Origin of the sequence: Limnohabitans sp. Rim8 (assembly GCF_943326455.1) — a bacterium.
GTDB lineage: Bacteria > Pseudomonadota > Gammaproteobacteria > Burkholderiales > Burkholderiaceae_C > Limnohabitans_A.
This window is the reverse complement of record NZ_CALPTI020000006.1, coordinates 1-115,343: the sequence shown is the minus strand read 5'-3', so window position 1 is coordinate 115,343 and position 115,343 is coordinate 1. Positions and strand designations below refer to the sequence as shown.

General features: G+C 56.4%; 97 protein-coding genes and 2 tRNA genes (1 of these 99 running past the window's edge). 35 read left to right on the top strand and 64 right to left on the bottom strand.

From position 1 onward, the window contains the following. The 3 genes from guaA to Q1M54_RS06240 form a co-directional block, all read left to right on the top strand. Window positions 1-501: the final stretch of a glutamine-hydrolyzing GMP synthase gene (guaA, locus tag Q1M54_RS06250; protein WP_300555327.1), read on the top strand. The gene continues 1,113 nt to the left of window position 1, outside the view; the window shows 501 of its 1,614 coding nt (coding positions 1,114-1,614); the start codon falls outside the window, past its left edge; it ends in the stop codon at window positions 499-501. 276 nt (window positions 502-777) lie between these two features. Beyond that, window positions 778-1,902 (top strand): serine hydrolase domain-containing protein, encoded by a 1,125-nt coding sequence (locus Q1M54_RS06245; protein WP_300555325.1) that lies wholly within the window; start codon window positions 778-780, stop codon window positions 1,900-1,902. A 17-nt stretch (window positions 1,903-1,919) separates the two neighbouring features. Continuing rightward, window positions 1,920-2,669, top strand: a complete 750-nt coding sequence (locus Q1M54_RS06240; protein ID WP_300555323.1) for a hypothetical protein — start codon at window positions 1,920-1,922, stop codon at window positions 2,667-2,669. Between the two features lie 195 nt (window positions 2,670-2,864). Here Q1M54_RS06240 and Q1M54_RS06235 read toward each other — a convergent pair whose 3' ends face one another. Then, a complete protein-coding gene (locus tag Q1M54_RS06235) occupies window positions 2,865-4,598 on the bottom strand; it encodes a tannase/feruloyl esterase family alpha/beta hydrolase (RefSeq protein ID WP_300555321.1) in 1,734 nt (577 codons plus the stop codon). Between the two features lie 218 nt (window positions 4,599-4,816). Here Q1M54_RS06235 and Q1M54_RS06230 point away from each other — a divergent pair, with 218 nt between their 5' ends. From Q1M54_RS06230 to Q1M54_RS06215, 4 genes are all read left to right on the top strand, one after another. After that, window positions 4,817-5,962 carry a PQQ-dependent sugar dehydrogenase gene (locus Q1M54_RS06230; RefSeq protein ID WP_300555319.1) on the top strand — a complete coding sequence of 382 codons (1,146 nt, stop codon included), beginning with the start codon at window positions 4,817-4,819 and terminating at the stop codon, window positions 5,960-5,962. A gap of 91 nt (window positions 5,963-6,053) precedes the next feature. Then, window positions 6,054-7,415: a tRNA adenosine(34) deaminase TadA gene (gene tadA, locus Q1M54_RS06225; RefSeq protein ID WP_300555436.1), complete on the top strand. Its 1,362-nt coding sequence runs from the start codon at window positions 6,054-6,056 to the stop codon at window positions 7,413-7,415. A 14-nt stretch (window positions 7,416-7,429) separates the two neighbouring features. Continuing rightward, window positions 7,430-8,341, top strand: a complete 912-nt coding sequence (locus Q1M54_RS06220) for an LD-carboxypeptidase (protein ID WP_300555317.1) — start codon at window positions 7,430-7,432, stop codon at window positions 8,339-8,341. Between the two features lie 38 nt (window positions 8,342-8,379). Beyond that, a complete protein-coding gene (locus tag Q1M54_RS06215; protein ID WP_300555314.1) occupies window positions 8,380-10,866 on the top strand; it encodes a penicillin acylase family protein in 2,487 nt (828 codons plus the stop codon). Between the two features lie 144 nt (window positions 10,867-11,010). Here the strand turns inward: Q1M54_RS06215 and Q1M54_RS06210 are convergent, their stop codons facing one another. From Q1M54_RS06210 to mltG, 5 genes are read right to left on the bottom strand one after another with little or no spacing between them, the layout of a single operon-like run. Continuing rightward, on the bottom strand, window positions 11,011-11,724 hold the full coding sequence (locus Q1M54_RS06210) for an ankyrin repeat domain-containing protein (RefSeq protein WP_300555311.1): 714 nt from the start codon (window positions 11,722-11,724) through the stop codon (window positions 11,011-11,013). Window positions 11,725-11,733: 9 nt separating this feature from the next. Further along, window positions 11,734-12,537, bottom strand: a complete 804-nt coding sequence (locus tag Q1M54_RS06205) for a TatD family hydrolase (RefSeq protein WP_300555308.1) — start codon at window positions 12,535-12,537, stop codon at window positions 11,734-11,736. A gap of 3 nt (window positions 12,538-12,540) precedes the next feature. Then, complete coding sequence (locus Q1M54_RS06200; RefSeq protein WP_300555306.1) at window positions 12,541-13,557, bottom strand: DNA polymerase III subunit delta'; 1,017 nt, start codon at window positions 13,555-13,557, stop codon at window positions 12,541-12,543. Then, window positions 13,554-14,195 (bottom strand): dTMP kinase, encoded by a 642-nt coding sequence (tmk, locus tag Q1M54_RS06195; RefSeq protein ID WP_300555303.1) that lies wholly within the window; start codon window positions 14,193-14,195, stop codon window positions 13,554-13,556. Before tmk ends, Q1M54_RS06200 begins: the two co-directional genes overlap by 4 nt. Window positions 14,196-14,253: 58 nt before the next feature. Then, a complete protein-coding gene (gene mltG / locus Q1M54_RS06190) occupies window positions 14,254-15,234 on the bottom strand; it encodes an endolytic transglycosylase MltG (RefSeq protein ID WP_300555434.1) in 981 nt (326 codons plus the stop codon). A 93-nt stretch (window positions 15,235-15,327) separates the two neighbouring features. Between mltG and Q1M54_RS06185 the strand changes: the two genes are divergently transcribed. Continuing rightward, window positions 15,328-16,281 carry a folate-binding protein gene (locus Q1M54_RS06185; RefSeq protein ID WP_300555301.1) on the top strand — a complete coding sequence of 318 codons (954 nt, stop codon included), beginning with the start codon at window positions 15,328-15,330 and terminating at the stop codon, window positions 16,279-16,281. Window positions 16,282-16,389: 108 nt separating this feature from the next. Here the strand turns inward: Q1M54_RS06185 and Q1M54_RS06180 are convergent, their stop codons facing one another. Together Q1M54_RS06180 and Q1M54_RS06175 are read right to left on the bottom strand one after the other, a co-directional pair. Beyond that, a complete protein-coding gene (locus tag Q1M54_RS06180) occupies window positions 16,390-17,247 on the bottom strand; it encodes a YbgC/FadM family acyl-CoA thioesterase (RefSeq protein WP_300555298.1) in 858 nt (285 codons plus the stop codon). Window positions 17,248-17,251: 4 nt separating this feature from the next. Then, complete coding sequence (locus tag Q1M54_RS06175; protein ID WP_300555295.1) at window positions 17,252-18,214, bottom strand: alpha/beta hydrolase; 963 nt, start codon at window positions 18,212-18,214, stop codon at window positions 17,252-17,254. A gap of 182 nt (window positions 18,215-18,396) precedes the next feature. Between Q1M54_RS06175 and Q1M54_RS06170 the strand changes: the two genes are divergently transcribed. Continuing rightward, window positions 18,397-19,533: an iron-containing alcohol dehydrogenase gene (locus Q1M54_RS06170; RefSeq protein ID WP_300555292.1), complete on the top strand. Its 1,137-nt coding sequence runs from the start codon at window positions 18,397-18,399 to the stop codon at window positions 19,531-19,533. 71 nt (window positions 19,534-19,604) lie between these two features. On the opposite strand, the gene Q1M54_RS06165 is transcribed toward Q1M54_RS06170, so the two are convergent. From Q1M54_RS06165 to Q1M54_RS06075, 19 genes are all read right to left on the bottom strand, one after another. After that, complete coding sequence (locus tag Q1M54_RS06165) at window positions 19,605-20,558, bottom strand: rhodanese-related sulfurtransferase (protein ID WP_300555289.1); 954 nt, start codon at window positions 20,556-20,558, stop codon at window positions 19,605-19,607. A 28-nt stretch (window positions 20,559-20,586) separates the two neighbouring features. Further along, entirely contained in the window at window positions 20,587-20,874 is a 288-nt protein-coding gene (locus Q1M54_RS06160; RefSeq protein WP_300555287.1) for a DUF1330 domain-containing protein, read from the bottom strand. Window positions 20,875-20,883: 9 nt separating this feature from the next. Beyond that, a complete protein-coding gene (locus tag Q1M54_RS06155; protein ID WP_300555284.1) occupies window positions 20,884-21,975 on the bottom strand; it encodes a phospholipase in 1,092 nt (363 codons plus the stop codon). 5 nt (window positions 21,976-21,980) lie between these two features. Further along, entirely contained in the window at window positions 21,981-24,356 is a 2,376-nt protein-coding gene (locus Q1M54_RS06150) for a Tex family protein (RefSeq protein WP_300555281.1), read from the bottom strand. 210 nt (window positions 24,357-24,566) lie between these two features. Further along, window positions 24,567-25,472 carry an SDR family oxidoreductase gene (locus tag Q1M54_RS06145; protein WP_300555278.1) on the bottom strand — a complete coding sequence of 302 codons (906 nt, stop codon included), beginning with the start codon at window positions 25,470-25,472 and terminating at the stop codon, window positions 24,567-24,569. Beyond that, entirely contained in the window at window positions 25,469-26,404 is a 936-nt protein-coding gene (locus tag Q1M54_RS06140) for a glutathione S-transferase family protein (protein ID WP_300555275.1), read from the bottom strand. The genes Q1M54_RS06145 and Q1M54_RS06140 overlap by 4 nt, the downstream gene beginning before the upstream one ends. 10 nt (window positions 26,405-26,414) lie before the next feature. Then, window positions 26,415-27,431 (bottom strand): NADP-dependent oxidoreductase, encoded by a 1,017-nt coding sequence (locus Q1M54_RS06135; RefSeq protein WP_300555272.1) that lies wholly within the window; start codon window positions 27,429-27,431, stop codon window positions 26,415-26,417. A 27-nt stretch (window positions 27,432-27,458) separates the two neighbouring features. Beyond that, window positions 27,459-27,890 carry a PaaI family thioesterase gene (locus Q1M54_RS06130; RefSeq protein WP_300555269.1) on the bottom strand — a complete coding sequence of 144 codons (432 nt, stop codon included), beginning with the start codon at window positions 27,888-27,890 and terminating at the stop codon, window positions 27,459-27,461. Window positions 27,891-27,908: 18 nt separating this feature from the next. Beyond that, window positions 27,909-28,700, bottom strand: coding sequence for an SDR family oxidoreductase (locus Q1M54_RS06125; RefSeq protein WP_300555267.1), 792 nt, complete (start codon window positions 28,698-28,700; stop codon window positions 27,909-27,911). Window positions 28,701-28,744: 44 nt separating this feature from the next. After that, window positions 28,745-29,047, bottom strand: coding sequence for a Dabb family protein (locus Q1M54_RS06120; protein WP_300555264.1), 303 nt, complete (start codon window positions 29,045-29,047; stop codon window positions 28,745-28,747). Further along, window positions 29,047-30,861, bottom strand: coding sequence for an acyl-CoA dehydrogenase (locus Q1M54_RS06115; protein WP_300555261.1), 1,815 nt, complete (start codon window positions 30,859-30,861; stop codon window positions 29,047-29,049). Before Q1M54_RS06115 ends, Q1M54_RS06120 begins: the two co-directional genes overlap by 1 nt. Window positions 30,862-30,959: 98 nt before the next feature. Further along, the gene (locus tag Q1M54_RS06110) at window positions 30,960-32,135 is read right to left on the bottom strand and encodes an acetyl-CoA C-acyltransferase (RefSeq protein WP_300555259.1); all 1,176 of its coding nucleotides are present in this window, start codon (window positions 32,133-32,135) and stop codon (window positions 30,960-30,962) included. A gap of 59 nt (window positions 32,136-32,194) precedes the next feature. After that, window positions 32,195-34,306 carry a 3-hydroxyacyl-CoA dehydrogenase NAD-binding domain-containing protein gene (locus tag Q1M54_RS06105; RefSeq protein ID WP_300555256.1) on the bottom strand — a complete coding sequence of 704 codons (2,112 nt, stop codon included), beginning with the start codon at window positions 34,304-34,306 and terminating at the stop codon, window positions 32,195-32,197. Window positions 34,307-34,431: 125 nt separating this feature from the next. After that, on the bottom strand, window positions 34,432-35,127 hold the full coding sequence (locus tag Q1M54_RS06100; RefSeq protein WP_300555253.1) for an ABC transporter ATP-binding protein: 696 nt from the start codon (window positions 35,125-35,127) through the stop codon (window positions 34,432-34,434). Then, window positions 35,127-35,897, bottom strand: coding sequence for an ABC transporter ATP-binding protein (locus tag Q1M54_RS06095; protein ID WP_300555250.1), 771 nt, complete (start codon window positions 35,895-35,897; stop codon window positions 35,127-35,129). The genes Q1M54_RS06100 and Q1M54_RS06095 overlap by 1 nt, the downstream gene beginning before the upstream one ends. After that, complete coding sequence (locus Q1M54_RS06090; RefSeq protein WP_300555248.1) at window positions 35,894-37,186, bottom strand: branched-chain amino acid ABC transporter permease; 1,293 nt, start codon at window positions 37,184-37,186, stop codon at window positions 35,894-35,896. The genes Q1M54_RS06095 and Q1M54_RS06090 overlap by 4 nt, the downstream gene beginning before the upstream one ends. A 3-nt stretch (window positions 37,187-37,189) precedes the next feature. Next, window positions 37,190-38,224 carry a branched-chain amino acid ABC transporter permease gene (locus Q1M54_RS06085; protein WP_300555245.1) on the bottom strand — a complete coding sequence of 345 codons (1,035 nt, stop codon included), beginning with the start codon at window positions 38,222-38,224 and terminating at the stop codon, window positions 37,190-37,192. 187 nt (window positions 38,225-38,411) lie between these two features. Beyond that, window positions 38,412-39,644, bottom strand: a complete 1,233-nt coding sequence (locus Q1M54_RS06080) for a branched-chain amino acid ABC transporter substrate-binding protein (protein ID WP_300555242.1) — start codon at window positions 39,642-39,644, stop codon at window positions 38,412-38,414. 127 nt (window positions 39,645-39,771) lie between these two features. Beyond that, window positions 39,772-41,400, bottom strand: coding sequence for a 3-(methylthio)propionyl-CoA ligase (locus Q1M54_RS06075; RefSeq protein WP_300555239.1), 1,629 nt, complete (start codon window positions 41,398-41,400; stop codon window positions 39,772-39,774). Between the two features lie 120 nt (window positions 41,401-41,520). On the opposite strand from Q1M54_RS06075, the gene Q1M54_RS06070 reads away from it, so the two are divergent. From Q1M54_RS06070 to Q1M54_RS06045, 6 genes are all read left to right on the top strand, one after another. Next, on the top strand, window positions 41,521-43,068 hold the full coding sequence (locus Q1M54_RS06070; protein ID WP_300555236.1) for a protein adenylyltransferase SelO: 1,548 nt from the start codon (window positions 41,521-41,523) through the stop codon (window positions 43,066-43,068). Next, a complete protein-coding gene (msrB, locus tag Q1M54_RS06065; RefSeq protein ID WP_300555233.1) occupies window positions 43,065-43,472 on the top strand; it encodes a peptide-methionine (R)-S-oxide reductase MsrB in 408 nt (135 codons plus the stop codon). Before Q1M54_RS06070 ends, msrB begins: the two co-directional genes overlap by 4 nt. A 43-nt stretch (window positions 43,473-43,515) precedes the next feature. Next, the gene (locus tag Q1M54_RS06060; protein WP_300555231.1) at window positions 43,516-44,073 is read left to right on the top strand and encodes a septation protein A; all 558 of its coding nucleotides are present in this window, start codon (window positions 43,516-43,518) and stop codon (window positions 44,071-44,073) included. After that, window positions 44,070-44,342, top strand: coding sequence for a BolA family protein (locus Q1M54_RS06055; RefSeq protein ID WP_300555229.1), 273 nt, complete (start codon window positions 44,070-44,072; stop codon window positions 44,340-44,342). The genes Q1M54_RS06060 and Q1M54_RS06055 overlap by 4 nt, the downstream gene beginning before the upstream one ends. A gap of 84 nt (window positions 44,343-44,426) precedes the next feature. After that, window positions 44,427-45,200, top strand: coding sequence for a peptidylprolyl isomerase (locus Q1M54_RS06050; protein WP_300555227.1), 774 nt, complete (start codon window positions 44,427-44,429; stop codon window positions 45,198-45,200). Between the two features lie 443 nt (window positions 45,201-45,643). Further along, window positions 45,644-47,614, top strand: coding sequence for a U32 family peptidase (locus Q1M54_RS06045; protein ID WP_300555223.1), 1,971 nt, complete (start codon window positions 45,644-45,646; stop codon window positions 47,612-47,614). Window positions 47,615-47,624: 10 nt separating this feature from the next. Here Q1M54_RS06045 and Q1M54_RS06040 read toward each other — a convergent pair whose 3' ends face one another. The 6 genes from Q1M54_RS06040 to Q1M54_RS06015 form a co-directional block, all read right to left on the bottom strand. Next, window positions 47,625-48,035: a cystatin domain-containing protein gene (locus Q1M54_RS06040; protein WP_300555220.1), complete on the bottom strand. Its 411-nt coding sequence runs from the start codon at window positions 48,033-48,035 to the stop codon at window positions 47,625-47,627. Then, the gene (locus Q1M54_RS06035; RefSeq protein WP_300555217.1) at window positions 48,010-51,408 is read right to left on the bottom strand and encodes a DEAD/DEAH box helicase; all 3,399 of its coding nucleotides are present in this window, start codon (window positions 51,406-51,408) and stop codon (window positions 48,010-48,012) included. The genes Q1M54_RS06040 and Q1M54_RS06035 overlap by 26 nt, the downstream gene beginning before the upstream one ends. Before the next feature lie 10 nt (window positions 51,409-51,418). Continuing rightward, complete coding sequence (purL, locus tag Q1M54_RS06030; RefSeq protein ID WP_300555214.1) at window positions 51,419-55,405, bottom strand: phosphoribosylformylglycinamidine synthase; 3,987 nt, start codon at window positions 55,403-55,405, stop codon at window positions 51,419-51,421. 194 nt (window positions 55,406-55,599) lie between these two features. Beyond that, window positions 55,600-56,943 (bottom strand): Gfo/Idh/MocA family oxidoreductase, encoded by a 1,344-nt coding sequence (locus Q1M54_RS06025; protein ID WP_300555210.1) that lies wholly within the window; start codon window positions 56,941-56,943, stop codon window positions 55,600-55,602. Then, the gene (locus Q1M54_RS06020) at window positions 56,940-57,812 is read right to left on the bottom strand and encodes a phytanoyl-CoA dioxygenase family protein (protein WP_300555208.1); all 873 of its coding nucleotides are present in this window, start codon (window positions 57,810-57,812) and stop codon (window positions 56,940-56,942) included. Before Q1M54_RS06020 ends, Q1M54_RS06025 begins: the two co-directional genes overlap by 4 nt. After that, entirely contained in the window at window positions 57,809-58,495 is a 687-nt protein-coding gene (locus Q1M54_RS06015; RefSeq protein ID WP_300555206.1) for a GntR family transcriptional regulator, read from the bottom strand. Before Q1M54_RS06015 ends, Q1M54_RS06020 begins: the two co-directional genes overlap by 4 nt. Before the next feature lie 170 nt (window positions 58,496-58,665). On the opposite strand from Q1M54_RS06015, the gene map reads away from it, so the two are divergent. The 3 genes from map to Q1M54_RS06000 are packed head-to-tail and all read left to right on the top strand — an operon-like array spanning window position 58,666 to window position 62,698. Next, window positions 58,666-59,481 carry a type I methionyl aminopeptidase gene (gene map / locus Q1M54_RS06010; RefSeq protein WP_300555204.1) on the top strand — a complete coding sequence of 272 codons (816 nt, stop codon included), beginning with the start codon at window positions 58,666-58,668 and terminating at the stop codon, window positions 59,479-59,481. Window position 59,482: 1 nt separating this feature from the next. Next, window positions 59,483-62,122: a [protein-PII] uridylyltransferase gene (locus Q1M54_RS06005; protein ID WP_300555202.1), complete on the top strand. Its 2,640-nt coding sequence runs from the start codon at window positions 59,483-59,485 to the stop codon at window positions 62,120-62,122. 9 nt (window positions 62,123-62,131) lie between these two features. Further along, complete coding sequence (locus Q1M54_RS06000; protein ID WP_300555199.1) at window positions 62,132-62,698, top strand: flavin reductase family protein; 567 nt, start codon at window positions 62,132-62,134, stop codon at window positions 62,696-62,698. 50 nt (window positions 62,699-62,748) lie between these two features. Here the strand turns inward: Q1M54_RS06000 and Q1M54_RS05995 are convergent, their stop codons facing one another. Further along, the gene (locus tag Q1M54_RS05995; protein WP_300555196.1) at window positions 62,749-65,154 is read right to left on the bottom strand and encodes a YgiQ family radical SAM protein; all 2,406 of its coding nucleotides are present in this window, start codon (window positions 65,152-65,154) and stop codon (window positions 62,749-62,751) included. A gap of 66 nt (window positions 65,155-65,220) precedes the next feature. After that, window positions 65,221-67,494 carry an arginine/lysine/ornithine decarboxylase gene (locus Q1M54_RS05990; RefSeq protein WP_300555193.1) on the bottom strand — a complete coding sequence of 758 codons (2,274 nt, stop codon included), beginning with the start codon at window positions 67,492-67,494 and terminating at the stop codon, window positions 65,221-65,223. A gap of 195 nt (window positions 67,495-67,689) precedes the next feature. On the opposite strand from Q1M54_RS05990, the gene Q1M54_RS05985 reads away from it, so the two are divergent. Further along, window positions 67,690-67,780, top strand: a tRNA-Ser gene (locus Q1M54_RS05985). Window positions 67,781-67,887: 107 nt separating this feature from the next. Here Q1M54_RS05985 and Q1M54_RS05980 read toward each other — a convergent pair. The 4 genes from Q1M54_RS05980 to Q1M54_RS05965 form a co-directional block, all read right to left on the bottom strand. Further along, the gene (locus Q1M54_RS05980; RefSeq protein WP_300555191.1) at window positions 67,888-69,054 is read right to left on the bottom strand and encodes a branched-chain amino acid ABC transporter substrate-binding protein; all 1,167 of its coding nucleotides are present in this window, start codon (window positions 69,052-69,054) and stop codon (window positions 67,888-67,890) included. Between the two features lie 111 nt (window positions 69,055-69,165). Continuing rightward, on the bottom strand, window positions 69,166-69,429 hold the full coding sequence (locus Q1M54_RS05975) for a hypothetical protein (protein WP_300555188.1): 264 nt from the start codon (window positions 69,427-69,429) through the stop codon (window positions 69,166-69,168). After that, window positions 69,426-69,860, bottom strand: coding sequence for a DNA polymerase III subunit chi (locus tag Q1M54_RS05970; RefSeq protein ID WP_300555186.1), 435 nt, complete (start codon window positions 69,858-69,860; stop codon window positions 69,426-69,428). Before Q1M54_RS05970 ends, Q1M54_RS05975 begins: the two co-directional genes overlap by 4 nt. 23 nt (window positions 69,861-69,883) lie before the next feature. After that, window positions 69,884-71,440, bottom strand: a complete 1,557-nt coding sequence (locus Q1M54_RS05965) for a leucyl aminopeptidase (RefSeq protein WP_300555183.1) — start codon at window positions 71,438-71,440, stop codon at window positions 69,884-69,886. Between the two features lie 24 nt (window positions 71,441-71,464). On the opposite strand from Q1M54_RS05965, the gene lptF reads away from it, so the two are divergent. The 8 genes from lptF to def are packed head-to-tail and all read left to right on the top strand — an operon-like array spanning window position 71,465 to window position 78,279. Next, complete coding sequence (gene lptF / locus Q1M54_RS05960) at window positions 71,465-72,574, top strand: LPS export ABC transporter permease LptF (protein WP_300555180.1); 1,110 nt, start codon at window positions 71,465-71,467, stop codon at window positions 72,572-72,574. After that, complete coding sequence (lptG, locus tag Q1M54_RS05955) at window positions 72,571-73,677, top strand: LPS export ABC transporter permease LptG (protein ID WP_300555177.1); 1,107 nt, start codon at window positions 72,571-72,573, stop codon at window positions 73,675-73,677. The genes lptF and lptG overlap by 4 nt, the downstream gene beginning before the upstream one ends. Further along, complete coding sequence (locus Q1M54_RS05950) at window positions 73,674-74,075, top strand: CbiX/SirB N-terminal domain-containing protein (protein WP_300555174.1); 402 nt, start codon at window positions 73,674-73,676, stop codon at window positions 74,073-74,075. The genes lptG and Q1M54_RS05950 overlap by 4 nt, the downstream gene beginning before the upstream one ends. Before the next feature lie 35 nt (window positions 74,076-74,110). Beyond that, window positions 74,111-75,052, top strand: a complete 942-nt coding sequence (locus Q1M54_RS05945; RefSeq protein WP_300555171.1) for a CysB family HTH-type transcriptional regulator — start codon at window positions 74,111-74,113, stop codon at window positions 75,050-75,052. Window positions 75,053-75,059: 7 nt separating this feature from the next. Further along, window positions 75,060-76,229, top strand: a complete 1,170-nt coding sequence (locus Q1M54_RS05940) for a pyridoxal phosphate-dependent aminotransferase (RefSeq protein WP_300555168.1) — start codon at window positions 75,060-75,062, stop codon at window positions 76,227-76,229. A gap of 17 nt (window positions 76,230-76,246) precedes the next feature. Next, window positions 76,247-77,302 carry an alpha/beta fold hydrolase gene (locus tag Q1M54_RS05935; protein WP_300555165.1) on the top strand — a complete coding sequence of 352 codons (1,056 nt, stop codon included), beginning with the start codon at window positions 76,247-76,249 and terminating at the stop codon, window positions 77,300-77,302. A 31-nt stretch (window positions 77,303-77,333) separates the two neighbouring features. Then, window positions 77,334-77,729, top strand: coding sequence for a 5-fold beta-flower protein (locus Q1M54_RS05930; RefSeq protein WP_300555163.1), 396 nt, complete (start codon window positions 77,334-77,336; stop codon window positions 77,727-77,729). Window positions 77,730-77,739: 10 nt separating this feature from the next. Continuing rightward, window positions 77,740-78,279, top strand: a complete 540-nt coding sequence (def, locus tag Q1M54_RS05925; RefSeq protein WP_300555160.1) for a peptide deformylase — start codon at window positions 77,740-77,742, stop codon at window positions 78,277-78,279. Window positions 78,280-78,283: 4 nt separating this feature from the next. Here the strand turns inward: def and ligA are convergent, their stop codons facing one another. The 3 genes from ligA to smc form a co-directional block, all read right to left on the bottom strand. After that, window positions 78,284-80,359, bottom strand: a complete 2,076-nt coding sequence (ligA, locus tag Q1M54_RS05920) for an NAD-dependent DNA ligase LigA (RefSeq protein ID WP_300555432.1) — start codon at window positions 80,357-80,359, stop codon at window positions 78,284-78,286. A gap of 79 nt (window positions 80,360-80,438) precedes the next feature. Next, on the bottom strand, window positions 80,439-81,494 hold the full coding sequence (locus Q1M54_RS05915) for a cell division protein FtsZ (RefSeq protein ID WP_300555158.1): 1,056 nt from the start codon (window positions 81,492-81,494) through the stop codon (window positions 80,439-80,441). Between the two features lie 19 nt (window positions 81,495-81,513). Continuing rightward, window positions 81,514-85,041, bottom strand: a complete 3,528-nt coding sequence (gene smc / locus Q1M54_RS05910) for a chromosome segregation protein SMC (protein ID WP_300555156.1) — start codon at window positions 85,039-85,041, stop codon at window positions 81,514-81,516. A 178-nt stretch (window positions 85,042-85,219) separates the two neighbouring features. Here smc and dapC point away from each other — a divergent pair, with 178 nt between their 5' ends. From dapC to Q1M54_RS05890, 4 genes are all read left to right on the top strand, one after another. Next, window positions 85,220-86,440: a succinyldiaminopimelate transaminase gene (dapC, locus tag Q1M54_RS05905; RefSeq protein ID WP_300555154.1), complete on the top strand. Its 1,221-nt coding sequence runs from the start codon at window positions 85,220-85,222 to the stop codon at window positions 86,438-86,440. After that, window positions 86,437-87,612, top strand: coding sequence for a succinyl-diaminopimelate desuccinylase (dapE, locus tag Q1M54_RS05900; protein ID WP_300555151.1), 1,176 nt, complete (start codon window positions 86,437-86,439; stop codon window positions 87,610-87,612). The genes dapC and dapE overlap by 4 nt, the downstream gene beginning before the upstream one ends. Next, window positions 87,609-88,487: a 50S ribosomal protein L3 N(5)-glutamine methyltransferase gene (gene prmB, locus Q1M54_RS05895; RefSeq protein ID WP_300555148.1), complete on the top strand. Its 879-nt coding sequence runs from the start codon at window positions 87,609-87,611 to the stop codon at window positions 88,485-88,487. The genes dapE and prmB overlap by 4 nt, the downstream gene beginning before the upstream one ends. Window positions 88,488-88,598: 111 nt before the next feature. Then, entirely contained in the window at window positions 88,599-90,689 is a 2,091-nt protein-coding gene (locus tag Q1M54_RS05890) for an ATP-binding cassette domain-containing protein (protein WP_300555146.1), read from the top strand. Window positions 90,690-90,871: 182 nt separating this feature from the next. Here Q1M54_RS05890 and Q1M54_RS05885 read toward each other — a convergent pair. From Q1M54_RS05885 to tolB, 6 genes are all read right to left on the bottom strand, one after another. Beyond that, window positions 90,872-90,947, bottom strand: a tRNA-Lys gene (locus tag Q1M54_RS05885). A gap of 44 nt (window positions 90,948-90,991) precedes the next feature. Further along, a complete protein-coding gene (locus Q1M54_RS05880) occupies window positions 90,992-91,804 on the bottom strand; it encodes a tRNA threonylcarbamoyladenosine dehydratase (RefSeq protein WP_300555430.1) in 813 nt (270 codons plus the stop codon). A 5-nt stretch (window positions 91,805-91,809) separates the two neighbouring features. Beyond that, on the bottom strand, window positions 91,810-92,925 hold the full coding sequence (locus tag Q1M54_RS05875; protein ID WP_300555144.1) for a YeeE/YedE family protein: 1,116 nt from the start codon (window positions 92,923-92,925) through the stop codon (window positions 91,810-91,812). Window positions 92,926-92,931: 6 nt separating this feature from the next. Beyond that, window positions 92,932-93,759, bottom strand: coding sequence for a tol-pal system protein YbgF (gene ybgF / locus Q1M54_RS05870; protein ID WP_300555141.1), 828 nt, complete (start codon window positions 93,757-93,759; stop codon window positions 92,932-92,934). Between the two features lie 8 nt (window positions 93,760-93,767). Then, a complete protein-coding gene (locus tag Q1M54_RS05865) occupies window positions 93,768-94,328 on the bottom strand; it encodes an OmpA family protein (protein ID WP_300555139.1) in 561 nt (186 codons plus the stop codon). A 37-nt stretch (window positions 94,329-94,365) separates the two neighbouring features. Continuing rightward, window positions 94,366-95,652, bottom strand: coding sequence for a Tol-Pal system beta propeller repeat protein TolB (gene tolB / locus Q1M54_RS05860; protein ID WP_300555137.1), 1,287 nt, complete (start codon window positions 95,650-95,652; stop codon window positions 94,366-94,368). A gap of 153 nt (window positions 95,653-95,805) precedes the next feature. Here tolB and msbA point away from each other — a divergent pair, with 153 nt between their 5' ends. Continuing rightward, the gene (gene msbA, locus Q1M54_RS05855) at window positions 95,806-97,599 is read left to right on the top strand and encodes a lipid A export permease/ATP-binding protein MsbA (protein ID WP_300555134.1); all 1,794 of its coding nucleotides are present in this window, start codon (window positions 95,806-95,808) and stop codon (window positions 97,597-97,599) included. A gap of 45 nt (window positions 97,600-97,644) precedes the next feature. Here the strand turns inward: msbA and rng are convergent, their stop codons facing one another. Genes rng through Q1M54_RS05810 form a run of 9 tightly spaced genes read right to left on the bottom strand, consistent with a single transcriptional unit; the run spans window position 97,645 to window position 105,285 of the window. Continuing rightward, window positions 97,645-99,117 carry a ribonuclease G gene (rng, locus tag Q1M54_RS05850; protein WP_300555132.1) on the bottom strand — a complete coding sequence of 491 codons (1,473 nt, stop codon included), beginning with the start codon at window positions 99,115-99,117 and terminating at the stop codon, window positions 97,645-97,647. Window positions 99,118-99,139: 22 nt separating this feature from the next. Further along, window positions 99,140-99,742, bottom strand: coding sequence for a Maf family protein (locus tag Q1M54_RS05845; protein WP_300555129.1), 603 nt, complete (start codon window positions 99,740-99,742; stop codon window positions 99,140-99,142). Continuing rightward, the gene (rlmH, locus tag Q1M54_RS05840) at window positions 99,739-100,206 is read right to left on the bottom strand and encodes a 23S rRNA (pseudouridine(1915)-N(3))-methyltransferase RlmH (RefSeq protein WP_300555126.1); all 468 of its coding nucleotides are present in this window, start codon (window positions 100,204-100,206) and stop codon (window positions 99,739-99,741) included. Before rlmH ends, Q1M54_RS05845 begins: the two co-directional genes overlap by 4 nt. 6 nt (window positions 100,207-100,212) lie before the next feature. Then, window positions 100,213-100,977 carry a ribosome silencing factor gene (rsfS, locus tag Q1M54_RS05835; protein ID WP_300555123.1) on the bottom strand — a complete coding sequence of 255 codons (765 nt, stop codon included), beginning with the start codon at window positions 100,975-100,977 and terminating at the stop codon, window positions 100,213-100,215. Then, window positions 100,977-101,636 (bottom strand): nicotinate (nicotinamide) nucleotide adenylyltransferase, encoded by a 660-nt coding sequence (gene nadD / locus Q1M54_RS05830; RefSeq protein WP_300555121.1) that lies wholly within the window; start codon window positions 101,634-101,636, stop codon window positions 100,977-100,979. The genes rsfS and nadD overlap by 1 nt, the downstream gene beginning before the upstream one ends. After that, window positions 101,633-102,553, bottom strand: coding sequence for an oxygen-dependent coproporphyrinogen oxidase (gene hemF, locus Q1M54_RS05825; RefSeq protein ID WP_300555118.1), 921 nt, complete (start codon window positions 102,551-102,553; stop codon window positions 101,633-101,635). The genes nadD and hemF overlap by 4 nt, the downstream gene beginning before the upstream one ends. A 26-nt stretch (window positions 102,554-102,579) precedes the next feature. Next, window positions 102,580-103,254, bottom strand: a complete 675-nt coding sequence (locus Q1M54_RS05820; protein WP_300555116.1) for a 1-acyl-sn-glycerol-3-phosphate acyltransferase — start codon at window positions 103,252-103,254, stop codon at window positions 102,580-102,582. A 15-nt stretch (window positions 103,255-103,269) separates the two neighbouring features. After that, the gene (purD, locus tag Q1M54_RS05815; RefSeq protein ID WP_300555113.1) at window positions 103,270-104,550 is read right to left on the bottom strand and encodes a phosphoribosylamine--glycine ligase; all 1,281 of its coding nucleotides are present in this window, start codon (window positions 104,548-104,550) and stop codon (window positions 103,270-103,272) included. A 9-nt stretch (window positions 104,551-104,559) separates the two neighbouring features. Beyond that, window positions 104,560-105,285, bottom strand: coding sequence for a YebC/PmpR family DNA-binding transcriptional regulator (locus Q1M54_RS05810; protein WP_300555111.1), 726 nt, complete (start codon window positions 105,283-105,285; stop codon window positions 104,560-104,562). Between the two features lie 70 nt (window positions 105,286-105,355). On the opposite strand from Q1M54_RS05810, the gene Q1M54_RS05805 reads away from it, so the two are divergent. Further along, window positions 105,356-106,858: a helicase HerA-like C-terminal domain-containing protein gene (locus Q1M54_RS05805; RefSeq protein WP_300555109.1), complete on the top strand. Its 1,503-nt coding sequence runs from the start codon at window positions 105,356-105,358 to the stop codon at window positions 106,856-106,858. An 87-nt stretch (window positions 106,859-106,945) separates the two neighbouring features. Here the strand turns inward: Q1M54_RS05805 and clpA are convergent, their stop codons facing one another. Together clpA and clpS are read right to left on the bottom strand one after the other, a co-directional pair. Then, entirely contained in the window at window positions 106,946-109,279 is a 2,334-nt protein-coding gene (clpA, locus tag Q1M54_RS05800) for an ATP-dependent Clp protease ATP-binding subunit ClpA (protein ID WP_300555106.1), read from the bottom strand. A gap of 60 nt (window positions 109,280-109,339) precedes the next feature. Next, window positions 109,340-109,699: an ATP-dependent Clp protease adapter ClpS gene (gene clpS, locus Q1M54_RS05795; protein WP_300555103.1), complete on the bottom strand. Its 360-nt coding sequence runs from the start codon at window positions 109,697-109,699 to the stop codon at window positions 109,340-109,342. 154 nt (window positions 109,700-109,853) lie between these two features. Here clpS and Q1M54_RS05790 point away from each other — a divergent pair, with 154 nt between their 5' ends. After that, window positions 109,854-110,126, top strand: coding sequence for a cold-shock protein (locus tag Q1M54_RS05790; RefSeq protein ID WP_300555101.1), 273 nt, complete (start codon window positions 109,854-109,856; stop codon window positions 110,124-110,126). A gap of 145 nt (window positions 110,127-110,271) precedes the next feature. After that, window positions 110,272-110,718, top strand: coding sequence for a DUF192 domain-containing protein (locus tag Q1M54_RS05785; RefSeq protein ID WP_300555428.1), 447 nt, complete (start codon window positions 110,272-110,274; stop codon window positions 110,716-110,718). 2 nt (window positions 110,719-110,720) lie between these two features. Here the strand turns inward: Q1M54_RS05785 and Q1M54_RS05780 are convergent, their stop codons facing one another. From Q1M54_RS05780 to rplT, 5 genes are all read right to left on the bottom strand, one after another. Beyond that, on the bottom strand, window positions 110,721-111,068 hold the full coding sequence (locus Q1M54_RS05780; RefSeq protein WP_300555098.1) for a DUF1840 domain-containing protein: 348 nt from the start codon (window positions 111,066-111,068) through the stop codon (window positions 110,721-110,723). Between the two features lie 20 nt (window positions 111,069-111,088). Further along, on the bottom strand, window positions 111,089-111,439 hold the full coding sequence (locus Q1M54_RS05775; protein WP_300555096.1) for an integration host factor subunit alpha: 351 nt from the start codon (window positions 111,437-111,439) through the stop codon (window positions 111,089-111,091). Window positions 111,440-111,448: 9 nt separating this feature from the next. Further along, window positions 111,449-113,878, bottom strand: a complete 2,430-nt coding sequence (gene pheT / locus Q1M54_RS05770) for a phenylalanine--tRNA ligase subunit beta (RefSeq protein WP_300555094.1) — start codon at window positions 113,876-113,878, stop codon at window positions 111,449-111,451. Window positions 113,879-113,951: 73 nt separating this feature from the next. Next, on the bottom strand, window positions 113,952-114,995 hold the full coding sequence (pheS, locus tag Q1M54_RS05765; RefSeq protein WP_300555091.1) for a phenylalanine--tRNA ligase subunit alpha: 1,044 nt from the start codon (window positions 114,993-114,995) through the stop codon (window positions 113,952-113,954). 119 nt (window positions 114,996-115,114) lie between these two features. After that, a partial coding sequence (gene rplT / locus Q1M54_RS05760) for a 50S ribosomal protein L20 (RefSeq protein WP_300555088.1) occupies window positions 115,115-115,343 on the bottom strand: 229 nt, incomplete at its 5' end.

Here is a 115,343-nt window from a genome sequence, read left to right as displayed (position 1 = left end):
GAACAACTGGGCCTGAAACTTTTGGAGCCGCTGCGCGAATTGTTCAAAGACGAAGTGCGTGAACTTGGCGTAGCGCTGGGATTGCCACGTGAGATGGTCTACCGCCACCCGTTCCCTGGCCCCGGTTTGGGCGTGCGTATTTTGGGTGAAGTTAAAAAAGAATACGCCGACCTGCTGCGCCGCGCCGATGCGATCTTCATTGAAGAACTGCGCAACTTCACCGACGAATCCGGAAAAACTTGGTACGACTTGACCAGCCAAGCCTTCACTGTGTTCTTGCCCGTCAAAAGCGTGGGCGTGATGGGCGACGGCCGCACCTACGACTACGTGGTGGCTTTGCGTGCAGTGCAAACCAGCGACTTTATGACCGCTGATTGGGCTGAGTTGCCTTATGCGCTGCTCAAGAAAGTTTCAGGCCGCATCATCAACGAGGTGCGCGGCATCAACCGGGTGACTTACGACGTGTCGAGCAAACCGCCAGCGACGATCGAGTGGGAGTGACATTTGTGAGCTAAGTTGTTGATTTATATAGGTTTTCAACTTACACAAATGTTTCATAAACCAATAAAGTCTGTTGATTTTATTGGGTATTGACTTTGCAGTTACACGTTAAGTAACATAACGTTGCAATTGCTCAAAAACGTAGTGACTCTAAAGTCCTATGGCACTCAAAAAAGCAAAATTTAGCTACGACGACTTTCCTCTTCTGAGGAAGCGTTATTTTTTAAGTTTAATTTACTTTTAATCTTAACTTGTCAATTTCTCTGTGGAGTAGAGATGCTTGTCAAATCATTGTTGTTGTCGCTTACGATTTTTTTAAGCTATCCCGTCTGGTCACAAGTTGGGCAAGTATCTCAAGCTGCACAAGCTAGTGGATTTTTATCTGTTGCGAAAAATAGGCATTGGACACCTATTGATCCTAGCGCTATTCGTAGATTTAATACCGAGCAATTGTCACCGTCTGAGAAGCTTATAGCTGATCGTGCTAGTGTATTGGCGAAGAATTCAAGTCTTCTTAGTTTACTTATGATTGAAAAAGGTAAAATTATTTTCGAACATCATAATAAGCCTGCTTCAGAGGATAAGCACTTCTTAAGTTGGTCTATGAGTAAAACTCTTACAGCAATGACAGTAGGTACAGCTTTCTGTTCTGGGAAGATTGATAGTCTTGATAAGTCTGCTGCTGATTACAGTTCAGAGCTTGTTGGCACACAACTTGGAGCCTCAAGTGTTAGGAATCTTTTGACCATGTCAAGTGGTGTTGCTGATTCATTAAGTAATGGTGAATTCATACAAAATGCTTGGCTAAGGATTGCTATAGATCAAACACTTACAGGCTTAGAGTATATGCATCAATTTGGCGGAAATGGAACCGGTTTCTTTAAAGACAGAAAACCAGGTGAATCTTTCAATTATAGTAATCTAGATACGCTAGCATTGGAGAGTGTTATCCAATCTCGTGGTGGATTCCTTAAGGAATTCGATGAGAATATTTGGATGAAAATTGGATCAGAAAAAAAAGGAAGTTGGATTGTTGATAAAAATAATAGAGCTGTTGCTTATGCTGGATTTTCGGCTACAACAAGAGACTGGGGAAGATTGGCTATGTGGTCAATTGACAGACTGAAAGGCTCTGATGTTTGTATGAGAGAATTTATGACTTCCTTAACCAAATCACAAATGGCAAATAACAGTAAAGTTGCGCCAAATTTTAAGAGCTATGGATATCAAACTTGGATTGGAAACATCGGAAGTAGATCCAGCTATTGGTGGGTTGGCTATGGTGGACAGCGAGTAGGTATTGAGCCTGAAACTGAGCGTATCATTGTCGTTTCAAGTTGGCGTGAAGACTATATGGACCAAATCTACGAACTATTTGCAACTTGGCAAACGATGAATTAATTTTCCTGAGTAGATCTATGACAAATAAAATTTTATTTGCTGCCTTAGTCTTGTATTCAAGTATAGCAAATTCTTTTATGGTGCAAGGTTATGATGTTTCTAAAGCTTGGGAAAGTGCTCAAGTTTATGTGCCTTCCAATTTTTTGGTTAAAAATGTTAACAATGTAAAAGTTGATTCACCATTGCCTGTTGTTATATTTATGCATGGTTGCGGTGGAATAAATGACCATGAAATAAGATGGGCATCGTACCTTAAATCAAAAAATTTTATTGTTGTACTTCCCAATTCTTTCGCAATACTCAATAGACAAACTAATTGTACTTCAACACTTCCAAATAGAATGGTTTGGAGAGTTCCAGTTGATCAGTTGCGCCCAGCTGAAGCTGAATATGCTTTGTCAAAAATTAAAGAACTTGATTGGGCGGATAAAAATAATATTTTCTTGATGGGTTTCAGTGAAGGCGGTATGGCTGCCCATAATGCCAAGGAAGATGGTTTTGCTGGAATTATTATATCTGGCTTCCCTTGTGCTCTTAGGAATCCAATTAAATCACATTTTACTACTCCCACACTCATCGTTAACTGGAAAATTGATCCTGACTTTATTCGTAACGATGGTTCTTATCAACAGTGTTCCGATAAACCATATTGGCAGTGGAGAACCAAATCTACTGAAATTTTATTGGAAGGAAAGGGGCATTTCAATGCAAATGAACCAATAGCTAGAGATGCGGTTTTAAAATTTCTACTTGAAAATAAGAATTAACTTTTTAAGAGGTTGCGCTGTGTAACTAAAAATCTTCAAACTTATGGATTTTGAATGGAATTGAGCACACGCAACCCATTGAATTCATCGGCAATTTTTCCCACGTCATTATTGAGTGGGGATATCGAGAATCGACATAACCAAGGCCCATGTCAATGACCCTTTGAGAGGGTCGTTGTGATCGAGCGATAAGGTTCAGCGCACGCAAGCGTAACTTGCGGCCTGCTCCTTGTCACCAGATTGGTATCTGGCAACCGTTGGATAGGGGCACAGCGGGCGTGTGCGCGGATTCGGCCAAGTACTGGGCACATCGGGATTGGCACCACCCGGGTTGCCTGGCCCCCGTGAAGCGGCCACGATTCGCTCAGGCGCTCTGCCAAACTCCACCCAATCGACCAGCGCACTCAGGGCGTCAAACTGGTCTGTAGCGGGTCCACCCCTTGAATGCCCCATGCCCGGTACCGGGAAAAATCGAGCGAAACTGTCGGCTTTGCCACCATGGTGAGCATTCAGATCTCTGTACCACGCTGCTGTGTCGTCAATGGAAAAGATGGGGTCTGAAGTGCCGTGAACCACCAAAATTTTGCCGCCCCGTGCTCGAAGTTCCTCCATGCGAGTGGCGTTGGGAGGAGACATGAAAGAAATGCCACTTTCCGTGTAGATGGCGTCGGTCGCGAAAATTTTGGGCGCCTCTTTTTCAAGATCAAAGTTGAGCGCAAATGCTGCAGTTCGTGATGGCTCTTTGGCTTTGGCCAAGTCGGAAGAAGGTGGGGTCGAAAAAATGAAGCCGACGGATACCGGATTGCGCGCGGTACGCACTGAGTTCCTGAATTTCCACTCTGCCCAACCTGGGTGGGCAATACCAGGATCAAAAGGAAAGCCCGCATAAAACAGTTCACCGTTGGCACGTTTCACCGGTGAATACACAGCAGCAACCACGGCCTTTTGTTCAGACGTCAGGCAGGTGCCATCGCGCGAGCTTGTACACGTGGGCACATCTCTCAACAGGTCAAAAGATTTTTGACAAGCTTGCGTATCCTGGACCAGCCCGTCTACCGAGCCATCTAGCGCGTCGCAATGCATCAAGATGGCGTTGGCTATCAGCCGCCTTTCGTTGATGGGAAGGGCCGACTCATAGTCGGGCAAACCGTTGACAACACGTGTGGTAGCGACCGAGTCCCAACGCTTGACTTGGGACAGATTGGCCACCGATGCCCTGGGCAGGTAAATGCCGGGCGCATTGGCCAAGATGCCGTCGTAGTCGGCCGCATAGCGGGAGGCTGCCACCAATGCATGACGACCACCGTTTGAGGTGCCTCCGATGTAGGAACGATCAGGACCTTTGCCGTAAGCTGAGCGAATCAAAGCCTTGGCCATGGGCGTGAGAGAGCCGACTGCATGGTAGCCGTAATCGCGTCTCGCCTGAGGATCTCGTCCAAACAGTGGATTTTGTGCGGCTGTGTGTCCGGCATCAGAGCTGATCACGGCAAAACCTTGCTGCAATCCGTTACGAAGCATGCCGCCGCTTCCCAACGATGAACCGCCGTCGGCCGTCACAACCATGCCATCAGTGCCGCCGTTGCCTTGGTACAAAAATCGGCCATTCCAGTCATGGGGCAGGCGCATTTCAAAGCCGATGGCATAGGTTTGACCATCAACCGGACTGACACGCCGGTTCATAAATCCTGTCACTTGGCAGTGTTCGCCCACTGGCTGCTCTGCATTTCTGAGGGTCCCAGCAGCCACGACACGTGCCATTGTGACTGTGGTGCTGGTAAAGCTGAAACTACCCAGTGCATCACAATTTAAAAGCGCAGCGCCTTGAGCGGGTGCCAGTTGTGGCGGTGTAGTCTTGATTCCTAGTGAACTGCACCCTGCAAAAGCCACGCATGCGAAAGCAGTCAATGAGAACAGTTTTTTATTCAGCATATTTTGTCTCCATTTTTTGCAGTGACGGCTCGCAAACCCTGTGATTTGGGGACCCAGAACTACACTTCTTATTCGAACTTTTATAGCACATGCCGCCTTTTTCATGACTTTGAAAACGTTCTCTTTGGCATGGCTGTGGGTTGAGGTCCAAAGAAAATTGGACAATTTATCCACAGCATGGATGCATTTCAGCAGTCCAACCACAGGAGCCTGTACAGATGAAAGTCTTGGTTATTCGATCTCTTCAAATTCTGCTTTTGACCCTGTCAGGCTGTGCTTTCACGTGGGCACAAGAAATTTCTGGGGTCATCCATTCCGAAAAGCATGGCTTACGGCTAACAACCTTGCTAAGCGGATTGGAAAATCCCTGGTCATTGGCTTTTTTACCAGACGGACGCATGTTGGTGACCGAACGGGCCGGACGAATGCGTTTGGTGGGAAAAGATTTTCGTTTAGACCCTAAACCGATTGAAGGTCTGCCGGAGTCCATTGAACGAGGGCAGGGCGGCTTGTTCGATGTGGTTTTGCACCCGCAATATGCGCAAAATGGCTGGATTTATTGGGCTTATAACGCGGCGGGACCGGGGGGGTGGGGCACGGCTTTGGCCCGAGGCAAACTCCAAGGCCAGCGCATGACCGAGGTTCAGTTGCTGTTCAGCATGCAGCCCAAGACGCGTTCAGGTCAGCATTTTGGTGGGCGCATCGTGTTTGACAAAGCTGGCATGCTTTACCTCACCTTGGGTGATCGGGGCGACAAAGATCGCGCACAAAAAATCGACGACCATGCAGGTTCAGTGATCCGATTGCATGACGATGGCCGCGTGCCTGCCGACAACCCCTTCAACAAGCGGGCTGGGGCGTTGCCTGAAAAATGGACCCTCGGCAACCGCAACATGCAAGGGGCGGTTTTGCATCCCCAAACGGGTGAATTGTGGACGCACGAGCACGGGCCGCAAGGTGGTGATGAGATCAATGTCATGCGCTCGGGACTCAATTACGGTTGGCCCGTGGTCACTTACGGGGTGAATTACGGCTTGGGCACGCGCATCGGTGAGGGTCAAAGCAAGCCAGGCATGGTTCAGCCCTTGCACGTTTGGGTGCCATCGATTGCGCCTTCGGGCATGGCCTTTGTCAGCGGTTCACAGTTTCCTCAATGGCAGGGGGATTTGCTGGTGGGCGCCTTGCGTGGCCAAATGTTGGTGCGTTTGGTGCTCAATGGCGAGAAAGTGATCCGCGAGGAACGTCTGCTGCAAGGTCGTGCAGGTCGTATTCGCGATATCCGCATGGGACCTGACGGATTGGTTTACTTGCTGAGCGACAGCGCCGACGGGGCCTTGATGCGGCTGGAACCCGCTCGGCCTTGAGATGTCAATGGGTTTCCCCACCATTTGGTAACCTCTGAGCATCATGTACCTGCCCAAACAATCTCTCCATCACGACCCTGCCCGACCACAGATGACCGATGAGCAAGGCATGCGCTTGGCCTTGACACAGGCGCAATTGGCTGCCGTTGCAGGCGAAGTGCCCGTGGGCGCAGTGGTCGTCAAGGATGGACAGGTGATCGCCACAGGCCGCAACGCGCCGATTGCCAACCACGACCCCACGGCGCATGCCGAGGTGGTGGCCCTGCGCGAAGCTGCGCGGGTGCTGGGTAACTACCGACTGGATGGCTGCATCTTGTATGTGACGCTGGAGCCCTGCGCCATGTGCAGCGGAGCCATGTTGCATGCCCGTGTGGACCGAGTGGTTTTCGGCGCGCCCGATCCGCGAACGGGTGTGGCGGGTTCGGTACTGAACCTGTTTGACCACGCGCAGTTGAACCACCAGACGCAAGTCTCAGGTGGCGTGCTGGCAGAGGAATGCGGCCAGTTACTCAAAGACTTTTTCAAAACCCGGCGCTTGAATACCGACCCAGTGCGCGAAGACGCTCTGCGCACGCCCGATGCAGCGTTTGCCGACTTGCCCGATTACCCCTGGCAAGCTCACTATGTCAACCATCTGCCCAGCATCGCCGGACTGCGTATGCATTACCTGGACGAAGGCCCAAAGGACTCCGCGTTGACCTGGTTGTGCCTTCACGGCAATCCGGCCTGGAGTTACCTTTACCGCAAGATGATCCCCGTCTGGTTAGCGGCGGGTCACCGCGTGGTGGCGCCCGATCTGATTGGTTTTGGCAAGAGCGACAAGCCCAAGAAGGATGATTTTCACCATTTTGACACCCACCGTCAGTCGTTACTGGAGATGATCGAGCAACTGGATTTGCAGCGCGTGGTGCTGGTGGTGCAAGACTGGGGTGGCATTTTGGGCCTGACTTTGCCCATGGCCGCACCCGAGCGTTACACAGGACTGCTGGTCATGAACACCACCTTGGCCACAGGTGAAGCTCCCTTAAGCCCAGGCTTTTTGGCATGGCGAGAGTGGTGCTCCAGTCAGCCGCTGTTTGATGTTGGCAAGTTGTTCAAGCGGGGCAACAGCGCCATGACAACGCAAGAGACAGCGGCTTACAACGCACCGTTTCCGGACAAAGGCTTTCGCGCGGCGCTCAGGGCTTTTCCGCCCATGGTGCCGGAGTTTGCGGATTCACCCGGCGCGGCCGTGTCGCGCCAAGCCGAGGCATTTTGGCGCCTCGCTTGGCAAGGCCAAACGTTCATGGCCATTGGCCAGCAAGACCCGGTTTTGGGGGAGCCCGTGATGCGCCAGTTGCAAAGCCAGATCAAGGGCTGCCCTGAGCCCATGTTGCTCCCCGATGCGGGTCACTTTGTACAGGAGCAGGGCAGGGCGATCGCAGAAAACGCTGTGCGACACTTCAAGCCCTGAAGAGAAAACAATCCATGGCCCAAATCTACATTTTTTCCCCTTCCAGCGCCGTGCGGGACAAAGCCGCTTTCCGTCGAGGCCTCAAGCGTTTGAAAGCGCAAGGCCATGAGGTGGAAGTTGACGAATCAGCCTTGGATACCCATCTGCGATTTGCGGGCGACGACGCCACGCGCATCGCCGCCATCACCCGCGCTTGTGCCAGTGGTGCCGACCTGGCCCTCATTTCGCGCGGCGGCTACGGCCTCACGCGGATCCTACCTGCCTTGCCCTACCCAAAAATTGCCAAAGCGATTGACGGCGGCATGCAATTTGTGGGTCTGAGCGATTTCACAGCCTTCAACCTGGCGGTGCTAGCCAAGACAGGTCGAATCAGCTGGCAAGGCCCCGCCCTCGGTGAAGACTTTGGCATGGAGCAAGAGCCTGACGACATCATGCAAGCGTGCTTTGATGACTTACTCTTGGAGCAGGGCGAGGGCACAGGCTGGCAGTTGCCCAAGGCCGAAGCTGAACGTCGCGTGTTGGTGAAAGACGCACCGCTGTGGGGTGGCAATTTAACGGTGCTGACATCTTTGCTGGGCACGACGTATTTCCCGCAGGTCAAAGGTGGGGTTTTGTTCCTCGAAGACGTGGGAGAGCACCCTTACCGCTTAGAGCGCATGTTGACGCAACTGCTTCATGCAGGTGTGTTGGCTCAACAAAGGGCGGTGCTGATGGGCCAGTTCAGCAAGTTCAAGCTGGTTCCCGGACACGATAAAGGTTTCAAGTTGCTCACTGTGTTTGACTGGCTGCGCAGCCAAATCAAAGCGCCTGTCCTGACGGGCTTGCCCTTTGGCCATGTCGAAACCAAGGTCCTGCTGCCCGTTGGTGCCAAGGTAGACCTTGTCACAGAAGGGCGTGACGCGCTCATGGTTTGGGGTCATATTTAAGACCTTTTTCGGTGAGATAGACCCTGGAGAGACAGCGCATGAAATGGCTCGGACGTTTGACAGTGTTGGCCATTGCGGCTTTTTTACTGGCGGGTGGCGTTTTCTCAGTGCAGATGATTCGCAGCTTGCCGCAGCTTGATGGCACTTTGCGACTACCCGGTTTGTCGGGCTCGGTGCACATTGGACGCGATGAGTCCGATGTCACCCACATTCAAGCCAGCAACCCCTTTGATGCATGGAGAGCGATGGGTTTTGTGCATGCTCAAGAACGTGGCTGGCAATTGGAATTCAACCGCCGCGTCATGCGGGGTGAGTTGTCTGAAATATTAGGACCTGCCACCCTGGACACCGACAAATTGATGCGCACCTTGGGCATCATTTCGATGGCGCAGCAGCAATTGAAAGCCATGTCACCTTTGGCGCAAGCGGCTTTGCAGGCTTACAGCGATGGCATTCAGGCGGCTTGGCAAACAGGCGCTGTGCGCCCATCACCCGAATTCATGATCTTGGGTGCAACCCCAGGAGGGGAAAAAGCGCAATATTGGCAACCCGAAGACTGCGTGGGTTGGGCGCTGATGATGGCCTTGGATTTGGGGGGCAACTGGGGCAATGAATTTGCCCGGCTGAGCGCTTCCCAAGTGCTCACGCAACAGCAACTGTGGCAACTGATGCCGCCATACCCCGGCGAAAAGCCTGCTACTGCGGTCGATTTACCGGCCTTGTATGCCCAATTGGGTGTTTATGCATCGGCTGAAGCCAATTCCAAAGCAGCCCTTCATTCGCCCAAAGCGCAGACAGCTTTGGCTCAATGGTCTCAAGACTGGGTACGTGATGTTGGCACTTTGGACGGCAAAGGCAGCAACAACTGGGTGGTAGCCGGAAGCCATACACAAAGCGGTAAGCCTTTGCTGGCCAATGACCCCCATTTGGCGCTGAGTGCCCCTGCCATTTGGTATTTCGCACGCCTTCAATCGCCTGCATTTATTTGGCAAGGTCAATCACTCCCAGCTTTGGATGTGATGGGTGCGACCTTGCCGGGTCTTCCATTTGTGGTGCTGGGCAGAACCCGAGGTGTGGCCTGGGGTTTCACCAACACAGGACCTGATGTTCAAGATCTTTATCTGGAACAATTGGATGCGGCCCGTCCTGGGCAATACCGAACGCCAACGGGATGGGCTGCGTTTGAGACCCGTACCGAAACCATTCGAGTCAAAGGGCAGGGTGATGAAGTCATGACTGTTCGAAACACTCGCCATGGTCCAGTCATCAGCGATGTTCAAGCGCAGTACAAAGGGGTGCTCAACTCGGCCGCTTTTGCGATGAGTCTGAAGTGGTCGGCGCTCACGCCCGATAACCGCACCATCGATGCAGGTATGCGAGCCAATTGGGCTCAAAACGTTATCCAGTTGCAAGAGGCCTTTGAGGGCCATCATTCACCCATGCAAAGTGTCGTGATGGCCGACACACAAGGGGAGGTGGCCTTCAAGGCCATTGGCAAAGTTCCCTTTCGACTGGCCGATAACGACATTCAAGGTGTGGCACCCGCCCCAGGATGGCTGCCTCAGTATGACTGGCAAGGCTGGATTCCCTATTCGGAAACGCCCAGTTTGAACACGGCTCAAATTGGCGCAAAGGGCTGGCACGCGACTGCGAACCAGAATATTTTGCCCAAAGATTACCCTCACTTTTTTGGATCTGATTGGACGACACCTGAGCGGTTTGAGCGCATTGAGCAGCTGCTCTCATCCAGCCCTTTGCACAATCTGCAGAGCATGCAGCAGGTACAAAACGATGTATTTTCTTTGGGTGCGAAGTCGCTTTTACCCGCTGCATTGCAGGCCAAGCCCACACATGCAACCGGTGATGAGGCCATGAAGTTGCTGGCTTCTTTTGATGGCCAGATGCGTACCCAAAGCGCAGGGGCCTTGATTTTGAATGTTTGGGCCGACGAAATCACACGCACTGTTTTGTCATCCCGTTTGGGTGCTGAACGGTTTCAAGCTTTGTATGGCAAGCGTCACTTCAGGCTTTCGCTGGAGGGTATTTTGGCCCGCGATGACAAGTTTTGGTGCGGTAGTGCGGGCTGTGCTCCCTTGGTTTCAGCGGCCATGGACCGCAGTTTGAGCCGAATTTCCGCCAAGTTGGGCTCAAATACAAATCAATGGCATTGGGGTGCATGGCATCCGGCCATCAGCAGCCACAAGCCTCTTGGCAAAGTTCCCGGCTTGAACGCATTGTTCGATGTTCGCGTTGAAAGTCCTGGTGATCTTTTCACGGTCAATGTCGGGCAGTATTGGGCCAATGACAAGAAAGAACCTTTTGCCAATCGCCATGCCGCATCGATGCGCGCGATCTATGATTTGAGCTCAGAGGGTCAAGGTTGGTTCATTTACCAAACGGGCCAAAGTGGGCATGTCGTTTCATCGCGCAGCCGTGACATGGCCCATCAATGGGCTCGGGGGCACTACCGGAGCTTATCGTTGTCTCGGCCCGCACACGTTCACTCTTTGCGCCTGATACCCTGATCATTCTATTTATCCAGTCCACCCATAAGATGGGTCTTGGATAGAACTCAATCCATATCATTGTTACTTTACATAATACACATCGTAAGCAATTTAAAGTTGGGATGTTTGAAACAAACCCGAGCTTTATCTGTCACAGGAACATCAACGCATTGCAGGCTGGACGGCTGGTGTTTGTTGAAGTTGTGAGTCCCGCTTTTGTCGATCGGCCAAACGGGATAAACCCGTTTCAATCAACTCACGGGCGTTGGCGCGCTGCCCACGAACCGCAAAATCCAAGGCGGTCATGCCTTGTTGATTTTTGAGGGTCAAATCAGCACCAGCCTGAATCAATACTTTGACCGCTTCGGGGCTACCGTACATCGCAGCCATCATCAAGGGCGTGGTGCCATTGGGTGATTCGGCATCAATGTAAGCACTTTCTTCCAGCAAAAACTCAATCACGGGCACATGGCCCCCTGTGGCTGCGTAATGCAAGGGCGTCCAACCGGGTTTGTTCACATCTGCATCGTTGTTCACCAGCTTTTTGACCAAAGGAAAATACCCCTTGAGCGCGGCGAGCATTAAGGGACTTTCATCGTGGGCATTGCGTATTTCGGCACGCGTTTGGGGCCAACCGGCCAAAAGTTCGGCGACTTTGAGTGAAGGCTCTCGAACGGCCAGCATCAAGGCCGGAACACCCTCAGGATTGACTGTATTGGGATCAAAACCTCTTTGCAAAAGCATTTGAACCGTCCTGACGTTGTCAACCTGAACGGCCTTGAAGAAATCTTCGTAAGAACCCGCTTGAGCATGCAGTCCAAAAAAAATAAATTCAATTAAAACAAAGAACTTTATGGCTTTATTAATGTAATACATGATAAATGATCAATGGGTTTTATTGAACAAATTCAAGAAATTCCGGGTCGTGAGATGGCCTATTTCTTCGGCAGAACGGCCTCTCAAACTGGCCAAGAGCTTGGCCACAAAGGGCACATAAGAGGGGTTGTTTGTTTTACCTCGATAGGGCACTGGTGCCAAATAGGGGCTGTCAGTCTCAATCAATAAGCGGTCATCGGGCACAAACTGAGCCACGTCTCGCAGATCAGCGGCCGTTTTGAAAGTCAAGATGCCGGAAAACGAGATGTAAAAACCCAGATCCAGTGCAGCGCGAGCCACTTCTTGGCTTTCAGTAAAACAGTGAAATACACCGCCGGCGCACCCAATTCCCCCGGTTTCACCCTCTTCTTTCAAGATGGCAATCGTGTCGTCTGAAGCCTGTCGGGTGTGGATGACCAAGGGCAAGGCGGTATGCCTTGCTGCCCGAATGTGGGTCCTAAACCGCTCACGCTGCCATTCCATATCGGCCACAGTTCGACCGCCTTTGCGTTCATCCATTTGGTAGTAATCAAGGCCGGTCTCTCCAATTGCCACCACTTTGGGTCGGCCAGCGCCATCCAGCAGATCCTGCAAACTGGGCTCACGCACACCTTCGTTGTCTGGGTGCACCCCCACGGTGGCCCACATGTTGTCGTGCGCCAAGGCCAAGTCGTGCACCTCATCGAACTTTTCCATGGTGGTGCAGATCACAAGGGCACGCGTCACCTGTGCGTCGCGCATGGCTTGCTGGATGGTGTCCAGCTCGCCCATCAGTTCAGGAAAATTCAAATGGCAATGTGAATCGGTGTACATGGCTCAGCCCTTGGACATCAGGGTTTGTTGGGCGTCGGCGGTCATGGCTTCCAGCATCAAACCTGCATTGAAAGGGTGTTCCGAGGTACGTGCAGACTGCATCAGTCGCTTGAACCAATCGGTCAAATTCATCACAGAGGCTGCGCTGGGAGGCAATTGCGTTTTCTCAAAAAAACGTGGCTCTGCACCTGAATGGCGCAGCACGAGGTCGTGACAAAGCTTCTGCAGCGCATCGATCGCCTGGGCAGGGCTCAAATCGGTCAAATGCCGAGCATCGCCTTGGATCATGGCTTTGGGCAATTGGGCCCACCAGTCCGGCGACAAACCGGATTCGGTCTGACGCAGCACATCTGCGGGTCGGCCGCCAGCGCTGCGAAGCAACTCTTGCGCAACAGCGCTGGGCACGCCCTGCCCGGTCAACCAAACCAAAGACTCATCGGCTTCGGGCCATTTCATGGTGTGGGCCAAACAGCGGCTTCGGATGGTGGGCAGCAGCATATGGCTGGCCTCGGTGGCCAGCACAAAACGCACATCACCTGGTGGCTCTTCCAGGGTTTTGAGCAAAGCATTGGCCGTGATCGTGTTCATGCGCTCGGCCGGATAAACCAAAACGGCCTTGCCACGACCGCGAGCATTGGTGCGCTGCGAGAACTCCACCGCATCGCGCATCGCGTCCACACGTATCTCTTTACTGGGTTTGCGGGTTTTTTTGTCGATCTCGTCTTGGGCTTTTTCTGACAAAGGCCAGCCCAGTTCGATCATGACCGTTTCGGGCATCAACACTTCTAAATCGGCATGCGTGCGAACAGCCATTGAATGACAACTGGGGCAATCGCCACATGCCCTATTCTGGGTAGGCTTTTCACATAACCAGGCCGAAACCAAAGCCAAAGCCAACTCGTACTGACCCAAGCCAGAGGGACCTTGGAGCAACCAAGCATGGCCACCTTGCGCCAGCAAATCGGTGGTCTGCCGGGCAATCCACGGGGCGTGCAACGAATCGGTGTGGTCGACGCTCATCTTGTGCTCCGACTCAGCCAATCGGTCACGATGCGAGAAACGTCTTCACTCACAGCCTCGATGCTCTGCGCTGCGTCAATGCGTGCAAAACGGCTGGGCATTTCTGCTTGGCGGCGGGCATAACCGCTCCGGACTGCGGCAAAAAAATCAGCGGGTTGTGATTCAAACTTATCGGGTACGCGGGCAGAGGCCAGTCGTTCGGCCGCAATGACCGGGTCCAAATCAAACCAAATTGTCAGTTCAGGTTGGCGCAAGCTGCTGTCGGGCAAGGCCTGCACCATGCCCTCCAATTGGCCCAAAACCTGCCAATCAAATCCCCTTCCACCGCCTTGGTAAGCAAAGGTGGCGTCGGTGAAACGATCTGATAGGACCACCTCACCGCGGGCCAATGCGGGCTCAATCACCTGCACCAAATGCTCGCGACGGGCTGCAAACATCAACAGGGCTTCGGTCAGAGAATCCATGGGTTCGTGCAACACCAATTCACGCAGCTTTTCGGATAAAAATGTGCCACCCGGCTCACGGGTCAGCACCACCACCCTGCCCGCTTGGCGGAATAAATCGGCGACACGGGCAATGTGGGTGGATTTGCCCGCGCCGTCGATGCCTTCAAAACTGATGAATATGCCGCTGCTCATAAAGATATGAATTCAATCCCCGATTGTCGCTGATGCTGTTGGCAAGCTTGCAGGCCTGTCATTGGCCGCGCTGGTATCGGTTGACGGCCCGGTTGTGCTCATCCAGTGTGGCGCTGAAATGGCTTGAGCCATCACCCTTGGCCACAAAATAAATGGCTTGGGTTTTGGCGGGCTGCACTGCGGCCAATAAGGAGGCCTTGCCTGGCATGGCAATCGGGGTTGGGGGCAGTCCCGAACGCGTGTAGGTGTTCCAAGGGTTATCGGTCGTCAGGTGCACCCGACGCAAATTACCGTCAAAGGCATCGCCGAGGCCGTAAATCACCGTTGGATCGGTTTGCAAGCGCATACCGATGCGCAATCGGTTGTTGAAAACCCCCGAAATCTCAGGCCGATCTTGCGCTTTGCCGGTTTCTTTTTCGACGATGCTTGCCAAAATCAAGACTTCTTCAGGCGACTTGAGTGCGGCATTGGCGGAACGGGACTGCCAAGCTTGTTGAAGATGTTTGTCCATGGCGATCATCGCCCTTTTCAACACGGTCAGGTCGCTTGTACCTTTGGCATAAGAATAGGTGTCCGGATAAAAGCGCCCTTCAGGGGACACGCTGGGACGTCCTAATTGCGCCATCAAGGCCTCATCGCTCAGGCTTTGGCTGTCTGGCTTGAGGTTTTCAGACTTCGCGAGGGCTTGGCGCACTTGCCGCCAATTCCAGCCCTCCACCAAGGTCACGTTGCGCAGGCTTTCTTCGCCCCGCACCAGGATGCTGAGCAAACGCTTAGGTGTGGTCCCCGGTGGGATCTCATAGCTGCCGGCGCGCATCAGACGCGACTGGCCTGACAAACGAAACCAAGAGAACAAGAGTGTGGACGATGTCTGCGCGCCAGCATCTTGCACTGCCTGGGCAATGCCTTTGGCCGATGTGCCCGGCTCAATTGACAAGTCCAAAGTGGCTTGCCGCGTATCCATGGGGGCATGAAGCCAGACATTCACGGCAATAAAGCTTGTCACGCCCAAGACCACCAGGCTGATCAACCAACGCATCCAGCCTTTGATCACAGCAGAGTCCTTGTTCAGATGTTGAAAACTTGGTGGCGATGATAATTCAGACTGCTTTATCTCATTACCCGGTGTCCCATGAACATGCCTGTCAAATCCAGCATCAACCTGTCTGCTCTACATGGTGTCAGTTTGCTGCCCACTTTGGGCGTGATTCAAGCCCAAGGTGAGGACGCGGCGAACTTTCTGCACAACCAACTGAGCAATGACGTGCTGCTTTTGCCCGTTGGCCAAGCGCGCTTGGCTGCTTTTTGTTCTGCAAAAGGTCGAATGCAAGCCAGCTTCATTGTCATTAAAACCGCGCCGGACAACGTCTTGCTGATCTTGAGTCAAGACTTGCTGGCCCAGACCCTCAAACGCCTTTCCATGTTTGTGCTTCGCGCCAAAGTCAAAATGAGCGATGCCACCAGCCAGTGGCAGCTGCGCGGCTTGCTGGGCGAGAATGCCTTGAAACTGACGGACGATGCCACGCCCTGGCAGACCATGCTCCATGACGGCGTCCACACGGTCGCGCTTTATCCCGCTGTGCTGGGTGATACCCGAACCCCTCGCGCTTTGTGGGTCGCGTCAGTTGAACAAACTTTGCCCACTGGCCCCGATGTTTCTGCCGAGGTCTGGCAATGGACCGAAGTGCTCAGCGGCGTGACCTTGGTCAGCCAGCCCGTGTTTGAAGCCTTCGTCCCGCAAATGCTCAATTACGAATCGGTGGGCGGCGTCAACTTCAAAAAAGGCTGTTATCCCGGCCAGGAAGTTGTCGCCCGCAGCCAGTTTCGCGGAACACTCAAGCGGCGCATGGCCTTGGTTCACAGCCCTGTGTTGATGGCTGCAGGTCAAGAGGTGTTCACTCCCGAAGACCCAGAGCAAGCCTGCGCCACCGTGGTCTTGAGCGCTGCTCGGCCCGACGGACAAGGCTTTGTCGCGCTGGTGAGTGGCACACTTGAAAGCATGCAGACAGGTTGGCGAGTGGGTAAATCTGACGGCCAAGCGCTCAACTTTTTGCCTCTGCCCTACCCCCTGCTTGCAGACATTTGAGCGCTTTTGAATCTGCCTGAAGATGGAAAATTACCCACCTATGGGCGGGCTGTGCCGCAAAGCAAAGCCTGTGGTCGACAAGAGCCATACCGCACCCATGCGCTGGTTTTAAAGCTTGAGCACCATCTCGATGTGCGCCATTCCTGCCTCTTCAAAAACTGCGCCCTGCGACACAAAGCCAGAGCGACTGTAAAAAGCTTCGGCGCTGCACTGGGCATGCAGGATCACTTGGGTGTCACCGCGGTGCCGAGCGGCGTCAATCAGCGCGTGCAAAACGCGCCGGCCTAATGCGCTGCCGCGCATTTGCTTTTTGACCGCCATGCGCCCGATTTTGGCCACACCGGGCGCGTATTCAATCAGTCGTCCGGTCGCCAGGCAAAAACCCATGCGGTTCAGCGCCACGGCGTGTAAGGCTGTTTCATCGGCCTCATCCCATTCCAACTCCGCGGGCACTTTTTGCTCCTGCACAAACACCTCGGTGCGAAGCGGGCTGGCTAATTTCTGAAAGTCGTGCCACGACCCGATATGCACCTGCACCATGTCTTCGCCCCGCTCGAAGCCCTCCAGCATGTCGCGCAGCGGGGCCGGGATGGTCTGGCTCTTTTTGGCCACCGGGTCAGCATACACATAGACCAGCTCGCTGGTGATCAACAGTTCATCGCCCCTAAAAATCGCCCCAGCAAACATCATGGACGAGTTGCCCACCCGGTCACAACGCATGCACACATCCAGAAAATCGTCCATTTCGGCGCTGGCGTGGTACTCGACACTGGCCTTTTTGACGAACAAATCCCCGCCCAGCTGGTGCATGGTCTCGGCATAGGGCATGGCGAGGTTGCGCCAATAGTCGGTCACGGCAGTGTCAAAGTACATGAGATAGTGACCGTTGAACACGATCTTTTGCATGTCCACTTCGACCCAGCGCACGCGCATGCGGTGTGAAAAACGGAAGTCCTGGCGTTTCATCGGTTCAACTTTCAAAAGCGAGTTTCAAGGCCCGACCCGCATCGGCGTGCGCGCGCAGTGCGTCGGGAATGGCGCGACCCATGGTGATGAAACCATGGATCACGCCTTTGTAGATTTCCAAATCGACCGGTACACCCGCCATGCGCAGGGTGTCGGCGTACTGCACGCCCTCGTCCACCAGAGGGTCGCACTCGGCCAGGCCAATCCAAGCGGGGGGCAAGCCCGAGTGGTCGGGGGCGTTCATGGGTGCAAAGCGCCAATCATCTCGGTCAGCATGATCGATGTAATGGGCAAAAAACCAGTCGACGGTTTGCTTGTCGAGCATGAAGCCGTCGGCAAAAGTGTGGTGCGAGGCGGTGTTTTGCTTGGCCAACGTACCGGGGTAAAACAGCAGTTGCAAGCGCAGTGGTAATCCTGCATCACGGCCCAATAAAGCGCACACGGCAGCCAATGTTCCGCCCGCACTGTCGCCGCCCACAGCCAGGCGCGTGGTGTCCAAGCCGAAAGTCTGGCCGTTCTGGTGCAGCCAATTCAAGGCGTCCCAGCTGTCGTGTACAGCCTGAGGAAAACGGTGCTCAGGCGCAAGCCGGTAAGCCAGCGACACCACAGCACAGTGACCAAGGCGAGACAGTTGACGGCATAAAACGTCGTGGGTTGTGAGGCTGCCGACAGTGAAACCACCGCCGTGTATGTACAGCAGTAAGGGCACAGGTTTGGCACTTTGAGGTGCATACAAGCGGGCGGGCATGGCGAAGCCATCTCGGGCGGGCAATGTGATGTCTTCTACCCGGTCCACTGGCGGGGCGGGCTGCAGGTCGAGCATAGGGCTGCCGATGTCGTAAAACTCACGCGCCTGTTCTGGCGTCATCGCAGCCATGGGCGGACGCCCTGCACGGTGAACCCGGTCAATCAGGCTGCGAGTGGCAGCGTTCAGCAAGGCATGGGGGTTAGCGTGGTGGCTGCTCATGGTTTCAGGGAAAGGGGTGTAGTCGAATCCAGTACTGGAGGGCATCGGGGTAAAAGGCAAACAAGGGTGACAGCCCCGGCAGGCCTCCTACCCATTCCTGCATCAAAATGCAGTCAGATCGTACAACGCCCTGGCCCGGTGTTCTGTCTATTCTGAACCAGGCCCCTGATTGGAGTTTTTGCATGTCTTTCATCAACTACGTCACCCAAATCCAGATCGACTTCGGCGCGGTCAAACTGCTGCAAACCGAATGTGAACGCGTGGGCATCAGCAAACCGCTGATCGTGACCGACGCAGGCGTCAAAGCTGCGGGCGTGCTTCAAAAAGCCCTGGACGCCTTGCCGGGCTTGCCCGTCACCGTTTTTGACCAGACCCCATCCAACCCCAACGAGGCAGCCGTCCGCGCCGCTGCAGCCATGTACCAACAGCATGGCTGCGACGGTCTGATCGCGGTGGGTGGAGGCTCGGCCATAGACTGCGCCAAGGGCGTGGCCATTGCCGTCAGCCACGAAGGCCCGCTCAAAACCTACGCCACCATCGAAGGCGGCTCGCTCAAGATCACTGACCGGGTGGCCCCCATCATTGCGGTGCCCACCACCAGCGGCACCGGCAGCGAGGTGGCCCGTGGCGCGATTTTGATTCTGGACGATGGCCGCAAAGTCGGTTTCCACTCTTGGTTCATCGTACCGAAAGCCGCCATTTGCGACCCCGAACTCACCTTCGGCCTGCCCCCCATCTTGACGGCTGCGACCGGCATGGACGCGGTCGCGCACTGCATGGAAACCTTCATGGCGGCGCCTTTCAACCCGCCAGCCGATGGCATTGCTTTGGATGGTTTGGCGCGTGGCTGGGCGCACATCGAACGCGCCACAGCCAATGGTCAAGACCGGGATGCGCGTTTGAACATGATGAGCGCCAGCATGCAGGGCGCCATGGCCTTCCAAAAAGGCTTGGGCTGTGTGCACTCGCTCAGTCACAGCCTGGGCGGCGTCAACCCGCGTCTGCACCACGGCACCTTGAATGCCATGTTTTTGCCTGCGGTGATCAATTTCAATGCCTCGGCCGAATCGGTGCAAAAGGAAAACCGCCTGAACCGCATGGCCCAGGCCATGGGCCTGCAAAGCGGCTCTGACATCCCGGATGCCATTCGGGACATGTGCGCTCGTTTGGGCCTACCCACCGGGCTGGGCGCGATGGGCGTGACCGAGGGCCTGTTCGACGCGGTGATCACTGGGGCATTGGCCGATCACTGTCACAAAACCAACCCGCGCATCGCTTCTGCAGACGAATACCGGGACATGTTGCTCAAGAGTTTGTGATCAGCCGCGGACATAGATCCCCCTTCGCGGTTGCCGTTGACGAAGAGGGTCATGTCGCTGATGGCCAAGATTCAAGGTGCGTTCTGGTTGGGCATCTTCGCGCCCACATGGATCTCACCTCTGGCCTCGGCCAATTCCACCTGTCTCTGGCGCTCGGCCAGTTTTTCCTTTTGCTCTGGTGTGCGCTGGTCGTGGCAGTGCGCGCAACTCACACCCAGGACGTAATGCGGTGAAAGTTTGTCTTGTGAACTCAATGGCCAGCGACAAGAACGGCACAGCTCGTGGTGTCCCAAGCCAAGACCATGGCCCACGCTCACGCGCTCGTCAAAAACAAAACACTCGCCTTCCCAGATGCTGTGCTCAGGCGGTATCTCTTCCAAGTACTTGAGAATGCCACCTTCGAGGTGGTAGACCTCGTCAAAGCCGCGCATCTTCATGAGCGCGGTGGATTTTTCGCAACGGATACCGCCTGTGCAAAACATGGCCACTTTGGTCTTTTTGGCGGCTTCACCTTGCAAATGAGGCTGTGCATCGAGCCACGCGGGCAACTGAACAAAGTTTTTGAGCTTGGGGTTCACGGCGCCCTTGAAAGTGCCTATCGCCACCTCGTAGTCATTGCGCGTGTCGATCACCACCACGTCCGGATCGGCCAGCAAGGCGTTCCAGTCGGCTGGTTTGACATACTGGCCCACTGTCTTGTTGGGGTCCAGCTCGGGCACGCGCAAAGTCACGATCTCTTTTTTGAGCTTGACCTTCATGCGGGTAAAGGGCGGCAAGGGGCTCCACGATTCTTTGTGCACCAAGCTGGCCAAGCGCGGATCAGCCCGCAAAAACGCCAGCACGACGCGAATGCCTTCTTCCGGCCCGGCAATCGTGCCATTGATGCCTTCTTGCGCCAAAAGTAAGGTACCTTTGACAAGATTGGCTTCACAGCAGTCTTGCAGAGGCCCTTGCAGGGCTTCAAAGTCCGGCAAATCAACAAATTTGTAGAGGGCGGCAGTGAGGAAAAGGGGATCAGTCGGCATGCCGTGATTATCCGCTTTGATAACAGGGTCATGCGGCATAAGTGACCAAAACGACATCGGCTGCCTGTTGGCGCAAGGGGATCAGCCTTTGGTAGGCTGCGGAGCCATGCCAGCCTTCGGCCGCATCCAAAGAGGGGAATCGGATCACCACGATGTCAGGGTGCGGGCAAACACCCGAAAAGGCGTTGACCTGCTCACCCCGAAAGACCAGTTCACCGCCAAAAGGCAGCAATGTTGCCAAAACCTGCGATCGGTATTCCGCCCATTTTTCTTGGTTTTTCACGGTCATTTGACCGACGACAAAGGCTTGGGTCATGACAAATCCTCAAAGAGCTTTCAGAACAGAAAGGTCGGGCTGATGCAACCAGGCATGGAACTCATCGGCCAATTGCTGACTGGCGCTTGCGGCCGCAAACCACACTTTGACCCGTGCGGGCAGATTGCGGTCAAAACGGACGAAGTCGTGACGGTCGGGCAGCTTGCCGTCAGGCAGGGTTTTGACCCATTCAGGGTTGGGGGCCAGAACCACGGTGTTGTCTAAAAATGAGGTCGCGCCGTGCCGCCACTTGAGTGCTTTGTCGAGCCAACCGGGTACCACGTTTCTCTGGAAATGCGGGTACAGAACAATGGTGCGTTCTGGGCCTTGGCCAAGCTTGGGTGCGGTCCAGTTCAGGTGCAGGTGGTAGTCGGTGATGCCGCCGTCCCAATAAGCGCCTGCGGGAGCGCCCGGTATGTTCTGCACGGCTTTGAGGGCAAAGGGGATTGAGCAGCTCGCTTGAAGCGCGGCCATGAAGTTGCCTTCTGTCAAGCCCACAGCACGGGTGCGAAAGTCTTGAGCGTCAAACGGCAAAGCCGCGCCCTGCCCTGAAAACACCACGCGCTCCAGCCACCCGCCCAAAGCTCTGCGGCTGAGGGCGTTACTTAGGTAAGCACCGGCGTAGCCCAGTGGAGTGGCCAGTGGGTGTTCGCGTTGCAAAATGTGGCGCCCGCGTGAGGTCATGATGTGCAAGCGAAAGCGCGGATGGCTCAGTACCTCGCCAATGCGTCCGCCATAAAAGACTTGCAGGCTGTGTCCAAACGCATCGCTCACCTGCTTGGCGTTCACCCGCTTTTGACCTGGTAACGGTTCGTAATGCTGGTGGATGTAATCGTGCTCTAGCCGCTCAAACGCCGCCACCGACTGGTTCAGGCAAGCGGTGGCCATGCGCCACGCCCCTATGGAAGCACCCACCAAATCCACAGCTTGTGTGCTTCGGGCCAGCCAATCGCCAAAAATGAAGCGATCCAATGGTCCAAGGATCAAGCCCTTGGGGCCGCCTGCAGCACCCGGGATCACGCCGATGTGCTCTGGCCGTAGGCCATGTTCACGGATGTGGGCCAGCGCCTTGGGGCCTGCGTGGATATGAAGGGCGTGCATGGGTTCTATTTTTTCAGACCTTGCAGCTTGGCAAAGGCGCTGGCCATGGCCGAGCTGGCGGCGGCTGGCGTGGTGTAACCCCCAACCGAACCACCACCACGCTGGCGGTTGTCACGCCCTGCACCTTCAAACTTGTTGTCGCGGGGGTCCCTTCTGTCTTGCACTTGTCTCGCGGGCGCAGCGTCCAGCTTCATCGTCAAGCTGATGCGTTTGCGGGACACGTCCACTTCGAGCACCTTCACTTTGACGATGTCGCCCGTTTTGACCACCTCGCGTGCATCGGACACAAACTTGTTGGCCAATTGGCTGACATGGACCAGGCCGTCTTGATGTACACCCAAGTCGATAAAAGCGCCAAACTGGGCCACGTTGCTCACAGTGCCTTCCAAGGTCATGCCCTCTTTCAAATCCTTGATGTCTTCTACACCGTCGGCCAAGCGGGCTACTTTGAAGTCGGGGCGTGGGTCACGGCCGGGCTTTTCCAGTTCACCCAAAATATCTTTGATGGTGACAGGACCGAACTTGTCGCTCACAAACAGCTCTGGTTTGAGTCCCTTCAACACTTCTGAACGGCCCATGATTTCTTGGATGGGCTTGGCCGTTTTGACAATGATCTGCTCGACCAGCGGGTAGGTTTCGGGATGCACACCGGTCATGTCGAGCGGGTTGTCGCCGCCCCGGATGCGCAAAAAACCCGCACTTTGTTCAAAGGTCTTGGCGCCCAAACCAGTGACTTTCAGCAAATCTTGGCGCGTCCTGAACACGCCATTGGCATCGCGCCAACGCACAACCGACTTGGCTACGGCGCCAGAAAGGCCAGACACGCGCGTGAGCAAAGGCACGCTGGCGGTGTTCAGGTCAACGCCCACTGAGTTCACGCAATCTTCCACCACCGCGTCCAAGGTCTTGGCCAATTCGCTCTGGTTCACATCGTGCTGGTATTGGCCCACGCCAATCGCTTTGGGATCGATCTTGACCAACTCAGACAACGGGTCTTGCAAGCGGCGGGCAATGCTGGCGGCGCCACGCAGGCTCACGTCCACGTCGGGCATCTCTTGGCTGGCAAATTCGCTGGCGGAGTACACCGAAGCGCCCGCCTCGCTGACCACCACTTTCGTGATGTCCACGCCCTCGCGCAGCTTGGCGAGTTGTTTGATCAGATCGCCCGCCAGCTTGTCGGTCTCGCGGCTGGCGGTGCCGTTACCGATCGCGATCAGGTTGACGTGGTGCTTTTCGCAGAGCTTGGCCAAATTGAACAGAGCGCCTTCCCAGTCCTTGCGAGGCTCGTGCGGGTAAACCGTGGTGGTGTCGACCAGTTTGCCGGTGGCATCCACCACAGCCACTTTCACACCTGTTCGGATGCCCGGGTCTAGGCCCATGACGACTCGGGGGCCAGCTGGCGCGGCCAAAAGCAGATCGCGCAGGTTATCGGCAAACACCTTGATGGCGACTTTTTCGGCATCCTCGCGCAGGCGGGTGAACAAATCGCGTTCGGTGGACAGACTCAGCTTCACGCGCCAAGTCCAGGCCACGCATTTGCGAATCAAATCGTCTGAGGCGCGGGCCTTATGGCTCCATCCTAGGTGCATGGCGATCTTGCCTTCTGCGATGCTGGGCTTGCCAGGCTCGGGCTCAACGGGTAGCACCAACTTGGCATCCAGCAATTCCAAAGCGCGGCCACGAAACACGGCCAACGCACGGTGTGAGGGAACGTGACCAATCGGCTCGTCGTAGTCAAAGTAATCACGGAACTTCGCCACTTCTGGATTGTTCTCATCCTTGCCGTCGGATAGCTTGCTTTTGAAAAGGCCTTCATGCCACAACCACTCGCGCAGAACTTGTACCAATGACGCATCCTCGGCCCAGCGCTCACTCAGCAAATCTCGGACGCCGTCGAGCACGGCGGCTGTGGTGGTGAAGTCGGCCCCTTCAATTGCGCCTGCTGCCAAAACATAGTCGTGAGCCTGTGCGTGCGGGTCCAGCGTTGGGTCGGCAAAAAGTTTGTCGGCCAAAGGCTCCAAACCAGCTTCGCGGGCAATCATGCCTTTGGTTCGGCGCTTGGGTTTGTAGGGAAGGTAAAGGTCTTCAAGCTCTTGCTTGGTGGGCGCAGCATCGATCGCGGCCAACAACTCGGGTGTCATCTTGCCCTGCTCGGAGATGCTTTTGATCACGGCTGTGCGTCGCTCTTCCAACTCTCGCAAATAGCCCAAACGTGATTCAAGTTCACGCAACTGAATGTCGTCCAAGCCATCGGTCACTTCTTTTCGGTATCGGGCAATAAAAGGAACCGTTGCCCCGCTGTCCAACAGTTCTACTGCGGTCTTGACCTGATCCGATCGAATTTTGATTTCAGCGGCCAGTTGGGCCAGGATTTTGTGCATGTCACGGTTCACAGATTGTGCGAAAACTTCGAGTTTGCCACATGCAAATGTTCAAAATCAGCAGGCCGTTGTTGTTTAAAACCGGTCTTCACTTTCAATAAAAAAAGTCAAAACCCGCGTGCGCATGCAGGTCTTGAAAAAAACAGAAATGCAATGACAAATCGGCATATGCCATGAGACCCCGCCGAGATGGCCGCTTGTGTTGCTTTTTCATGCTGAACGCAATGCTTTGCGCAAACCCTCACCCAAGTCAGGACGGGCTTCAAAAGGATCGGGCGGGTTATGGCCCTGGACAATGGCCTCCATCCGACTTTGAACGTTACCCAAGGCTTGAGGGTGGCTGTAAATGTAAAACTGGCCAGACGCCACAGCGTCAAAGACTTTTTGAGCCACATCGGCCGCTGACACCTTACCACTTCCAACCGCTTTGTCACTCTGCGCTTGACCGATCAATTGGCTGGCGGTGGGTTTGTTTGCCGCCAGGTCTGCAGGTCGGTTACGGTGGCTCTGGCTGATGCCCGTAGGCACAAAGTATGGGCACAACACACTGGCACTGACTTGGTCAGACACCAGCTGCAAATCTTGGTACAGGGTTTCAGTCAAAGACACCACGGCGTGTTTGCTCACGTTGTAAATGCCCATGTTGGGAGGCGTGAGCAAACCGGCCATGCTGGCCGTGTTGACGATATGCCCCCGATAGTCCGGATTGGCTTTGGCGGCTTCAAGCATCATGGGGGTGAACAGGCGCACGCCATGCACCACACCCCAGAGGTTGACACCCAGCACCCATGCCCAGTCGGCCACCGAGTTTTCCCAAACCAAGCCTCCTGCTCCTACGCCTGCGTTGTTGAACACGAAGTGCGGTGCGCCAAAACGGCTCTTCACTTCGGCAGCGAGCTGCTCCATGGCCTGGGCATTCGAGACGTCCACTTTTCGGGCCAACACTGGTACGCCCTGCGCGGTCATTTCTGCAGCGGCTTTGTCAAGCGCATCTTGCTGCACATCCAGCAACACCAGGTTCATGCCCAGCTTGGCACCGATGCGGGCGCACTCCAGACCAAAGCCGGATCCAGCACCGGTCAGGACAGCGGTTTTTCCTTTGAAATTTTCGATCATGGGGAAACCTTTTTCAATGTGAAGCCCAGGCGGGGAAAGTGAACATGGACGGTGCCCGCGCGTTCATCGCTACGGCGCAAGATGTATCGGGTACTTGTCGCTGCAACCAGTTCGCCTTGCGTGGTCTCCAACCCGAAGTTGTCGGCCGCGATCACCACTTGGCTGCCCAAGGCGATACCGTGTTCGTCCTGAAAGACTTCAGATCCTAAGGCGACAGGCGTTGCGTTGCGGGCCAGGTGCAAGGCTTCCTCGGCGCTGCATTTACCGGGTGTGCCGTGGCCAATGGCTTTCATGCGGGACATCCAGCTTTGGATTTCGGGTGTCGCATCCAAAATGCCCGATAACGCGGGCGTGCGCTCTTGAGTGAACCACAGCGGGTGATAAACCGCAAAGTCGGCCACGCAAGGCTGATTGCCGAACAAAAAGTCTTGCCCATGCAGCATGCTGGCGATGCGCTGCAGATAAGTTTTGTACGTGCTGGTGGCATCAGCGGACGCCATGCGGGCCGCACCGCCGCGCATGGCGGTGCGGTCGGCCACAAAGGCCTGCACGCCTTCAGCGGGTACACCCGCAAAGACTTGCGCCACGCCAGCAGGTTGAAAGTTGTAGGCCATCGCCGCCGTGAACAAGGCGCTGTCCGCCCACTGCGCCACGATGCGGGCTGCGCCTTGGATGGCTTCGGGGTAAAGCGTGGGCTTGGGTGCCAATTGCTCCAGCACATCGCCAATGAGCGCGGTGTCGCAGTAGATGTCTGCACCGATCTGCAGTACGGGGGTTTTGCGGTAACCACCCGTCAGCGCCGTGAGGTCTGGCTTGGGCATGATCATCGGGATGAAAACGCTCTTCCAGGCCAGTTGCTTGTGGCCCAGGATCAACCGAACCTTTTCTGCAAACGGCGAGGTCGGGTAGTGGTGAAGGATCAGATCGGACATGCGGGCTGTCTCAGACCAGTTTGACCAGCTGCTTGCCGAAGTTCTTGCCTTTGAGCAAACCGAGGAATGCCTCAGGCGCAGCAGCCAAGCCTTGGGCCACGGATTCGCGAGGGCGCAACGTACCTGTGCCCACCAAGGTGCCGAGTTCCTGTAGCGCCTCGGGCCAGACTTCCATGTGTTCGCTGACGATGAAGCCTTCGATCTTCATGCGATTGACCAAAATCAGGGCTGGGTTGGCCATCGGCAGAGGTGCGCCATCGTAGCCGGCGATCATGCCGCACACCGCGATGCGTGCAAAGGCATTGGTGCGCAACATCACCGCGTCCAGCACCATGCCCCCCACGTTTTCAAAGTGGCCGTCGATGCCGTTCGGGCAGGCTTCGCGAAGTGCTTTGGACAGGCTGATGTAGTCTTTGTGTTCCTTGTAGTCGATGCAGGCGTCAAAGCCCAGCTCCTTGACCACGTAGTCGCACTTGTCCTTGCCGCCTGCGATGCCCACCACACGGCAACCACGCGCTTTGGCCAGAGCGCCGTAAGCACTGCCTACTGCGCCACTGGCTGCACTGACTGTGACGGTTTCGCCGGCTTTGGGGGCAATGATCTTGACCAAGCCGTACCAAGCGGTCACGCCGGGCATGCCCACAGCGCCCAGGTAGTGCGAGAGCGGCACATGGGTGGTGTCGACCTTGCGCAGTGCGCCAACCACGGTGGCATCGACTACGCTGAACTCTTGCCAGCCGCCCATGCCGACCACTTGGTCTCCGGCCTTGAACTTGGGGTGACGGCTGTCCACCACTTCGCCCACAGTGCCGCCGATCATGACTTCGCCCAAAGCTTGAGGTTGGGCGTAGCTTTTGCTCTCGTTCATGCGGCCACGCATGTAGGGGTCCAAGCTCAAGAAATGGTGGCACACCAACACTTCACCGTCTTTGATTTCTGGCAGAGGCAGCTCGATCAATTTGAAGTTTTGTGCAGTGGCTTCGCCTTGGGGGCGGTTATCAAGAACGATGCGGTGGTTCAAGGGCATGGGGAAGTTCTCCAGTGTAAAAAAAAATCAATCGGTGGGCACACTGCCAGATGGCTCGGTGTTGCTGCGGGGCAAATATTTGAAGGTCCCTGTGGCGTGGGCACACAACTGCCCTTCTGTGTCGTAAATCTTGCCTTCAGTGAAAGCCATGGTGCGCGTGCGGTGCAGCAATTGACCATGACCGGTTAACTTTTGACCTGCTGCCACTTTCGCTGGCCGCATGAAACTTGTTTTCATCTCGATGGTGACCACACCCATGCTGACTTCCACACTGCGGGCTGCAGTGGCCATGACCACATCCAGCAGCGCCATGACGGCGCCACCATGGGTGACATCAAATGAATTGAGGTGTTCTGGTTGGGGTGCATAGTGCAACTCAGATTGACCACCTTCGAACTTTTCTAAAGTGAAACCCAGGTGGTCCACAAACGGTATGGTTGCGCCAAACGGAATGCTCATGCTGTTGCTGGCCTCAAATCAGCCGCCGATGATGGCGCTCACACCGCCATCCACAGCCATCCACTGACCGGTGATGTGCTTGCCCGCATCGGAAGCGAACAAAACGGCCAAACCCTTGAGGTCTTCATCGTCGCCCAAACGGCGCAAGGGTGCGCCTTGGGCGATTTTCTCGGCGCCCATTTTTTCTAAGAGACCATAAGTCATCTTGCTCGGGAAAAAGCCAGGGCAAATGGCGTTGACGGTGATGCCGTGCTCGCCCCACTCCCCCGCCAGAGCGCGGGTGAAGTTGACCACCGCACCTTTGGAGGTGTTGTACGCAAGGGTCTTCATTTCGGAGGGGTTGCCAGCGAGACCAGCAATGGATGCCACATTCAAAATCCGACCCTTACCACGCGGAATCATGCAGCGCTTGGCCACCTCTTGTGAGAGGATGAAGTACCCGCGCACGTTCAAATTCATGACCTTGTCCCAAGCCTCAACAGGGTGGTCTTCAGCGGGGGCACCCCAAGTGGCACCCGCGTTGTTCACCAAAATGTCAATGGGCCCCATGCGCTCCATGGTTTCTGCTGCTAAGCGGCGGATGTCTTCCTCTTTGCCGCAGTCGGCGGCGATCCAACGGGCGTCGATACCAGCTGCCTGCAGCTCAGCCGCGGCATGCTCAAGATCGGAAGCTTTGCGCGAACTGAGCATGATCTTGGCACCGGCTTCACCCAGTGCGTGGGCCATTTGCAGGCCCAAGCCGCGCGAGCCGCCAGTGACCAAAGCGACCTGACCGGTCAAGTCAAACAGTTGTTGTATGGTGCGTGCCATGCGATAAATCCTTGGGTTCTTGACGTGAAGGGGTAAAAGTGAGGTCAGATTTCAAAATCCATGCAGCGGCGCTCTAGCACCACCGCCTTCATGAAAGGCTTGATGGCCAAATGTTGCGGGTGATTTTGGTAAGCCGCTAGCACCTGCGCGTCATCCAACAACATGTGCAGTACCAAGTCGTTCGTGCAATCCATGCCCGGTGTGGCAGTGGCCACTTCAAACGCCTGAATTCCAGGTACGACCTCAGCACAAGACAAAAGCAGTGCCTTGGCCTTTTGCAGATTGCTGGCTTTGTCAGCGCCCTCGGCGTGGTCTTTTAAATTCCACATGACGATGTGTCGGATCATCAAAATGCCTCCTCGGGTAAATCGGCACAGGTCGAATCTCGGCTGCACACCACCTTCAGCCAGGCACCAATCTTGGGCAGCTCGTAACGGAAGAAAAAACGGCAAGCAGCGCGACGACCTTGTGCTGCTGGCGTGTTGTTGTTCTCCAAGCTGCTGGCCACGTCGAGCCAGATCCAGGCAATCACCGCGTGGCCAAAGGCCTGCAAGTAAGGCACCGCATTGGCCAGAGCCTGGGCAGGCTCTGCGCCCTGCCAAGCTTGTTGGGTCGCTTGGCCGACTTGTTGGAGGGCATCGCGCAAAGCCGCGGCCTCTGGGCCCCAGCTTGGTTCGGCTTTGGCCGCAGTGGCCAGCATGCGCTCAGCCAGCAATTGCAGGCCTCGTCCCTTTTCCATCAACACCTTGCGGCCCAGCAAGTCCATGGCCTGGATGCCGTGGGTGCCCTCGTGGATCATGTTCAGGCGGTTGTCTCGCCAGTACTGCTCCACCGGAAAGTCGCGGGTATAGCCATATCCGCCGTGGATCTGGATGGCCAAGCTGTTGGCCTCCAAGCACCACTCGCTGGGAAAGCTCTTGACAATGGGGGTGAGCACCTCCAGCAGCAAACGCGCCACATCGGCGTCTTCGGCTGTGCCCGTGTGCTGTTCGTCCACCAGACGGGCGCAATACAAGGCCAAAGCCAGAGCGCCTTCGCTGTAAGCTTTCTGGGCCAGCAGCATGCGCTTGATGTCGGCGTGCTCAATGATGCGCACCTGCGGTTGGCTGGCGTCTTTCCCGCCTGCCCCTGTGGGTCGGCCCTGTGGGCGGTTTTTGGCGTAATCCAGGCTGGCGTAGTAACCGGCCATGCCCAGCATGGTGGCGGCCATGCCCACGCCGATGCGGGCCTCGTTCATCATGTGGAACATGCAGCGCAGGCCTTCGCCGGGCTTGCCGACCAAATACCCAATCGCTCCGATATCTCCTCTTACGGGGTATTTGCCCTCGCCAAAGTTCAGCAGTGTGTTGGTTGTGCCGCGCCAACCGCATTTGTGGTTCAGGCCCGCCAGCGCCACATCGTTGCGTTCGCCCGTCAGTTGACCGTTGGTGTCCACCATCTTTTTGGGCACGATGAACAGCGAGATGCCTTTGACGCCTGGCACCAGTTGGCCAGACGCATCAGGAATCTTGGCCAACACCAAATGGATGATGTTCTCGGACAGTTCATGTTCGCCCGAAGAGATCCACATTTTGTTGCCCTTGAGGCGGTAACGTGGTCCCAAAGCGTCGGCTTCAAAATCTGTGCCATCGGGTATGGCACGGGTGGTCACATCGCTGAGCGAAGAGCCCGCATGTGGTTCGCTCAGGCACATGGTGCCCGAAAAGCGACCCGAAAATTCGTTGGCAGCAAACACTTGCTGTTGCAAGTCGGTGCCGTGCACCATCAGCAAATTGGCGTTGCCACTGGTCAGCATGCCCGAGCCGATGCTGACCGAGGCCATGGCAAAAAAAGCGTTGGCTGCGGCTTCCACCGTGTAAGGCAGCTGCATACCGCCGATCTCGTAGTCTTGCGCCGCACTGAGCATGCCCGATTCGGCATAGGCTTTGTAGGCGTCGTGTGTGGCCTGCGGCAAGATGACTTTTTCGCCATCAAAGTGTGGCTCTTGTGTGTCCACCAGGCGGTTGAAGGGGGCGTATTTCTCGCGGGCGATGCGCTCGCAAGTGTCCAGAACGGCGTCAAAGGTTTCACGCGAGTGGTCGGCAAAGCGCTCGCGGCTTTGCAGGCTTTCGACCTTCAGCCAGTCGTGCAACAAGAAATCAACTGTGGGACGCAAGCTCATGTCAGTTTGTCTCTTCCAAATGAAAAAGGGCAAGAGGCATCATGCCCCCTGCCCCTGTTCGGATCAGCCATCCAGGCGACAGCCGATGCCGTTCACACTCACAGTACTTCGAAAATGCCGCAAGCGCCCATGCCGCCGCCGATGCACATGGTCACCGCCACGCGCTTGGCGCCGCGGCGTTTGCCTTCGATCAAGGCGTGACCTGTCAGGCGCTGACCCGACACACCGTAAGGGTGTCCAACCGCAATCGCGCCGCCGTTGACGTTCAAACGGTCGGCAGGAATGCCCAGTTTGTCGCGGCAATACAGCACCTGCACCGCAAAGGCTTCGTTCAGTTCCCAGAGATCAATGTCATTGACGGTCAGACCCAAACGCGCCAAGACTTTGGGCACGGCATACACCGGACCAATGCCCATTTCGTCAGGTTCGCAACCGGCCACGGCAAAACCCAAGAACCGGCCCATGGGTTTCAGCCCACGTTGCTCGGCCAACTTTTCGTCCATCAGCACGCAAGCACCAGCGCCATCAGAAAACTGGCTGGCATTGCCTGCTGTGACCAAACCGCCGGGCAGCGCAGATCGCAGACCGCTGATGGCTTCCACAGTGGTGCCTTCGCGCAGACCTTCGTCCACACTCACGGTCACTTGCTTGGTGGTCAGGCCCATGACCTTGTCGGCCACGCCAGCGGTCACGGTGATGGGGGCAATCTCATCGCTGAATAAACCAGCTGCTTGGGCCGCACAGGCTTTTTGCTGGCTGGCTGCGCCATAAGCGTCCATCACGTCACGGCCAATTTTGTAGCGCTTGGCCACTTGCTCAGCAGTTTGCAGCATGTTCCAGTAAATCTCGGGCTTCATCTTGGCCAGCGCCAAATCTTGCATCATGTGCAAGTTCATTTCTTGCTGTACGCAAGAAATGCTCTCGACACCACCCGCCACATACACCTGACCTTCACCAGCGATGATGCGCTGAGCAGCCAGGGCGATGGTTTGCAGACCTGAAGAGCAAAAGCGGTTGACGGTCATGCCCGAAACAGAAATGGGCAAACCAGCCTTGAGCGCGATTTGTCGGGCGATGTTCGCGCCTGTTGCGCCCTCGGGGCTGGCGCAGCCCATGATGACATCCTCAACCTCGGCAGCATCAATGCCTGCGCGGGCCACAGCGTGCTGTACGGCATGGCCGCCTAAAGTGGCGCCATGGGTCATGTTGAATGCACCCTTCCAGCTCTTGGCCAAGGGAGTGCGTGCGGTGGAAACGATGACAGCATTCGTCATGATGAAAACCTTTCATGTGGGAAAGCAGCCGAAAAACCGCTTCCCCGAAAATAAAAAAATCAGTTGAATGTCTTGCCTTCGGCCACCAAGCGTGCCAACAAGGGCGCGGGTTGCCAGAATTGGGCGTCGTCGTGGGGGTTCTTAGCGAAGCGCTTCATGGCTTCAGCCACATTGAACAAGCCAATGGTGTCGGCGTAGTTCATGGGGCCACCGCGCCAAATTGGGAAGCCGTAACCGGTCAGGTACACCATGTCGATGTCGCTGGCCTTGCTGGCAATGCCCTCTTCCAGGATGTGCGCTGCTTCATTGACCAGCGAATACACCAAGCGTTGCACAATTTCTTCGTCTGAAATTTTGCGTGGCGTGATCCCGAGGTCAGCGCGGTGCTTTTCGATCATCTCGACCACCACGGCACTGGGAATCGCATCGCGTTTGCCAGTCTGGTAGTCGTACCAGCCAGCGCCGGTCTTTTGACCATAACGGCCCATTTCACACAGCAAATCAGCGGTTTTGCTGTATTTGAGGTTGGGCTTTTCGGTGTAACGGCGCTTTCGAATGGCCCAGCCGATGTCATTGCCGGCCAGATCGCCCATGCGGAAGGGGCCCATGGCAAAACCAAACTTCTCGACCGCTTTGTCGACCTGGGCGGGTGTGCAACCTTCTTCGATCAGGAAACCTGCTTGTCGGCTGTACTGTTCGATCATGCGGTTGCCAATGAAGCCATCGCACACGCCAGACACGACCGAAGTTTTCTTGATTTTTTTGCCGATGGCCATCACGGTGGCCAAGACGTCTTTGCCCGTCTTTTCACCACGAACCACTTCCAAAAGCTTCATCACGTTGGCAGGGCTGAAAAAGTGCATGCCCACCACGTCTTGTGGACGTTGGGTGAAGCTGGCGATCTTGTTCACGTCCAAAGTGGAGGTGTTGGAGGCCAAAATCGCACCGGGCTTCATCACACGGTCCAGCGCTTTGAAAACGGCCTCTTTCACGCCCATGTCTTCGAACACGGCTTCGATCACCAAATCGGCTTGACCAATGTCGTCGTAACTCAGGGTCGTGCTGAGCAAAGCCATGCGTTCGTCGTATTTTTCCTGTTTAAGCTTGCCTTTTTTGACCTGCGCTTCGTAGTTTTTGCGAATGGTGGCGACACCACGGTCCAAGGCTTCTTGCTTCATTTCAAGCATCTTGACCGGAATGCCTGCGTTCAAGAAGTTCATCGATATGCCACCGCCCATGGTGCCCGCGCCAATGACGGCAATGCTCTGGATGTCACGCTTGGGCGTGTCTTCAGGAACATCAGGGATTTTGCTGGCCGCACGGTCGGCCATGAAAATGTGGCGCAATGCTCGGCACTCAGGCGTCCACATCAGGTTGATGAAAATTTCGCGCTCAAAGACCAAGCCGTCTTCGAATTTTTTCTTGGTGGACGCTTCGACAGCATCCACACATTTGGCGGGCGCAGGCAAGTTTTTGGCCATGCCTTTGACCATGTTGCGGGCAAACTGAAAATACGCATCACCTTGGGGATGCTTGCAGGGCAAGTTGCGCACCAATGGCAACGGCGCGCCATCGGCGTGTGCCGCCGCGACTTTTTTGGCCATGGCCAAAGCCTCTTCCGCCAAGGTCTCAGCAGATTGGGCCATAGCATCGAACAATTTTTGCCCGGGCAGCATGGCCAGCATTTCGCTCTTGATGGCTTCGCCACTGACGATCATGTTGAGGGCTGGCTCGACACCGATCACACGAGGCAAACGCTGAGTGCCGCCTGCGCCAGGGATCAAGCCCAACTTCACCTCAGGCAAAGCGATGGAGGTACCGGGTGCAGCGATGCGGTAATGGCAGCCCAAGGCCAACTCAAGACCCCCCCCCATGACCACCGAATGCATAGCCGCGACAACAGGCTTGGCTGAGTTTTCGCAAGTGCGAATCACGCTCAGCAAGTTGGGCTCTTGCAAAGCCTTGGGGGAGCCAAATTCGCGGATGTCTGCGCCACCCGAAAAGGCTTTTCCGGCACCCGTGATGACGATGGCTTTGACAGCCGGGTCGTTATTGGCTTTTTCCAGGTTGTCGGTGATGCCCACGCGGGTGGACAACCCCAAACCGTTGACGGGCGGGTTCATCAAAGTGATGACCGCAATATCACCGTGGACTTTGTATTCAGCTGTCATGCTGGAATTCCTTAGATAGAGAATGAAAAAAGAACGACCGTTCGTTTATTCGTATTGTAGGCATAAAAAAGGGCAACCAAAAGATTTTTGTCGCCCCAGAGATCTGCTCCCCCACCGACAGGTGATCAGACTTCGAGCCACTCCTTGCGGATGTAATTGTTGGCACGCAGTTCATCGGGTGTTCCTTCGAACACGATGCTGCCGTGACCCATGACCAAGGCCCTGTCTGAGATGTTCATCGCGATGGTGAGTTTTTGCTCGATCAACAAGACCGACACCCCCCGTGTTTTCAGGCTCTGCAGGAACTGACCCACAAGCTCGACAATTTTCGGCGCCAAACCCTCGGTGGGCTCGTCGATGATGATCAGATCAGGATCGCCCATCAGAGTCCGGCACAAGGTCAGCATCTGTTGCTCCCCCCCAGACAGCACACCGGCCTCGGTGTGCTCTCGTTCCTTCAGGCGGGGGAACATGTTGAACATGTCTTCAAAAGACCATCGGCCATTTTTGCCACTGCGCTTTTGACCCAGCTGCAAGTTTTGATGAACCGTGAGCTTGGGGAAAATTTCCCGGTTTTCAGGCACATAGCCCAAGCCTTGGTGGGCAATTTCAAAAGCTTTTTTGCCTTGAATCGCTTCACCTTTCCAGTCAATTCGCCCTTGGCACTCCACCAAACCCATGATGGCTTTGGCCGTGGTGGATCGTCCCGAACCGTTGCGCCCCAAAAGGGCCACGATTTCACCAGGTGCAACATCGAAATTCACACCATGCAAGACATGGCTTTTGCCGTAGTAGGCGTGCAGGTTTTCAATTTTCAGCATCAGTGGCCTCCTGCTTGGTTATCGGCTACTGGTGAGCCCAAGTAAGCCTCTTGGACTTTCGGGTTCGAGCGGACCAATTCGGGCGTGTCAAAGGCAATCACCTCGCCATAGACCACCACCGCAATCTTGTCGGCCAAGCCAAAAACCACACCCATGTCGTGTTCCACGGTGAGCAAGGTTTTTCCCACGGTGACTTCTTTGATGAGCTGAATAAAACGTGAGGTTTCACTTTTGCTCATGCCCGCAGTGGGTTCGTCCAACAAAATAACATCGGCCCCACCCGCAATCGTCACGCCAATCTCCAGCGCACGTTGTTCTGCATAGGTCAAGTTCATTGCCAAAACGTCACGCTTTTTATCCAAGCGGATCATGTCCAGCAGCTGGTCCGTGCGTTCATTGGCATCTTTCAGGCCGGACAGAAACTTGATGAAGGTGTACTTGTAGCCCAAACTCCACAGCACAGCGCAGCGTAGATTTTCAAAAACACTCAACTTGGGGAAAATGTTGGTGATCTGAAAGCTGCGCGATAAACCCATTCGGTTGATTTCGTAGGGAGTCTTGTTTTGAATGCGCTGACCATTGAGCAAAATATCACCACTGGTTGGACCAAATCGTCCGCTGATCAAATTGAACAGCGTGGATTTTCCCGCACCATTGGGGCCAATCACCGCAATCCGCTCCCCAGCCTCAACGGCCAGATCAACGCCACGGATGATTTCGGTTTTACCAAAGTTCTTGCGAACGTCTTTCAGTTCTAGGGCGTAACTCATACCGCAGTTTCCCTTCGCTTGATTTCTTTTTCGATTTCCGTCTGGATTTCACTCCAGTCACGGGCAAATTGGCGACGTGTCAACTCGAACAAACCCAGACCCGTCAGCATGACAAAGGCTGAACCCAACCAGCTGTCAAGCCCTCTGGCATTCAGGCTGGCTCCCATGAATTTCACGGTATCGCCCAAGGCCGAATTGAGCTGCAAGTGGTAGACCATTTCAATCATGGCGCCCGCTCCTGCAAGCATGACAATGGCGGTCACACCCAAAGCCAGATAGGTGGTCCAAAGTTGGCGCAACTTGCCAAATTTGGCAACGCGCAAATTCATCATGATCAAACTGGCAATGCCGCCTGGCGCATACATGACCATGAACAAGAAAATCAAGCCCAAATACAGCAACCAAGCCTTGGTCAACTCAGACAGCAAAACAAAGGCAATGATCATCAAAATGCCACCAATGATGGGGCCAAAAAAGAAGGTGGCACCACCCAAGAATGTGAAGAGCAAATAGGCCCCTGAACGTGCTGCACCCACGACCTCGGCCGTCACAATCTCAAAGTTGAGAGCACCCAAGCCACCTGCAATGCCGGCAAAAAAGCCAGAAATGATGAAGGCCATGTACCGGACACGCTGCGTGTTGTAGCCAATGAACTCGACCCGCTCTGGGTTGTCGCGCACCGCATTGAGGATGCGACCCAACGGGGTTTGTGTAAAGGCATACATGAGGGCCACACACACGAATGTGTAGATCGCAATCAGGTAATAAACCTGAATTTGCTGCGCATAAGTGATGCCAAAAAATGGCTGACCGGTCACGCGGTTGCCAGAGACACCCGCTTCTCCGCCAAAAAACTCAGAAAACATGAGCGACATGGCGAACACCAACTCTGCGACGCCCAAGGTGATCATGGCAAAAGGTGTGCCGGATTTGCGCGTGGTGACCCAACCCAGCAAAATGGCAAAACCCATGCCGGCCAGTCCTCCCACTATGGGTAGCAAGCTCACGGGAATGTGCAACTTTCCACCCGATACGGCATTCAAGGCGTGGATCGCCATGTAAGAGCCCAGCCCGGTGTAGACCGCGTGGCCAAAGCTGAGCATGCCGCCTTGACCCAAGAGTATGTTGTACGAAAGGCAGGCAATGATGGCAATGCCCATTTGCGCCAACATCGTGGTCGATAAGTTGCTGGTGAACACCAAAGGTGCGAAGACCAAGACCAGCGCAAAAGCGCTCCAGATGACCCAACGCCCAACGTTGTAGGGTTTGAATTTGTAAACAGCAGCCATGGCTTAACCTTCGCGTGTGCCCAAGAGGCCTTTGGGCCGGAAAATCAGAATCAGAACCAGGAACAAATAAGGCAAGATCGGTGCAACCTGTGAAATGGTGAGTTTTGCAAAAGAATTTTCTTGGGTGGCGGCCGACAACGCCCAGCCCATGTCCTTGGCCAATGTGAGGAAAGAGTAATCAATGGCCACAGCAAAGGTCTGAATCACCCCAATCAAGATGGATGCCAAAAACGCCCCCGACAGAGAGCCCATGCCGCCCACCACCACCACCACAAAGATCACCGAACCGACAGTGGCTGCCATGGCAGGTTCGGTCACAAAAGTACTTCCACCAATGACACCCGCCAAGCCGGCCAAACCGGTGCCTGCACCAAAAACCAACATGAACACACGGGGCACGTTGTGGCCCAAGGATTCAACCATTTCGGGATGCGTCAAAGCGGCCTGAATCACTAGGCCAATGCGGGTGCGAGTCAGGAGCAGCCACAAGGACAAGAGCATCAAAACAGCCACCAGCATCATGAAGCCCCGGGTGGCCGGGAAGGGTGAACACACCAAACGCACAGCGGTATCCGCAGCGGTGCATGCTTCTGCAGGTGCGGCACCCCAAACAAAACTGAGACCGTCAACCGAGTGGTTGATCAGGGTAAAAGCAGAACTGCGCAAAATTTCGGGTGGGGGGAACTCAACCGCTGTACGCCCCCATACCAATTGCACCACTTCCAAAACCACATAGGACAAGCCAAAGGTCACCAGCAACTCTGGGACATGGCCAAAAGGATGGACCTTGCGCAATGTGACACGTTCAAAGACCGCGCCACAGGCCCCTACCAACAAGGGCGCCAACACGAGAGCAGGCCAAAAACCGATCCAACCAGTCAGGGTGTAGCCAAAATATGCACCGACCATGTAAAAACTGGCGTGAGCAAAATTGAGAACACCCATCATGCTGAAAATCAGCGTCAGGCCGGAGCTGAGCATGAAGAGCAACAGTCCGTAACTGAGACCGTTGAGCATGGAGATGATGAAAAACTCCATAAAAACTTTCCAGACCTTCAAGGGTCTAACTGCGTTACCGAAAGTGGGCCAGATCAACCGACCCAGTGAAGGAAGGCAAAAAACAAAAAACCCGATGAACGTGTGTTGATCGGGTCTGGGCCCACACTGCAAGGCGATGACGGGACGTCAACCCCTTGCAAAATTGAACGGTGATGACGTCCCGTGCTTAGCTTGGACGCTTCATCTGGCAGCTGGTGGGTGTGCTGGAGATGAACGATGGGTATTCCTTGACGGGAGCCAAGGTCATGCCCGTGTTTTCTGGGCTGTAAGGGAACTTCTTGTCCGCCTTTTGCCAAACGGTCATCCACAGCGGTTGCTGCAATTGGTGGTCGGTTTTGCGCATTTGAACTTCACCGTGGTAGCTCTTGAAGGTCAAGCCCGAGAGGGCCGCTGCCACTTTGACTGGATCGGTCGATTTGGCCTTGGCCATGGCCTCACCCAGAGCGCTGTAAATCGAAATCACAGAGCCAGTGTAGAAATCATCGTTGAACTTTTGCTTGAATTCGGCCATCCATTTGCCCATCTCACCACCCATGTTGTAGTGGTTATAGGAAATTTGGAAAACACGGCCCGCACCGCCTTGCCCCAAGGCAGTGGGTGTGCCCGTCACACCGGTGTAATAGGTGTAGAACTTGCCGTTGTAACCACCTTCGTTGGCCGCCTTGACCAGCAAGGCCAAGTCAGAACCCCAGTTGCCGGTGATGACGGTGTCTGCACCCGAAGCCTTGATTTTGGCGATGTAGGGGGCGAAATCACGCACTTGCGCCAAAGGATGCAGGTCTTCACCCACGATTTTCACATCGGGCATCTTGCGCGCAATGTTTTCTTTGGCATAGCGCACCATTTGGTGGCCGTGAGAGTAGTTCTGGTTGAGCAGATAGACGTTTTTGATGTCCTTCTGGTCTTTCATGAAGGTGGTCATGGCTTCCATCTTCATGGAAGTATCGGCATCAAAACGGAAATGCCAGAAACTGCACTTGCTGTTGGTGAAGTCTGGGTCGACCGCTGAGTGGTTCAAGAAAATGATTTCTTTACCGGGATTGCGCTCGTTATGCCTGTTCACGGCTTCGATCAGAGCACCTGCGACAGACGAACCGTTACCTTGGGTGATGTAACGCACGCCTTGGTCCATAGCGGCCTTCAGGGCGTTCAGGCTTTCAGCGGGGCTCAACTTGTTGTCAATGCCAATCACCTCAAACTTGACACCTGCAGGATTGGTTTTGCTGAACTTTTCTGCAAAGAACTGAAAGCTCTTGAGCTGGTTGCTGCCCACAGGTGCCATCAGGCCCGACAAAGGATCAATCCAGGCGATTTTGACGGTTTCGCCTTTTTGCGCATAAGCACCCATGGCGCTGAGGGCCAAAGTGGTGGCGGCGATCAAACGGATGGTGGTTTTCATGACAAGGTCTCCTGCTTTGTAAATGTATGACCAATGAAGCGTAACCTCAGCCCAAAGAAAATCGCTCGGGGTTTGCCCCTAAGGGGTATCACACCCGCGACTTTTAATCTTCAATTCATGATCGCAGTCAAAGCCCAGGCAACATGTAATTGGCCAATTGTTCGCGCAGTCGCGTCTTGAGCATCTTGCCGGTGCCTCCCAATGGAATGGCATCGACAAAGACCACATCGTCCGGGATTTGCCACTTGGCCGTTTTTCCCTCATAAAAAGCGATCAATTCTTCGCGGCTGACCTCCAATCCGGCCTTTTTGACCACACACACAATGGGCCTCTCGTCCCATTTGGGATGGCGCATGCCAATGCACGCTGCCATGGCCACTGCCGGGTGTCCCATGGCGATGTTTTCAACATCGATGGAGCTGATCCATTCACCGCCCGACTTGATCACGTCTTTGCTGCGGTCCGTGATTTGCATGAAACCATCGGCATCAATGGTGGCCACATCGCCTGTCGGGAACCATCCTTCGACCAAGGGGTCTCCACCTTCCTGCTTGAAATAGGAGGCAATCACCCAAGGACCTTTGACCAACAGGTCGCCTGCTGCTTTGCCGTCATGGGGCAATGAATTTCCGTCGGCATCGACAATCTTCATGTCAATGCCGTAAATGCAGCGACCTTGCTTCATGCGCAATTTCATTTGTGCATCGGCAGGCATGCTCAAGTGTTTGTTCTTCAAGGTGCAGACGGTGCCCAAAGGGCTCATTTCGGTCATGCCCCAAGCATGCAAAACATCCACGCCATAGTCTTCACGGAATGCATCGATCATGGCGGGTGGACATGCCGAGCCGCCAATCACCGTGCGCTGGAGTGTGCTGAACTTAAGGCCCGCCGGTTTCATATGGCCGAGCAACATTTGCCAGACTGTGGGGACACCTGCCGCAAAGCTGACACCTTCAGATTCAATCAATTCGTAGACCGATTTGCCGTCCAAAGCCGGTCCAGGAAAAACCAGTTTGGCGCCTGCCATTGCCGCGCTGTATGGAATACCCCAGGCATTGACGTGGAACATGGGTACCACGGGCAAGATGGCGTCCCGGGCAGATATGCACATGGAATCGGGCAATGCGGCTGCATAAGCGTGCAGCACTGTTGAGCGGTGGCTGTACAAAGTCCCCTTGGGATTGCCTGTGGTTCCACTCGTATAGCAAAGGCTGCACGCGGTGTTTTCATCGAGTTGTGGCCAGCGATAGCTGTCGGGTTGTTGACCCATCCAAGCCTCGTAGCTCACCAAATTGGGAATGTCGGTGTCGCTGGGTAAATTGTCAGCATCGCACAGCGCGACAAAATGGGTCACGGTCTTGCAATGGGCATGCAGGACTTTCACCAATGGCAAAAACGTCATGTCAAAGCAAAGCACTTGGTCTTCGGCGTGGTTGGCAATCCAGGCCATTTGCTCAGGGTGCAAGCGTGGGTTGATGGTGTGCAAGACGCGGCCCGATCCGCTGACGCCAAAGTAAAGCTCAAGGTGCCGGTAACCGTTCCATGCCAAGGTGGCGATGCGGGCTCCTTGGGGCACGTTTTGAGCGTCCAGCGCGTTCGCCACTTGGCGAGAACGGCGAGCCACTTGCGCCCAATTGCTGCGGTGAATGTCGCCTTCTACTCGGCGCGAGACCACCTCGCTGTCGCCGTGGTGTTTTTCGGCAAAGTCGATCAACGAAGAAATCAGCAATGATTGCTGTTGCATCAGTCCCTGCATGGGGTGTCTCCTGTCAAGGTTTTGACTTAAAAGATGAGATTGTGCACCCCGGGCTTTATGGGTTTACCCCTAAAACCCGCCTGACAGCGGGTGCTTGTCAAGGGCGTGACAATCTCAACCATGTCACTTGCGCCAACCGATACCCCGATCCACTCAAACCCCGACATGCCCATGTTGGAATGGACTCACCGATTGAGTCGATTGGGCACTCGTTTCTTTACGCCTTTGCAACCGACCCCTTTGGCCGCACCCGCGTGGGCTGCTCGCAACGAAGATTTGCGCATTCAACTGGGCTGGCCCAGTGCCGTGTTTGACGAAAACCACCTTCAGGCTTTTGCCGGCAATGCCCTGTTGGTCGGGTCCCTGCCTTTGGCCACCGTATACAGCGGCCACCAATTTGGCCAGTGGGCCGGTCAGTTGGGAGATGGCCGGGCTATTTGGCTCGGCGAGGCGCAATCAGCCCAAGGGCCGCAAGAAATTCAGCTCAAGGGTGCTGGTCGAACGCCCTATTCCCGGGGCGGCGATGGTCGGGCGGTGCTGCGCTCAAGCATTCGCGAGTATTTGTGCAGTGAGGCCATGCACGGTCTGGGCATTCCCACCACCCGCGCTTTGTGCCTGGTGGCGTCCCCTGAACCTGTGCGGCGAGAAACCCTCGAAAGCGCCGCCGTGGTGACGCGGATTGCTCCGAGCTTTCTGCGCTTTGGTCACTTCGAACATTTTTCTGCGCAAGGTGATGTAGACAGTTTGCGCACCTTGGCGGACCACGCCATCCTCCACCATTTGCCCGAGTGCCAAGAACGTGCAGCCCTTTGGCAAGGCAATGTTTACGCCGCCTTGCTGGATGTGGTGCAAGAGCGCACGGCCCTGATGTTGGCCCAATGGCAAGCGGTCGGGTTTTGCCACGGTGTCATGAACACTGACAACATGAGTCTGTTGGGCCTGACCATCGATTACGGTCCTTTTCAATTCATGGACGGCTTTGACCCTGGTCACATTTGCAACCACTCGGACTACCAAGGTCGATACGCCTATGGACGCCAGCCGAATGTGGCTTATTGGAATTTGTATTGCCTGGCCCAGGCCCTGGGCCCTCTGATCGATGACCACGACTTGACGCTGCAGGTACTCGAGGGTTACAAAACCCTGTTCCCGCGCTGCCTGGGCGATGCCATGCGAGCCAAACTGGGCCTGGTTGGCGACTTGGCCCCCGAGTCCGAACGCGAAGCCGATTGGTCCTTGGTGGAGGACGTGATGCAACTCATGTCGGCCGAAAAAGTGGACTTCACGTTGTTTTGGCGTCAACTGAGCCAAGCGGTGGTGGCGCAATCGACAACCTCCACCCTCACCGACGCGGGCTGGAGCGGCGTTACCGATATGGTGCTTGACCGCCCTCGCCTGCTGGCCTGGCTCGCGCGATACACAGAGAGAACAGGTCAAAGCAGCTTCGCGGCCATGGGCCAGCAGATGCTGCGCACCAACCCCAAGTTCGTACTGCGCAACCATCTGGCCGAAACGGCGATTCGCCAAGCCAAGTTGGGCGATTTTTCGGAAATCGAAGTTCTGCACAACTTGTTAAAGTCACCCTTCGACGAGCATTCAGGCATGCAAGCCTATGCCGATTTACCGCCAGACTGGGCTGGTCAACTCGAAATCAGCTGTTCCTCATGAGCAAAATCAACAAAACCGACCAAGAGTGGCGCGATCTGCTGTCCGCCAAAGGCGCTGAACCCGTGGCCTTTGCGGTCACGCGCCAAGCGGCAACGGAGCGCCCATTCACGGGTAAATACGAGGGCCATTGGGCCAAAGGCACTTACCGTTGCGTTTGCTGCGATGCCGAACTCTTCAAATCCGACACCAAGTTTGACGCAGGTTGCGGTTGGCCCAGCTTTTACCAATCTTCTGTCGAAGGAGCCATTGAAGACCGGGTGGACAACAGCCACGGCATGCGCCGGGTAGAAACTGTCTGCGCCCAATGCGGCGCACACCTTGGCCATGTTTTCGATGACGGCCCGGCACCCACGGGCTTGCGTTACTGCATGAACTCCGCTTCGTTAGACTTCGAGGCTTCCTGACCATGGTCGGCAGGGCGAACCGCTCAGCCATACAAAATCCTTCATGAAATTCATCCTCGATTTTTTCCCCATTTTGCTGTTTTTTGGGGCCTACAAAATGGCCGACATCTACACCGCTACAGCCGTGTTGATGGGTGCAACTTTGGTGCAGACAGCCATCATGTACAAACTGGATGGCAAGCTGCAAACCATGCAAAAGATCACGCTGGTGTTGGTGCTGGGCTTTGGTGCTCTGACACTGAGTCTGCACGACGAACGCTTCATCAAGTGGAAGCCTACATTGTTGTATTCGGGTCTGGCCATCGCTTTGGCTGTGGCCCACTGGTTTCTGAAAAAGAATTTTTTGCACCTGCTGTTGGGCCAGCAATTGCAGCTGCCTCATGCGGTCTGGAACCGCTTGAATCTGTCTTGGATGGTCTACTGCCTTTTCATGGCCACGGTCAACGCCTATGTGGCCCATTACTTCAGCACCGAGGACTGGGTGAATTTCAAACTTTGGGGGTATGTTTTCCCCTTGGTGTTCATTCTGGGCCAAGGGATTTACATTTCACGTTACCTGCCCAAAGACGACCAGAGCGCCAAAGGCTCTGACAAAGAATGAACGCCACTTCCCTTCCCCTGAGCCAGCAGATACATGCCCGATTGCTGGAGCGGCTGCAACCTACTGAGTTGCGCGTGATCGACGAAAGCGCAGACCACGCAGGCCATGTGGGTGCCAATGACAGTGGTCAAGGCACGCACATGCGGGTGTGCATTGCCTCACCTTTGTTTGCAACGATGAGCCGCGTTCAGCGCCATCGCCTTGTGTATGATGCGCTGCAAGATTTCATCGACCAGGGTTTACATGCTTTGGCCATCGAGCTGATCTGAATTTGAGCCATCACAAAACGCGCTCGTTTTTGATTTTTTGTACTTTTACCCTGTATCCGACTCTTTGTATTTGAGGAAAAAACCATGAAAAAGCATTTGTTCAGCGCCGCTTTGGTGGCTCTGTTGGCAGCACCCGCACTGGCGCAAAACCTGGCTGTGGTCAATGGCAAGCCTGTTCCATCTTCCCGCATCAAAGCTTTGCAACAGCAAGTCGAAGCCTCTGGCCGACCCGTGACACCCGAAATCATGGCCCAAATCAAGGAAGAGCTCATCGCCCGTGAAGTCTTCATGCAAGAAGCTCGTAAGCGTGGCCTCGATGCCTCTGACGACTACAAAGCCCAGTTGGAGCTGGCCCGCCAGACGATCCTGATCCGTCAGCTTTTTGCGGACTTCCAGAAGAAAAACCCTGTCACTGATGCCGACATCAAAGCTGAATATGACAAGTTCGTGGCTGCCAACGGCGGTAAAGAGTATCGCGCTCGCCACATCTTGGTCGAAAAAGAAGACGAAGCCAAAGCTTTGATCGCCGACATCAAAAAGGGTGCCAAGTTTGAAGATTTGGCCAAAAAGGTGTCCAAAGATCCCGGTTCCGGTGCCAACGGAGGTGATCTGGATTGGGCCGCTTCGGGCAGCTATGTGGCAGAGTTTTCGGACGCAATGGTGAAGCTGGCCAAGGGCCAGATGACCGACACACCGGTCAAGAGCCAGTTTGGTTTTCACATCATCCGTGTGGACGATGTGCGTGAGGCCGAGTTACCCAAATTGAACGACGTCAAACCCCAGATCGCTCAGCAACTGCAACAGCAAAAACTGGCCAGCTTCCAAGAAGGTCTGCGCTCCAAAGCCAAGATCCAGTGATCTGGTCTTTGCGTCCATTAAAAACGCGACTTCGGTCGCGTTTTTTGTTTTCTGGGGTTCTGTGGTCAAAAGGCATGGGCGCGGGCTGGGGTTCAGAGGCGCTTCGCTTTGCCACATCACCCCATTCCGCGCCCATGCCTTTTGTTCGGCGTCTCAGGAGAGCTAAGCCCAAAATGCAGGAACTTTAAGCCCCGGCATGTCTTGGCTACCCTGATGGCAACGCTGAAGATCACACCTGCACCAAAACCACGAACGCCCATGCCCTGAAGGGGCGGGCACTGGCTGGGGCGATGTGGCAAAGCGAAGCGCCTCTGAGCCCCGGCCAGTGCCCGCCCCTTCAGGGCTCTCCCAGAGACTCAGTGCTACCCCAGACCTCGATGGCTCCCCCGGAGCTGAAGGGTGCCCCCAGGGACAAAAGACACAAGCTGGGATAATCCCAGCCCATGCAGCCTCACCACCTCGAACTCCTCGCCCCCGCACGCACCTTCGACATTGGCATCGAAGCCATCAACCATGGCGCCGATGCGGTCTACATTGGCGGCCCCTCGTTTGGGGCTCGGTCCACCGCCGACAACTCGGTGCAAGACATTGCCAAACTGGTGCAATACGCCCACCGCTTTCACAGCCGCATTTTTGTCACACTCAACACCATCTTGCGCGATGATGAATTGGAAGCAGCAAGAAAACAGGCTTGGCAGCTGTACGAAGTGGGCGTTGACGCACTGATCGTGCAAGACATGGGTCTGTTGGAGATAGACCTGCCGCCTATCCAGCTGCACGCCAGCACCCAGACCGATATTCGTACGCCAGAAAAAGCCAAGTTCTTACAAGACGCGGGCCTCTCTCAAATCGTCTTGGCGCGAGAATTGACGCTGCCTCAAATCAGCGCCATCCGCGATGCAGTGGACACCGACCGGACTGTGGTCGAGTTTTTTGTGCACGGCGCCTTGTGCGTGGCCTACAGTGGCCAGTGCTTCATCAGCCATGCGCATACAGGGCGCAGCGCCAATCGGGGCGATTGTTCGCAGGCTTGTCGCTTGCCCTATGAAGTCAAGGATGCACAAGGCCGCATCGTGGCGCATGACAAGCATGTGCTGAGCATGAAAGACAACAACCAAAGCGATAACTTGCGCGAGCTTGTGGATGCGGGTGTCCGCAGCTTCAAGATCGAAGGCCGCTACAAAGACATGGCCTATGTGAAAAACATCACGGCCCACTACCGCAAGCTGTTCGATGAAGTGCTCAACGAGCGCCCCGAACTGGCGGCATCCTCGCACGGCCGCGCCACCTTCAGTTTTGAGCCTGATCCGAACCAGAACTTCAACCGCGAGTTCACCGATTATTTTGTGCAAGGCCGCAAAGAAGACATTGGCGCATTTGACACCCCCAAAAATCCAGGCCAGACCATTGGCTGGGTCAGCAAGGTCTCGGCTGAACACGTCGAGATCACCACCGACAACCCAGCCACCGAGCTGCACAACGGCGATGGCCTTTGCTACTACGACCTTCAAAAAGAGCTGGTGGGCTTGCAGATCAACCGGGCCGAGGCTGCCAAAACCAAAGGGGTGTGGAAGTTGTTTCCCAAAGACCCTATGGACGGCTTCAAGGACCTGCGGCAAGGCGTGCAGATCAACCGCAACCGTGACATGAGTTGGGTGCGCACGCTGGACAAAAAATCTGCGGAACGCCGCATGGGTGTGTGGATGCAGCTGGCAGAAAACAACAATGGACTGCAACTCACTCTGACCGACGAGGTCGGCCACAGCGCCACAGCGCACTTGGCCATCACTTGGCAAGCACCCAAAGATTCAGCCCAGGCCGCGGACAAGCTCAAAAGCGCCTTAGGCAAGCTGGGCGACACCCTGTTTGAGCCTCTGGACGTGCAGCTCGCCTTACCCCGAGCCTGGTTTGTGCCACCTTCCCGGCTCAACGCCCTGCGTCGCGAGGCCGTGCAAGCCTTAGAAGCCGCCCGCGCGGAGGGCCTGAACCGTCTGCCGCGTGCTGTGCCCATTGATCCGCCTGCGCCCTACCCTGAAGACACCCTCACCTATTTGGCCAACGTCTTCAACCAAAAAGCCCGCGATTTTTACGCCAAACATGGCGTCAAGGTCATCGATGCGGCCTACGAGAGCCAGGAAGAATTGGGCGAAGTGAGCTTGATGATCACCAAACACTGCGTGCGATTTAGCCTCAGCCTTTGTCCGAAACAGGCCAAAGGCGTGACGGGCGTGCAAGGCACGGTGAAGGCCGAGCCCATGCAACTGATCAATGGCAAAGAAAAACTCACACTCCGGTTTGACTGCAAACCATGCGAAATGCATGTGGTCGGCAAGATCAAAAAAACTGTGCTGAACGCCGTGCCTGAAAGTCCTTTGCAGTTTTACAAATCAAGGCCTGTGGTCGGGTTGCATTAAATCAACTGAGTCAGTCTTGCCAATCCCAAGACTGAAGGCGGTAAGTACCGTCTAACTGACGCCACACCTTGGCTTGGGCTGTTCGGGGAGTGGCTTCCCAAGTCACCAAAATCAGAAGTTCAAAATTCAGGCCTGCCACCACTTTCTGACGGGCCTGGGTCACATCTTTGTAGAGCACCCGCGCCTTGTTTTGAACCGCAAAAGTCTGTACAGCAAAACGGGCGGCTTCTTGCACAGCGGGGCTGAACGAATCGGCTGGCACCCAAGCGCCCGCCAAGGCCTGATTCGCAGGCATCGCCTCTGGCTGGTCGGGGCTGCAGGCGCTGAAAGACGCCAAAATCAAAGACCCAGCCAACCAGGAAAAAACTTTCAGCCACACGCTCATGCGCAGCCGCTCAGCCCAGCGGCTTGAAGAGTTCATTCAGGTCCGACTCGCCAAACAGCGGCTCTTTGCGCTGTACCGCGCCCGAGTACATGTCTTGCGCCAGTTGCGCTTTGCGCTCTTGCAGGGCCAGCATGCGTTCTTCAATCGTGCCTTGCGCCACCAGTTTGAGCACCCAAACGCTTTGGGTCTGTCCAATCCGGTGGGCGCGGTCAGTGGCTTGGTTTTCGACAGCGGGGTTCCACCAAGGGTCGTAATGGATCACGGTGTCGGCCTGCGGCAAGTTCAGGCCCACGCCGCCGGCTTTGAGGCTGATCAAAAACAGCGGAACCTGACCACTGGTGAACTGGTCGATGATGGCGTCGCGGTTTTTGCTTTGACCGGTGAGCTTGACCCAAGGGATACCCAATCGGGGCAACTCTTGCTCGATCAAACTCAGCATTTGTGTGAACTGAGAGAACAGCAAAATCTTGCGCCCCTCGGCCACCATCTCGGGCAGCATGTCGAGCAATTGTTCCAACTTGGCCGATTGTTTGACTTGGCTGGCAGCGCCCAGTTTGAGCAGACGCGGATCGCAGCACACCTGGCGCAGCTTCAGCAAAGCATCCAGAATGGTGATTTGCGATTTGGCCAAGCCTTGCGCGTTCAGGGCGTCACGCACGGTTTTTTCCATGCCCAATCGGATGGTTTCGTACAGATCGGCCTGTTGGCCTTGCAGCGGCACAGGCATCAGGGTTTCAATCTTAGGTGGGAGCTCGCTGGCCACCACGTCCTTGGTGCGCCGCAGCATGAAGGGCGTAATGCGCTTGCGCAACTGGTCCATTTTTTCGCTGTTGCCTTGGCGCTCAATGGGGTTGCGAAACAGCTCCCCAAACCGCTTTTGGCTGCCCAGAAAACCCGGCATCAAAAAGTGGAACAAGCTCCACAGCTCACCCAAGTGGTTTTCCATGGGGGTACCCGACAGGCACAAACGGTGTTGGGCCGGAATGTCCCCAACCGTTTGAGCGGCATTGGTATTGGCATTTTTGATGTTCTGCGCTTCGTCCAGCACCAACAAGTGCCACTCGGTGCCCATCCACAGCTCGCGGTCACGGTGCAGCAAAGAATAAGGTGTGAGCACGATGTCAAAACCACTCAGGTCTTGCGCGGCATCGTGGCGCGATAAGCCATGGTGAATGTGACTGCGCAAACTGGGGCAAAAGCGGGCCGCTTCACGCTGCCAATTGCCCAACAAACTCACCGGGGCCACGATCAAGGCCGGGTGCGTCAAACGTCCGGCTTCTTTTTCGGTCAAGATGTGCGCGAGGGTCTGTAGAGTTTTGCCCAAGCCCATGTCGTCGGCCAAGATGCCGGCCAATTGGTGCGAACGCAAAAACTGCAGCCAGTTCAGGCCTTGCTGTTGGTAAGGCCGCAAAGTGGCTCTCAAACTGGCGGGCACGGGCACCTCGGGCAGCCTGTCAAGGCCGCGCATTTGCTGCACCAGATTCATCAGGCTTTGTGCGCCCGCCCAAGTGACACCCTCGCCCAAAGAGGCGGCGGTGCGGAGGGCTTCCAAGCGCGACAGACGAAGCTCAAGGCCCCCCCAGTCACGTCCACGATCAGACACCAACTCCATCAAGGTGGTCAGCCAAGGCTCGATTTTGGCGGTGGGCAGTTTCACAAAACCTTCACCTTGCAAGTCGGGCAGGTACAAAAACGGCGGCAAAGCTGCTTTGTCAGCCTCGGCGGTCGAACTGCTGATTTGTGCAAGGGTCGACAAAATAGTGGGCACCCAAGGCAAGATGTTCACCCGCTTCCCGTCGATGTCCATGCCCAGAGACAAGTCAAACCAAGGCGAGGTTTCTGGCGCTTCGGAGTCCCCCGATAAATCAATGTGCACGTCATCAGCCTCGCGCAACCACGGGGTGTTGCCAGCCATGAAGTTCACGTCCAAACCGGCTTGGCGCAGCGGGGCAAAATCACTCTCGACCCACTCCAACCAGCGCTGCTGAGACTGATCGGGCGGCAACACCAGCATGTTGGCGTCGAAAGTGACTAAACCCAAAGCGGCCAGGGTGTCCCACGCTTTGCGCTCACTGGGCAGGTCACGGAGCAACATGCGCGCTTGTGCACCTTGTCCCACCATGACGCGGCCTTGAGTGCCCGGCCAAAAACCGCTGTGGCCAGCGTAGTCAAACGTCAATTCGGCCAAAAACAGGCCTTGCAAAGCTCGGTCTGCGGGGTGCGCGGGTGCAATGTGGAGCACAGCGCGGGGCTTGACATCCCGAATTTCGGGCATTTTCTGGATCACGGGTGGCAGTGGCACCGGGCCCAAACGCTCAAGCAACTGGTTTTGAAACTTGAACGCCAAGCTATCAGGCAGCACTGGCGAGTTGGACAAGACTTGCAGTTCGTTGGCGCTCAGGCCCTGCGTATCCAGTGGGCCGCAAAGGCCATGCACCGGGTCCATGAAAAAAGGTGGCTGGTTCAAGCCAAACACAACACCCGCGCGCAGTGGTTGCAGGATCAGCTGCCATCCATTGGGCTGATGGGCTTCGCTTTTGACTTCGCGCCACGTTCCCACCAATGCCTCGGGGGCGTCTTGCCAACGCAACGTGATTCCTTCTTCTGAAACCAAACGACCGGTTTCGCTGCACAGTTTCAACAGCAGTTGGCCTGGCATCCCGTGTAATTTCACCTCGCTTTGAAAACCGTAGGAACTGAAGCTGCTGGCTGCCGGACAAGCCTTCAACAAGTCAAAAATATCCCGATCCAATGGGCTGCTGGTTTGCCAGATCGGATCATGTGCAGAGGGTTCGTTGCTCAGTTTTTTGGCTTTGCCCCACTCGCCATTGCGCTTTTGCGCTGCCCGTTTGACAGCCAGGTGAAACACGGGCTTGTAAGCCGTTTGAACCACGGACAAGCTGTACACAAACTGATCTTGCGTGCTGCCAGGCAAGGAATATGCAGCAGGGCCATTGGCGTTTTCCAAGCGGGTGAGCCAGTCCCGAACCTGGTATTCAGCCTGACTCAAAGCCCGCTCTTTTTCCATTTGGGAGCGGTGCTCCAGCACCTCGGCCGAAGGCCCCTCAGGTCCCCATTCGTTGAGCAGGGCCAAGCCTTGCATGGAGGCCAAAATGCCCAGAGCTGCCCCATGCTTGCAATATCGCCCAACAGGGCAAGTGCAACCACTGCGCCACTCGCTCAAGTTGCCACCCGCGCTCACGCGAAGTTCGGCATTGACCGAATAAGGCTGCGCATCGTTGCCCTGTACTTGACCCTGCAAACGCCAGCCGTCGCCATCAGGCGTCAGTTGCGAAAACAAGACCTTGTCTTGCAGATACAAAGTGGAGCCACGGGACCACGCGCCCTGATCAAAATAAAAAGCCAGTTGCGAAGGAGGGAACCACTGTGCAGGGTTATGGATTTTCATGCGCGTCAGATCAACCGACCCACTTGCGTGCGTTTTGCCACACGCGCAGCCAAGGGCTGGTTGATGAAATGTCACCACTCGTCCAGCTCATCTGCACATTGCGGAACACGCGCTCGGGATGCGGCATCATGGCCGTGAAACGACCCTCTGCAGTGGTCACAGCCGTGAGACCCCCTGCGCTGCCGTTGGGATTAAAGGGGTACTGTTCTGTGGCCGCACCGGTATTGTCCACAAAGCGCATCGCGCCAATGGCCTGGGCCGCGTTGCCCCGGTGCTTGAAGTTGGCAAAGCCTTCGCCGTGGGCGACTGCAATCGGCAAGCGGCTGCCCGCCATGCCTTGCAAGAACAGGCTGGGCGATTCAAGCACCTCGACCATGGACAGGCGGGCTTCAAAACGCTCGCTCTGGTTGGTGGTGAAACGCGGCCAAGCTTCAGCGCCTGGAATGATGTCGGCCAATTCGGCAAACATCTGACAGCCGTTGCACACGCCCAGACCAAAGCTGTCGGTGCGCCCAAAAAAGGCCTTGAACTGCTCAGCCAAAGCAGGGTTGAAGGTGATGCTGCGCGCCCATCCAATGCCAGCTCCCAGCGTGTCGCCATAGCTGAAGCCGCCGCAAGCCACCAGGCCTTTGAAATCAGCCAAGTTGGCGCGGCCCGACTGCAAGTCGGTCATGTGCACATCGTGCGACTCAAAGCCTGCTTTGTGGAATGCATAGGCCATTTCCACATGCGAGTTGACACCCTGCTCACGCAAGATCGCCACCTTGGGGCGCGACAAATTGAGGAAAGCCGCGGCCATGTTGTCAGCCGGGTCAAAGCTCAGCGCCACATGCATACCGGGGTCATCGGCGCGTCCAGCGGCAGCGTGCTCGGCATCGGCGCAGGCAGGGTTGTCACGCTGCTGGCAAATCTTCCAGCTCACGCTGTCCCAGACCTGCTGCAAGTCTTCGAGCTTGGCTACAAACACTTCTTTGGTATCGCGCCAGATGCTGAGTTCGCCCACGCCTTTCTGGATGGTGGATTGCACGGGTCGGGTTTTGCCAATCACATGGGTGTGTTTCGACAAACCATGTTCACGCAGGGTTTGGAGCACCCCGTTGCGCTCAGATGTGCGAACCTGCACCACCACGCCCAGTTCTTCGTTGAACAGTGCCTTGAGCGTGAGTTCGTCGCGGCGAGCGCTGATCTGGCCTGCCCAATTTTTGGCGTCGCCATGGTCGGCGCGGCTGTCGGTGATGCCGTCGCCCTCGGTCACCAGCATGTCCACATTGAGCGCCACGCCCACATGGCCTGCAAAGGCCATTTCAGCCACTGCCGCCAGCAGGCCGCCGTCGCTGCGGTCGTGGTAGGCCAGGATCTGGCCTTGACTGCGCAAAGTGTTGATGGCTTTGACCAAACTGACCAAAGCTTGTGGTTCGTCCAGATCGGGCACGCTGTCGCCAAATTGGCCCAGCACTTGGCCCAACACACTGCCACCCATGCGGTTGCGGCCCTGCCCCAAGTCGATCAACAGCAAGCTGGTGTCTGTCGCTTGCGCATCCAGCTGCGGCGTGAATGTGCCGCGCACATCAGGCAAGCTGGCAAAGGCGGTAATGATCAGGCTGACAGGCGAGGTGACTTTGCAGGTCTCACCGTTCTCGGTCCACTGCGTGCGCATCGACAAACTGTCTTTGCCCACGGGAATCGAGATGCCGAGCGCCGGACACAAGTCCATCCCCACGGCCTTGACCGTTTCGTACAAAGCGGCGTCCTCGCCGGGCTCGCCACATGCAGCCATCCAGTTGGCGGACATTTTCACGCGGGTCAGCTCAATGGGCGCGGCCAGCAAATTGGTGATGGCCTCGGCCACGGCCATGCGGCCAGACGCTGCGGCGTTGAGGGAAGCTAAGGGCGTGCGCTCGCCCATGCTCATGGCTTCGCCAGCAAAACCTGCGTAATCGGCCAAGGTCACGGCCACATCGGCCACTGGCACTTGCCATGGACCAACCATCTGGTCGCGGTGCGTGAGGCCACCCACGGCGCGGTCTCCGATGGTGATGAGAAACCGCTTGGACGCCACGGTGGGGTGGCTGAGCACATCGATGACTGCTTTTTGCAGGGACACACCCGTCAGGTCCATGGCAGCCGACTGGCGCACCAAGGCATTGACATCGCGGTGCATCTTTGGCGGCTTGCCCAACAGCACATCCATGGGCAAATCAACGGGCGACTCTTGGCCTTTGTCTTCGAGCACCAGTTGGCGCTCGTCGGTGGCCACGCCGATCACTGCAAACGGGCAGCGCTCGCGTTCACAAAAGGCGGTGAACTGCGCCAAAGACTCAGGGGCAATGGCCATCACGTAGCGTTCTTGGCTCTCGTTCGACCAGATTTCTTTGGGCGACAGACCGGACTCTTCGAGTTTGATGGCGCGCAGATCAAAGCGTGCGCCACGGCCTGCGTCGTTGGTCAGTTCGGGGAATGCGTTGGACAAGCCCCCAGCACCCACATCGTGAATCGCCAAGATGGGGTTTTTCTCCCCTTGTGCCCAGCACTGGTTGATGACCTCTTGCGCCCGGCGCTCGATCTCGGGGTTGCCGCGCTGGACCGAGTCAAAGTCCAGATTCGCGGCGTTGGTGCCGGTGGCCATGGAGCTGGCCGCACTGCCGCCCATGCCAATGCGCATACCGGGGCCACCCAACTGGATCAGCAAGCTGCCCGCAGGAAATTCGATCTTTTTCGTCTGCTTGGCATCGATCTGGCCCAAACCGCCGGCGATCATGATGGGCTTGTGGTAACCACGCACCACACCATCAACGGTTTGCTCGTACTCGCGGAAATATCCCAGCACGTTGGGACGTCCGAATTCGTTGTTGAAGGCCGCACCACCCAAAGGGCCTTCGGTCATGATTTGTAAGGGGCTTGCGATGTGATCGGGCTTCCCGCCCGCTTGGTCTGACATGCCGCCCCAAAGTTTGGACACGCTAAAGCCGGACAAACCAGCCTTGGGCTTGGAGCCGCGACCAGTCGCGCCTTCGTCGCGGATCTCGCCGCCCGCGCCCGTGGATGCACCGGGAAATGGCGAAATCGCGGTGGGGTGGTTGTGGGTCTCGACCTTCATCAGCACATGGTGCAAGGCCTGTTCGCTCTGATAAGCCGCGCCCTGCCCTGAAGTTCTGGCCACAAAACGTTCTACGGTGTGGCCTTCCATTACCGAAGCATTGTCTGAATAGGCCACCACCGTGTGTTGAGGGCTGAGCTGGTGCGTGTTGCGGATCATGCCGAACAGGCTCTTGGGCTGGGCCACGCCGTCGATGGTGAACTCGGCGTTGAAAATCTTGTGGCGGCAATGCTCGCTGTTGGCCTGGGCGAACATCATCAACTCCACATCGGTGGGGTTGCGCTTCAGGCCCGTGAAGGCATTGACCAGGTAGTCGATTTCGTCTTCGGCCAAGGCCAGGCCCCAAAGCTTGTTGGCATCGACCAAAGCCGCGCGCCCACCACCCAGTACATCCACATGGTCCATGGGTGCGGGCTCAAGCGTCGCGAACAAAGCCGCTGCCTCATCGCGGCTGGGCATGGCCGATTCGGTCATTCGGTCGTACAGCTCAGCGGCCACTTGGCCCAGCTGTTCTGCGGTTAATTTGGCTGTACTGAGCAAGCCCGATTTCATGGTCAAACGGTATTCGGTCAAGCGCTCGACGCGGCGCAGGTCAAAACCGCAGTTGTGCGCAATGTCGGTGGCTTTGGAGGCCCAAGGAGAGACGGTTCCGATGCGGGGGCTGACGACGATCAGAGGACCCTCGACCGGACCGGTGTCATGCTCCCCGTAGGTCAACAATGCGGCGAGGGTCTGCTTTTGGGAGTCGGCCAAAGGCGCAACAGTCGCCACCAAATGCACAAAGCGGGCTGAAATGCCTTGAATTTGCGGAGAAATGGCTGCCAAACGTGGCAAAAGCTGGGCAATGCGAAAGTGGCTGAGGGCGCTGGCGCCTTCAAAAGTCGTGATGTGCAGGGACACGGGGTGGCCTTGTAAAGAGACAGAAAACCGTCATTTCGGGGCCGCTGACTGGGGCTGACCGGCAAAGGCAATATTTTAACGGGGGAAACCCTTATCAGGAGGCTCGATGAGCAGATTCAGAACTGTCTTTTTCCTGTAAAAAAGCCGTGCTGCACAAGCGGCACGGCTTTGTTGATCAGAGCATGCAGGATCGATCAACCCAGCACCGAAGTCGCCTCCATCTCCCGACGGATTTTGTAAGCATGGGTGCTGGTGTCCATGGCCACGTCGTCCCAAGTGAGGCTTTGGCCTTTGGCCACGGGGCGAACGACCTTGACGCCGTGCGCCAAGCCCAGCGGCACCCCACCCATGCGCTTGGAGGTGGCGGCCGGCAGCAGCTTGCCCCACACCGTGTAGCCGCCCTCGCCATCCAGCATGTCTCCTGGTTTCAAGTCGCGTTTGGCGGTGGCCACCACGTCGGCGTTCCAGCCCATGGCCACGCCCGTGGGCTCGTTGCGCAGGGCGACGCTGGCCACGCTCACGCCCACTTCCAGCCCGATCAGGTGCCAGCGTTTGTACAGGGTGAAGTAACGGCCCGACGGGTCGGTGTGGGCGTTGTACTCTTCAAAGCAGTTCTTGATGTAATCGGTCTCAGCCTCCACCGTGACCCAAACGCCCATGCGGATATCGTAGGGAATCTTTCGGCCATCGGTCTCCAGGCTAGAGATCACCTCCACCATGCCTTTGCGCTCCAGCACGCCGCCTTCCGAGATCGGTCGGGTAACGTAAGGGATGTCTTCCACGCTGGCGGGCGGGTAGAGCAAACCGTTGCTGGGCACACCCAAACCCGTCGCGTTGGACACGGCGGTGCTTTCAATCGAGGGCTTGGAGCCGTCCAGAAAGCTGTTGAACATTTTGGGGTTGAGGCCACCGCGCTCGGCCTGCTCGGGCGTGAGGCCGTAATAGCCCCATACGGTCTCGGGCGTAGATTCGCAAAAGTGCGGCAGCCACTTGTGTCCGCGCCCAGCCGCCACCACCGGAAAACCGCAAGTGCGTGCCCAATCCACCAAATCGCAGATGAGCGCAGGCTGGTCGCCAAAGGCCAGTGAATACACCACGCCCGCGGTCTGAGCCCGGGTGGCAAGCAAGGGGCCACAAAAGGCATCGGCCTCCACCGTCACGTTGACCACATGTTTGCGCTGAGCAAAGGCTTCCAAAATATGGTCCACCGCATGCAGGGGCGAGCCGGTGCACTCCACGATCACATCTACCGCCGGGTGACGCACCAAACTCTGCCAGTCGTCACCCACATGGGTGGTGCCGTTTTTCACAGCGTCATCCAGACTGCTGGCCATTAGGCGCTCGGCTTCCCAGCCCACGCGGGCCAGGTTGGTACGGGCGTTGTCGGGTGACAAATCGGCAATCCCCACCAAGTGAACACCTGGTGTGCGTGGAATCTGCGCCAGGTACATGGAGCCGAATTTGCCTGCGCCGATCAGACCGATGCGGATGGGACGGTTTTCGGCGGCGCGTTGCAGGAGTTTGGCGTGCAGGTTCATGCGGCTTCTTTCAGTTTTTCGAGGGAGGTCTGCAGCGCACTTTCAGGCATACCGTTTTTCCATGGCAGGTCGACCGGGTAGCTGTTCACCAAGCAATCATCAGGCAGGCAACTGATGGGGGTGAAATCGCGGTGGGCGATGTATTCGGGGCGCTTGTGACGGCGAATGTGGTTGGACACGGCACAAAGGCTCAAATAGACACTCACCCGGTTCCAAGGCGAGAGGTTGCTGGTGGAAGCGTGCACCAGACAGCTGTGAAACAAGATCATGGAACCGGCTGGTCCGGTGGGACTGACAATGCCGCCGTCCTTGTCACCTGCGCGTTGAACCAATTGGCGAATCAAGTCGTTGTCTACTGTCCAAAGTGGGTAACTGGTGGTTGACAGGTCGTGTTTGGCTTCGACCACACCTTTTTTGTGGCTGCCAGGGATGAACATCAGCGGACCGTTGAAGGGGTTCACGTCGTCCAGAAAAATCGCCACGTTCATGGCGCGCTCGGTGGGCATCATGTCGTCGTTGAGCCAGGTGCCGTAGTCCTGGTGCCACTGCCACACGTCGCCCTCAAAGGCCATTTTCCCGTTGATCTTGAACTGGTGCATGTACAACGCTTCGCCAAACAGATCTTGCACGGGTTCAATCATTCGAGGGTGGCGTGCGAGCTTGGCAAACGGCTCGCTGTACATGTGGGCCGCAAAATTGGTGCGCACGGCGTCACTGCCTTTTTCGCGCACGTTGTAAGCCTCACGGCGACTGTACAACTCAGGGACCGCATCGGTCAGGTTTTGGGTTTCTTCAGGGGTGAAAAGTCCAGGGAAAAACAAATAACCATCTCGGTCAAATTGTTCCAATTGTTCGGGGGTCAGTCTCATGCTGGTGCTCCTGTTTTAAGGTGTTGAATTTGTTCGGAAAGTCGGGCCGTGAGTAGCACGCTGGCCTCGTTGGCGTGTTCTTGCACCAGTTGCACGCCCAGATCGGCGTCGCCTGCGGCAATCGCATGGGCAATGGCTTCGTGTTCGTCCCACACGGTTTGGCGCTGATGCGAAGACTGCAACACTGCACCCATCACACGCTTGAGGTGGTGCCAATGCAGGTCAATACTTTGTGCGATGAGGGGGTTGCCAGAGGCTTGGTAAATGGCGCGGTGAAAGGCCAAGTCCGCAAGGATCATGGCCTGAACGTCCCCCGATTGACTGAGTGCACGGCCTTGGCGCATGACCTGGGGGTCGATCTCGGCGCCCTGCTCGGCGGCCAAACGCACGGCCAGCGCATCCAGACTGCCACGAACTTGGTAAACCTGAGCAATCCAGTTCACATCGAGCTGGGTGACTTGCACGCCTCGTCCAGGGGCGTCTTCGACAAAGCCGTCTTTTTTCAGCAAGCGCAAGGCTTGCAAGACAGGTTGCCTGGATACAGAAAATCCCGCTGCCAGCTCTTCTTGGTTCAAGCGGGTGCCGGGTTGCAAACTGCCTTCACTGATGGCATCGAGCAAGCGGGCATAAACCTGCTCGACCAAATCGGGCGCTGTAGACAATTGCATTGTTTGTTTTGTCATTTCTGTATACAGAATACAGATGAATCATCCGGTCGATGTATAGGGATTACCCTTGCAACTCTCTGACCAAATTCCTGACCAGCGCGTACATGGACAGCGGAAGTTCATAGCAAAGGGGTCTTGTTCACTGGTGTACTGAAAGACGTCACGCCAATGGGATAATTGTGGGCATGAGTATCACCATTAAAAACGCCGACAACATCGCTGCCATGCGCGTAGCCGGTCGCCTGGCCTCTGAAGTTCTTGACTTCATCACCCCGCACGTCAAACCGGGTGTTACCACCAACGAACTCGACCAGCTGTGCCACGATTACATCGTGAACGTTCAAAATGCTGTTCCTGCTCCTTTGAACTATGCACCGGGTGGCTATAAACCCTACCCCAAATCCATCTGTACCTCTGTCAACCACCAAGTCTGTCACGGTATCCCGAACGACAAACCCCTGAAAAAAGGCGACTCGGTGAACATCGACATCACCGTCATCAAAGATGGTTGGCATGGCGATACGAGCCGCATGTTCATGGTGGGTGAAGGCACTATTGCTGCCAAACGCTTGGCAGCCCTCACTTACGACGCCATGTGGAAAGGCATTGAGCAAGTCAAACCCGGTGCCCATCTGGGTGACATTGGCTACGCGATTCAAAAATTTGCAGAAGGTCATGGCTTTTCGGTGGTGCGTGAATTTTGTGGCCACGGTATTGGCCAGGTGTTCCACGAAGAACCGCAAGTCCTGCATTACGGCAAGCCCGGCACGCTCACCCAATTGGTCGCAGGTATGGTCTTCACCATTGAGCCCATGATCAACGCTGGCAAGCGCGACATCAAAGAAATGGGCGATGGATGGACCATCATCACCAAAGACCACTCTTTGTCGGCCCAATGGGAACACACAGTGCTGGTGACTGAAACCGGCTACGAAGTGTTGACGGTGTCTGCGGGTTCCCCTGCGGTGCCCGACTTTGTGTCCGGCACTGTCAGCGCCTGACATGGGCATCCAAGCTCCGTTGGCCGATCTGGTCAAGCTGCGCGACACGTACAAGCATGACAAGGCCGCAGTCTTATCGAGCTTGGCGAGCAGCGGCTACGCCGCCCGGGGCCTCAAGCAAACCTTGCGTCAGCTGTCCATCTTGGCCGATGGCTTGCTGAGTCATTTATGGCAAAACGCCGGTTTCGCCCCAGAGCTCTGTTTGGTGGCCGTAGGCGGCTTTGGCCGTGCCGAGTTGTTTCCTCAATCGGATGTCGATGTCTTGGTGCTATTGCCCAACGGCCAATCGCCAGAACACACACCCCAGCTTCAAGCGCAGTTGGAGCGCTTCATTGGCAGCTGCTGGGACACAGGCCTGGACATCGGCTCCAGCGTTCGCACACTGAGCGAATGCGTGGCAGAAGCTGCCAAAGACATCACGGTCCAGACCTCTTTGCTTGAATCGCGTCGGGTCACAGGCAACACCCGTTTGTTTGGCGAATTTCAGCAGGCGTTTCACGCAGCCATGGACCCGCAGGCTTTCCTGGTGGCCAAGACGCTGGAGATGCGCCAGCGCCATAACAAGTTTGAAAACACCCCCTACTCATTGGAGCCCAACTGCAAAGAGTCCCCCGGAGGCCTGCGCGACCTGCAAGTGATCTTGTGGGTGGCTCGCGCTGCGGGGTTGGGCCACAGCTGGGACGAGTTGGCCCGAAAGGGATTGGCCACCCCGCTTGAGGCACGACAGATCAAGCGCAACGAAGCCCTGCTCGGCTTGATCCGTGCGCGTCTGCACCTGCAAGCCAAACGCCGCGAAGACCGACTGGTGTTTGACCTGCAAACCAGCGTGGCCGAAACCTTTGGCTTCAGCTCGGACGTGACCCCTGAAGGCCGCTTGGCTTTGCGCGCCAGTGAAAAGCTAATGCGCCAATACTATTGGGCTGCCAAAGCGGTCACGCAGCTCAACCAGATTCTGCTGCTCAACATCGAAGACCGCCTGAAGACCGAACGCGGTGAAAGCATCGACCATTTCCGGCCATTGAACGAGCGATTTTTTGAAAAAGCAGGGCTGATCGAAGTGGCCAGCGACGACCTGTACCAAAAGCACCCGCACGCCATCCTCGAAACCTTTTTGTTGTACCAAGCCACACCCGGCCTCAAGGGTCTGTCAGCCCGAACGCTGCGGGCGCTTTACAACGTGCGCTCGGTCATGAATGGGCGGTTCCGGGCGGACCCGATCAACCGGCAAACGTTTTTGAAGATCTTGCAGCAACCTCAAGGGATCACCCATGCGCTGCGCTTGATGAACGACACCTCGGTGCTGGGGCGCTACCTGTGGGTGTTTCGCCGCATCGTGGGCCAAATGCAGCACGACCTGTTTCATGCGTACACGGTAGACCAACACATTTTGATGGTGCTTCGCAATGTGCGGCGGTTTTTCATGGCCGAGCACACCCACGAATACCCCTTGTGCTCTCAGCTGGCCAGCGGCTGGGACAAGCCTTGGATTTTGTACGCCGCCGCCTTGTTCCACGACATCGCCAAAGGGCGTGGCGGAGACCACTCCAAGTTGGGCTGCATCGAAGTGCGCACCTTTTGCAGGCAGCACAGCATCGACAAAGACGATGCCAAGCTGGTGGAGTTTTTGGTCAGCGAACACCTGACCATGAGCCATGTGGCCCAAAAAGAAGACCTGGGCAACCCCGAAGTCATTGCGCGTTTTGCTCAACGCGTGGGCGACGAGCGGCACCTGACGGCACTGTATTTGTTGACCGTGGCCGACATACGCGGCACCAGCCCCAAGGTTTGGAACGCTTGGAAGGGCAAGTTGCTCGAAGACCTGTACAAAGCCACTTTGCGCGTGCTGGGCGGCAGCGCTCCGGACGCCAACACCGAGGTGCAAGCCAGAAAACGCGAAGCCCTGATTGAGTTGGCTCGCCAAGCGCAGCCCCACGAGGGCCACAAAGCCCTGTGGGACACCTTGGATGTGAGTTACTTCATGCGCCACGATGCCTCCGATATCGCATGGCACGCCCGGCAACTCTCGCGCCATGTCGCTATGCCAGACGCAGCGCCTGGGCGCGCTATCGTGCGAGCACGCCCATCCCCGGTGGGCGAAGGCTTGCAAGTCTTGGTCTTCACTCAGGACCAGCCCGACTTGTTTGCCCGCATATGCGGCCATTTTGACCAATCTGGTTTCAGTATTTTGGATGCGCGCGTGCACACCACCCTCACGGGTTGGGCATTGGACACGTTTCAAATCGTCACTTCCATGCTGCCCGAGCACTACCGCGAGCTCATGACGATGGTGGAGTCAGGCCTGACCCAAACCCTCGACAAGCAAGGGCCCTTGCCGCTGCCTTCTCGTGGTCGCGTTTCCAGGCGAGTGAAGAGTTTTCCTGTCACGCCGCGGGTGAGTCTCAGCCCAGACGACAAAGCCCAAAAATGGCTGCTCAGCATCTCCGCCAGTGACCGCATGGGCTTGCTTTACAGCATTGCCACTGTGCTGGCACGACATGGCATTCAGCTGCACTTGGCCAAAATCAGCACACTGGGTGAGCGCGTCGAGGACAATTTTTTGATCAGTGGCCACGAGTTACAACACAACCGAACGCAAATTCAAATTGAAACCGAGTTGCTGCATACCTTGCAGCCCTCCTGAATGACCGCCATGAACCTGCCTCTGCCCAAAACCTCTCACGTGCCGACCATTGACCCCTACGCCTCAGACCGAGACTCGCCACCCGGTCGCCCAGAAAACACCGGCGATTACAAAAAAGCTTTGGCCTGCTTTGGCACAGGTGTCACCGTCATCACGGCGCACCACGAATGGCAAGACGTGGGCATGACCTGCAGCTCGTTCAGCTCGGTGTCGCTCAACCCGGCCATGGTGTTGTGGAGTATCCGCAAAGCCGCCAGCAGCCTGATCGCCTTCACCGAATCCAACGGTTTTATGGTCAATGTGCTGGCCCACGACCAACAGGCCCTGGCCATGCAATTTGCCACGGGCAACATGACCGACCGTTTCATGGGCGTGCCCTCAGAACGTCACCACAGTGACCGCCTGCGCTTGTCAGGTACCGTGGCCTGGTTTGACTGCGACTTGCACCAATTGGTGGACGCGGGAGACCACCTGATCGTGCTGGGCAAGGTGCGAGACTATGGCTGGAACAACACCCCTGCCTTGGCCTACAGCGCAAGCAGGTTTGGCGTTTTCAGAGAACTGACTGCTGCTTGAATGGCGGCCTTCGGCTGAGTTTCACGCTCAAGCTGCAACTCAGACCGTGATCAGCTCTTGCGGCGCGGCGGCAAGCCGGTGTGCTGGGTAAGCAGCTCCCCTTTTTTGGGCTGACCATTTGATGCACCCACTGAGCGCTTCGCGGTAGACAATGACACCGATGACTTGGCCCCCGCCCCCGTGCTGTTTTTACGTCGGGCACTTTGATAACCTTCTTCGGCCAGCGGTTGCCAGCTGGGAATCAAGTGGTGTTTGCCGTTGCCGATCAGGTCGGCACGGCCCATGGCTTTCAAAGCTTCTCTCAACAACGGCCAGTTGGTGGCGTCGTGGTAGCGCAAAAAGGCCTTGTGCAGGCGGCGGCGTTTGTCGCCTTTGACCACGTCCACTTTTTCACTGTCGCGGGTGATTTTGCGCAGCGGGTTGCGGTTGGAGTGGTACATGGCCGTGGCCGTGGCCATGGGGCTGGGGTAGAAGGTTTGTACCTGGTCTGCCCTGAAGCCATTCTTTTTGAGCCAAACCGCCAAGTTCATCATGTCTTCGTCACTGGTTCCGGGATGGGCGGCAATGAAGTACGGGATGAGAAACTGCTTTTTGCCCACTTCTTCGCTGTACTTGTCGAACATTGACTTGAAGCGGTCGTAGGTGCCAATACCCGGCTTCATCATCTTGGACAGCGGGCCACCTTCGGTGTGCTCGGGCGCGATCTTGAGATACCCGCCCACATGGTGCTGCACCAGTTCTTTCACGTATTCAGGCGACTGCACGGCCAGGTCGTAACGCAGGCCGGACCCGATCAGGATCTTCTTGATGCCCTTCAGGTTGCGAGCCCGGCGGTACATGTTGATCAGAGGGCCGTGGTCAGTGGTCAGGTTCTGGCAGATGCCGGGGAACACGCAACTGGGTTTGCGACAGGCCGATTCAATTTCGGGGCTGCGGCAGCCCAGCCGGTACATGTTGGCCGTTGGGCCACCCAGGTCAGAAATGATGCCTGTGAAGCCTTTGACTTTGTCGCGGATGTCTTCCACCTCGCGGATGACCGATTCTTCTGACCGACTTTGGATGATGCGGCCTTCGTGCTCGGTGATCGAGCAAAAGGTGCAGCCGCCAAAGCAACCGCGCATGATGTTGACGCTGAAGCGGATCATCTCCCAGGCTGGAATCTTGGTCGAATGGTCGTGGCTGCCATTTTCGTCGGCGTAGCGCGGGTGAGGACTGCGGGCATAAGGCAGATCAAAAACAAGATCCATCTCGGCCGTGGTCAGTGGTATGGGCGGCGGCGTGATCCACACGTCGCGGGCGGTGGCACCCTCCCCGTGGGCCTGCACCAGGCAGCGGGCGTTGCCGGGGTTGGTCTCGAGGTGCAGCACGCGGTTGGCGTGGGCGTACAGCACGGCATCGCTTTTAACCTGTTCGTAACTGGGCAGGCGGATCACGCTTTTGTCGCGGGGCGGGACTTTGTGGGTGCCTTTGCCACGAAGACCCAACGATAAGGCCGGGTTGGGCACAAAATTCAGCGGCTGGATGGCGGCTTGCACAGTGCGGGCTTGGGCCACGGCGGCAGATAAATCGGCTTCGACGTTTTTAGCGTTATGGCCCTCGGCCACTTCCTTGGCCTCTTCCTCTCGTGCACAGGTGGCACCCTGCTCTCGGGCTTGATCCGAGATCATCAAATACGGGTTGATGTGCGCCTCGACGTGGCCGGGTGTGTCAACACTGGTGGAGTCGATTTCGAACCAGCCCAAAGCAGATTCATCACCTTGTCGCCGTACAAAAGCGGTGCCGCGCACGTCGGTGATTTTCTGCACGGGCTCTCGCGCTGCCAAGCGGTGGGCGATCTCAACAATCGCCCGCTCTGCGTTGCCATACAGCAGCAAGTCGCACTTGCTGTCGACCACCACCGAGCGGCGGACTTTGTCTGACCAGTAGTCGTAATGCGCGATTCGGCGCAAGCTGCCTTCGATGCCGCCAAGCACGATGGGCGTGTCCGGAAATGCCTCTCGGCAGCGCTGGCTGTAAACAATCGCAGCGCGATCAGGCCGCTTGCCGCCCACGTCGCCCGGGGTGTAAGCGTCATCGGTACGGATTTTGCGGTCCGCCGTGTAGCGGTTGATCATGGAATCCATGTTGCCGCTGGTCACCCCCCAAAACAAGTTGGGTTTGCCCAGCGCCTTGAAGGCCTCAGCGCTGGTCCAATCAGGCTGAGCAATGATGCCGACCCGAAAACCCTGGTTTTCGAGCATGCGGCCAATCACAGCCATGCCGAAACTGGGGTGGTCTACATACGCGTCGCCAGTGACCAAAACGATGTCGCAACTGTCCCAGCCCAGTTGGGCCATTTCCTCGCGGCTCATTGGCAAAAACGGGGCCGTGCCAAAACGATGCGCCCAGAATTTGCGGTAACTGGACAGCGGCTTGGCGTCGCGCGGGAAAAAAGAGACGTCTACAAAGGCGTTCATGGCAAGGCTATTGGGGTAACCCATTAGTGTAGGGGCACCGGGGTAGACCTGCGATCAAGGTGGGAATCAGGCCATGACGCAATCAGCGTAATAGCGTTTTTTGCCCTCATCGTCCGTGATCTCGACCAAGCCATGGATATCGGTTTCGAAACCTGGGCACTTCTCGTTGAACTCACGGGCGAACTTGAGGTAGTCCACGATCTTCTTGTTGAAGACTTCACCCGGAATCAAAAGCGGAATGCCCGGTGGGTAAGGTGTGACCAAGCCCACGGTGATCCGACCTTCCAAGTGGTCGATCTCTACCCGCTCGGTCTTGCGCTGGGCTATGTGGGCATAGGCGTCTGAGGGACGCATCGCCGGTGCCAAATCAGACAAATACATGTCGGTGGTCAGGATGGCGATGTCGTACTTGGCGTACATCTCATGCACGTGCTGGCAAAGGTCGCGCAAACCCATGCGTTCATAACGGGGATGCTTCTGGCAGAACTCCGGCATGATTTTCCACATCGGCTGGTTCTTGGCGTATTCGTCCTTGAACTGCTGCAAAGCGGTGAGCAAGGTGTTCCAGCGGCCCTTGGTGATGCCGATGGTGAACATGATGAAGAAGCTGTAGAGGCCCGTCTTCTCGACCACGACGCCGTGCTCGGTCAAAAACTTGCTGACGATGGAAGCGGGAATACCGGTCTTGTCGAACTTGCCATCCAGATCCAGGCCCGGCGTGACGATGGTGGACTTGATGGGGTCCAGCATGTTGAAGCCATCGGCCAGCTGCTGACCGAAACCGTGCCACTTGCTGGCCTTTTTGCGGGGGTCGTTGCGCAAGATCCAATCGTCGGCGCGGCCAATGCCTTCTTCGGCAAACTTCTCAGGCCCCCACACCTTGAACCACCAGTCTTTGCCGTATTCGGCATCGATCTTGCGCATGGCACGTCGGAAATCCAGCGCCTCGGCAATGCTTTCCTCAACCAGCGCGGTGCCACCGGGCGGCTCCATCATGGCGGCGGCCACGTCGCAGCTGGCAATGATGCTGTACTGCGGCGAGGTCGAGGTGTGCATCAGATAGGCCTCGTTGAACAAGTGCCGGTCGAGTTTGACGTTCTGGGCATCTTGGACCAGCACATGGCTGGCTTGGCTGATGCCCGCCAGCAATTTGTGGATGGACTGTGTGGCATAGACCATCGACTCTTTGGGACGTGCACGCTTTTTGCCCATGGCGTGGTAAGGGCCATAAAACGGGTGGAAGGCCGCGTGGGGAAGCCACGCTTCATCGAAATGGAGGTTATCGACATAACCATCCAACATGGTCTTGATGGTCTCGGTGTTGTAAAGCACACCGTCGTAGGTGGACTGTGTGAGGGTCATCACGCGTGGCTTGACTTTTTTAGGGTCCACGCCCTTGAGCAAGGGGTTGGCTTTGATCTTGGCCATGATGGCCGCAGGCTCAAACTCGCTCTTGGGGATCGGGCCAATGATACCGAAATGGTTGCGCGTGGGCTTCATGAACACAGGCACAGCGCCGGTCATGATGATCGCGTGCAAGATCGACTTGTGGCAATTGCGGTCCACCACCACCACATCGCCCGGTGCCACGGTGTGGTGCCACACCATTTTGTTGGAGGTACTGGTGCCGTTGGTCACAAAGAAGCAATGGTCGGCATTGAAAATGCGCGCCGCATTGCGCTCGCTCTCGCCAATGGCGCCGTTGTGATCCAACAACTGGCCCAGCTCTTCCACCGCGTTGCACACGTCGGCGCGCAGCATGTTCTCGCCATAAAACTGGTGGTACATCTGCCCCACGGGGCTCTTCAAAAATGCCACGCCGCCCGAGTGACCAGGGCAGTGCCAAGAGTAAGAGCCGTCTTCGGCGTAATCGAGCAGCGCCTTGAAGAACGGGGGCTGCACACCCTCCAGGTAGCTTTTGGCCTCGCGGATGATGTGGCGCGCCACAAACTCGGGCGTGTCTTCAAACATGTGGATGAAGCCGTGCAACTCACGCAGGATGTCGTTGGGCAAATGGCGCGAGGTTTTCGTTTCGCCATAAATGTAGATGGGCACATCTGCGTTTTTGCGGCGTACTTCGTCGATGAAGGCGCGCAAATTGATGACCGCCGGATCCAGGTCGGGGCCGGGTGAAAACTCTTCATCGTCGATGGACAGAATGAAGGCGCTGGCACGGCTTTGTTGCTGCGCAAACTGCGATAAGTCGCCATAGCTGGTCACACCCAACACTTCCAAACCTTCGGCCACGATGGCATCGGCCAATGCACGGATGCCCAAGCCCGAGGTGTTTTCGGAACGGTAGTCTTCGTCAATGATGACGATGGGGAATCGAAATTTCATGGGCTGATGGGGCTTAGCGCCAATGGAAGGACAAAGATATTCAACGAAGGCGAAGTTTAAGGACAAAAAGCCCTTGCAAAACGCGTCAAATCACAAAATGGCGAAAAACAAGCCGAGCCGAGCCTTCAGAACCTTCACAACAATCGTTCGCACGGGTCAAAAAACGCCGCATCCACTGCTACAATCTGCCCCTTCGGAGCGGTGGATGAGTGGTTTAAGTCGCACGCCTGGAAAGCGTGTGTGGGTTAATAGCCCACCGCGGGTTCGAATCCCGCCTGCTCCGCCAAAAAACCAAAAAAGCCTGCACATGTGCAGGCTTTTTCTTTTTGGCGATCCAGAAGGCGATGGGATGCGCCCTTTGAAAACGGCCCCTGTCCAACAGGGGCTGTCAGATCAGCGAACCACAGCGATCTGTGAACGCTCGCCACCTTTGTAGGTGTACAAAGTCAACGCGCCATTTTTGATGTCGCCTTTTTCGTCAAACGCGATATCGCCCGTCACGCCCTTGTAAGTGATGCTCTTAAGAGCAGGCAAGTACTTGGCTGGATCAGCAGAACCGGCGTTGACCATGGCAGTGGCCATGACTTTGACGGCGTCATAGACATATGGGGCGTAGACCTGTACGTCCGAATTGAATTTGGCCTTGAAGTCGGTACGGAACTTGTCCATGCCTACTTTTTGTTCGCCTTCAACGCCACCGGCTTCAGCACATACAACGCCTTCGTCGCGCATGGCATCGCCCGCCAATTTGGCCAATTCAGTGGTGCAGATGCCGTCTCCACCCATGAACTTGGCTTGGATACCCAAGGATTTCATCTGGCGCAACATCGGACCCGCCACAGCGTCCATGCCACCGAAGAAAACGATGTCGGGCTTCTTGGCCTTGAGGGTGGTCAAAATGGCATTGAAGTCTGAAGCCTTGTCGGTGGTGAATTCATGACCCACGATGGCGCCACCAGCGGCAGTGACGGCCTTCTTGAATTCTTCAGCCACGCCTTGTCCGTAGGCGGTACGGTCGTCGATGACAGCGATGCTTTTGCCCTTCAGGGTTTCAACGGCGTATTTGCCCAGCGTGCCACCCAAGTGCACGTCGTCAGCCACCACCCGGAAAGCACCTGCATAACCTTGACGGGTGTACTTGGGGTTGGTGGCCGATGGCGAGATCTGGGGAATGCCGGCTGTGTTGTAAATCTGTGATGCAGGAATGGTGGTGCCCGAATTGAGGTGACCGATCACGCCATTGACTTTGGCATCGACCAACTTTTGGGCTGCGGCTGTACCCTGTTTGGGGTCAGCGGCATCGTCTTCGGTCAGCAATTCGAACTTGACGGTTTTGTCACCGATCTTCAGGCCAGCGGCATTGAGCTCTTCAATGGCCATGCGTGCACCGTTTTCATTGTCTTTGCCCAAGTGGGCAATGGCACCGCTGACCGGACCCACGTGGCCGATTTTGACAACCATCTCGTTGGAAACCACTTCTTTTTTGCCGCAAGCGGCCAACACAACGGCTGCAGCAGCCAAAGCCACCACGGTCAAAGAACGCGAACCAGAAAATTTCATAAACACTCCATACAAAAAATTGCTTCAATCAAGCAAGCCCTGAAGATACTGCAAATTGATGCACTTGTGACTCAGGGAAAACCAAAGTGACAGGTTTTGAAATACAAGCCGTCACGGTTTTGTGGGGGTGCTGACCTTGTGGTGCCACGCTGTTTCAAGGGTGCGATGCACCAAACCTGCGGCCAAACGGTCAAATTCCGGCCTCAGTTGCTGAAGCAACTCGGCCGACAGAGCCATGAAGGCTTGCTTTTCTGCTGCGCGGGCGTCTAAAGCAATTTCTACAACAGACGAAACCTCGCCCATCTCCTGTGTCAGGGTCGGAATTTCGTCAGGCAATGGACGAACGTCGGGTGTTGCATTCGATACAGCGTTCATGGCTCAGTGCTTTTGGATAAATCATGTTGGACCAGGTCGAAACCCAAGCTTTTGTAATGTTTCCAACGAAGACGCGCTTGGGCCTTGCCATGCTCGTCGCTCGACACAATCTCAATCAGTCGCTGGAAACCCTCAAAACCTGTGGGCACGTCGTCGCTGAGATTGACCAAAACATCGTTCATGCCCCATGCCAGCGGATCTGGACCTAAGCAGATGGGCGAAGCGCTTCGCACTTCTGGCGATGACTCAGGGGTGCAATGCGCCAAAAACGCCACATCTTGAAAACGCCAGAGCTCGGTATCGAGTTGCCTCAAAGTGGCCGGCGCCCCGACCACCGCAATGCGCATGTCCTGAGAACGCGCCTTTCGAAGCAAGCGGCAGGTGTGCAACAAGCGTTCTTTGGTGTTGAAGTGAAATTCGATGCGGGTCATCAACTCTGTGAGTCAAAGGGTCTTCAGGATTTTCGCAAAGCACGTGCTTTGGACTTGACATTGGTGACCGGCATGGTCGATTGGGTCTGGGTCTGTCGTTTAGATTGCGCAGAACCTGAAGGCCCTGTCGCGCCAGCAAGATCGGTCAGGTATTGAAGCAGCATTCCAACGGGGCGACCGGTAGCTCCCTTGGCTGCGCCACTTCGCCAAGCGGTGCCGGCAATGTCCAAGTGCGCCCAAGGAAAGCTCTGGGTGAAACGCTGCAAAAACTTGGCTGCGGTGACCGATCCGGCAGCACGGCCAGCCACGTTGGCCACGTCGGCAAAGCGAGACTTCAGGCCTTCGGCATAGTCTTCGTCCAGGGGCATGCGCCAGCAGGTGTCGCCAGAGGTCTCGCCGGCTTGCTGCAGTTGCATGGCCAGTGCATCATTGCTCGAGAACAAGCCAGTTCGCACAGCGCCCAGAGCGATCACACAGGCGCCCGTGAGGGTCGCAATGTCAATCACTGCCTGCGGTTTGAAGCGTTCAGCATAGGTCAGCGCATCGCACAGCACCAGACGGCCTTCGGCATCGGTGTTCAGGATTTCAATGGTTTGACCGCTCATGCTGGTGACCACGTCACCTGGCTTAACGGCCAAGCCATCGGGCATGTTTTCAGTGGCTGGAATCAGCCCCACCACGTTGATGGTGGGCTTCAAATGCGTCAAGGCCTTGAAAACGCCCAGAACACTGGCCGCACCACCCATGTCGTACTTCATCTCGTCCATTTCTGGCGCGGGCTTGATGGAGATTCCGCCCGTGTCAAAGGTGATGCCCTTGCCCACCAACACAACAGGGGCTTGAGTGGCTGCAGCGCCGTTGTACCGCATGACAATGAACCGCAATGGCTCGGCAGAACCTTGGGCCACAGCCATGAAGGCACCCATGCCCAACTTGGCCACCTCTTTAGGGCCCAACACCTCGCATTTGAAGGGTTTGCCTTTGGCAATGTCTTTGGCCGCAAGGGCCAAATGGGTCGGCGTGGCGTAGTTGGCAGGACGATTGGCCCATTCTTTGGCCAATTCAACGCCCGATACCAAGGCCTGCGCGTATCGCACGGCATGATCAAGGGCCGGCATGCTGTTTTCTGTACTGACAATCACCTGCTTGAGCAAACGGGTTTTAGGCTTGCTCAAGGTGGTGGTGTAGCTGTAACTGGCATCGGCCAGGCCGGACAAAGCCCATTGCAGGCCCTGCGCCGTTGCATCACCCACCATGTGCAGGCCCAGCTGCTTGACCTTGGCGGACTTGAGCGCACCCCAGGCGGCCTGAACCGCGCTTCGAATTTGACCAGCTTGGTTGCTGGCAGTGCAGACCACCACCAGATGGCGGGGGGAGATCCCCGGCTGGCAATACAGTGACATGACGGCCCCGGCTTTGAGTTCAAAATCACCCTGCTCAATGGCTGTGGCCACCCAGCGGGTCACGGGGTCATGCCCCAATGCATCGGGTACGGTTTCAATCGGCCACAAAACGATCAGGGCATCGAGTTGGCCCTGAATTGCACGAGCAAGAGAAAGCTTTTGGATTTCGAAGTTCATAATTCGGGTTTTCCTGTTTTGACAATGTTATTCCATTCCTCATTACGCAAAGACTTGGCGCGCAATTTTGGTGCGACACTTTTGATCCTCGTGACCATCGTTATGACGATCATTTTGATCCGTACCTTGGGACAAGCGAGCCGGGGAAGCGTGAACCCATCGGAAGTTTTGCTGGTCATGGGCTTCAGTGTGCTGGGGCAAATGACCACCATCATCACGCTCAGCCTTTTTATCTCGAGTGTGGCCACTTTGTCACGCATGTACGGCGAAAGCGAGATGGTCATCTGGTTTGCGAGTGGTCAGGGTGTGGGCCAATTTATTCGCCCACTTTTCCGTTTTTCTTGGCCCATTTTTGTGGTGATTGGCCTGTTGTCGCTTTTTGTGTGGCCCTGGAGTCACCAACAAATTCAGGACCTGCGCCAGCGCTATGAGAAAAGAAACGACGTGGAACGCATTGCCCCGGGTCAGTTTCAAGAATCGGCGGGTGGCAACCGCGTGTTTTTCATTGACAAAGACAGTCCGGGTCAAGAATGGGGCACCAACGTGTTCGTGTCCAGCCGTGACGGACAGTTGGAAAGCGTGACCACGGCTTCGCAAGGACGCATCGAGTTTGTGGGGCTGGACCGGTTTTTGTTTCTTGAAAAAGGGCAGCAATGGTTGACCCATCTTGACACTGGGGAGACGCGCCTGACCCAATTTGAGCGTTACCAACTTTTGATCGACAGCGACACTTCGCCCGTGAGCAGCGTCCGCAACAGCCGACAAAGCACCACACTGCAGCTGATCCAACAACCCACCTCCAACAACCAAGCCGAACTGGCTTGGCGTGTTGGCTTGGTATTCACCGCCATCAACATGGTGCTGCTGGCGCTGGCCCTGTCGGCTGTAAACCCGCGTGTCGGCCGCAGTTACCACTTGGGATTGGCTCTTTTTGTTTTCGTGGCCTATTACAACCTGTTGAACGTGGGGCAAAGCTGGATCAGCACTGGCCGAATGGGTGCCATGCCTTTTGTTCTTGGCTTGCATGGGGGTGTGTTGGCGGTGTCACTGGTCTGGCTGGCTTGGCGCCACATGAATTGGAGTTGGCGCAATTGGTTGCCGTCCATCCGTCAAACCCAAGGGGCCCCAGCATGAAAACCGTTCGTCGCTTGCTGTTCGGGGAAATCATCCGGGCTGTGGTGTTTGTCGCTTTAGGCTTTCTCGCGCTATTTTTGTTTTTTGACATGGTGGATGAGCTGCAATCACTCTCCCGCTTCGCTAGCCAGGGTTACCTGTTGCAACACGCGCTGCTCTTTGTCTCCCTCAAAATTCCATCGCACCTTTACGAGTTGCTGCCCATCTCTGTCTTGATCGGCAGTATTTTTGTGATGGCTCGCTTGGCTAAAAGCTCCGAATTCACCATCTTGCGAACGGGGGGCCTTGAACCCTGGATGGCCCTGAGTTCCCTGCTCAAACTGGGATTAATCTTTGTAGGATGGACATTTTTTTTGGGCGATTACGCTGCACCTTGGGCCGAACGACAAGCCCAACAAATCAAAGCCCCTTTTCAAGGTCAACTGACCGTGGGCCAAACTGGCGCCTGGCTGAGAGAGAAACAAGGCAACCAGCAGTACGCCGTGAATGTGCGCCGTTTTGATGGCATTGACCAAATGGAAGATGTTCGCATCCATGCGTTCAATGAGGCAGGCCAATTGCTGGCCATCACCACTGCCCAAAATGCCCAAATTCAAGCCGGTCAATGGCAGCTTATCCAAGTGGACCACAAGTCCATCAACGCATCCAGCAGCAACCCATCCTTGCAGTTCAATGCCACCAAGACAGGCACCAAGGTCTGGTCCACCGGCATCAGTGCTGACATGGTGGCAGCCGCATTGCTCAGTCCGGACCGCATGAGCACTTGGGAACTGTTCAGTTACATGCGACATCTGTCGGACAACAACCAAAACGCCCAACGCTATGAAATTGAGTTTTGGCGCAAGGTGTTCTACCCCTTAAGCTGTTTGGTGATGTTGGTGCTGGCACTCCCCTTTGCTTACCTTCACTTCCGATCAGGCCAAATCGCTGGACATGTGTTTGGCGGGGTTTTGGCGGGCATCAGCTTTGCGCTCCTGAACAACGTGTTCAGCTTCATCGGCAACTTGCAAAACTGGCAACCGCTGCTCACATCGGCTGCGCCAGCTCTTTTGTACAGTGCCGTTTCTTTGGCCGCATTTTGGTGGATGGTCCTTCGTCGATGAACCCCAGCTTCAATTCAGGCACGGGTGTGGTGCTTTTTGCACACGGATCGCGTGACCCGTTATGGCGTTTGCCCATTGACGCCGTGGCCGAGCGCATGAACCACAGGTGGCCAAATTTGCCTGTGGCCGTGGCTTTTTTGGAGTTGACCCAGCCGGATCTGCCGAGCACCATTGAACAGATGATGAAACAGGGTTTGTCCCATGTGCGCATCGTGCCTATGTTTTTGGGGGTTGGTCGGCATGCTCGCGAAGACTTGCCCGGGATCGTGCAGAGTCTGTCCGAGGCTTACCCGCAAATGCGATTCGAATTGCTTCCTGCAATTGGCGAACATCCAGCCATGACCTCCCTCATGGCCCGCATTGCCGCAGGACATGGGGACAAGGCAATAGACGAATAAAGCATAATTAAGGTCAAGCATATAACAATTCACACATGAACCTGCACCAATTTCGCTTTGTCCAAGAAGCGGCCCGCCGCAACCTGAATTTGACGGAAACCGCCAAAGCCCTGCATACCTCGCAACCGGGTGTGTCCAAAGCCATCATTGAGTTGGAAGATGAATTGGGCATTGAGATTTTTGCGCGACATGGCAAACGCCTCAAGCGCATCACCGAACCTGGTCAACATGTGCTGCAGAGCATTGAATTGATTCTGCGCGAGGTCAACAACCTGAAAAAAATTGGCGAGCAATTCAGCACCCAAGACAGTGGCACTTTGTCCATTGCAACGACCCACACTCAAGCGCGTTACGTGTTGCCGGTACCCGTGGCCAAGTTGCGCGAAAAATACCCCCAAGTCAACATCAGCTTACACCAAGGTGCGCCCGATCAAGTGGCCAAAATGTTGTTGGACGACACCGCTGAAATTGGCATTGCCACCGAATCCTTGTCGGCCTACGAGGACTTGGTTACCCTGCCCTGCTACGAATGGCAACACGTGCTGGTCCTGCCTTTGGATCACCCACTCACTGCCAAGACCCATTTGTCGCTGGAAGACATCGCCAGCGAACCCCTGATCACTTACCACCCCTCTTTCACAGGCCGCAGCAGAATTGACCAAGCATTTGCTGCGAAAAAAATCACCCCACGTATCGCCCTCGAGGCCATCGACTCGGATGTCATCAAGACCTATGTTCGACTGGGCCTTGGCATTGGCATCGTGGCTGAAATGGCCGTCAAGGATGATCCGATCAAAGACCTGGCGGTTCGACCGCTGGGTGCTTTGCTGGGCATGAATGTGGCCCGTGTGGCCTTTAAGAGGGGCGCATACCTGCGCCAATTTGTCTACCAATTTGCCGAAATGCTCAGCGACCGACTGACTGCCCCCTTGGTCGCACGGGCCATGACCGGCCATGTCAACGATTACGAACTTTGAAACTGCCATGAACGCACGCACGCCTGCCATTGTCTCCAAAGCGCCCCATATGGGCACCACCATCTTTACCGTGATGTCAGCCTTGGCCACTGAAAAAAATGCGGTCAATCTGGGTCAAGGCTTCCCGGACTTTCCCTGTGACCCACGCCTTCCTGCGCTGGTCACTGACGCCATGCGTGAAGGCCTGAACCAATACCCACCTATGACCGGCGTTGCCCCCTTGCGCGAGGCGGTGTCTCGCAAGATTCAAGCCCTTTATGGCAGACACTATGACCCGGCGAGTGAAATCACGGTCACCGCAGGCGCTACCCAAGCGATTTTGACCATCGTACTGGCCATCGTGCACCCGGGGGACGAGGTCATCGTTCTTGAACCCTGCTACGACAGCTATGTGCCCAACATCGAGTTGGCGGGCGGCGTGGTGGTGCGTGTACCCCTTACCCCTGGCACTTTTCGGCCTGACTTTGACAAAATCCGCGCGGCCATCAACAAGCGCACACGGGCAATCTTGATCAATTCGCCACACAACCCGAGCGGCATGATCTGGTCACAGCAAGACATGCTGACTTTGCAAGAAATCTTGGCCCCCACCGACATCGTGTTGATCAGTGACGAAGTCTATGAGCACATGGTGTATGCGCCCAACCAGCACTGGAGCGCTGCCCATTTCGACGGTTTGGCTGCTCGCGCTTTCATCGTGTCAAGCTTTGGCAAGACCTACCATGTGACGGGTTGGAAGGTGGGCACCGTGGCAGCGCCTGCGGCTTACACCGCCGAATTTCGAAAAGTCCACCAGTTCAATGTGTTCACCGTCAACACGCCCATGCAGCACGCGCTGGCGCGTTTCATGGCCGACCCTGCTCCTTATTTGGAACTGCCCGCGTTTTACCAACGCAAGCGCGATTTGTTCCGCGCCGGCTTGGTGAAAACACACTTCAAATTGCTACCGGGCGAAGGCACTTACTTTCAGTGTGTGGACATCTCGAATTTGAAAGTACCCGAGAAAAACCTGAGCGAAGCTGATTTTTGCAAATGGCTGACCACCGACATCGGTGTGGCCGCCATTCCACTGTCGGCTTTTTATGGCAACGGGTTTGACCAGAAAGTGATTCGCTTTTGCTTTGCCAAACAGGATGACACCCTGCTGGCTGCGTTGGACAAGCTCAAGGGTCTGTAAGACATGGGATACAGGCCTTGAGCTTTCTGGCGGTTTTCAAGTCCACGGGCTGGTCTTGGCTCATGGCCTTGTCGCTGTTGGGTTTGTCTGCCTGCGCACCCAGTCCGGCCCAAGTGACTTCGCAGCCCCTGCGCGATCATTCTTTATCCACAAGCGCCACAGCGCCTTTGCCACTGCAATTTGAATTGGAGAATGGCCAAAATCTGACAGGACGCGTCTGGCAAAACCCTCAGCCACGACACATTGTGTTGGGCGTTCACGGCTTCAACGATTACAGCAAAGCTTTTGAATCTCTCGCGCAGCATTTAAGGACAGAACTGGGTGCCACTGTTTACGCCTACGATCAGCGCGGCTTTGGTGCAAACCCGGAACCCGGCATTTGGCCGGGCACCATTGCGCTACTGGCCGATTTGCGGCATATAGCCGCCCAATTGCGCTTGCAGCACCCAGATTTGCCCCTGTCGGTGGTGGGTGAGAGCATGGGCGGTGCCTTGGTCTGGGTGGCTGCATCTGAAGCACCCGGTTTGGTGGCTGACCAAGTGGTGCTCAAGGCTCCTGCTGTATGGGGTGCCAACAGCATGCCTTGGTACCAGCGCATGAGCTTGCAATTCATGAATGCTGTGGCCCCTGACATGACGTTCACAGGCCGCGGCGTGCAATCACTGGGCATCACCCCCACCAATGACCCTGAAGTCTCGCGTGACCTCAGCCGCGACCCGCTGTTCATCAAAGCCACCCGCGTCAGCAGCTTGGCCGGTGTGACGGCGCTCATGGGCCGGGCCCAAGACTTGAGCGATCTGCCCCCGCAGCGCAGTTTGGTCCTTTACGGCTTGCGCGACCGCATCATCCCGCCAGCACCGGTATGCCATTGGCTGAAGCACCTGAACGCAGCAGGCTCAGTCAGCGATAAGCTCGATTTTGCTATTTACCCGGAAGGCTGGCATTTGTTGACGCGACAATTGCAAACCCGTCAAGTGATGCAAGACATTGGGCTTTGGTTGGCGCAAAATCCTCTGACCACAAAGACAAATGCGCAACAAGCCCAAGCGTCGGTATGCGCCAAGCTGCCTTGATGCACTGTGTCGCTTTTAGATTATTTTTCTGATGTCAAAAAGCCCAATCGCCGCCTTACTCATCGTTTTATTGTTGATGCCCTCTGCTTTTGCGCAGCGCTTGTACGACAGCAGCGGGCGTGCATTGGGCCGGGTGGATGCCGAACGGTTCTATAGCGCTTCGGGCCAAAACATCGGGCGGGTCGACGGTGAACGCGTCTATGACAGCTCTGGGCGTCAGTTAGGACGAATCGACGCAAACAGGGTGTACAACGCCTCGGGAAGCCCAATGGGGCGAATCGATGGAGACCGGCTTTACAGTGCCTCGGGCACGCCCTTGGGTCGCATTGATGGTGATCGACTGTACGACGGCTCAGGCCACCAGATTGGCCGCGCCGATGGCCTGCGACGCATGCAGATCATTGTGTTCTTTTATTTCTTCATGTGAAATTGCCAAGATGAGCATTCGTGACATCCTCAAAATGGGCGACCCCCGACTTCTTCGCGTGGCCGAGCCAGTGCGAACATTTGGAACTCCCGAGCTGCAAGCCCTGCTTGCCGACATGCACGACACCATGGTGGCGGTCAATGGCGCTGGCCTGGCCGCGCCACAAATTGGGGTCAACTTGCAGCTGGTGATTTTTGGCAGTTCGGCCATGAACCCGCGCTACCCCGACAGGCCGTTGGTGCCCCGCACCGTGCTTGTCAACCCGGTGATCACGCCGCTGGGCACAGTCGAAGAAGACGACTGGGAAGGCTGCCTGTCGGTGCCAGGCTTGCGTGGCATCGTGCCGCGCTGGGCGCGCATTCGGTACACCGGATTCGATGACAAAGGCACGCCCATTGACCGCACAGTCGACGGCTTTCATGCCCGCGTGGTTCAGCACGAATGTGACCACCTGATCGGTAAGCTTTATCCGATGCGGGTGCGTGATTTCACGCGCTTTGGATTTACCGACGTGCTGTTCCCGGACATCAGCGCTGCTGAGGACGATTGAGTCGTCAGGGTTTCTGACCTGCGAGCAGCACGGCCAAACCGTCATCGTCCAGTACGGGCACACCCAGAGCCTGAGCCTTGTCCAGCTTGCTACCTGCCTCGGCACCCGCCACCACATAATGGGTTTTCTTGCTGACTGAGCCGGCCACCTTGGCCCCCAAGGCTTCGAGTTTCTCTTTGGCCTCGTCTCGGCCCATGCTTTGCAAAGCGCCCGTCAGCACCACGGTGATGCCCGCCAGTGGCATGTCGGTCGGTGCCAGCGCATCGCCTTCAGGCCAAGTGACGCCGGCTTCGCGCAGGGCTTGCACCACTTCACGGTTGTGCGGCTGGTCAAAAAAGGTGCGAATGCTGTGCGCCACCACAGGGCCAACGTCGGCCACCTGCAAGAGCGCGTCTTCACTGGCCACCATGATGGCGTCAAGCTGACCGAAATGCCGTGCCAACTCTTTGGCCGTGGCCTCGCCGACATGGCGAATGCCCAGACTGAACACAAAACGACCCAAGGTGGTTTGCTTGGAAGCCTCCAAAGCATCAAGCAGATTCAAGGCCGATTTTTCGGCCATGCGGTCCATGTTCGACAGCGTGTCCAGCTTCAAGTGGTATAGGTCAGCCAGGGTTTTGACGTGTCCGGCATCGACCAGTTGGTCCACCAATTTGTCGCCCAAGCCATCCACATCCATGGCGCGGCGATGGGCAAAATGCCAGATGGCTTGTTTGCGCTGGGCGCTGCAAAAAAGACCGCCCGTGCAGCGGTGGTCGGCTTCGCCCTCTTCCCGCTCGGCCAAACTGCCACACACAGGGCAGTGCGTCATCATGGTGAAAAGCGGTGCCTCGGCGGGGCGGCGATCCAGCACCACCGACACCACCTCTGGGATCACATCGCCCGCACGGCGCACAACCACGGTGTCCCCTATCCGTACGTCTTTACGGCGAGCCTCTAGCTCATTGTGCAAAGTCGCATTGGTCACCGTCACCCCGCCCACAAATACCGGGGCCAACTTGGCCACGGGCGTGAGTTTGCCGGTGCGCCCAACCTGCACTTCAATGCCTTGAACAGTGGTCATCTCTTCTTGCGCAGGGTATTTGTGGGCAACAGCCCAACGCGGCTCACGGGTGACAAAACCCAGACGGGCTTGCTGCGACAAGTCGTTGACTTTGTAGACGACGCCGTCGATGTCGTAGGGCAAGGTATCGCGTTCGGCCGCGATGCGCTGGTGAAAGCCTACGAGGCCTGCCGCGCCTAGCACGCGAGCGGTTTGTTTGGCCACTGGAAAGCCCCAGGCCTTGAGCTGCATCAGCATGTCGAAGTGGCTTTCCCAGAGCGGACCACCCTCACTGGCCGGGGTGATGTCGCCCAAACCATAGGCAAAAAAGCTCAAAGGGCGCTCGGCAGCGATGCCTGAATCCAGTTGGCGCACGGCGCCAGCAGCGGCGTTGCGCGGGTTGACGAAGGTTTTTTCGCCCTTCATGCCTGCATGAATGCGTTGGCGTTGCCGCTCGTTCAAGGCCTCGAAGTCGTCGCGTCGCATGTAGACCTCGCCACGCACTTCCAGCACAACGGGCGCATCGGGTGGCAAACGCAGCGGAATTTGTCCAATGGTTCGGATGTTGGCCGTGACCTCTTCGCCCGTTTCACCATCGCCCCGAGTCGCCGCTGATACCAACACGCCAGCCTCGTAACGCAGACTCATGGCCAAACCGTCGAATTTCAGTTCACCCACATAGGCCACATCCGGATCGGCTTCAGTCAGTCCCAACTCTTTGCGGATGCGGGTGTCAAAAGCCTCGGCTCCGCTGGCTTCGGTGTCGGTTTCGGTGCGGATGCTGAGCATGGGCACACGGTGGGTGACCTGGGCAAAAGCGTCAAGGACTGCGCCGCCAACACGCTGAGTGGGTGAGTCTGGGCTCTGCAGATCAGGGTGGGCTGATTCAAGCGCTTGCAATTCGCGAAACAAACGGTCGTATTCAGCATCTGGAATTTCCGGTGCATCCAGCGTGTAATAAGCGTACGCGTGATGGTGCAATTCAGCGCGGAGCAGCCTTGCCTGTTCTGCAGGGGTCATGGCGCGGGACACGCCCATGTGGGTAAGTGGCGTTGAGGGTTCGGCAAATAAATCGCCAAACAGGTCTGGCGTGCTGGGATTCAAGGCTCAAACCCGCTCAAGAGAACAAACGCCGGGCTTGAGGTGATCCAGCCGACAATTCACGCGCATCGAGCGCGTCATACAGTTGCTGCAAATCGTTGCCAATTTGGTCCAGTGCATCGGCGTTCAGCATCTGACCTTCACCGTCGGTGACCACACCGTCCATGGCTTCGGCCAATAAGCGGGAGGCTTCACGAAGTCGGGTGAAGGGTTCGTCTACTCGGGCGGTTTGAGGCACATCGAGACTCAGAGCAAATGAACGAATGGCCGACAAAGCGGGATCGTCGGCCAGTGCCGCCTGGCTGTCAAATGTCAATACCAATACCGGAGGCATGCCTTGTTCTGCAGCAGGCAAGACCATGCGACCGGGCATCACACCCGGTACAAATCCAAGCCGACCAGCGTGCTGTTGGATGTAGCCGGGACTCCAGGCGGCACTGCGGGCACACAGGGTGAAGCTCAGCTGCGCATCGTGCACACTGGCGAACTGATCCAATTCACGCGCACGCGACACCTCTTCGAGCATGTCACTGAAACTGGGCGTACCGCCCACAGCGTCGGCGAAGGCTTGAGTCTTGACCACAAACTCTGAAAATTCAATGTTGTTCAAAGCCCCCATGCGGTTGGCCAACTGAACACCTGCCTGAAAAGCCGTATACCGGCGAGAGGGTGCCAAACTGTCCCACAACCCGGTTTCTTGTGAAAGCCCTTCAACAGTGAACAACTTGGTGCCGACTCGCCGTGTCAGTGGCAAAGCCGCCAGTGCCGCATCACCCGACACCACTTGATCCACCTCGATCAAAGCCATCACGTCAATCAGCGCGTCCAAAGCAGTCTTGCGCTCAGGCAGAGGCAGACTTCCAAAACCATCGTCCAGCACAGGGTCTTGACCCACAGCTGGTTTCATGACCACCTCGGTATCGAGAACGGGCTCCATGTCGCTGCCCAAAGGTTCGCGCAATGGATCAGCCTGGCGGGGTTCGTTTTTGCGAGACGTCCAATAGTTGTAAACAACCACGGCACCCACAGTGAGTGCACCGATAGCCGCCAAACTCATTTGCAAAGAACTCATCGATTCCAACATAAGGTCCTCAGGCCACATCGGCCATTGAGACCGCAGACTCCATGTCCACGGCCACGATGCGTGAAACGCCCTGCTCCTGCATGGTCACACCAATCAACTGCTCGGCCATCTCCATGGCGATCTTGTTGTGGCTGATGAACAGGAACTGGGTTTCTTTGCCCATGCCCTTGACCAATTTGGCATAGCGTTCTGTGTTGGCGTCGTCAAGCGGCGCGTCCACTTCGTCGAGCAAGCAAAACGGTGCAGGGTTGAGCTGAAAAATAGCAAACACCAAGGCGATGGCCGTCAGGGCTTTTTCGCCGCCCGACAGCAAATGGATGGTTTGGTTTTTCTTGCCCGGTGGCTGCGCCAGCACCTGAACACCGGCATCCAAAATTTCGTCGCCGGTCATCACCAAACGCGCATTGCCGCCCCCAAACAATTCGGGGAACATTCGACTGAAGTGCTCGTTGACGATCTTGAAAGTACCGCCCAACAAGTCGCGGGTTTCGGCATCAATTTTCTTGATCGCGTCTTCCAGCGTGGTCATGGCATCCGTCAAGTCGGCGCACTGTGAATCCAAGAAGACTTTTCGCTCGCGCGAAGTGGTCAGCTCTTCCAGCGCGGCCAGATTAACCGGGCCAAGCGCGGAGATTTCGCGCTGAATGCGATCGATCTCGCCTTGCAAGCCCGTCACGCGCACCTGACCCGCTTCAATCGAAACGGCCACGGCCTCCAAGTCGGCTTGTGCATCGACCAGCAGCTGGGTGTATTGCTCCAGGCCCAGGCGGGCTGCTTGCTCTTTGAGCTGCAAATCGGTGATGCGTTGGCGCAGTGGGTCAAGTTCCCGCTCGAAACTCACGCGGCGCTCGTCACTGGCACGCAGTTTGGCGGTCAAGTCGTCGTAGGCACTGCGGCAGGCGCCCAGGGCTTGCTCTCGCTCGAGCTTGAGCGCCAGGACATTTTGCAAACCGGCTTGGGCTGCAGCATCGGTCAGGCGGCTGAGCTCGTCCCGGGCGCGCTGAATTTCGGCTTCGATGCTGGCCACTTGCTGCTGCGCGGTCTCAATGGTGCGGTGAAGTTCGGCACGACGGGCGTCCAAGCTGCGTTGCGAGAACTGAGCCTCTTGTGCACTGCGCTCAAGACTGCGCTGCTGTTCGCGGCATTCGGCGAGCTTGCGCTCGGCCTCGATGACGCGCTCGTCCAGCTGGGCATGGCGCTCTTGCGTATCGGCCAGCTGCATGTCCAGCTCCTCAAAGCGGGCTTCTGCGGTCACTCGGCGCTCTTGCAACTCGTCCAACAAGGCCTCGACTTCGGCCAGATCATTGCTGATTTGTTCGCTGCGGGCGCGGCTTTGATCGACCAGCTGCGACAAGCGCAGGGTCTCGACCTGCAACTCGTGTGTGCGCGACTGACTTTCGCTGGCTTCGCGGCGCACAGCGATCAAATGTTGCGAGGCCTCGGCATAAGCCGCCTCGGCCCGAACCAATGCACTGCGGCTTTCTTCAGCGATCAGCGTCTGGGCGCGCTGTTGCTTTTCCAGGTTCTCGATCTCTTGGGCACGGCCCAAAAGACCCGCTTGCTCGGAGTCTTGGGCGTAAAACACCACGCTGTTGAGGTCCACCGCATGACCTGCCTGCACGAACAGGTTTTCACCGGCTTGGAGCTGGCTGCGCCAAGCCAGCGCGTCTTCGATGCTCGGAGCGGTGTAGCAGCCTTGCAGCCAATCGCTCAGCAGCGCCAACAATCCGGCATCACTGACGCGCAACAGCTCAGCCAGGGGCTTGCAGCCTGCCGGAATGCCCGTGCGCGGCTCGGCTTTGGCGGCTAATGGCGGACTGAAAAAGCTCAATTTGGCGGGCGGTGCATCATTCGCAAAAGCGCGCACCATGTCCAGGCGCGAAACTTCCAAGGCAGACAAGCGTTCGCGCAGGGCCGATTCAAGGGCGTTTTCCCAGCCTGGCTCAATGTGGATGCGGCTCCAAAGACCTTCAAGTCCCTCCATGCCGTGCTTGGCCAGCCAGGGTTTGAGCTTGCCGTCGGTGCGCACTTTTTCTTGCAAGGCCTTGAGTGCCTCAATACGGGCGCTCAGGTCGGCCAGTTTGGACGACTCTTGGTTTACGGCGGTTTGGCGAGTGCGGCGGTCCTCGTCCAACACGGGCACTTGGCTTTGCAGGTCCTGCAGCCGAGCTTCGGATTCGGCGGACAAGGTTTCGGCCTCGGTCAGTTGTTCTTGCAAGTGGCTCAGTCGCGCTTCGTCGGGCGCAGTCAGGGCGTTGCGGTCGCTCAGCAAGCGCTCGCGGCGGGTGTCCAGCTGGCGCGATTGCTCTTCGACATGGCGCTGGTCCGCTGCCAAGACGCCAATTTGCTGCTGCACCTGCACAACTGAGGCGCGTTGGGCAGTGGCATCGTTTTGGGCTTTGCGAAGGGCCTCTTCCAGATCAGGCAGCGTCATGGCCTGGTCTTCCACCTGGGCGGCCAAAGTCATGCTCTGGTCTTCGGCCATGGCTATTTGTTCAGACAAAGTCTCCAGCTCAGCTTGGGCGTCTTGGCTGCGGGTACCCCATTGGGCGGTTTGCTCGATCAACTGCTGCAAACGCTGCTCGGCGCGTTGGCGCCCTTCCACCACAAAGCGGATTTCGGCTTCCAAACGGCCCACTTCAGCGCTGGCTTCATACAAAGCCCCCTGGGCCTGGTTGACCTGGTCACCTGCAGCGTAATGCGCCTGGCGGATGGTCTCCAGATCGGCCTCGACGTGCCTCAGGTCTGCCATGCGGGATTCGAGCGCATTCACGGCCTGGTCCACGTCGGACTTCATGCGGCCTTGATCGCCTTCTGCGTCACGGCGCTTTAAGAACCAGAGCTGCTGCTGTTTGAGCGTGCTGTCGGCCTGCAAAGTGTTGTATCGACGGGCCACTTCAGCCTGCTTTTCGAGCTTTTCGAGGTTGGCGTTCAGCTCGCGCAAGATGTCATCGACCCGGGTCAGGTTCTCACGGGTGTCGGACAGCCGGTTCTCGGTCTCTCGGCGACGCTCTTTGTATTTGGAGACGCCAGCAGCCTCTTCGAGGAACAGGCGCAGCTCTTCGGGGCGCGACTCGATGATGCGGCTGATGGTGCCCTGCCCGATGATGGCGTAGGCGCGTGGGCCCAGTCCCGTGCCCAAAAACACGTCTTGCACGTCACGTCGGCGCACCGGCTGGTTGTTGATGTAATAACTGCTGTTGCCGTCCCGAGTCAGAACGCGCTTGACGGCAATTTCGGCAAACTGACCCCACTGGCCCCCTGCGCGGTGGTCGGCGTTGTCAAACACCAGCTCCACGCTGGCCCGACTGGCAGGTTTACGGGTGGTGGTGCCATTAAAGATGACGTCCTGCATGGACTCGCCACGCAACTCAGATGCCTTGGACTCGCCCAGCACCCAGCGCACGGCGTCCATGATGTTGGACTTGCCACAACCGTTGGGACCCACCACACCGACCAGCTGCCCGGGCAGCAAAAAGTTGGTGGGTTCGGCAAACGATTTGAAGCCCGAGAGCTTGATGGAATTGAGACGCACGGTGGTTCGGTTCGTTGTCGGATCGATTGAAGATCAAATAAATAGGGCAGCCCAGACAGCCATGGCCCGAAAACATCAATATTAACTGACAGGAATGGCCAAGATGAAGGTTGATAGTGCCTGGTGGCGCAAAAGCCTACTCGCTGAGTTCAACCCAGCCTTCCCGGATAATCGGGTTATGAACCCCCTTCTCACCAAGCTGCAACCCTATCCTTTTGAACGGCTCAAGCAGCTGTTCGCAAGCCGCACGCCCAACCCAGCCTTGCGCCACATCAGCCTTGGCATTGGCGAACCCAAGCACGCCACGCCCGCTTTCATCCAAGAAGCGCTCAAAGCTTCTGTCGCCACCGGCTTGTCGGCATATCCGGCCACTGCAGGTGAACCTGCGCTGCGCAAAGCCTGCGCCGCTTGGTTGCAAACTCGCTATGGATTGTCACTGGACCCGGTCACGCAGGTTATGCCCGTGAACGGTTCACGAGAGGCCCTTTTTGCCCTCACGCAAACCGTGATCGATCCAACCCGCCCTGAACCCACGGTGGTGAGCCCCAACCCTTTCTACCAAATTTACGAGGGTGCAGCCTTGCTGTCCGGCGCTCAGGTGCACTACGTGCCCAGCGACCCGGCACGCAACTTTGCCAACGACTGGGACAGCGTATCCGGCGAGGTGTGGGCGCGAACGCAGCTGCTGTTTGTTTGCTCACCCGGCAACCCCACGGGGGCGGTCATGCCGCTGTCCGAATGGTCAAAGTTGTTTGAGTTGTCGGATAAATACGGCTTCGTCATCGCTTCTGACGAGTGTTACAGCGAGATTTACTTTCGCGATGAGGCGCCATTGGGTGGGCTCGAAGCGGCCCACCAACTCGGGCGCACCGACTTCAAACGTTTGATCGCCTTCACCAGTCTTTCAAAGCGCAGCAATGTACCCGGCTTGCGCAGCGGCTTTGTGGCCGGTGATGCGGCTGTCATCAAACAGTTTTTGCTTTACCGCACTTACCACGGCAGCGCCATGAGCCCGGTCGTGCAAGCCGCCAGCGTGGCCGCTTGGGGCGACGAAGCCCATGTGGTGGACAACCGGTACCAGTACCGCACCAAGTTTGCCCAAGTCACGCCCGTCTTGGCCGAGGTGCTGGACGTGAAATTGCCCGACGCAAGCTTTTACCTTTGGGCTGGCGTGCCAGCAGGCTGGCAAGGCGACGACGCCGCATTTGCCCAAGCCCTTTATGCCAGTGAACACGTCACCGTGCTGCCCGGCAGCTACTTGGCACGCGATTTCAATGGCGGCAACCCTGGGCAAGGACGTATTCGCATGGCCTTGGTGGCCGAAACCCCTGAATGCCTGGAAGCGGCCGAGCGGATTGCCCGTTTTGTGCGTGAACACCCTCACAAGGATCAAAAATGAGCGCCTCTGCTGCTGTTTGCACCGACACCCTGCGCCTGGCTGAGCAACTGATTTCACGCCCCTCTGTCACCCCCGATGACGCGGGCTGCCTCGATCTGATCACCCAAGCGCTCCAGCCCTTGGGCTTTGTGTGCGAGTTCATGGACTCGGGCCCTGAGATTTTCCGCGTGCGCAATCTGTGGGCCAAGCGTGCGGGTTCATCGGATCAAACGTTGGCATTTGCGGGACACACTGACGTGGTGCCGACGGGGCCACTGGCGCAATGGGACAGCGACCCCTTCACGCCCACCCACAAAGACGGCAAACTTTTTGGCCGCGGCGCAAGTGACATGAAAACCTCGCTGGCTGCCATGGTGGTGGCAGTGCATGAGTTTCTGGCCCAGAATCCAGATCCCGCTTTGGGCATTGCCTTTTTGCTGACCAGTGACGAAGAAGGTCCCGCTCTGGACGGCACTGTCGTGGTTTGCAAAGAACTGGTGGCAAGGGGTGAAACACCCCAGTTTTGCATCGTGGGTGAGCCCACCTCGGTGATTAAAACTGGCGACATGATCAAAAATGGCCGGCGCGGCACGATGAGCGGCAAACTCACCGTCAAAGGGGTACAAGGCCACATCGCCTATCCACACTTGGCCGAGAACCCGATTCACAGCCTTGCCCCAGCTCTGGCCGAGTTGGTCGGCATCCGTTGGGACGAGGGCAACGCGTTTTTCCCACCCACCAGTTGGCAGGTCAGCAACATCCATGCAGGCACGGGCGCGAGCAATGTGATCCCCGGCGACTGCGTGGTGGATTTCAACTTTCGCTTTTGTACCGAATCCACGCCCGAGAGCCTGCAGGAGCGCCTGACCGACGTGTTGGACCGGCATGGGGTGAATTACGAGCTGAAATGGACCATCGGCGGCTTGCCTTTCCTCACCACGCCCGGCACCTTGGTCAAAGCCATTCAACAAGCCATCACCGACGAAACTGGCCTCTCTACCGAGCTGTCGACAACTGGGGGCACCAGCGACGGCCGCTTCATTGCGCAAATTTGCTCACAGGTCATCGAGTTCGGCCCCCCCAACGCGACCATCCACAAGGTGAACGAGCATGTGGCCCTGAGCGATATGGCACCCCTCAAGGCCATTTACCGGCGTACGCTGGAACAACTCAACGCGGGTCTGTCGGCATGAGCGGTTTGAAGCTCTCGGCACTTTTAGAAGAATCTGCTGCCCGCTTAGACCAAGCAAAGCTTTCCTATGGGCACGGCACACTCAATGCGTTTGATGAAGCCGTTTGGCTCGTCCTATGGCACTTGGGACTGCCGCTCGATACAGACTTGAACGAGGTGGCCGATCAGGAGCTGACGGCTGACCAGCAATCAGCTTGCGCTGCATTGATTGAAGAGCGCATCAGCACCCGCAAGCCCGCCGCCTACCTGACCCAAGAGGCCTGGTTGCAAGGTGTGTCTTTTTACATCGACGAACGCGCCATCGTGCCGCGCAGCCTGATCGCTGAGGTGCTGGCCGACGGCACCATCGACGCTTGGCTCAGCGAGCAAACCAAGCAAGTTCTTGACCTGTGCACGGGCAACGGCAGTTTGGCTGTGTTGGCGGCGCTGGCCTGGCCTGAAGTGTTGGTGACTGGGGCTGATATTTCAGACGAAGCACTGGCCGTGGCGGCCATCAACGTCGAGCGGCATGGCTTACAAGAGCGGGTGACGCTGGTGCACAGCGATGGCATGTCTTCCGTGCCTGGCCCGTTTGACCTGATTGTGTGCAACCCGCCTTATGTCTGCCAAGCCAGCATGGACGCCCTGCCTGCCGAATACCGCGCTGAGCCTGAGCTGGCCCTGGCTGGCGGCACGGACGGTATGGACTTTGTGCGGCAGCTGCTCAAAGACGCCCCCAAAAGGATGAGCGAGAACGCAGTGCTGGTGCTGGAGATCGGCAACGAGGTGGAGCATTTCATCGCCGCCTTTCCAGCGCTCGAGGTAACTTGGTTGGACACCAGCGCAGGCGACGATCAGGTCTTGCTCATGACCCGAGAAGCATTGCTCACCCTTTAACGGGCCAGACTGAACCCACATCGGCGAAAATAGCGGGTTATCCCGAAGCAGTTTCAGCCCCTGCGCTGACGCCGCCCCTTATCCCGGAACAATTCCGGTCATTGTTTTTTCATGATCAACCTCAAAAACGTCACCCTGCGCCGAGGCACCAAGGTGCTGTTGGACAAAGCCTCCGTTACCCTGAACCCTGGCGAAAAAGTCGGCTTGGTTGGGCGCAACGGTGCGGGAAAATCCACCTTGTTTGCCTTGTTCAACGGGGGCCTCACTGAAGACGGTGGCGACTTTGACATGCCCCGCCAGTGGCGCATGGGCCAAGTGGCACAAAACATGCCAGAAACCGACCAGCCTGCATCGGACTTCGTGCTGGAGGGCGACACCCGCTTGGCCGAACTGCGACAACGCTTGATTGCCGCAGAAGCCAGCGGAGATGGCATGGAAATGGCTCACGTTTACACCGACTTGGCCGATGCGGGCGACCACGACGCCCTGCCCCGTGCCGAGGCGTTGATTTTGGGTCTGGGCTTTCGGGTGGACGAACTCAACAATCCCGTCAACAGTTTTTCGGGCGGATGGCGCATGCGCTTGCAACTGGCCAGGGCGCTCATGTGTCCGTCCGACATCCTGCTGCTGGACGAACCCACCAACCACTTGGACTTGGACGCCTTGGTCTGGCTTGAAGCCTGGTTGCAACGCTATGCGGGCACCATGATCGTGATCAGCCACGATCGTGAATTTTTGGATGCTGTGACCAACGTCACCCTGCACATCGATCAGGCCAAGCTGACCCGCTATGGCGGCAACTACAGCGCGTTTGAGATCTTGCGCGCCCAACAGATGGAGTTGCAGCAGGCATCTTTTGCCAAACAGCAGGACAAAATCGCGCACCTGCAAAAGTTCATCACCCGTTTCAAAGCCCAAGCCAGCAAAGCCAAGCAGGCGCAAAGCCGCGTCAAGGCACTGGAGCGCATGGAAAAAGTGGCCCCGCTGCTGGCCGATGCTGAATTCACCTTTGGCTTCAAAGAGCCCAACAACCTGCCTAACCCGATGCTGGCCATCAGCGAAGCGAGTTTTGGCTATGTCGTGGACGACGAACCCAAAGCCATTTTGCAAGGCGTGAGCAAATCGGTTCTTGCCGGGCAGCGCATTGGCATTTTGGGGGCCAACGGCCAGGGCAAGTCGACCTTGGTCAAAACCATTGCCCGCACCATGCCGCTGCTGGCGGGCACGCTGACCGAGGGCAAGGGCCTGAACATCGGCTACTTTGCCCAACAAGAACTCGATGTGTTGCACCCACAGGACAACCCGCTGGAACACATGATCCGATTGGCCAAAGAACTGGGACCCAACAGTGGTGAACCGAGCCGCGAGCAGGACCTGCGCAACTATTTGGGCACTTTCAACTTCACGGGCGACATGGTCAAACAGGCCGTGGGTACCATGAGCGGTGGCGAAAAAGCCCGCTTGGTGCTGGCCATGATCGTTTGGCAGCGGCCTAATTTGCTGCTGCTGGACGAGCCAACCAACCACTTGGATCTGGCCACGCGCGAAGCGCTGTCCATGGCGCTCAACGAGTTCGAAGGCACTGTCATGCTGGTCAGTCACGACCGCGCACTGCTTCGTGCCGTATGCGACGAGTTCTGGATGGTGGGCCGTGGCAAGGTCGAGCCCTTTGACGGGGACTTGGACGATTACCAAAAATACCTGCTGGACGAGTCCAAGCGCTTGCGCGAGTTGGCTAAAAATACCGCCCGTGATGCGACCCCTGCAATCAACGCGAACGCCTCACAAAAGACTGCAAACGAGCCATCAGCGGCTGCGCTTGCTTTGCACGCCAACACGACTGATGCGTTAACTGGCACTGCCGCTGTAGATGTGACAGTCAAGCCATTGACGTCTGCAACAACAAGCCTTACTACGCCGAGCCTCAGCGGTGCCGAACAACGCAAAATTGAAGCACAAAAACGCCAACTTTTGGCGGCTCAAACACGCCCCCTCAAAAGAGAGCTGGAGCAAAACGAGAAACGCATGGCCAGCATCGAGGCCGAAAAAGTGAAATTGGAGACTCTGCTGACAACGCCTATTTCACCGGCCGACATGGCAGATGCTGGCCGCCGACTCAAAGTTTTGGCCGACGAGGTCTCTGCGCTAGAAGAGCGCTGGCTTGAATTGACCTCAAAGCTTGAGGAGGCCACAGCGGCTTGAATGGCAGCTGTGCCCCATCAAAAGTGCAGGGGCTTTGGTCTATTTATCTCATAAGACTCTGATGGGCCCCAGCCAAGCACGAAGCCCACTTTGATCGTTCGCAAGAGCATTCAGCCAAGCCGCATGTGACAGAAAGCCAAGAAAAAAGCACTTTGAACTTGCGTTCAAAGTGCTTTTGAATCTGGTGGGACCAGCGGGGGTCGAACCCACGACAAACGGATTAAAAGTCCGCTGCTCTACCAACTGAGCTATGGTCCCTATGCTAAAGGGCAATGCGCTCCAGCAAGACTCAAATTATAGCCTTAATTTTTAGGCTTCTTGTCTGGGCTTGCCAAAAAATTCAGAATTTCAGAAGCTGCACACATCCCAAAGGTGGCGGTCACGCTCACCACCGATCCGTACCCGTGGCAGTTCAGAGACCCGTCAGTGTCGATGGCACAAGAAGCATCCGGAGGCGCAACCGACTCGCGGCTGAAAACACCTTTCACACCCATACGGTGCTCACCTCGCGGGGCTTGGTGGTATTTGCGCAGCCGGTAGCGCAATTGGGCTAACAAGGGATCATGGGTGATGCGCGACAAATCGTCTACATCCACCTTGTGTGCCAAGCGTTTACCGCCAGCCGCTCCAACGGTGATAAAACCGACCCCCTTTTCGATGGCCCAATGGGCCAAGGCCACTTTGGCTTTGACCTGGTCGCAGGCATCGATCAACGCATCAGGAACATCACTCATCAAAAAAGGCCAGTTTTCGGGGGTGACAAAATCGTCCACCACATCCACCCTGCAAGCGGGATTAATTTGGGCAATTCGGGCCTGCATGGCCAACACCTTGGACTGACCAGTGGTCGCTGTCAGCGCATGAATTTGCCGATTGATGTTGGATTCCGCAATGTGATCCATGTCGATCAAGGTCAGGTGACCAACGCCCGATCGCGCCAAAGCCTCGGCAGACCAAGAGCCCACGCCCCCCAAACCGATCACAGCCACATGGGATTGGCGAATGTTGTTCGCACCCGTGACGCCATAAAGACGCGCAAGTCCACCGAAGCGCCTTTCATCATCGGTCTCGCTCAAGTTCGGCTGAGAAACATCAGCGTGTTGGGCCTGCTTCATCGTGCTCATTGGCTTTTGCGCATTTGCCATTGCAAAGCTGTGTAGGCACCCACGAAAATGCCTGTGACTGACACGGCACTGCCCAAGCTCAATGTGGATAAACCTGTCAGGCCTTGACCAAAAGTACACCCCATGGCCAGCACACCGCCGGCCCCCATCAAGCTGCCCCCCACCAGGTGACGGAGCAAATCTGAGCGCTGTGTAAAGCTCTCCCAGCGAAATGAACCCTGCAAAATTGAACTGATGCAAGCACCCGACAAGACCCCAAGCACCGTGACCATGCCCAACGTGAGTCTTTTGCTGCCGTCGCTGTAGTACAACAAGGCATCCAGCCAGTAACCCACGGGAGCCGTGAAACTCAAGGCCTCCATGCGTCCACTGTGGGTGGTCAAGAAAAAAGGCTCCAAGGTCTCGGGGTGTTCGGGGACAAAGCCGAAAATGCCGCTCAACCACCAGAAGGCCACCACCAACAGGCCTAGGCCCGCGCCTGTGACCCAGTTGAACAGTGTGTTAAAGCCGCGCCCTTTCGTGACCCATACCAACAAAATCAGCGCAACCAAACCCGCCGAAAGGCCCCAAGCATTGGACAAGGACAAACCGGTCATGGCCGATAACCATTGCCCCATAAATGGGCCATGAGACAAGTGCACGCCGATGGGATCTATGAAGTTGACCCGCCAAACAGCTGTCAGCCCCTTCATGGTGGCCAAGGCAGCAACGGCCATGGCCAATAAAACCACCAAGGACTTCAAATTTCCAGCACCCAAACGAACCAAAGTTTTGCTGCTACAGCCTGATGCGAGCACCATGCCCACACCAAAGAGAGCGCCCCCGAAGAGACCTGAAAGCCAACTGAGGTGCTTGGCAGCATAAATGGTGTTGGCGGGGTCTATCCAACCCAACAATGCCATCGTGCCAAAACCCATCATGGCCACAGCCAGCGCCAAAGCCCATTGGCGTAGGCGAGTCGCATCTTGCATGACCACCCAATCACTGATGGCACCCATGGTGCAAAAGTGGCCCCGGTGAATCAAGACGCCAACGGCCAAAGACAGCACAAAACCAATGATCCAGATCTGGACGGTCAAATTGTGCAGATCAGCGACCGAAATGGAGTGCATGCGAGATCAGCGCAAACGGCTCAAACGCTCACGGGCCGTGCCAGCTGTTTCAGATGCAGGGAAGGCTTTGAGCAAGTCCTCCAGGGTTTTGCGTGCGGCCTTGAGGTCTTTGAGTTCGACCTGTACATTGGCGATCGCAAGCATGGCTTCGGCTGCCCTCGGGTGGTTTGGCGACTCGCTCAACAAGCGCTGAAAGTTGGCCATCGCCTCGCGGTAAGCCTTGTTGGCATATTGGGCGTTGCCCAACCAAAAAAGTCCGGAGGGTTTGTAAACACTGGTGGGGTAACGCGAAAGAAATCCACTGAAGGCCGCTTGTGCCCCCGGAAAATCGGATTGCCGAAACAATGCCATTGACCGGTCAAAGTCAGCCTTTTCAGCAGGCTCAACCAAAACCTCTCGCCCGTCCACAGTGACTTTCACGGGTTCGAATCGGCGCAAGCGGTCATCGACGGTGGTCAGCGTGTCTTTTTGGCGCAGCTGAACTTCTGTCAAATCTCGAGCCAAACGCTCTTGCGCTCCCAAGCTTTGTGCCAAGTCTGCACGAAGCTTGTCGATCTGTGTTTGCAAGTCCAACAAAGCAGAGCGCAATTGCGCCGAAGTTTGGTTGTGTTGTTGCGTGATCTGCTGGATTTGTTGGTTTTGCTGTTGTGCGCTTTGTTCAACAAGTGTTTTGTTGGCGTTTTGTGCCTGCTCCAAGCGCTGACGCAGGTCCAAAATGGCTCGGCGTGCCTCATCATCACCAAACAATGCAGCCTGAGCGCTGCCACTCCCCAAAATAAAAAGGAGTGCCCAAGCCAGGCTTGCTTTTTTCAACCTCAAAACGGCTTGCGTCATGTCAGACCTCAGTAGCGAATTTCAACGCGACGATTTTTGGCTTGGTCGATGTCAGAGCCACCTTCGGACAGGAGTTTTTCTTTACCAAAGCTCACAGCCTCCAGTTGAGACTCGGGCACACCCAACAAGCTCAAGGCCTGACGAACCGCATCGGCACGTTTTTGACCCAGAGCCAAGTTGTATTCACGGCCACCTCGGTCGTCTGTGTGGCCCTCCAAGCTGGCTTTGCGTTGCTTGTTGGCCTGCAGAAATTGAGCGTGAGAAGCGATGATGGGTCGAGCTTCAGCGCGAATGACAAAACTGTCATAGTCAAAAAAGACCACATGGGCAACCCCTACAGGACCTTGGCCTGCCACTTTGGCATCCACAACAACTGTGGGCATCCCTGTTTGAGCACCGCCTTGTCCTGACCCTATCCCCTGAACGGCCACACCTGAACCCGAAGCCGAACCCGCACCCGATGATGTTGCCGCCCTGTCTTCAACCGGTACATCGTCTAACTTCACACCCGCTGCACAACCGCTCAGAACGGCGCACACCAACATGACGGACCAAATTTGCTTGCTCATAATCAACCTCAAGGATAAAAAATTGTCAAAAACAGGTTCAGGGCCGCATTGGCCCCCAATGCGGCTCGCGCAAATCGCCCCCTTGCCCAGCCAGTCGGGCTTTCACACGGCCATCCAGCGTCGTGGTCATCAAGGCCTCACCGCCTTGCTGGGTGGCATACATCAAAAGTCGGCTATTGGGGGCAAAGCTAGGGCGCTCGTCGAATGACGTTTCAGTCAAAGCAATGACTTGACCAGAGGTCAAGTCCATCAAATGCAGTTTGAATCCAGCCCCCGTGCGTGACACATAGGCCAACCAACGACCATCGGGACTCAATGCAGGTGAGATGTTGTAGGCACCCGAGAAAGTCACCCGTTCTGCAGGTCCTCCTTGAGCGGGCATTTTGTAAATTTGGGGGTTGCCCCCGCGGTCACTGACGAAATACAAGGTTTGACCGTCAGGAGAAAAGGCTGGCTCGGTGTTGATGCTGCCGCTGGTCAAGCGCTGAGGCTCTCCCCCTTGCAAAGCGACACGCCACAACTGAGAGCCTCCGTCTCGGCTCAAGGTGGCCACAATGGAACGGCCATCGGGCGCCCATGCCGGCGCACTGTTGGAGCCTTTGAAGTTGGCCACTTCACGGCGTTGACCCGTCGCCAATTCATGAACGTACACGACCGGCTTGCGATTTTCAAAAGAAACGTAGGCCAATTGGGCGCCACTTGGAGACCAAGAAGGCGAAATGATGGGCTCTGGGCTTGTGATCGCTGAGCGTGCACCCTCACCGTCGGAGTCGGCTACCCACAAACTGTAGCGACCTGATGACTTGGTGACGTATGCGATGCGGGAGGTGAAAACACCAGGTGTGCCCGTCAATTGCTGGTAAACCCAGTCGGACAAACGGTGCGCTGACAAACGCAAATCAACAGCACCAACTGTGTCCCTGAAGTCAGCCTTTTCCTGTCCTTTGACCGCATCCCACAAACGCGCACGCACATCAAAGCGGCCATCAGCCAAACGGGTCACAGAGCCAGCCAACAAAGCTTCTGCAGACAAAGCACGCAAGGCTGACCAATCGGGTCTGCTCATTTCATCAAAGGCCAAATTGCCAGTGGGCAGGGGCTTGAATTGACCGGTTCGCGATAAATTGGCTTGAACGATGCTGGAGAGCTTCTGAGGTGCTTGGGCTTCACCTTTGAAAGGCGTTACCAAAACAGGCAATTGGGTCATTCCTACGCCGGTGACCTCGACCCTAAATTGGGCCCATGCCGCGTTGCCAAAGACCGCTGAAAAGAGGAGGCTCCACAGCACCAAAGTGGACCGCGCTGGCAATAAAAACAGTTTCATTGGCTTGGTTAATCAGTGCAATCATTCAAAAGCGTAATCGTACACCTTCAGAGTGCCTCTTATGATTTTACGCATCTGGCCTTCGGGTGAGAAACTGATCTGAAATGAATCCAATCTGAGCACGAAGTGGGGCTGCTTACAATGCCAGCTCACATGTCTGCACCACAGCCCTCCTCCAATCCGGCCAGCGCCCAACCCAGCATTCGCCAAAGGTTGATGCGTTTGAAGCCTTATTTTGTTCGCCAAAAGTGGGTTTGGGCCTTGGCCATGGGGGCTACTTTGGTAGCGGCGCTCACCGAGCCATTGATTCCTGCCTTGTTTCAACCCTTGCTGGACAACGGTTTTGCCGAAAACGAACTGCCCTTGTGGTCAATCCCCTTGGCAGTCATTGGCTTGTTCACGGTGCGGGGCTTGGCGCATTTTGTGGCGCAATACGCATTGGCCCGGGTCACCAACGACGGCATGGAAAAACTCCGCAGCGATCTTTTTGCAAAAATGATCCGGGCTGATTTAACTTTGTTTGGCCGTCAATCGGCCAGTGCGCTGTCCAACACGGTGGTGTATGAGGTGCAAGTTGGCGCCTCGCAACTGGTATCTGCTCTCATTGGCTTGACCCGAGATGGTTTTACCCTGTTGGCCTTGGTGGGTTATCTGATGTGGCTCAACTGGCAATTGACCTTGGTGGTTTTCACCGTGGCGCCGGGTCTGAGCTGGATCATGAAGGTGCTGTCCCGTCGTCTTTACGGCTTGACCAAAGAAAGCCAGCAAGCAACAGACAACCTCGCCTACGTGGTGGAGGAAAACGTCTTGGCTCACCGCATGGTGCGTCTACATGGTGCACAGGCGCAGCAAATCGGGCGCTTCAATGCGCTGGGTCAGCGTCTGCGTCAATTGGCGCTCAAATCCACGGTGGCCTCGGCGGCCATGACGCCCCTGACCCAAATCATGGCGGCCGTTGCCCTGTCATTGGTGCTGGTGATCGCTTTGGTGCAAAGCCGTGAAGTGGGCTCCAGTGCCACCGTGGGTGGTTTTGTGGCTTTTATCACCGCCATGCTGATGTTGATAGCGCCGATCAAACGTCTGGCCGATGTGGCCAATCCCATCACCAGAGGACTGGCTGCGCTGGAGAGGGGCTTGGCCTTGATGCACGATGCACCCGAAGAGGCCCAAGGCACGTACACAGCACAAAAAGCCCAAGGCGCCATTGAATGGCAAGACGTCTCTGTTCAGTTCACATCTGAAGGCGAAGCGGCTTTGTCGCATGTCCAACTGGCTGTGAAACCCGGTGAGACCGTGGCCTTGGTGGGTACATCGGGCGCGGGAAAAACAACCTTGATTCAACTTTTGCCACGCTTTTTGAACCCCTCAAGCGGCATGGTATTGCTCGACGGAGTGCCCTTGGCCCATTGGCAATTGGACAGCTTGCGCAGCCAGTTGGCCATGGTCAGCCAGGATGTGGTGATGCTCAATGACAGTTTGGCAGCCAACGTGAGCTTGGGACAAAAACCAGACAGGGACAAAGTCGCGCACTGCCTGAAAGCGGCCAACTTGTGGGCCCATGTACAGACTCTGCCGCAGGGGATAGACACCGATCTGGGACACAACGCCAACCAACTCTCCGGCGGGCAACGCCAGCGTTTGGCAATCGCCAGGGCTTTGTACAAAGATGCGCCTGTTTTGATCTTGGACGAGGCCACTTCAGCACTGGACAACGAATCCGAGCGTTTGGTGCAAGACGCCCTGCAAAAACTCATGCAAGGTCGAACCACCTTGATCGTGGCGCACAGACTGTCCACCATCGAGCACGCTGACCGGGTGATCGTGATGGAGCGTGGCCGCATTGTGGAACAAGGTGTTCCGTCCGCACTGTTGGCACTGGGCGGCGCTTATGCCCGCTTGCACCACAGAGGTGAATGGGCCGACGAAGAAACCCAATCCAAAGGATAAGTCAGGCCCGACCTGACGCAAACACGGGCCTGTTGAAGCGTCGACTCAAAGCAGCACGATGTCGTATTGCTCGGGACCCATGCTGGTTTCAACTTGCAGTGAGATAGGTTTGGCGATGAAGTCCGATAAACCTGCAAGGTGTTGGCTTTCCTCATCCAGCAACAAATCGATGACCGCAGAGGCCGCCACGATGCGGAACTCACGGGGGTTGAACTGACGCGCTTCGCGCAAAATTTCCCGCAAAATGTCGTACACCACTGACCTGGGCGTCTTGACGATCCCTTTGCCTTGGCAACTTGGACAAGGTTCGCACAGCATATGGGCCAACGATTCACGGGTGCGTTTGCGCGTCATCTCCAGCAGGCCCAAGGATGAAAACCCTCCGGCCATGGTTTTGACACGGTCTCGCGAAAGTTGCTTGCGAAACTCAGACAGCACGGCTTCCTGATGTTCAGCGCGTGCCATGTCGATGAAATCGGCAATGATGATGCCGCCCAAATTTCGCAGCCGCAGTTGACGGGCAATGGCCTGGGCTGCTTCGAGGTTGGTTTTGAAGATCGTGTCTTCAAAATTGCGCGCCCCCACATAACCACCGGTGTTCACGTCCACAGTGGTCAAGGCTTCGGTCTGATCAATGATCAGGTAACCTCCTGATTTCAGGTCCACCCGACGGCCCAGGGCCTTGGCAATTTCCTCATCAATCGCATACAAATCAAAAATTGGTCGCTCGCCTTTGTAGTGCTGTAAACGCTCGGTCGCTTTAGGCATGAACTCCTGACCAAAGACCTGAAGCTTGGCAAACTGCTCTTGAGAGTCGATTCGAATGCTTTGTGTGGCTTCGCCGACCAAATCGCGCAAGACCCTTTGCAAGAGCGTCAAATCTTGGTGCAATAAAGAACCCGGTGGCAACCGCATCGAGGCTTCCTTGGTGCGGGCCCAGGTCTTGCGCAGGTAAGCGATGTCATCGCTCAACTCTTCGTCGCTGGAGTCTTCGGCGTTGGTGCGCAAAATAAATCCGCCACCGGACGGCCCCACCAAGGCCTGTAGCCTTTGGCGCAACGCATCTCGCTGGTCGGCTGGTATTTTTTGTGACACGCCAATGTGGTCGTCTTGAGGCAAAAACACCAAATGCCGCCCTGCGATGCTGATTTGCGTTGAAAGCCTGGCACCCTTCGTGCCCATGGGATCCTTGATGACCTGCACCATGATGGCACGGCCCTCAAAAACTTGCTTTTCAATCGGCACCAGTGGCTGGCCTGTGCGCGCGGCTGATGACTCACCCTCGGCATGCTTTTGCCAAAGATCGGCCACATGCAAAAAAGCCGCCTTGTCGAGCCCGATGTCAATGAAGGCCGATTGCATGCCTGGCAAGACACGCGCTACTTTGCCCAAATAAACATTGCCCACCAAACCGCGCTCTAAGGTGCGCTCGACATGCAGTTCTTGCACAGCGCCAAACTCCACCACGGCGACACGAGTTTCTTGGGGCGACCAATTGACCAAAATATCTTGTTGCATGCTTGGAACCAAGTGGGGTGAATCAGCAGCGTAAGCCACACGCGCGCAGCAAAGCGGCGGTTTCAAATAGCGGCAAACCCATGATGCCCGAATAACTGCCCCGAATCTGTGCGATATGAGCGGCCGCAATGCCCTGCACCCCATACGCACCCGCCTTGCCCATGGGTTCGCCCGAACCCACATAGGCTTTGATCTGCGCAGTGCTCATGGGTGCAAAGTGCACCCAAGACTCGGACAGAGCCGCAACACGTTTACCCCCCTTTTGCACAGCTACAGCCGTCAAGACCCGGTGAGTCTGGCCCGCCAAACGCTGGAGCATGCGCATGGCATCGGCTTCGTCAGATGGTTTACCCAAAATATCGCGACCCAGGCAGACCGTGGTGTCCGCGCACAACACAGGCGCTGCTGAAAGGCCTTGGTGCTTCAAGCGCTGCAAAGCAGCGTCGAGTTTGAGGCCTGTCACGCGAACCACATAACGCGCAGGCGCTTCTGCGCCGCGCACTTCTTCCAAAGACTCGGCGTCTTCGTTGGGCCCGGCCAAGAGAAGCTTGTGAGGCACCCCGATTTGGTCCAGCAATTGGCTGCGGCGCGGGCTTTGAGAAGCCAAATAGATGAAATCGCTCATTCTCGGTGGTAAGGGTGATTGGCATTGATGGACCATGCGCGGTAAAGCTGCTCGATCAACAGCACGCGGGCCATGGCATGAGGCAAAGTCAGGTCCGACAAGCGAATGCGCTCGTGTGCGGTTTGACGAAATTCTGGCTCAAGCCCGTCGGGGCCGCCGATCACCAGTGCCACATCGTCACCGCCAAGCTGCCAGTTGGTCAGACGGGTCGCCAGAGCCTGGGTGGTCAGGTTCGTGCCACGTTCGTCGAGTACCACCACACGGGTGCCTTTGGGAATCGCTGCCTCAATGCGCTGACGCTCGGCCGCATACAAATTGGCTAAAGTTTTAGAACCCCTGGGCTCGGTTTTGACCGCCTTCAGCTCAAGCTTGAGCTCAGGCGGAAAACGTTTAGCGTAGTCATCCCAAGCTGTTTGAGCCCAGTCAGGCACACGCAGGCCGACCGCAACGATCAGCAGCTTCATGCAAGATCAATCGACTTGACGTCGAGTGGCAGCTTGCACGGCTTTGCGAGCCGGCGCCTTTTTGGCTGCGGGTTTTGAAGCAGTTTTGGCAAGCGTTTTGGCGCCCGCTTTGCTGACAGGCTTGGCTGTTGGCTTGCCCACTGTTTTGACTGTGGGCTTGCTGGTGTTTGCAGAAAGCTTGGCAGCCGACTTGGCTGGGGTTTTGACTGCAGTTTTGGAGGCAGGTTTGGCAGATTTAACCGGTGCTTTCAAGGCGGGCTTGGCCTTGCTTGTGGACTTGGCGCCGGCTTTGGTGTCAGAAGTTTTGGCCGAAGCGGTTTTAACAGCGCCCGTTTTGGTGGCGGCTTTTTTGGCCACTGAGTTTTTGATGTGCCCTTTGACCTCGGCAGCGACCGAAGGCTTGGGTGCGCCCAACTTCAAACGAACGGGGGTTCCGCCCCAAATTTCTTCCAGGTTGTAATAAGTGCGAATGGTGGGCTGCATGATGTGCACCACGGCTGGGCCGCAATCCACAATGATCCATTCCCCATTGTCCTCACCTTCCATGCGGGGTTTGTTAAATCCTGCGTTACGCACTTTGTCGCGCACACTGGCGGCCAAGGCCTTGGTCTGACGGTTGGATGTACCCGAGGCAATGATGACCCGCTCAAACAACGAAGACAGATGCTCGGTGTCAAACACCTGGATCTCTTGGGCCTTGACGTCCTCCAGGGCGTCCACAATGGCCCGCTGGAGTTTTTGAATGTCTTTTTTGGCAGCGGTTTCGGTCATCAATGGGGCCTGTAAAGGTGGTGTTCGTGAATATAGCGCTCAACGGCGGGAGGTACCAAGCCGGTCAAAGCTTGCTCTGTGGCCGCCAGCGCACGGATGTCCGTGGCACTGTGAGGCATCAGCGGCATCTGCAGAGAGCACATGCGCGCTTGCAGCGTGTCAGAAATCGGTGGGAAAGATTCAGGCGCATCCGAATCTTGGTTCCAGGCACGCACGGCCATATCACGACCTGCGGCGCAGATTATAGCGATGCGGCCAATTTCGCCGATCTGGTGCCAAGACGGCAGCGATCGCCGTTGGTCATCACCGATCAGTAAATACAACTGCGCATGGGGGTATTCGCGCTGCAACGCCTGCAGGGTGTCGATGGTGTAACTGGGCCCTGCTCTCAGGATTTCTCGGTCGTCTACGGCCACTTGCGGCAAGGGCTCAAAAGCCAGACGCGTCATCGCCAAACGGTCAGCTGCAGCCGACAGCTGACGCGGCTTGTGCCAAGCCTGCCCTGTCGGCAACACTTGAACCCGGTCAAGCTGCAGTTGTGCGATGGCCGCTTCCACCAAGGCCACATGGGCCCGGTGCGGCGGGTCGAACGCTCCGCCAAAAACGCCCAAGCGCTGCACATTGGCTTGCGCGTTGACCATGGCAGCAGGCAGATTCAAACCCAGTCCTTGGGTACCAAAAAGTGGCTGAGCAAGCGTTCCTCGGGCGAGCCTGCCTCGTCTTGGCGCTGATAAGACCAGCGCACCTCAGGCGGCATGGACAGCAGGATCGACTCGGTGCGGCCACCAGACTGCAAGCCGAAATGCGTGCCCCGGTCCCAGACCAAATTGAACTCGACATATCGGCCGCGGCGGTAAAGCTGAAAGTCTCGCTCGCGCTCGCCATAGGGCGTGTCCTTGCGGCGCATCACGATGGGCATGTAGGCCGTCAGCAGTGAATCGGCCACGCTTTGCAGCATGGCAAAGCTCTGGTCCATGCCCAATTCCGAAAAGTCGTCAAAGAAAATACCGCCCACGCCGCGCTGCTCATGGCGGTGTTTGTTGCAAAAGTAATCGTCGCACCAGGTTTTAAAACGGGGATGCAAGGCTTCACCAAACGGGCTCAAGGCATCTTTGCAGGACTGGTGGAAATGCACCGCGTCTTCGTCAAAACCGTAGTAAGGCGTCAGGTCCATACCGCCACCAAACCAGGCCACAGGTGCCCTGCCCTCTGGTTTGGCCGCGATCATGCGAACGTTCATGTGCACCGTGGGCACGTAGGGATTGCGCGGATGAAATACCAAGGACACACCCATGGCCTCAAAGGCAGAGCCTGCCAACTCGGGGCGGTGCTGTGTGGCAGATGGCGGCAACTGCGGCCCGGTGACGTGCGAAAACCCGCAGCCGGCCCTCTCAAAAATGGGCCCGCCTTCCAGAATTTGGGTGATGCCATTGCCCTGAAGCTTTTCACCGGGGTCTTTTTGCCAGGCATCGGTCAAAAATGGGGTGCCGTCGAGAGCGGTTAAAGCGCCAGTGATGCGGGCTTGAAGGCCAAGCAAGTAGCTTTTGACCGTGCTGATTTCAAAGGTTGAACTCATGGAAAACTTTCAAACGGTAAACGGGTTCAGGAGTGCGGCGCTTGTTGCGTCGCTGAAGTGGCTGGGCTGTTGACAAAAGCACCCCCCGGTTGTCCAGGGCTCCAGGGCTGAATGGGCCCCATTTGGTGAACATGAAAGCCTTTGACGCCTTCAAACACCTGTGCCATGTGCGCGTAATCGTGCTCGACATGACCGGTCAATTCATAAAAATCCACCACGCTGAAGCGGCGTTGACCCCAATCGAGTTTGACCAAGGCCAAAGGCACTTTCGCCCCCAGAGCCAGCTGGTAAAAACCACTTCGCCAGCCCGGCGTGTGGCTGCGCGTGCCTTCAGGGGCCAAACCCAACCACAGCAGCTGGTCTTTTTGTTGGTGCTGCTCGAAGGTCTGCACCATCTGCCCGACCACGCCTTTGGAAGAACTTCGGTCGATCGGCATACCGCCAACCCAACGCATCCAAGCCCCCACGACAGGGAATTTGAACAAAGTGTCCTTGCCCCAAAAATGCGCAGGCACACCCATCGCCCATTTGGCCAAAAGGCCAATGGGAAAGTCCCAATTGCTGGTGTGAGGGTAAACAATGGCCACACCTTGAAGCGTTGGAAACCCGTCAAATTCCAGTCGCCAGCCCAGACGCTTGAGCACCCAAAGGGCCAAACGGGAACCCTTGAACTGAATGGGGTGACGGGGCAAATCACGCATCAAGGGTCATCCCAATCAGTTCTTGATGGCGCGATAGCCAATATCGCGGCGCATCTGCATGCCGTCGAAGGCAATTGGCATGGCAGTTTGGTAGGCTTTTTGCTGGGCCTGCTTGACCGAATCGGCCAATGCAGTGACGCACAAGACGCGACCGCCAGAGCTTAAGATCTGGCCATCTTTTTCAGCGGTGCCCGCATGGAACACCATGGCATCGTCTTGGTCGGGCGGCAAGCCACTGATGGCATCCCCCTTGCGCGGATTTAAGGGGTAACCTGCCGTAGCCATGACCACACCCAAGGCCACACGGCGGTCCCACTCCAGGTCAAAGGTGTCAAGACTTTCAGAGGTTGCAGCCAGCAACACGTCCAAAAGGTCTGACTTCAAGCGCATGAGGATGGGTTGGGTTTCGGGGTCGCCCATTCGGCAATTGAATTCCAATGTTTTGATGCGGCCCGTGGGGTCGATCATGAGACCCGCATACAAAAAGCCGGTGTAGTTGATGCCATCTTTTTCCATGCCGCGAATGGTGGGCAAAATGACCTCACGCATGGCGCGAGCGTGCACCTCAGCTGTGACCACCGGCGCTGGCGAATAGGCCCCCATACCGCCCGTATTGGGACCATCGTCACCGTCCAGCAGGCGTTTGTGGTCTTGGCTGGTAGCCAAAGCAGCCACGTTTTTGCCATCACACAAAACCATGAAACTGGCTTCTTCCCCGTGCAAAAACTCCTCAATCACCACCCGAGCACCACCCTCGTTGTGGGTCACACCCAATTTGTTGTCCAGCAGCATGAAGTCGATGGCTTCGTGAGCCTCAGACAGCGTCATGGCCACCACCACACCTTTGCCAGCGGCCAAGCCGTCGGCCTTTACAACAATGGGTGCGCCTTTGAGGTCGACATAGGCATGGGCCAGGGCAGCATCTGTGAAGGTTTCAAACTCGGCCGTAGGGATGCCATGCCGCTGCATGAAAGCTTTTGAAAAAGCCTTGGAACTTTCCAGCTGCGCCGCCGCTTGCGTGGGGCCAAAAATTCGCAAGTCATGGGCGCGAAAATCGTCCACGATGCCTCCAGCCAATGGAGCTTCGGGGCCTACCAATGTCAAGCCAATTCCGTTGTCAAGAGCCCACTGACGCAACTGCACCAAGTCAGTAAGGGGAACGTTCACGAGGTTTTTATCTCTGCCCGTGCCGCCGTTGCCCGGCGCCACATAGACCTGTTGGATTTTGGGTGACTGTGCCAATTTCCACGCCATCGCGTGTTCACGGCCACCACTGCCGACTACCAATACTTTCATCCAACTTCCTTAGTCTTCAATTTCAGCGTTGTGAAAGACGTTTTGAACATCGTCCAAGTCTTCCAGAACATCCAGTAATTTTTGCATTTTGGCAGCATCTTCTCCTGTCAAAGTCACGCTGTTTTCAGGACGCATGGTCACTTCGGCCAACTCGGCCACCAAGCCAGCCGCTTCCAGAGCGTTTTTAACCGCTTCAAATTCTGTATAAGCGGTCAACACTTCGATGGCACCATCGCCGAGGGTGATCACGTCATCGGCCCCGGCTTCCAGCGCCACGGCCATCAATTGGTCTTCATCCGTGCCCGGTGCAAAAATCAGCTGTCCGCAGTGCTTGAACTGAAAAACCACCGAGCCTTCAGTGCCCAGATTACCGCCAAGCTTGCTGAAGGCGTGCCGCATCTCTGCCACCGTCCGAACCCGGTTGTCCGTCATGGTGTCCACCAGGATGGCAGCGCCGCCGATGCCATAACCTTCGTAACGGATCTCCTCGTAGCTCACACCCTCCAGATTGCCAGTGGCTTTGTCAACGTTGCGCTTGATGGTGTCGGCAGGCATGTTGGCCGCTTTGGCCTTTTCGATGGCCAAACGAAGTCGTGGATTTGCACTGACATCTCCCCCGCCAGTTCGGGCCGTCACCATGATTTCTCGCACCACCCGGGTCCAGATGCGTTGGCGCTTTTCGTCTTGCCGACCCTTGCGGTGCTGAATATTTGCCCATTTACTGTGGCCAGCCATCGGGATTTCCTTGAATGTTGATTTAATCTAGAGCCTGAATTTTACTTTTCACAAGCAGGGGATATCAAAAATGGCCGAACCCATGTTAATAGCTCAAAATGCCAAGGCTCAGTGCCACCTTTTGCCAGGCTTGGCCAACCGACACGGCCTGATTACTGGCGCCACCGGGACCGGTAAAACCGTCAGTTTGCAGACTTTGGCAGAAAACTTCTCTCGCCTGGGGGTGCCGGTGTTCATGGCCGACGTCAAAGGAGACTTGACGGGCATCAGCCAAACCGGAAAGGTGGGAGAAAAACTGGCCAACGCACTGAAAGACCGTGGCCTGCAACTGCCCGACCCGATAGCCTGCCCCACCACCCTTTGGGATGTATTTGGTGAACAAGGCCATCCGGTGCGTGCCACCATCTCTGACATGGGGCCCTTGCTGCTGACGCGCATGCTCGGCCTGAACGAGACGCAAGCGGGGGTGCTGAACCTGGTGTTCAAGATCGCTGATGACAACGGTTTACTGCTGCTGGACATGAAGGACTTGCGGGCCATGCTGCAGCATGTGGGTGATAACGCCAAACAATTCACCACCGAGTACGGCAACATCAGCGCTGCCAGTATCGGGGCCATTCAGCGAGGTCTGCTGCAAATCGAGACCCAAGGTGGCGACAAGTTCTTTGGTGAGCCCATGCTCAATATTGAGGACTTCATGCAGACCGATGCACAAGGTCTGGGGGTGGTGAACATTCTGGCGGCAGACAAGCTCATGAACTCGCCTCGCCTGTACGCCACCTTTTTGCTGTGGATGCTGTCCGAGTTGTTCGAGATCTTGCCCGAGATTGGTGACCCGGAAAAACCCAAACTGGTGTTCTTTTTTGACGAAGCGCACTTGCTCTTCAAGGACGCGCCTGCAGCCTTGATTGAACGCATCGAATTGGTGGTTCGCTTGGTCAGGTCCAAAGGTGTTGGGGTGTACTTCGTCACGCAAAATCCGCTGGACATACCCGACAGCGTGCTGGGCCAGTTGGGCAACCGCATCCAGCACGCCCTGAGGGCCTATACGCCCAGAGATCAAAAAGCCGTCAAAGCCACGGCTCAAACCATGCGGCCCAAAGCAGGGCTAGACATTGAGGCGGCCATCACCGAACTGGCTGTGGGCGAGGCGCTGGTGAGCTTTTTGGACGCCAAAGGTCGTCCGTGTGAGACCGAACGTGTGTTTGTTCTCCCCCCGGGAAGCCAGTTAGGCCCCATCGCACCCGCACAACGCCAAGCCATTATTCAAGGCTCTTTGGTAGCGGGGATTTATGAACAAGCCTTAGACCGTGAGTCGGCCTACGAAAAGCTGCGAGGCACCGGTGCGGGACAAGTCGGCACATCAACCGATGTCGCCCCATCTCAAGGCAGCGGGTTGATCGGAGGCCTTTCGGATCTGATATTCGGTGGCCATGGGCCGCGTGGCGGTCAGCGCGACGGTGTGGCCCAGATGGTGGTTAAAAGTGCGGTCAGAACAGTAGGTTCAGCCATAGGTCGAGAAATCGTTCGGGGTGTTTTGGGTGGTTTGCTGGGAGGCAGTAAGCGTAAATAACGAACACGCCAAAACGCCATGAGAGAAGCCCAAAACCATGAAAAAAGGCCCCGAGGGGCCTTTTTTCATGGCTGTTGGGTGCAAGAATCAGCCGGCTGTGGCCTCCTCAGGCTCAGCTGGCTCCGATCGCGAAGCCCGGCTGTCTTTTTTGGGTGTGGGCGTGATGTCCAGTTTGACTTCGTTTTTGTCGTCAATGTCCACGGTCAATCTTCCGCCATCGGTGAGGCGACCAAACAACAACTCGTCGGCCAAGGCCTTGCGGATGGTGTCTTGGATCAGTCGCTGCATGGGGCGCGCGCCCATGAGCGGATCGAACCCTTTCTTGCCCAAGGACTGGCGCAAGGCGTCGGTGAAAGTGACTTCCACTTTCTTCTCGGCCAACTGGGTCTCGAGCTGGAGCAAGAACTTGTCAACCACTCGCAAGATGATTTGCTCATCCAGGGGTTTGAAGCTGACCATGGCATCCAGGCGGTTGCGGAACTCAGGGGTGAACAGACGCTTGATGTCGCCCATCTCGTCCCCAGCCGCCCGCGGGTTGGTGAAACCAATGGTGGCCTTGTTCATGGTTTCGGCACCCGCATTGGTGGTCATGATGATGATCACGTTGCGGAAGTCGGCCTTGCGCCCGTTGTTGTCGGTCAATGTACCGTGGTCCATCACCTGCAGCAGCACATTGAAAATGTCCGGGTGGGCTTTCTCAATCTCATCGAGCAAAAGCACACAGTGCGGCTTTTTGGTCACGGCTTCGGTCAAAAGGCCGCCCTGGTCAAAGCCCACATAGCCCGGAGGCGCGCCGATCAGGCGGCTGACCGCATGGCGTTCCATGTACTCGGACATGTCGAAACGAATCAACTCGATGCCCATGATGTAGGCCAACTGCTTGGCGGCTTCGGTCTTGCCCACACCAGTGGGACCCGAGAACAAGAAAGCACCAATTGGCTTGTCGGTCTTGCCCAAGCCTGAGCGGGCCATCTTGACCGCAGAGGCCAACACTTCCAGCGCCTTGTCTTGGCCAAACACCACTGACTTGAGATCACGCTCGATGGTTTGCAGTTTGCTGCGGTCGTCGTTGGACACATTGGCCGGAGGGATACGCGCAATCTTGGCCACAATGTCCTCGATTTCGGCCTTGCCAATGGTCTTTTTACGCTTGGAGGGAGCCTGAATCCGCTGTGCGGCTCCGGCCTCGTCAATCACGTCAATGGCCTTGTCAGGCAATTGGCGGTCGTTGATGAACTTGGCCGACAACTCTGCCGCCGCTTGCAAAGCAGCGATGGTGTATTTGACGCTGTGGTGGTCTTCAAAACGACTCTTCAGGCCTTTGAGGATGTCCACTGTCTCAGAGACGGTGGGTTCGACCACGTCAACCTTTTGGAAACGACGTGAGAGGGCCGCGTCTTTTTCGAAAATGCCGCGGTACTCGGTGAAGGTGGTGGCACCAATGCACTTGAGCTGACCACTGGAGAGCGCGGGCTTGAGCAAGTTGGATGCGTCCAGCGTGCCACCAGACGCCGCACCCGCACCGATCAAGGTATGGATCTCGTCAATGAACAAAATGCCATTGGGTTTGTCCTTGAGCGACTTGAGTACGCCTTTGAGTCGCTGCTCAAAGTCACCGCGGTACTTGGTACCCGCCAAGAGTGCGCCCATATCGAGAGAGTACACGGTGGCTTCGGCCAAGATGTCCGGAACTGTGCCTTGGGTGATGCGCCAAGCCAAGCCTTCGGCAATCGCCGTTTTGCCCACGCCGGCCTCGCCCACCAGCAGCGGGTTGTTTTTGCGGCGACGGCACAAAATTTGGATGGTGCGCTCGACCTCGTACTCCCGACCGATCAGCGGGTCAATTTTGCCCTCTTTGGCAGCTTGGTTGAGGTTGTTGGTGAACTGCTCCAATGGGGAGGCCTTTTCGCTGCGCTCACCACCGCTGGTCTCTTCGGCTTCAGAGTTAGACGGGGAGTCTGACTTTGCCGCCTCAGGCGGATCCGTCTTGCGTATGCCATGGGCAATGAAGTTGACCACATCCAAACGCGTGATGCCTTGCTGGTGCAGGTAATAAACGGCGTGCGAATCTTTCTCACCAAAGATGGCCACCAGCACATTGGCGCCAGTGACTTCTTTTTTCCCATTTCCCGTGGACTGAACGTGCATGATGGCGCGTTGAATCACGCGCTGAAACCCCAAAGTGGGCTGCGTATCCACCTCTTCGGTGCCGGCCACTTGGGGGGTGTTGTCCTTGATGAAATTACCCAGGGCCTTGCGCAGATCATCGATGTTGGCGGCGCAAGCGCGCAGCACTTCGGCCGCGCTGGGGTTGTCCAGCAAGGCCAAAAGCAAATGCTCGACCGTGATGAACTCGTGGCGTTGCTGACGGGCTTCAACAAAGGCCATGTGCAAACTGACTTCCAATTCTTGGGCAATCATGTGATTTCCTTATGCCTTGCTGAGTGAGAGATAGGGTGGGGAGATGGGGAGCATGGCCGCTTATTCAAGAGGCTCACTGACACATTGAAGGGGATGCCCTGCCTGTTTGGCTGCGTCCAAAACTTGGTCCACTTTGGTGGCAGCAACATCACGGGAATAGACACCACAAACGCCTTTGCCGTCCAAATGGATTTTGAGCATGATTTGAGTAGCCGCTTCCCGATCTTTGCTGAAAAACTCCTGAATGACCATCACAACGAACTCCATTGGCGTGAAATCGTCGTTCAACATGGCCACCTGGTACATCTGTGGTGGTTCAATTTTTTGCGCACGCCGCTCAAGGACCACCGCGTCGCCTCCATCAGGCGTTCGGGGTGTCACAGTCGGCAGCGTCGGATTTTGAGGTTTTTTCGTTGCCATCATTTCATTCTATCGATGCTTTGAAGCCCTTTGAGGCAGTCACTTAAAAAGTCTTGATACCCAGCGGCCAAAACAGCCCCCGGGAAAACCTCACATTGACAAATTCCCCAATAACTACACAAACTGATTTATCAGATCAAAACGGAGACATCGTATGCCCTATGGCACGGTCAAATGGTTCAACGATGCCAAGGGGTTTGGTTTTATCCAACCCGATGGCGGTGGCGCTGATGCTTTCGCCCATTTTTCGGCCATCGAGATGGAAGGTTTCAAAACCCTCAAAGAGGGTCAACGGGTCAAATTTGACTTGGTTGAGGGGGCAAAAGGATCATTGGCGATGCAAATTCAAGCCGAAGTGGTGACGCAAGATCCCAGCCAATCAAACAGAGATGCGGAACCTTCCTTGAAGGATGCATCCGGGGTTTGACCCCTTTGAGTTCATCCGTTTGCGGCCAGGTCAGCCAGGGCCTGATCATTTATGCTCTGGTATTGAAATTTCCTAGCCTGCACAGCTTATGAACCGACACACGTTATTGTTTCGCATGTCTAGATCTCGCCTGAGCGACCGAATGATGGTATTTTTGGGTATTTTGATATTCTTTTTAGGTATTCAAGCAAACGCTCAAAACTCCCCTCAAATGTCTTTGGAGCGAACACAATTGATGGCGGGCATGCACCGTTTGGATGTCCAACTTGCACTGACACCAGAGCAACGCCAGATAGGCCTGATGTGGCGAAAAGAGATGCCACAACATGAAGGGATGCTGTTTGTCTTTGATCAGCCCAGCACCCAGTGTTTCTGGATGCGCAACACGCTGATTCCCCTCACGGCTGCATTTCTGGAAGACGACGGAACGATCGTCAACCTGGCGGACATGAAACCCTTGAACGACGATTCCCACTGTTCCGCAAAACCCGTGCGTTTTGTGCTTGAAATGAACCAAGGTTGGTTTATCAAAAGGCAAATCAAGCCAGGTTTCAAGATGAACGGGCAGGTCTTCGTCAAACGAGTCAACTGACCTCAAACACCCCAAACCAAGTCCGTTGGATTGGCCACACATTGTTTGAGCAACTTCACCATAGGGCTGGCCCTTTGAGCCAGCCGAACAACATCAGGCTCAAAGCCAGGTTGATTGGCGTCCGCTACAGCATCATATTTACCGTTTTGGGCATCCACGCTGCGCTGCGCCCGAAGGGCTTCGTCTTGTGCAACCGCTGACTCCAATTTGGCCAGCACAGCTGGCATGTCTTGGCTGAGAACAATCCCTTTGATCGGATCATCGCCCAGCATGATTTTGAGCAACCTTCTGCCATCTGCTTCCAGCATGATCAGATCACTGGTGACTTTGGATTTGAATTTGAACAACATGGTTGGCTCCTTGAAACGATTCAGCGGCCTACCATCTCCACACCTTCGTCTTCGATGGTATCGCCCTGAATCAAGGCCTTGAGTTTATGGCTGGCATGAAAGGTGGCAACACGACGTGCATCAATAGGAATCAATTCTCCTGTGCGCGGATTGCGACCTGGCCGAGCTGCCTTGGTGCGAATCTGGAAGTTGCCAAAACCAGAGATTTTGACTTCTTCACCAGCGATCAACTGCTCGACCACCAGATCAAAAAACGCATCCACCATGTCTTTCGACTCGCGTTTGTTCAAGCCAATTTGCTCAAACAACAAATCGGCCAAATGCGCTTTGGTCAGCGCCGGCGTTTCAAGGGATTCAAAGCTGATTTGCATGGGTCAATCTCATGAACGCAGACGTGCAGACAGTTGCTGCGATAAAGCCGATATCACACCGTTCATGACTGCCTCGATTTGAGCGTCTGTCAGTGAGGTCTCGTCGCTGTGCATGGTCAAACGCACCGCCAAGCTCTTCTCGCCCACAACCAAACCGCCCGTTGATTCGGCTTTGGGGCGGTAAACGTCAAACAACACCGCATCGCGTAACAAACCTTGGGTGGGTGCTGAAAGGATAGCCGCCATCAATTGGCCATGCGAGATGTGCTCTCGGACGATGACAGCGATGTCACGCTCTACCGGCTGGTATTTGGCCACCGGACGCGCAACAGGCACGGTTCTGGCCGTGACGGCGTCGAGTGACAACTCAAACACCACGGGTGCACTGCTGAGCTCCCAATCCTGTCGCCAACGTGGGTGCAATTCACCCACATGGCCGATCATCACGCCATCCAGCACCACTTGGGCCGAGCGGCCGGGGTGCAAGGCGGGATGTTCTGAGGGCAAAAACTCGGCCTTACGCGGAGCCAACAGGTGTTCCACATCGGCTTTGACGTCGTAAAAATCAACGTAACGGGCCTTGCCCTGCCAGCCCAAAGGCGCGACCGGCCCCCAGGCCATACCCGCCACACGCATGGGCTGATCAAAGCCTTCCACCGTGGTGTCGGTGCTTTGCACAGCGGCATTGCGCAGGAACACGCGTCCCAACTCGAACACGCGCACACGATCAGCCTTGCGATCGGCATTGAACTTGACCACTTGAAGCAGCGAGCCAATCAAGCTTGAGCGCATCACGCCCATCTGGCTGGCGATCGGGTTGAGCAGACGGATAGGGTTGGCATTGCCCGCCAGACCTCGCTCCCAACTGTCTTCGACAAAGCTGTAATTGATGGTTTCTTGATAACCCAACGCGGCTATGACCCGGCGAACTGTGGATGGGCTGCGTTCGGTTTCGCAGCGAACCTTGGCGGTGATAGGCGCCTGAGGTGGGTTGGTGGGCAAGTTGTTGTAACCCACCATCCGGGCCACTTCTTCAATGAGGTCTTCTTCGATTTGCAAATCGAACCGGAAACTGGGTGGCGTGACGGTGACTGTGCCCTCGCCCTCAGCCACTTGCAGACCCAAACCACGCAAGGCGTCAGCACATTGCTGCTGCGTCAAAGGCATGCCGATGACCTTGACAGCACGGGCCACGCGCAGCGTGACAGGTTTGATCGCTGGGATGTTCAGGGTCTGATCGTCGATGGGGCCGACCAGTGTCTCAGGCATGCCACAAATGTCCAGCACCAGCTGGGTGATGCGCTCAATGTGCTCCACCGTCATCTGCGGGTCTACACCGCGCTCAAAACGGTGTCCTGCATCGGTCGAAAAGTTATAGCGACGCGAACGACCCGCGATGGCGGATGGCCACCAGAAAGCGGCTTCGATGTAAATGTTCTTTGTATCGTCCGACACGGCGGTGGTATCGCCCCCCATGATGCCGGCAAGCGACTCAACTTGACGATCGTCGGCGATCACCCCCACCTTGTCATCCACCGTCACGGTGTTGCCGTTGAGCAGTTTGAGCGATTCGCCAGGCTTGCCCCAGCGCACCTGCAAACCGCCGTGGATCTTGTCGAGATCAAAAATATGTGAGGGGCGGCCGAACTCGAACATCACGTAATTGGAGATGTCCACCAAGGGACTCACGCTGCGCTGTCCACAACGGGCCAGGCGGTCCACCATCCATTGGGGAGTGGTCGCCTGGGTGTTGACACCCTTCACCACCCGACCGCTGAAGCGACCGCACAGGTCTGTGGCCTGAACCACGACGGCCAGTTTGTCAGAAATTTGAGGCGCCATAGAAGGGAAAGTCGGGACCTTCAACGGCGCACCGGTCAAGGCGGACACTTCGCGGGCAATGCCATACACGCTCAAGCAATGCGCCAAGTTGGGCGTGAGCTTCAGCGTCATCAGCGAGTCGTCCAGATTCAAATACTGGCGAATGTCCTGACCCAATGGGGCGTCGGCGGGCAACTCAAGCAAACCACCGTGGTCGTCTGCAATCTTCAGTTCCTTGGCCGAGCACAACATGCCTTGGCTTTCCACACCACGAAGTTTGCCGACTTTGATCAGGAAAGGTTTGCCGTCTTCGCCTGGTGGCAATTGAGCGCCCACCATGGCACAAGGCACACGAATGCCCACACGGGCATTGGGCGCGCCGCACACGATATTCAGTAAAGCGCCCTGTCCCACGTCCACTTGGCAAACACGTAAACGGTCTGCGTTGGGATGCTGCACGGCTTCCATGATTTGGCCAACCACGATACCGGTGAATGGTGGAGCCACGGGTTCAAGCTCTTCCACTTCAAGACCCGCCATGGTCAAGGTATCGGCCAGTTGCTGGATCGTCAGGGGTGGGTTGCAGAACTCGCGCAACCAGGATTCAGGAAATTGCATGTGCAGAACTCACTACGTTTTGCTTCACGGCCAACGCCGCGCGGCAGGCATTCAGAAATGTCAAAAAGTCGTATCAGGATGACTGAAACTGGCTCAGGAAACGCACATCGCCGTCAAAAAACAGACGAAGGTCGTTCACGCCGTAGCGCAGCATGGTGAAACGGTCCATGCCCATGCCAAAGGCAAAGCCAATGAAGCGCTCGGGGTCCAAGCCCATGTTGCGCACCACATTGGGATGCACTTGGCCGGAGCCGCCTACCTCCAGCCAGCGACCAGCCAGCGGGCCATTTTGAAACTGGATGTCAATCTCGGCACTGGGTTCAGTGAAGGGGAAAAAACTAGGCCGAAAACGCAGCACCAGGTCGTCGCTTTCAAAGTAGGTGCGGCAAAAGTCAGTGACCACGACTTTCAAGTCTTTGAAGCTCACGTTCTCGCCAATCCAGAGGCCTTCGCACTGATGGAACATGGGCGAATGGGTGGCGTCAGAATCCACACGGTAAGTTCTGCCAGGGGCGATCACACGGATCTCGGGCATCTGTTGACCGGCATCGATCTGGTTTCGGTAACGCTTGACATGCTGCACAGCATGGCGAATTTGCATCGGACTGGTGTGGGTGCGCAGCAGATGACCACCCTCCACATAAAAGGTGTCGTGCATGGACCGCGCCGGGTGGTCTTCGGGCGTGTTGAGTGCGGTGAAATTGAACCAGTCTGTTTCGATCTCAGGACCTTGGGCCACCTCAAAACCCATAGAGCCAAAAATTTGCTCCACGCGTTCAAGTGTGAGCGAGACAGGGTGCAAACCACCAACGTTGGTGCTGCGACCCGGCAAGCTCACATCAAGCGCTTCGGCCTTGAGCTGCGCTTGGAGCTCGGCATTGGCCAGTGCTTGGCGGCGGTCATTGAGCGCAGCCTCGATCGCCTGCTTGGCCAAGTTGATGGATGCGCCACGGGATTTCTTGTCCTCCACGCTCAAAGAGCCCATGCCCTTCATCAGCTCAGTCAGGCGACCGGCTTTACCCAAAAACTGGGCTTTGGCATTTTCGAGGTCAGCAGGTGTCAGTGCCTGCGCAAAACTCTGGCGGGCGTTATCAACCAGGGTATCCAGCTCGTTCATGTTGTAGAGGATCGGTGATCTGTTAAAAAAGAACAAAAAAGGGATTGAAGCTTTTGCGAGCCTCAATCCCTTTGATCGAGTGCGTGGCACCGGCCCTAAGGCCCATACCACTCATGGACTCAAGCTGCGGCCAGTGTGGCTTTGACTTGGTTCACGATGCCAGCAAAAGCGGCCTTGTCGTGCACAGCGATATCCGCCAGCATCTTACGGTCGATTTCAATGGCAGCCTTCTTCAGGCCGTTGGCGAACTGGCTGTAGGTCAGACCGCATTCACGCGCAGCGGCGTTGATACGGGCAATCCACAACTGACGGAACACACGCTTTTTGGTGCGGCGGTCACGGTAGGCG

Bases quoted from the DNA above. Each gene is read 5' to 3' on its own strand.
- Q1M54_RS06175 (WP_300555295.1), bottom strand. From the start codon at position 18,214: ATGAGCAGCCACCACGCTAACCCCCATGCCTTGCTGAACGCTGCCACT.
- Q1M54_RS05875 (WP_300555144.1), bottom strand. From the start codon at position 92,925: ATGCACTCCATTTCGGTCGCTGATCTGCACAATTTGACCGTCCAGATC.
- Q1M54_RS06110 (WP_300555259.1), bottom strand. From the start codon at position 32,135: ATGACGAATGCTGTCATCGTTTCCACCGCACGCACTCCCTTGGCCAAG.
- dapC (WP_300555154.1), top strand. From the start codon at position 85,220: ATGAACCCCCTTCTCACCAAGCTGCAACCCTATCCTTTTGAACGGCTC.
- Q1M54_RS05775 (WP_300555096.1), bottom strand. From the start codon at position 111,439: ATGCAAATCAGCTTTGAATCCCTTGAAACGCCGGCGCTGACCAAAGCG.
- Q1M54_RS06145 (WP_300555278.1), bottom strand. From the start codon at position 25,472: ATGATCGAAAATTTCAAAGGAAAAACCGCTGTCCTGACCGGTGCTGGA.
- lptG (WP_300555177.1), top strand. From the start codon at position 72,571: ATGAAAACCGTTCGTCGCTTGCTGTTCGGGGAAATCATCCGGGCTGTG.
- Q1M54_RS06140 (WP_300555275.1), bottom strand. From the start codon at position 26,404: ATGTCCGATCTGATCCTTCACCACTACCCGACCTCGCCGTTTGCAGAA.
- pheT (WP_300555094.1), bottom strand. From the start codon at position 113,878: ATGCAATTTCCTGAATCCTGGTTGCGCGAGTTCTGCAACCCACCCCTG.
- mltG (WP_300555434.1), bottom strand. From the start codon at position 15,234: ATGCGTTGGTTGATCAGCCTGGTGGTCTTGGGCGTGACAAGCTTTATT.
- msbA (WP_300555134.1), top strand. From the start codon at position 95,806: ATGTCTGCACCACAGCCCTCCTCCAATCCGGCCAGCGCCCAACCCAGC.
- Q1M54_RS06035 (WP_300555217.1), bottom strand. From the start codon at position 51,408: ATGAAAATCCATAACCCTGCACAGTGGTTCCCTCCTTCGCAACTGGCT.
- Q1M54_RS06040 (WP_300555220.1), bottom strand. From the start codon at position 48,035: ATGAACTCTTCAAGCCGCTGGGCTGAGCGGCTGCGCATGAGCGTGTGG.
- Q1M54_RS05930 (WP_300555163.1), top strand. From the start codon at position 77,334: ATGTCAAAAAGCCCAATCGCCGCCTTACTCATCGTTTTATTGTTGATG.
- Q1M54_RS06180 (WP_300555298.1), bottom strand. From the start codon at position 17,247: ATGAAACGCCAGGACTTCCGTTTTTCACACCGCATGCGCGTGCGCTGG.
- Q1M54_RS06080 (WP_300555242.1), bottom strand. From the start codon at position 39,644: ATGAAAACCACCATCCGTTTGATCGCCGCCACCACTTTGGCCCTCAGC.
- Q1M54_RS06060 (WP_300555231.1), top strand. From the start codon at position 43,516: ATGAAATTCATCCTCGATTTTTTCCCCATTTTGCTGTTTTTTGGGGCC.
- Q1M54_RS05805 (WP_300555109.1), top strand. From the start codon at position 105,356: ATGGCCGAACCCATGTTAATAGCTCAAAATGCCAAGGCTCAGTGCCAC.
- rng (WP_300555132.1), bottom strand. From the start codon at position 99,117: ATGCAACAAGATATTTTGGTCAATTGGTCGCCCCAAGAAACTCGTGTC.
- Q1M54_RS06215 (WP_300555314.1), top strand. From the start codon at position 8,380: ATGAAATGGCTCGGACGTTTGACAGTGTTGGCCATTGCGGCTTTTTTA.
- clpA (WP_300555106.1), bottom strand. From the start codon at position 109,279: ATGATTGCCCAAGAATTGGAAGTCAGTTTGCACATGGCCTTTGTTGAA.
- Q1M54_RS05915 (WP_300555158.1), bottom strand. From the start codon at position 81,494: ATGAGTTCTTTGCAAATGAGTTTGGCGGCTATCGGTGCACTCACTGTG.
- tadA (WP_300555436.1), top strand. From the start codon at position 6,054: ATGACCGATGAGCAAGGCATGCGCTTGGCCTTGACACAGGCGCAATTG.
- Q1M54_RS06115 (WP_300555261.1), bottom strand. From the start codon at position 30,861: ATGAGCTTGCGTCCCACAGTTGATTTCTTGTTGCACGACTGGCTGAAG.
- Q1M54_RS06050 (WP_300555227.1), top strand. From the start codon at position 44,427: ATGAAAAAGCATTTGTTCAGCGCCGCTTTGGTGGCTCTGTTGGCAGCA.
- rlmH (WP_300555126.1), bottom strand. From the start codon at position 100,206: ATGAAGCTGCTGATCGTTGCGGTCGGCCTGCGTGTGCCTGACTGGGCT.
- Q1M54_RS05780 (WP_300555098.1), bottom strand. From the start codon at position 111,068: ATGTTGTTCAAATTCAAATCCAAAGTCACCAGTGATCTGATCATGCTG.
- purD (WP_300555113.1), bottom strand. From the start codon at position 104,550: ATGAAAGTATTGGTAGTCGGCAGTGGTGGCCGTGAACACGCGATGGCG.
- Q1M54_RS06170 (WP_300555292.1), top strand. From the start codon at position 18,397: ATGTCTTTCATCAACTACGTCACCCAAATCCAGATCGACTTCGGCGCG.
- Q1M54_RS06245 (WP_300555325.1), top strand. From the start codon at position 778: ATGCTTGTCAAATCATTGTTGTTGTCGCTTACGATTTTTTTAAGCTAT.
- Q1M54_RS06055 (WP_300555229.1), top strand. From the start codon at position 44,070: ATGAACGCCACTTCCCTTCCCCTGAGCCAGCAGATACATGCCCGATTG.
- Q1M54_RS06000 (WP_300555199.1), top strand. From the start codon at position 62,132: ATGAACCTGCCTCTGCCCAAAACCTCTCACGTGCCGACCATTGACCCC.
- Q1M54_RS06120 (WP_300555264.1), bottom strand. From the start codon at position 29,047: ATGATCCGACACATCGTCATGTGGAATTTAAAAGACCACGCCGAGGGC.
- Q1M54_RS06230 (WP_300555319.1), top strand. From the start codon at position 4,817: ATGAAAGTCTTGGTTATTCGATCTCTTCAAATTCTGCTTTTGACCCTG.
- lptF (WP_300555180.1), top strand. From the start codon at position 71,465: ATGTTATTCCATTCCTCATTACGCAAAGACTTGGCGCGCAATTTTGGT.
- Q1M54_RS05995 (WP_300555196.1), bottom strand. From the start codon at position 65,154: ATGAACGCCTTTGTAGACGTCTCTTTTTTCCCGCGCGACGCCAAGCCG.
- Q1M54_RS06125 (WP_300555267.1), bottom strand. From the start codon at position 28,700: ATGGCACGCACCATACAACAACTGTTTGACTTGACCGGTCAGGTCGCT.
- Q1M54_RS06005 (WP_300555202.1), top strand. From the start codon at position 59,483: ATGGGCATCCAAGCTCCGTTGGCCGATCTGGTCAAGCTGCGCGACACG.
- ligA (WP_300555432.1), bottom strand. From the start codon at position 80,359: ATGGGCGTGTCCCGCGCCATGACCCCTGCAGAACAGGCAAGGCTGCTC.
- Q1M54_RS06150 (WP_300555281.1), bottom strand. From the start codon at position 24,356: ATGCACAAAATCCTGGCCCAACTGGCCGCTGAAATCAAAATTCGATCG.
- Q1M54_RS06135 (WP_300555272.1), bottom strand. From the start codon at position 27,431: ATGCCCTTGAACCACCGCATCGTTCTTGATAACCGCCCCCAAGGCGAA.
- Q1M54_RS05965 (WP_300555183.1), bottom strand. From the start codon at position 71,440: ATGAACTTCGAAATCCAAAAGCTTTCTCTTGCTCGTGCAATTCAGGGC.
- rsfS (WP_300555123.1), bottom strand. From the start codon at position 100,977: ATGACCGAAACCGCTGCCAAAAAAGACATTCAAAAACTCCAGCGGGCC.
- Q1M54_RS05820 (WP_300555116.1), bottom strand. From the start codon at position 103,254: ATGCGTGATTTGCCCCGTCACCCCATTCAGTTCAAGGGTTCCCGTTTG.
- pheS (WP_300555091.1), bottom strand. From the start codon at position 114,995: ATGAACGAGCTGGATACCCTGGTTGATAACGCCCGCCAGAGTTTTGCG.
- Q1M54_RS06210 (WP_300555311.1), bottom strand. From the start codon at position 11,724: ATGTATTACATTAATAAAGCCATAAAGTTCTTTGTTTTAATTGAATTT.
- msrB (WP_300555233.1), top strand. From the start codon at position 43,065: ATGAGCAAAATCAACAAAACCGACCAAGAGTGGCGCGATCTGCTGTCC.
- Q1M54_RS06240 (WP_300555323.1), top strand. From the start codon at position 1,920: ATGACAAATAAAATTTTATTTGCTGCCTTAGTCTTGTATTCAAGTATA.
- Q1M54_RS05950 (WP_300555174.1), top strand. From the start codon at position 73,674: ATGAACCCCAGCTTCAATTCAGGCACGGGTGTGGTGCTTTTTGCACAC.
- prmB (WP_300555148.1), top strand. From the start codon at position 87,609: ATGAGCGGTTTGAAGCTCTCGGCACTTTTAGAAGAATCTGCTGCCCGC.
- Q1M54_RS06070 (WP_300555236.1), top strand. From the start codon at position 41,521: ATGTCACTTGCGCCAACCGATACCCCGATCCACTCAAACCCCGACATG.
- Q1M54_RS06205 (WP_300555308.1), bottom strand. From the start codon at position 12,537: ATGTACACCGATTCACATTGCCATTTGAATTTTCCTGAACTGATGGGC.
- Q1M54_RS06105 (WP_300555256.1), bottom strand. From the start codon at position 34,306: ATGACAGCTGAATACAAAGTCCACGGTGATATTGCGGTCATCACTTTG.
- def (WP_300555160.1), top strand. From the start codon at position 77,740: ATGAGCATTCGTGACATCCTCAAAATGGGCGACCCCCGACTTCTTCGC.
- Q1M54_RS06200 (WP_300555306.1), bottom strand. From the start codon at position 13,557: ATGAGCGTCGACCACACCGATTCGTTGCACGCCCCGTGGATTGCCCGG.
- Q1M54_RS06085 (WP_300555245.1), bottom strand. From the start codon at position 38,224: ATGGAGTTTTTCATCATCTCCATGCTCAACGGTCTCAGTTACGGACTG.
- ybgF (WP_300555141.1), bottom strand. From the start codon at position 93,759: ATGACGCAAGCCGTTTTGAGGTTGAAAAAAGCAAGCCTGGCTTGGGCA.
- Q1M54_RS05970 (WP_300555186.1), bottom strand. From the start codon at position 69,860: ATGACCCGCATCGAATTTCACTTCAACACCAAAGAACGCTTGTTGCAC.
- Q1M54_RS06155 (WP_300555284.1), bottom strand. From the start codon at position 21,975: ATGCACGCCCTTCATATCCACGCAGGCCCCAAGGCGCTGGCCCACATC.
- Q1M54_RS05940 (WP_300555168.1), top strand. From the start codon at position 75,060: ATGAACGCACGCACGCCTGCCATTGTCTCCAAAGCGCCCCATATGGGC.
- Q1M54_RS05945 (WP_300555171.1), top strand. From the start codon at position 74,111: ATGAACCTGCACCAATTTCGCTTTGTCCAAGAAGCGGCCCGCCGCAAC.
- Q1M54_RS05845 (WP_300555129.1), bottom strand. From the start codon at position 99,742: ATGAGCGATTTCATCTATTTGGCTTCTCAAAGCCCGCGCCGCAGCCAA.
- Q1M54_RS05980 (WP_300555191.1), bottom strand. From the start codon at position 69,054: ATGAAATTTTCTGGTTCGCGTTCTTTGACCGTGGTGGCTTTGGCTGCT.
- map (WP_300555204.1), top strand. From the start codon at position 58,666: ATGAGTATCACCATTAAAAACGCCGACAACATCGCTGCCATGCGCGTA.
- Q1M54_RS06235 (WP_300555321.1), bottom strand. From the start codon at position 4,598: ATGCTGAATAAAAAACTGTTCTCATTGACTGCTTTCGCATGCGTGGCT.
- tolB (WP_300555137.1), bottom strand. From the start codon at position 95,652: ATGAAACTGTTTTTATTGCCAGCGCGGTCCACTTTGGTGCTGTGGAGC.
- Q1M54_RS06100 (WP_300555253.1), bottom strand. From the start codon at position 35,127: ATGCTGAAAATTGAAAACCTGCACGCCTACTACGGCAAAAGCCATGTC.
- Q1M54_RS05865 (WP_300555139.1), bottom strand. From the start codon at position 94,328: ATGAGCAAGCAAATTTGGTCCGTCATGTTGGTGTGCGCCGTTCTGAGC.
- Q1M54_RS05975 (WP_300555188.1), bottom strand. From the start codon at position 69,429: ATGAACGCTGTATCGAATGCAACACCCGACGTTCGTCCATTGCCTGAC.
- Q1M54_RS06165 (WP_300555289.1), bottom strand. From the start codon at position 20,558: ATGCCGACTGATCCCCTTTTCCTCACTGCCGCCCTCTACAAATTTGTT.
- Q1M54_RS05880 (WP_300555430.1), bottom strand. From the start codon at position 91,804: ATGAAGCAGGCCCAACACGCTGATGTTTCTCAGCCGAACTTGAGCGAG.
- Q1M54_RS06015 (WP_300555206.1), bottom strand. From the start codon at position 58,495: ATGACAAAACAAACAATGCAATTGTCTACAGCGCCCGATTTGGTCGAG.
- Q1M54_RS06025 (WP_300555210.1), bottom strand. From the start codon at position 56,943: ATGAACCTGCACGCCAAACTCCTGCAACGCGCCGCCGAAAACCGTCCC.
- Q1M54_RS06045 (WP_300555223.1), top strand. From the start codon at position 45,644: ATGCAGCCTCACCACCTCGAACTCCTCGCCCCCGCACGCACCTTCGAC.
- Q1M54_RS06075 (WP_300555239.1), bottom strand. From the start codon at position 41,400: ATGCAGGGACTGATGCAACAGCAATCATTGCTGATTTCTTCGTTGATC.
- tmk (WP_300555303.1), bottom strand. From the start codon at position 14,195: ATGAGCAGCGGCATATTCATCAGTTTTGAAGGCATCGACGGCGCGGGC.
- dapE (WP_300555151.1), top strand. From the start codon at position 86,437: ATGAGCGCCTCTGCTGCTGTTTGCACCGACACCCTGCGCCTGGCTGAG.
- hemF (WP_300555118.1), bottom strand. From the start codon at position 102,553: ATGAGTTCAACCTTTGAAATCAGCACGGTCAAAAGCTACTTGCTTGGC.
- Q1M54_RS05790 (WP_300555101.1), top strand. From the start codon at position 109,854: ATGCCCTATGGCACGGTCAAATGGTTCAACGATGCCAAGGGGTTTGGT.
- Q1M54_RS06020 (WP_300555208.1), bottom strand. From the start codon at position 57,812: ATGAGACTGACCCCCGAACAATTGGAACAATTTGACCGAGATGGTTAT.
- Q1M54_RS05990 (WP_300555193.1), bottom strand. From the start codon at position 67,494: ATGAAATTTCGATTCCCCATCGTCATCATTGACGAAGACTACCGTTCC.
- Q1M54_RS06090 (WP_300555248.1), bottom strand. From the start codon at position 37,186: ATGGCTGCTGTTTACAAATTCAAACCCTACAACGTTGGGCGTTGGGTC.
- clpS (WP_300555103.1), bottom strand. From the start codon at position 109,699: ATGGCAACGAAAAAACCTCAAAATCCGACGCTGCCGACTGTGACACCC.
- Q1M54_RS06185 (WP_300555301.1), top strand. From the start codon at position 15,328: ATGAACATGCCTGTCAAATCCAGCATCAACCTGTCTGCTCTACATGGT.
- Q1M54_RS05890 (WP_300555146.1), top strand. From the start codon at position 88,599: ATGATCAACCTCAAAAACGTCACCCTGCGCCGAGGCACCAAGGTGCTG.
- Q1M54_RS06095 (WP_300555250.1), bottom strand. From the start codon at position 35,897: ATGAGTTACGCCCTAGAACTGAAAGACGTTCGCAAGAACTTTGGTAAA.
- Q1M54_RS06220 (WP_300555317.1), top strand. From the start codon at position 7,430: ATGGCCCAAATCTACATTTTTTCCCCTTCCAGCGCCGTGCGGGACAAA.
- Q1M54_RS05810 (WP_300555111.1), bottom strand. From the start codon at position 105,285: ATGGCTGGCCACAGTAAATGGGCAAATATTCAGCACCGCAAGGGTCGG.
- Q1M54_RS06130 (WP_300555269.1), bottom strand. From the start codon at position 27,890: ATGAGCATTCCGTTTGGCGCAACCATACCGTTTGTGGACCACCTGGGT.
- Q1M54_RS05785 (WP_300555428.1), top strand. From the start codon at position 110,272: ATGGTATTTTTGGGTATTTTGATATTCTTTTTAGGTATTCAAGCAAAC.
- Q1M54_RS06160 (WP_300555287.1), bottom strand. From the start codon at position 20,874: ATGACCCAAGCCTTTGTCGTCGGTCAAATGACCGTGAAAAACCAAGAA.